Here is a 115,343-nt window from a genome sequence, read left to right as displayed (position 1 = left end):
ATCTGCCCCAAATTTTTTTCAAATTATACTTGGACATATTTTCCTTGGCAGCTTGAAAATCTCCTTTTAGATAAGCTACTTGACCTTGGATAAATTGGTAATACTCACGATATGTTGCCCTAAAAGGCTTAATAGATTTTTCTGATTGAACTCTGAACATGTCCACATAGAGCTTAAGATTAATAGCATCGTTTAACATTAGATAAACAACCTTGTTTAGGACAAAACGTAAGTATAAAACTAGACTAGCAAGTAGTACTACTACTAATAATAATATTACTCCCCACTTTTTCGTATCACTTTGGAAAATTAAAAACACAGCCAACACATCCAAAACAAGTGTAATAATTGAGCTAATTTGACTAATAGTCTCAATTTGTAGAAGAATATTCTCTGTCGCCCTACTTACTATTTTTTCAATTAATTTCATATATTACTCTCTTATTCCTCTGCTCCTAAATATTTCTTCGCTTCCTGAACATAAAAGAGTTCTGGATTTTCATGGGCGATACTTTCAAACAAACTACGAGTACGAGCTTCATCTCCTTTTAGCTGAGCATTGAGAGCTCCGTAATAAGAAAACATGATTCGGGCTAATTTATTTTCTGGTTCAGCAGTGTCGAAGTAGTCGTTTGGACTCTTCTTTTTAATAATATCCCTAATAGCTTCTATTGTATTTAAAGCATCCCTTAACCTACTACTTTGAGAATTCGTCCTCGTATATAAATGAGCTAAAACTTCAATCTGGTTTGAAACATCTTCTGTTCTATTAGAGTGAATTAGAGAAAGAATACTAAAGTAAATTTTAGATATTTGAATCTCAAATTTCTTATTAAAATTCATATCCTCAAGACTGATGCACTCTAAATTATCAAGTGTTTCTTTAAATTTCCCTTGGTAGAAAAAAACTTGAGAAACAGCTATTAAATAGTTTACATTATTGAACAGTTGTTGCCCCTTTAAAGAGCGATCAGCGATATATTTATAATAATTTACATATTTCTCAAAGTTAATATCGTTTAAAAGGAAATTTGCTACAGCTTTTTGAACTAATTTATTATTTAGTAAGATTAATGTTTCAAAAGTAAAACATAGAATGGTCCAAAAAAGGAATTTTATAAAGTCTAAATCTCCACCCTTAAATAATTCTAGAAGCATGCCTATAAATGATAAACAAACTATAGGAATTAAGTAACCGTAAACCTTTTTGGTATGTTTATATAACTTAGGAATTTCAAATTCAGAAATTTTTAAAATATAATTATTGACTATTCTTTTCATCATCATCCTCAATCGTAGAATCTAAACATAGAAATGCGCTTATTAATACTGGTGTAGCTTTTGAAACTAAAATTTTACATCTTTATTTGCAAATATTTTAATCAAGCTTTTCAATTTTATAAAAATCCTCCAAATAAAATTGTTTACTAGATTCTCTAAGTAAAAAATTTTCAAAATCATCTTCATCTTCAACTATTGTATACATTCCGTTGTTAACGATAAAATAGTCATTATTGATCTTGTAGTGTCCATCGGAAAGTCTTGAAAAATCAATGTCTTCTAACTTCAATTTGTCACTTTCACTAATTCTTAAACGTAAACGAAAGGCTCCCTCTTTCATATAATCTTTAAGAGAAATTGCTGCATATCCTCCAAATGCTTGTTTTTCTGGACTAGATGACTTTTGATTTTGAACTGCTTTTTCTTTAAGAAAAGAAGTGATTCTAAATGAACGTGATATTTGAAAACCTGGGCTAGCCAATGGCTGATCTTCAGCATCAAATACAGATAAATCATAGCCTTTCTTTTTAATAGCATCTTCTACTACAGTCCTAAAATCTTACGTAATTTAAAAACCGCATCATGCGAGGTCATCCCTGCTTCTTTTTTTAAATTGATAATACCGTTCATTCATTAACTTTCTAAAAATACTAAAACTCTATTTTGGAAATTCTTATTCTGCTCATAAAGTGCATGCCCACATTCTGGTAAAAGGGTGAGTTGGCTATCTTTGATATGTTGATGTAATTCAAGCGAATCTTCAACGCCTAGAACATTATCTTTTTCTGCTCCAATAATGAGTGTAGGACAGCTGATTCTTTCCAAAACAACCAGACTATCATGTTTTAAACAAGATACAGCCTGAATAGAAATACGTTGTTTATCTTTAATGCGACCAAATATTCCCATGACATTATAAAGTAACCGCCACGTTTGATAGCTCTTTTGCGTGTAGGAGTGCTTTGCAATATCCAGCATGAGATGCTTAAAATTTCCAGATTGACTGAGTTTTTGCCAACGCTCAATTCGTTCTCTAGCAAGTTGACTAGGCTTCGCTGTTGTCACAGTTAGGATGAGTCTTTGAACCCTTTCTGGAAAATCCACAGCTAACCATTGAGCAATCATTCCACCTTGTGAAATCCCCATAACATAAGCACCAGTAATATTTAATATCTCCATTGCTTCCGCTACATCTGCTGCCATATTTCGTGTTGTATAGTTTTCTGGCAACTCATTGATGCGACTAAAAACATAAACTTTATAAACCTTGGCAAATTCTCGGTAAGTTAAAGCTAGCATTTGAGCCATGCCCTTAACTGTCTGTAACCCATCCCCCAAGCCTGGTACGATCACTAGAGGCTTCTTTCCTTTTCCAAATATCACATAGTCCATGCTCTTATCATTAAAATATAAGGTTTTCCCTTTTGTTGAAGACATTACTTCGTTCCCTCTACTATTTTATCATAATCTATTTATGTGGAGTTTTTAAATGCAAGGCAAAGCCGGCAGTCACTTTTTCAAATCCAACTGCCTGATAAAAATGATGTGCAGCATTTCGTTCAGCGGTTAATCCACTATTTAAAGCCAGTGCCTCAACTCCTTCTTTTATCGCTTGTTTTTTCAATTCATCGATTAGCCTACTAGCAATTCCTTGCCGTCTCGTTTCTTTTGCAACTGACAAAGCTAAAATACGATAGTAAGATCCATCTGCTTCAAAAAAGAAGAGCTTTGCATAACCTAAAAAACCTAAAATTTCTCCGTTTTTTTCAGCTAGAAGACAGCCATAATGTGGTTGAGAAAGAATCATTTCTAAACGTCGAGACAGCTTAGAAGCGGTCGTTGGATAGCCCAAGTCTTCGTATAAAGACAGTAGGGCCTCAGCATCTTTCATGGTTGCTTTTCGTATCTGCATAGGATCCTCCTATTCTCCCCTTAGTTCTTCAAATTTCGCTTTCATAGTTGGATTCTTCCGAGTCAATTTTTTTACAGAAACATCATCCAACTTATTGTTTGCGAGGCGGAGTTGGTTTTCTGATGTGGTCAAGAATTTCTTGACCTCTTCCATGCGTTTGATGGCCTTGTCGATTTCGTCAATAGCCTTACCGAAGTTGACAGATGCTGAATTGTAGTTTTTAGCAAAGGCAACCTTGAAGGCGTCTAGGTCTTCTTCAAAGTGGGTGATGTCAATATTTTGCTCACGGATAAGTGCTAGTTCTTGCTTGTATTTAAGAGAGTTAAGAGCCGCATTGCGTAAGAGACCAATCAACTGGATAAAGAACTGAGGACGAACGACGTACATCTTCTCATACTCGTGGCTAACATCCACAATCCCTGTGTTGAAGTAGTCATTATCAGCTTCAAGCATAGTCACTAATACGGCATACTCACAGTTCTTTTCTCGACGATCCTTGTCCAACTCCTTGTAGAAATCGGCATTCTTATGCTTTTTCTCAGTTCCATCCGCTTCATTTTTCATCTCAAACATGATGGAAATGAATTCTAGCCCATTTTCATCAAAATCACGGAAGATAAAGTCTCCTTTAGACCCACGAGCAGAAACCTTGTTGTCCTTTTCGAAATAAGCGTTTGGAAAGGCAAAGCTACGGACCTTGTTAAACTCACTTTCCGCATACTGCTCCAGACTTTCCCCAATGGCCTTGGTTGATTGTTGAGCCTTGAAATTCTTGTAAAACTCAACCTGCTCACTAGCCGCCTTGAGCTGTGCTTCATAGTTTTGTTTCACCGAAGCAAGAGAAAGCTCGTTTTCTTTTTCTTGTAAAAGAAGCTGATTTTTGACCTGATCTCTTTCTTTCTCTAGATTAGACAGTGTCTTTTGCAGTTGGTTTTCATGCTCTAAACGTAAGGTAGCCAGCTGGTTCTCAAGTGCTTGAACTTCTTTTTCTTTCTCTAGCAAACTTTGGCTAGCGGTTTGCTCTACTTCTTTTTTCGCCAATTCTTTTTCGGTATCAAACTGTTGAATCTGGTTTTGTAACTGGGCAATTTCTTGGTCTTTTTGCGCTAGTTTTGTCTGCTGTTCATTCATGGCTTTTTGCTCAGCCAAGGCCAACTCTTGCTTCATGCGTTCATGCAATTCCTTATCAAACTCTACAGTTCGAACTTGAGAAATCAGCTCTGCATATTGGCTTTCATTAACTGTAAAAACTTCCCCACAATTTGGACATTTAATTTCGTTCATGATTTTCCTCTGTATTTAACATTACTACATTCATTATAGCATGGATAAACAAAAAGAAAAAGTTGGAATCAATCCAACTTTTAATCTACGTATGTATCTTCGTTCTTGTTTAAGAAGGCATAAGGCAATCCCATCAGTAGACCACCTCCTATAAAGTTACCAATAAAGGTTACACCCCAGTGACGAAGAATATTTCCAATACCGAAGTTTGCGATTGAATCAGCAGCAACACTGAACTTCACAATCGCAAATGAAGCAAAGTTTGCGGCGATGTGCTCATTTGTTAAGAATACAAACATGTAAATGGCTGATAGAACCAACCAAAGTTTTGCACCACCATCTTTAACCAAAACAAATGAAAGAATGGCGATGTTTACAAAGATATTAGCTAGAATACCTTCAAGTAAAACTAGTTCATTAGAGCGTCCCAACTTCATTTCTACAACTCCAGAAATAAAGCTATCATGTGTTAGATTAGCGTAAGCTGCTGAATGAGCAAATCCCCAACCAGCGATAAGTGCACCAATTAAGTTAAAGAAAGTACAATATAGAAGAATTTCAGCTGTTTTTCTCCAGCTAATTTTTTTCAAAAAACTACCCGCTGTTAAGAACATCATGTTTGACGTTACCAATTCAGTATTCAAGAAGACAATGTAAGCCAACCCCCAAGCGAAAACAAATGGGAAGAGGAAACGTCCACTACCTGGTGCAATCTTATTGATCAAATCAGCACCTACAGCTCCTGCTGCTGTACTGAAGGTAAGGAAAGCACCTGCAAACATTGAACGAATCGCATACTTAAATTTACTATTCGAATAAAGACTTTCCTTTTTCTTACAAGCAAATTCGATTTTTGAAATAAATTCTGATGAGACCATATAAACTCCTAAAACTTTTATTTGTGAATATTATAACATAAAATCGATATAATGGGAAGGCTTTCCTAAATCAATCACTAATATTTTTTAAAATTATCGGAATCGTTTACACTCTTGTAGTTTTAAGGTTTTAGACTTCTAATATCACTGAAAACAATTCCTGAACTTCTAGAACTATTTATTATAATTAATATATTTTTAACTAAAATAAAAGAGAGAAACCTAGCATTTCTCCCCACTTCATTTGATAATTTTTAGTCTACATAAGTCTCTTCATTTTTATTTAAAAAGGCATATGGTAATCCAATCAAGAAACCACCACCTATTAAGTTAGCAACAAAGGTGACACCCCAATGACGGAGAATATTTGCGATTTCGAAATGCTGAACTTAATTAGAAACAATGCTAAATTTAACAATACTAAATGACGCAAAATTTGCAGCAATGTGCTCGTTTGATAAAAATACACACATAGAAATTGCTGACAATATAATCCAAAGTTTTGCAGACGCATCCTTGACTAAGATTGAAGTTAGGATAAGGTTAAAAAAGCACCTGCAAACATTGAACGGATAGCATATTTGAACTTGCTTTGATTAAAAAGACTTTCCTTCTTACGACAATAATAATCTATCTTCAAAACGAACTCTGAAGAACTCATAAAAACTCCTAAAAATTTTCTGTTACTATTATAATATAAAAAACTTTAAGAAAATAAAGATTTTTTCTTATTTGGGATTATTAAAGTAAGATATGGAAACTCTTATCCATGCTAGAAATGAATTAGTTGCCAAAGTCCATGATTTTTTCTCTACTCATTCCAACAAGATCTGAAACCCATAAACCGACAATATCTGACAAGATAGAATCACAAAGATATTCATCCTCACCATGACCATATTTACAAGTGAATAGAGGAGTTCTTATCGCTGATTGATAAAAATTGAAGGCTAACTCTTGCAGTTTTTCTGGCTGAAATTCAAGTCCCAACTCTTGTGCAAGTCCAGCTCTCACTTTATCCCACAATTCACCTTTTGACTGGTAGTTTTCTCGTGCTTTGTTAATAAATCCCTGACAGAATTTTGACAACAAATCCTTGTTTTGATAGAGTAACCGACAGGAAAAGTCTGAGATAGAACCAGCATGAAGTAAGAAAGTAAGCAAGTCATCAAGGCTTTCTGCTACCCGACCAACTTGGCCTTCACTCCCTATAAAGCCAATACTCTGATCCTCAAGAATTACAAATTCTCCCCCACTACCGTCTTTAGCAAAGGCTATGGGCCAAAGAGAAAAAACTTCATTGTTCTGAGAAAATTCAACCTCTTTCAACTGGTCATAAAAGAGAATATCGCATTCTTGCATCAATAAAATTCTTAGTTGTTTATCTTCTCTTATTACTTGTAGTTGATTCATATTAGCTACTCTCCTAGCTTTGACAACTGTCACAAGTGACAACAATCCAATTTTAGCAATCGACTCTTAATAATAATAATAGATTTTAATATGGCACTTCTTGGCCACATTGGCAAGATTTTTCAATAACTCCTCGTTTCTTTTGCTTTTTCCAAAATGAAAAGTAAAAGATTTTCCATCTTTCCTTGTAAAGTACAGATGATACCTGTCCCCATTCATTCTTCTCCCTCGAACGTAATCAATATCAATCTGTCTAATTTCAGCTAGAGGAACAATCCTTTTTCTAAAAAGAATAATCGTGTGAATGTATAATCTTCCCTTTGCAATATGAAAAGGATCCAACATACTCCCACCACTTTTTAAAGATGTCTTAACTCTTTGGAAAAAAAGATAGAAATAAAATAGTGCTAAAAAAATTAACAAAAATCTAATGACCTGATTTTTCCAAAGGACTTCAAAAACTGAAATACGATAACCATACATATTAAAATAATTCCTTTTTTCTTTATTATACCACTTTTGTTGAAAGGCTAGGTTTATAGACAAAGAAAAAAGGCTGAACAAAGTTCAGCCTTTTTTACGAATTGTTGATAAGATATCTTTATCTAGTCAAATCAATACGTTGACCAATTTTACCAATGATAATTGCTCCGACAATTAGTGATGCGAATTCCCCGATACCAGTAGTAAACCATGTAAAGAAGAATGGTGCTTCAGCTACAATTGATAATTCAGCAGCAATTGTTACCATTGAAATTGAAAAAAGAATTGAAAAGAAGAAATGATCTTTACGAATCAATCCATTAAATAGATAGTCTTTACTGTATTTGCTAAACAACAAAACTCCTAAACTTAGGAAGACGAGTGTTGAGCCGCCACCAACAGCGACATCAATGAGTCCAAAACTGAAGAAATTAGCAATCATACATCCAAGCGTAACACCGATAATGTACTTAGGATTATAAAAAGCTAGGAAATTCATCATTTCAGAAATACGGAATTGGTAAGCACCGTAGCTGATAGCATTGAGTGGTGGTGTGATAGTCAAAACCACATAAATAGCTGCGACAATGGCAATGTCAGCCAAATCGCGGACAGTAAGTTTTTTCATGTTTTCTCCTTTAGCGGCTCCCCCGCGTTTAATATGCTTGGTGAAAGAAGCTAAGCACCAAGGGTTGAACAAGTCAACTTTATTAGTATAGCACATTTAAAGGCTTTATGCTATACTAATCTTATGAAAAGATACATTAAAAAATTCTTCGATAATGAAATTTTGTCTTATTTATTTTTCGGCGTTGCTACTACTGTTGTTTCTGTAGGGACTCGCATGATTATTTTTTACTTGACACAGCAAGAATTAACAGCTACTGCTCTAGGTAATATAACCGGTATCCTATTTGCTTTCTTCACGAATGACACTATTGTTTTTAAACAAAAACGAGCAAATTGGTTTAGACGTCTTATCAAATTCTCAGGAGCTAGACTTTTTACCTTCTTACTTGATATGGTATTAACCTTTATCTTTGTCACTGAATTTCCTCATATTATTGGTCAATTTGTAGGTGATGATATTAATATAATTAACACAATTGAAATAGGGTTTGCTCAAGTTACAATTGTTGTTTTAAATTACCTATTTAGCAAGCTTTTTGTTTTTAAAAATAAATGAGCGCTTTTCTTGCATTCAACATAGATTTACGATATAATTTAGACTGAAAAATTTCGAAAGGAAAAAGATTATGTTAAAGGATCTTAAAGATTTCTTGCTCCGTGGCAACGTCGTTGACCTTGCTGTCGGTGTGATCATCGCCACTGCTTTTGGTGCTATCATCAATTCATTTGTTAATGATATCATCACTCCACTTCTATTGAACCCAGCCTTGGAAGCTGCGCATGTACAAAACATTGCTGAGCTTGCTTGGAATGGTGTTACATATGGTAAATTCTTGAGCGCTGTTATTAACTTTGTTGTAATTGGTACTGTTCTCTTCTTCATGATTAAAGTTATTGAGAAAGCTCAAAACCTTCGTAAGAAAGAGGAAGTTGCTGAAGAAGCTCCAGCTGGTCCAACTGAATTGGAAGTTCTTCAAGAAATCAAAGCACTTCTTGAAAAAAAATAAACATTTAAAAGGATTTAGATATTGTCTAAATCCTTTTTTATTGGGAAAATTAATGTTTAGATGACTCTTGAGTTACACCATCTTTTTTGATATAATGAGGGAAGTTTCCACCCTTAGTGTAATGGATATCACGTAAGATTCCGGTTCTTGAGATGGGGGTTCGATTCCCTCAGGGTGGATAGATATAAACGAAAAAGCAACGGTTTACGTTGCTTTTTTCTATATTAATCTTGTCTTTGAATATAGATCATTGATACCAACGAAAGTAAAATAACTCCAAGTCCGATGATTAAAAAGGAAACTAATTGCACACTTGGTAGAAATGTCATCAAACCTTTCGCAACCGGCATAAAGAGAATTGCCAGTGTAAAAATGGTACTCAATACCCTCCCCAGATAGTCTCCATCAACCTTGATCTGTACCTGAGTGAAAAAGTGAATATTAAAAATTGTCATAAAGAGTTCACAAACTAGGTTTCCTGAAAAAGTAAGAAAATTAGGCAGTGGTAAGCCCATCATGAAAACTCCTACTCCTGTGAGGATCAATAAGAACAAAAGTGTATTCATACTCGATTTAAATTTATTGGCTATCAGTGCTCCGATGATTGAGCCAATTGCACCCATGGTTAAGATAGTTGCATAGGCTCCTTCTACACCATAGAGTTTATTTGAAAAAGGGAGCAAAAACTCAAAAGCTGCAAAAAAGAAATTCACACTGGAAGCCACTAACAAGAGAAAGAAAATTTCTTTTTGATGCCAGATATAGTGCAAGCCATCTTTGATATCTGCAAAAATATCTTTCCCTGTAAAACTCTTCTGCTCTTGAACCTTTGGTTCTTCTTTGGGAAGTAAAGACACTAGGGCAAAAGCGATGAAAAAGGTCAAAGCATCTAATAAGAGCGTCAGATGGAGACTTGCAAATTGTAAAACAAGGAAAGAAACCACAGGAGAACTAACACTAACTACCTGCAAAACTAACTCTAAGCGTGAATTGTAAGTCACTATCTCGTTTTTTTCTACAACTTCTGTGATAATAGCTTTATTGGCAGTTCGAGAAAATGCAAAGGCAATGGCTTGAACAATATTAGCAAAGATCAAAGCTCCAATCATCCAGCTGTCGTTCCTTATAAAAGAAATAGCCAGACAAAGAATTCCACAAACCAAGTCTGTTGTCATCAAAATCTTGCGACGGGAAAAACGATCTGAAATCACTCCACCAAAAGGATTGACTAGAATGGATGTAACGAGTTCTGAAATCTGATAAATCCCTAGAACAGTTTGCCCAATCGTTCCCATCGATGCCAACCAGACGCTATTTCCATAATCATAGAGCATATTTCCTATCTTGTTTATAGCTCCACAACTAATTAACTGTACTGCGTATCGATTCATAAAAACTCCTCTCAAATTTTGAAACTATTGTATCAAAACTTGAAGGAGTTTCTCATTTTTCCCTTATTTGGGAAATTAATTTTTTACAAATTTATCGTAATGTTCCTGATAGTAAGCTACCTGCTCTGGAAGATCAAGCAGGTCAAAAATATGCATTGCTTCCTGCATTTGCTTACAACCTTCTTTTTTTTGCCCCTTCTGATAAAGGGCAAAGCCTTTAAGAAAGTGGAAAACATTACGCTCATAGAGTTTGATGCTCTTACCTATGATCTTCTCTATATAAGCTTCAAAGTAGTTGGCATTTTCAAAAGCAAGATGTTCTAAACAATGCTGGTAACAATTAAGGGCTAAAATCAAGACCAGTTTTCGATGGCGTCCAATTTCTTTGTAGAAATCCTCCCTTTCCATCACTTCTCTACCAAGCCGAGTAACATATTCCACATCATAAAAGCTATAGAGATTGCCAAAGAGGATCAACTCATACATGGTCCATTCATCTGTTTGGAAAAGATAATCTGCTACCTTATCCAGATCACCTTGCTTCATAGTGAAGCTAGCATCTCTTTGACAAATCAAACCTTGTAACAAAATCCAGTTCAGCTCAAAATAGAGGGGATTTGTTGAACTCTTAGCCTTTTCAAGTTGTTCTTCTTGAAGTTTTTGAAAACCTGCAATATCATTTGAGTAGTAAAGTGGAATAATCTGAGCCATCAATCCGACATGCTTGTGATGTTGAAAATTTCTAGTCTTATCCATAAAATTCTCAATCGTCACGTGAATATTATCTAATATTTCAAAGAAACGAGATGTAGCCAGATCCGACTCCCCCAATTCAAAGCGGGATAATTGGGAGGTCGAACAGGCATCTCCTGCAGCTTCTTTTAGAGAATAATTTTTACTGATTCGAAATTCACGAAAAACTTTTCCAAGATTTTCCATCTTACACCTGCTCCGACAATTCTTCCCACTCAAGCATAGCTTCTTCCTGGCGCTGACTAATCTTATCTAGTTCAGCTTGCAATTGCATGAGTTCATCCGCATCATTGGTTGTATGCATTTGTTCAGAAATAGCTTGGGCTTGATTTTCTAATTCTTCGATTTCTGCCTCTAGGTTTTCGATTTGTCTCATTAACTTACGAAGTTCTTTTTGACTTTCTTTTTGTGCTTGGTAATCATTAACTGGAGTTTCTTCATTTTTATTGCTATCAACTAACGTTGCCACTACTTTGCTAACTTCTATCTCTGCTTTCTTTTCGACATAATAGTCATAATCACCAAGATAGAGGGTTGAGCCATTTTCAGATAATTCAAGAACATGAGTTGCTACTCGGTTGATAAAATAACGGTCATGACTGACAAAGAGTAAAGTCCCATCAAAGTCAATCAGGGCATTTTCCAAGACTTCCTTGCTATCGATATCCAAGTGGTTTGTCGGCTCATCAAGTATCAGAAAGTTATTGTTTTCCATGGACAGTTTAGCCAGCAACAAGCGAGCTTTTTCTCCACCTGAAAGCATGCCAACTGATTTCTTGACATCGTCCCCTGAGAAAAGGAATGCCCCCAAGCGATTACGGATTTCTACTTCTGGCGTTAATTTGAAATCATTCCAAAGTTCATCTAAAACTGTATTGCTTGGTGTCAACTTACTTTGAGTTTGATCATAGTAGCCAACTTCAACATTTGCACCGAAACGTTTCTCACCCTTTATAAAAGGAAGCTGATCAACAATAGACTTGATAAAGGTTGTCTTCCCGATACCATTAGGACCAACTATTGCAACAGCATTCATCTTACGAAGGTCCAGGTTGATCGGTTCAGATAAGATTTCCCCATCATAGCCAATAGCAGCATTTTCAACTGTCAAAACGACATTACCAGATACTTTATCAGAATGGAAGGTCATATTAGCTGATTTATTCCCAGCTTCAGGCTTGTCTAAACGCTCCATCTTTTCCAGTTGTTTACGTCTAGATTGGGCACGCTTGGTTGTCGATGCTCGAACGAGATTTCGGTTAACAAAGTCTTCTAAAGCAGCAATTTCCTTCTGTTGCTTTTCGTAGTTCTTAGCTTCAGTCAGTAACTTCTGTTCTTTCTGATTCACAAAGCTTGAGTAGTTCCCTACGTATCTATCTAAAGAATGTTTGGTTAAGTCCAAGGTAATTGTTGCTACCTTATCCAAAAAATATCGGTCGTGACTGACGATAATGAGAGCACCGCTATAGTTTACAAGGTAGTTTTCTAGCCAAGCAATCGTTTCAATATCCAGGTGGTTGGTTGGCTCATCCAAAACCAAGAGATTTGGCTTTTCAAGGAGCATTTTGGCTAGCGCTAATCGTGTATTTTGCCCTCCAGAAAGCTCAGCGATTCGCATATGCCACATAGACTCGTCAAACTTAAAACCATTTAAAATGGAGCGAATATCGGCTTCATAGGTAAATCCTCCAGCCTGACGGAATTCTTCAGATAGACGATCGTAGTCTGACATGATCTTATCGAGATCTGCACCTGTCTTTTCCCCCATCTCCAGTTCCATTTGGCGAAGCTGTTTCTCTGTAGTACGTAAGTCGTCAAAGACGTGAAGCATTTCGTCATAGATAGTATTTTCTGATTCAAATCGACTATCCTGTGCTAAGTAAGAAAGGGAAATGTCTTTTTTCTTATTAATCTCACCAGAAGTTGGCTCTTCTTCCCCGACTAATATCTTTAATAGTGTCGACTTACCTGCTCCATTTTTCCCAACGAGAGCAATACGATCTCTTTCATCTACTTGTAGATTAATATTTTCAAATAGAACATCGCCTGCAAAAGAACGTTCGATTTTATTAGCTTGTAAAATAATCATGTAACTATTTTACTATCTTTTTCCGTTTTTCACAATTCCAATAAAAAAGTTCGAGCTTTAAACTCGAACTTTTAAATTTTAATAACCGATACCACCACGGAATGTACGTGCCATATCTTTTAAGTTATAGTTCTTAGAAGATGTGTCGATTGTCCATTTACCATCTTTCTTAGTCATCTTGATTTCGTAACCTTCTTTTTGCATATTATCGCTAGTATCAAGAGGAGTTGAATCAAATTGACTTGGTGCATTTTCTAAAATGTACTTCTCACCAGCTTTCATAGCTTCTGAGTAGTTGCTGTATTTACCTTTGTTTTCTTCATAGAATTTACGGCTCAATTCATGAACATTCAAGTTATCCAAATCGATTGTTTCAGGTCTTACATAGATAACTGCATAGTCTGGCAAGTAAGTTTTTACTTTGTAATCAACTTTTGCTCGTTTTGCATTTGCTTTGATGTACGCTTCTGCAAATGTACGAAGTTCAGAATCAGAAGGCTTGTAGTTGTAGAATCCTTTACCAAATGACTCGATGAATTTCTTGATAAATTCTTCTCTATCAGCCTTCACGTCATTTGTGATCACATCAGAGTCGCTTGAAGATTTTTTGTCATCTGATTTTTTGTCTTCAGACTTATTACCATCTTTCTTTTCTTCAGATTTCTTATCGTCTGATTTCTTGTTGTCTGATTTTTTATCTTCAAGCGCGACGATTTGAGTTTTATCATTAGTAAAGCTTACGTTTGATGCACCACCAGTGTTTTCACCATCTAGGTAAACAGCATCAACATATTTTTTCATAGCTTCTTTGGCTTCATCAATAGTGTCTTCGTATTGGCTTGGGTCAACCTTGATAGCTACGTCATTTTTACCTTTTTTATTTTCTTTTACATCATCGTAAAAGCTTGGCGCAAAGTGAAGTTCATACTTAGCATCTTTATCAACTTCATAAACTACATAACCAGCAACACTCTTGCCTTTAGAGAGGCTATCTCCGTATGACATGAATTTTGTTTTACTGTCAGATTCATAAATTTGAATTGGTTCAACTTTTTCATCTTTTTCGTTATAAAGTGTGATATCTTGGCTGGTAAAACTAAACTGTTTATCACGATTGTTTTTAATTTCTACTTGAAGAGCAAGATAGTGTGATGATGAATCTTCATCTTTTGGTAAGACATACATACCGTCTTTAACAGAAACTTCAAAGTTTGAGTTAGATGCAGTACCATTGTCACTTGCTTTCTTACTATTTCCACAAGCTACCAATGCTAAAGCAGTCAAAACTAAAGCAGAATGCTTAAGAACCTTTTTCATAATAGAAAATCTCCTTTTTTTATTTATTATATTGTACCATACAGTCAAAAATTTTCAAACCAGAAACAGGAAATCGCTTTAAAAATATTGTAAATTTTTAAATATAATAAATATCTACTCATTCTATGATTAAAATGAAACTTAAATTCAAATAACTGAGCCACGCTAACGTTTTACTAAAACTTTAAATAGTGGTATAATGAAGGCGATTAGATTATATATTAAAGGAGAAATCTTATGACTTACCAAGAAAACTTCCAAAAATGGGCTGATTTCGCTGACCTACCAGATTACCTTCGTCGTGATTTGGAAAGCATGGATGAAAAAACAAAGGAAGACGCCTTTTACACAAACCTTGAATTTGGTACTGCTGGTATGCGTGGTTTGATTGGTGCTGGTACAAACCGCATTAATATCTATGTTGTTCGCCAAGCAACTGAAGGTTTGGCTCGTTTAATCGAATCAAAAGGTGGAAACGAAAAAGATCGTGGTGTTGCCATCGCTTATGATAGCCGTCACTTCTCTCCAGAATTTGCCTTTGAATCAGCAGCAGTTCTTGCAAAACACGGTATTAAATCATATGTCTTTGAAAGTCTCCGTCCAACTCCAGAACTTTCATTTGCTGTTCGTCACCTCAACTGTTTTGCAGGAATCATGATTACAGCTAGTCACAACCCAGCTCCATTTAACGGATACAAGGTTTACGGTGAAGATGGTGGCCAAATGCCTCCACACGATGCAGACGCTTTGACTACTTATATCCGTGCGATCGAAAATCCATTTGCTGTGGAAGTCGCTGATGTTGAGGCTGAAAAAGCATCTGGTTTGATTGAAGTTATTGGTGAATCAATCGATGCAGAATATCTCAAAGAAGTTAAAGATGTGAACATTAACCCTACTTTGATTGAAGAATTTGGTAAAGACATGAAGATTGTCTACACTCCACTTCACGGTACTGGGGAAATGTTGGCTCGTCGTGCTCTTGCTCAAGCAGGATTTGATTCAGTACAAGTCGTTGAAGCTCAAGCAATTCCAGATCCAGATTTCTCTACTGTTAAATCTCCAAACCCAGAAAACCAAGCGGCCTTTGCCCTTGCTGAAGAACTTGGTCGTCAAGTTGGTGCAGATGTTCTTGTCGCAACTGACCCTGACGCAGACCGTGTCGGTGTTGAAGTCCTTCAAAAAGATGGCAGCTACCTTAACCTTTCAGGTAACCAAATCGGTGCTATCATGGCTAAGTACATCTTGGAAGCCCACAAAAACGCTGGAACCCTTCCAGAAAATGCAGCCCTTTGCAAATCAATTGTTTCAACTGACTTGGTAACTAAGATTGCTGAAAGCTACGGCGCAACCATGTTTAACGTCTTGACTGGTTTCAAATTTATCGCTGAAAAAATCCAAGAATTTGAAGAAAAACACAATCACACTTACATGATGGGATTTGAAGAAAGCTTCGGTTACTTGATCAAACCATTCGTACGTGATAAAGACGCTATCCAAGCTGTCCTTGTTGTTGCTGAACTTGCAGCCTACTACCGCTCTCGTGGTTTGACACTTGCTGACGGTATCGAAGAAATCTACAAAGAGTACGGCTACTATGCTGAAAAGACAATCTCTGTTACTCTTTCTGGTGTTGACGGGGCTGAGCAAATCAAAGCCATTATGGCGAAATTCCGTGAAAACGGTCCAAAAGAGTTCAATGGAACTGCCATCGCTGTCGTTGAAGACTTCAAGGCTCAAACTGCTACTGCTGCTGACGGAACTGTTACAAACTTGACAACTCCTCCAAGTGATGTTTTGAAATACACACTTGCTGACGGTTCATGGATTGCTGTTCGCCCTTCAGGAACAGAACCAAAAATCAAGTTTTACATTGCAGTTGTAGGTGAAACTAACGAAGATTCACAAACTAAGATCGCAAACATCGAAGCTGAAATCAATGCTTTTGTAAGGTAAGAAACATAAAGAGGCTGGGCATAGAGCATCCAGCCTCTTATAAGTTATAACAGCAAGACGCAGTAGCTGATTGGCATCTTTGTTCGACTTTTAAGCTCCAAAGATGATCTAATCAGCCTTGCGGGGGTGGGACAACGAACGATTTTTAGTCAAAATTCGTTCTGTCCCACTCCCTTTTTCGTATCAAATCTAAGCATTTTTAAAGACTTTATGGCATACTAGATTTATCAATGAAAAAGAGGTAAACTCATGGAACAATTTTTAGAAAATATTAAAGATCTTGAAGTGACAACTGTTGCTCGTGCTCAAGAAGCTCTTGATAAAAAAGAAACTGCAACATTCTTTATCGGGCGTAAAACTTGTCCTTACTGCCGAAAATTTGCTACAACATTAGCAGGCGTGGTTACTGAAACTAAAGCTCACATCTATTTCATTAATAGTGAAGAACCAAGTCAACTTGAAGCTTTGCGAGATTTCCGTTCACGCTATGAAATTCCAACTGTACCAGGATTCGTTCATATTTCAAATGGACAAATCAAAGTCCGCTGTGACTCTTCAATGTCGGCTCAAGAAATCAAAGAATTCGCTGGATTGTAAAAATCATTAAAAAAAGAAGGCAATAGACCTTCTTTTTTATATATCTGACAGTGGTGTTGCAGTATCAGGAGATGTATCGTAAACTTGAAAGTCCACTCCTACTCCTAGGTCTGCTTGCGCTAACTGATTGACCATGGTCATGTGAGCTAGCTCCTTGATATTATTCTCTTTAGATAAATGTCCTAGGTAAATCTTCTTGGTGCGATTACCTAGTGTGCGAATCATGGCATCGGCTCCATCTTCATTTGAGAGGTGACCAAGATCAGACAGAATCCTTTGCTTGAGTCGCCAAGCATAAGATCCAGCTCTCAGAATCTCGACATCGTGATTAGATTCAATCAAGTAGCCATCTGCATTCTCGACAATGCCAGCCATACGGTCACTGACATAACCTGTATCCGTCAGCATAACAAAGCTCTTGTCATCCTTCATAAAACGGTAGAATTGGGGAGCAACTGCATCATGGCTAACTCCAAAACTCTCAATGTCGATATCTCCAAATGTTTTAGTTTTCCCCATTTCAAAGATATGCTTTTGTGAAGAGTCAACTTTACCTAGATACTTACTATTTTCCATAGCTTGCCAGGTTTTATCATTGGCGTAAAGATCCATGCCATACTTACGGGCTAAAACTCCGACACCGTGAATATGGTCAGCATGCTCATGCGTAATCAAAATAGCATCCAAATCTTCTGGTTTACGATTGATTTCACCCAATAAGCTTGTAATTTTTTTGCCAGATAAGCCGGCATCTACTAAAATCTTTTTCTTAGGGGTTTCTAGATAAAAGGAATTTCCACTAGAACCCGATGCTAAAATACTATATTTAAAGCCTGTTTCACTCATTCTAGTCTTCTACTTCATCCTCCCATACTTCTTCTTTTACAGCATCATTATCATAAGGAAGAACAATGGTAAAGGTTGAACCCTTGCCATATTCACTCTTGGCCCAGATAAAACCATTGTGTTGTTTGATGATTTCTTTTGCTATTGCAAGACCTAAACCAGTCCCACCTTGGGCACGACTTCTAGCCTTATCAACCCTGTAGAAACGGTCAAAAATCTTCGGTAAATCTTCTTTAGGAATTCCAAGTCCTTGATCCGAAATTGATAAAATCATCTGGTCATCTGTGGTTTTCATACTAACTGTAATTTTACCACCATCTGGAGAATATTTGATAGCATTATTTAAAATATTATCAATTACCTGAGTCATCTTATCTGTATCAATTTCAATCCAGACCGATGTAATCGGATAATCCCGAACCAACTCGTATTTTTTTTCTTCATCCTGCGTTCGCATCTTGTCGAAACGATTAAGGATAAATGTGATGAATGCTGTGAAGTTAATCAACTCAACATCCAAATGACCGGTTGCATTATCAATGCGCGAAAGATGCAAGAGGTCCGTTACCATTCGCATCATGCGGTTAGTCTCATTTAGAGATACTTTGATAAAATCAGGAGCAACAGGTTCATATAATGCACCCTCATCCAAGGCTTCTAGGTAAGATTTTACACTGGTCAAAGGAGTTCGCAATTCATGACTAACATTTGAAACGAATAGTCTTCTCTCGCGTTCTTCTTTCTCTTGTTCAGTCGTATCATGTAGGACTGCTACCAAACCAGAGATAAAGCCAGATTCTCTACGAATCAAGGCAAAACGCACACGCAAGCTGACGTACTCCCCATTTACATTTTGGGAATAAATCATCAATTCAGGACTTTGAGTAATCAAGTCTCTCAGTTCATACTCATCTTCAATCTTGAGCAACTCTAAAATGTTCTGATTGAGCGCATCATCACTTTCGATCCCAAGTTGTCTTTTAGCCATATCATTAATCATAGTGATTTGACCACGACGATTGGTTGCAAGAACCCCATCTGTCATATATGACAGGATACTATGCAATCTTTTACTTTCCTGCTCAAGGTTTTCTTGAGTTAGACGAATAACTTCAGACAAATCATTTAAGTTATTCGTAATGTTAGTGATTTCAGTATTCCCCTGCATATCTAATACCTGAGAATAATCACCAGCAATTAAATCTTTAATCTTTTGATTTAACTGTTTGAGTCGAATATTATCTCTACGGCCTTCAAGCAAGAGAAAGCTAACAAGCATGATAAAACCAATTAATATGAGTACAAAGACGAAATCTCTGGTTAAAATTGTTTGTTTAATTATATCAATCATTATTTCTCATATAATAACCCACACCACGACGAGTTAAGATATATTCAGGTCTACTTGGTGTATCTTCAATCTTCTCACGTAGACGTCTAATGGTAACATCGACAGTACGAACATCACCAAAATAGTCATAGCCCCAAACAGTCTCAAGGAGATGTTCACGGGTAATAACTTGACTAAGATGAGAAGCTAAGTGATGCAACAACTCAAACTCTCTGTGAGTTAGGTCCAATTCTTCTCCATATTTTTTGGCTACATAAGCATCTGGAAGAATCTCTAAATCTCCAATTTGAAGACTTTGTAATTTAGTATCTTCCTCTTGGTTATCTACTGCTACTAACTCCGTACGACGAAGAAGAGCCTTAACACGCGCTTGTAGCTCACGATTTGAAAATGGCTTAGTCACATAATCATCCGCCCCAAGCTCAAGACCAATAACCTTATCAAACTCACTATCTTTTGCTGAAAGCATGATAATTGGAACACTGCTTGTCTTGCGAATTGTTTTAGCCACTTCAAGACCATCAATCTCTGGGAGCATCAAATCCAAGATAATAATATCTGGTTTTTCAGCTTCGAACAGCTCAATTGCTTCGCGTCCATTAAAGGCTGTAATCACTTCATAGCCTTCCTTGGTCATATTAAACTTAATAATATCTGAGATTGGTTTTTCATCATCTACAATCAATATTTTTTTCATATAGTCACCTTTTTCCTTGTATCAATTATACCAAAAAAATGCAAAGAAGACACGAAAGACTAGTGTTGTCAGCATCTTTTTGAATACTCTTGCCAAATTTTTTGCTGAGGTTTTGCAAGTGGGTAGAGGTCAAACTCTTCAGGAGTTAACCAAACTACCTCTTTATCACAATATTCTTTGCTATCAACTACTTGCCCGGATAGGATTCGTACATGCCACTTTCGATGACTAAAGACATGTTTCACTTCTTCAAAATGAGTATCCTGCCAGTCAACCTCTAAATCATAATCCTGCTCAAAACTGTCTTGAGGTGATGGACCGAATTGCAGTGATGCTTCGGAAACCTGATTAAAGAGATTTAACTCTTCTTCGTCTTTTGAAAATTCATCTACCTCAATCAAGGGGAAATGCCAAAATCCAGCGAGTAACTTTTCACTTTCATTCTTTTCTAGTAAAAACTGTCCTTTAGCATTTTGAACAACTAAGGCATTTAGATAAATGGGAACGGGCTTTTTCTTTGGCGCTTTAATGGGATAGCGATCCATAGTCCCGTGCTGATAAGCTGCGCTAAATTCCTTAATTGGACTATCTTGAGGCCTAGGATTGACCGGCGCTTCAATATCAGAACCTAAATCCATCAAAGCCTGATTAAAATCACCTGGACGATTTGGATCAATTAAGATTTCCATCATTGCTTGAAATATCTTGCGATTTGAAGGATTTCCAATATCATGATTCACTTCAAAAAGGCGAGCTAAAACACGCATGACATTCCCATCTACTGCAGGTTGTGGAAGATTAAAGGCAATACTTGAAATAGCACCCGCCGTATAAGGACCAATCCCCTTCAAACTTGAAATACCTTCGTAAGTTGATGGAAACTCTCCATTAAATTCGTTCATAATCTGCTGAGCTGCTGCTTGCATATTGCGAACACGCGAATAATATCCGAGACCTTCCCACGCCTTTAATAAGTCTTCTTCAGGTGCAGTTGCTAAACTCTCTACAATTGGAAATCTTTCTAAAAAACGTTCGTAATAGGGAATAACTGTATCAACTCTTGTCTGCTGCAACATGATTTCAGATACCCAGATATGGTAAGGATTTTTGCTTCTTCTCCAAGGTAAATCTCGTCTATTTTCATCATACCAGGCTAACAGTTTTTGACGGAAAGAGAGAATTTTCTCCTCTTCCCACATGGTCACACCGTATTTCTCCAAATCTAACATATATCTAGTATAGCATAACCTTAGAGGATACTCAAAAAATGAAAATTGTCCTTGTTTTAGAATTGGCTCTCTTATCATGTCTGACTATAAGTCATATCTCTACTCTTTCTGTTATTTTCTATGATTTTTTGATATAATGACTCTTGAATGATTCTTTAAAAGGAGAGATCCATGCGTTTTAATCAATTTAGTTATTATTCCGTTACAAACCAAGAAGCTCTGCAAGAATTATCTGAACTGGGCTTCAAGTTTGATAAATCAACTTCAGCAAAAGAACAGTTTGAAGCATTTGTTAGAACTTGTTTTTTTAATTACAAAAATACGGAATATCCCCTCACTACTTTAGCAGTTGATAAAGAAACTGATTTGCTTACTTTCTTTAATTCAGACCGTGAATTGACAGCAGAAATTTTCTACACTGTTGCCTTTCAATTGCTTGGATTCAGTTACTTAGTAGACTTTGAAGATGGTCTTGCTTTTCACAAAGAAACAGCGTTTCCGATTGTTTACGGAGATTTAATCGACAATCTCTATCAACTTCTAAATACACGCACTAAAAAAGGAAATACCTTAATTGATCAGTTAGTTAGTGATGGACTCATTTCTGAGGACAATAACTATCACTACTTCAATGGCAAGAGTTTGGCAACCTTCTCTGCAAACAATGTCATTCGTGAAGTAGTTTATGTAGAGACTCGTGTTGATTCTGATAGAGATGGACTTCCTGATCTTATTAAGGTAAATGTCATTCGTCCAGCTTACAATGGAAAGATTCCAGCTGTTATGACAGCAAGTCCATATCATCAAGGAACCAATGACAAAGCAAGCGATAAGGCTCTTTACAAGATGGAAGCTGAGCTAGCAGTCAAGGAACCACATGAAATTTCACTAGAGCAACCGACATTAGACCTAGTTGAACCAGTTGTAGAAGCTGAACTAGTTCCAGAAGCTGAAGAAAAGCTCACTCATATCAATAGCAGCTACACACTTAATGATTACTTCCTTCCAAGAGGATTTGCCAATATCTACGTATCAGGTCTTGGTACCAAAGATTCACAAGGTTTAATGACCAATGGAGATTACCGTCAAGTTGAAGCTTATAAGAATGTTATCGATTGGCTAAATGGTCGTTGTCGTGCTTTTACGGATCATAGTCGTAAACGTCATGTAAAAGCTGATTGGTCAAACGGTAAAGTCGCGACTACAGGACTTTCTTACCTAGGAACAATGTCTAACGGTATTGCTAGCACAGGAGTTGATGGTTTAGAGGTTATTATTGCAGAAGCAGGTATCTCATCATGGTACAACTATTACCGTGAAAATGGTCTTGTGACAAGCCCAGGCGGCTATCCTGGAGAAGACTTCGATTCATTAGATGAATTAACTTATTCTCGCAATCTCTTAGCTGGTGACTTTATTCGTGGAAACGAGGCTCATAAAGCATCCATAGAAGAACTTAAGAAAAATCTAGACCGTAAAACTGGGGACTATAACCAATTTTGGCATGACAGAAACTATCTACTCAACGCCCAGAAAGTTAAAGCCGAGGTTGTCTTTACCCACGGTTCTCAAGACTGGAATGTGAAACCACTTCATGTCTATCAAATGTTCAATGCTCTTCCAAGCCATATTAAAAAACACCTCTTTTATCATAATGGCGCTCACGTTTATATGAACAACTGGCAGTCGATTGATTTTCGGGAGTCTATGAACGCTCTTTTGACACAAAAATTATTGGGTCAAGAGACTGACCACCAACTTCCAAAAGTCGTGTGGCAAGACAACACTGCTCCTCAAACCTGGCTGTCACTTGAAGATTTTGGAAATCAAACTGAACATAAAACTTTCTCTTTAGGTACTGAAGAAGCTGTCATTGAAAATCATTACCAAGATTCTGACTTCGAACGTTTTGGAAAAACCTACCAAACCTTTAATAATGAACTCTATCAAGGCAAGGTGAATCAGATTACCATTGATCTTCCAGTGACTGAAGATCTTCATATCAATGGTCGTGTTAAACTAAACCTTCGTCTCAAGTCAAGTACCAATAAAGGCCTTCTCTCTGCTCAACTTCTCGAACTTGGTCAAAAGAAATACCTTCAACCATATCCAGGAGTCTTATACGGTCGAACACTAGATAATGGTCGTTATCACATGTTAGACAATCTCTGTGAGCTACCATTTAGCCCAAATGCTCAGCGCGTCATCACCAAAGGCTATCTCAACCTCCAAAATCGTCATGATTTATTAAAAATTGAAGAAGTTAAACCAGATAAATGGATGGAATTCCAATTTGAATTGCAACCAACAATTTACAAACTAAAAGAGGGCGATACCCTCCGTCTCGTTCTTTATACTACTGACTTTGAAATTACTGTTCGTGACAATACAGATTATCAATTAACTGTAGACCTTGCTAAGTCTAGTCTAGAAATTCCCTATCAACAGTAGTTAGTGAATCAGAAAACCCGTGATAAGTTTATCACGGGTTCTTTTATTCTTATTTTTTTTCTTCGGCTTGTTTTTTCATTCTCGCAAGTCTCAATGAACGATTGGGATTGAGGCGATTAAAAAGTTCTTCTAATTTCTTTTCATTCCAGACGTCTGCTGCAGAAACAAAATTTCCATCAGCATCTCGGAAAGATATTGGTTTATCACCCATAGCTATCTCCTAGTCTACAAATTCAAACTCAAATTTTCCAATACGGACAAGGTCGCCGTCCTTAGCGCCACGAGCACGAAGAGCTTCATCAACACCCATACCACGCAACTGACGAGCAAACTTCATGACAGACTCATCACGGTCAAAGTTAGTCATATTAAAGAGTTTCATGAGTTTTTCACCTGAAAGAACCCATGTTGCATCATCGTCACGACCAATCTCAAATGGTTTTTCTTCTTCATCGAAGCCATAGTAAGCCTCTTCTTCCATTTCTGATTCGTCATAAAGAAGGAATTCTGGCGTTTTATCAAGAAGCTCAGCCGTTGCGTCTAATAGCGGTGCAAGTCCTTGCTTAGTCAAACCTGAAATTGGGAAGATTGGTGGTAATTCTTCAAATTCATCATAATTAGCAGCCAATTTTTTCTTGAATTCTTCAAGGTTTTCTTGACTCTCAGGCATATCCATTTTATTGGCAACAATAATCTGTGGACGCTCCATCAGACGAAGATTGTAAGATTCAAGTTCCTTATTGATTGCTAGATAGTCCTCGTAAGGATCACGTCCTTCGCTAGCTGACATATCAATGATATGTAGGATAACACGAGTACGCTCGATATGGCGCAAGAACTGAGTTCCTAGTCCAACACCTTGGCTAGCACCTTCAATCAATCCAGGAAGGTCTGCAACGGCAAAGGATTCACCGGACTGGGTACAAACCATACCAAGATTTGGAACAATTGTCGTAAAGTGGTAGGCACCAATTTTTGGCTTAGCAGAGGTAATCACGCTAAGGAGTGTTGATTTACCGACAGATGGGAAGCCAACTAAGCCAACATCCGCAAGAATTTTAAGTTCTAACTGTAATTCACGTTCCTGACCTGGTTCTCCATTTTCTGAGATTTCTGGTGCAGGATTTTTTGGTGTTGCAAAACGGATATTTCCTCGACCACCACGACCACCGTGGGCCACAATGAATTCTTGCCCATTCTCAATCAAATCTGTAATAATTTTTCCTGTTTCAGCGTCACGCACGGTTGTTCCTTGAGGCACACGGACAATCAAGTCTTCTGCCCCTCTACCGTGCATCCCTTTGGTCATTCCCTTCTCGCCAGATTGGGCTTTGAAATGACGATTGTAACGGAAGTCCATAAGGGTACGTAAACCTTCGTCTACAACGAAAACAACGTTACCACCACGTCCTCCATCACCGCCCCATGGTCCACCATTAGGGACGTATTTTTCACGACGAAAGGCAACCATGCCATCGCCACCATTACCAGCCTTTACTTTAATCTTGGCTGTATCTAAAAACATACTCATATTCTCTTCTCACTTCAAAAAGGGCTGGGAAATCCCAGTCACCCAACTTATTGCCAAACAATAAAATGATTAACTTTTTAGAATCTGCTAAATACACCAATGGCAGTAGCAAAGATACCTGCCAATGTTACAAATAACATTACTAATACTACAAACATTGTAAGTTTTTCAAAGAATGTTTTTTTACGTTTACCATTATCACCGAATGCCATGTTTTCTCCTTTACTATAATACTCTGTTCTTAATATTCATCTGATACAGGAGCGATTGCCCACAAGATTAAGTAAGCAATAAGTCCAGCACCATAACAAAAAGCTAAAACTCCCCAAATAACACGTACGATTGTAGGGTCGATATCAAAATAATATGCTAAACCAGCGCATACACCACCGATTTTTTGATCTCTACCACTTCTCATAAATTTCTTTTGCATATTTTTATTTCCTTTCTTTGATTCGATTAATCATTTATATATTTTCTTAAATTTCTTAATTGTTTTCTAGATGCCTTAAGCATACGCTTCGAACCTTTAACTGGCATAGTAACAGCCTGTTGCGGGATATAGAAGACTGTCTTTAAAATACGTTTTGTAACAGGTTCGTCAGCCCCTATTTCTTTAGCAAAATTATTTGAAATAATGACGTCTAGATAAAATTCATGGACTCTTCTAGCAAAATTCTCAGCAGAAATTTCATATAATTTTTCAGCCAAGTGTTTTTCATCCATTGACGGTGTAACAAGTAAGGCTTCAAGAATCGCTCCTGCCAAGTCCCTTTCCTCATAATAAAGGGTTCCGAACATTTTATCACTGATGAGATTATCCAAATAAGGATTACCATGGGCAATAACAGGTGTCTTACTAGCTAAACTTTCAAGATAAGTTAATCCCTGAGTCTCACTTGTAGAAGCCGATATGAAGAAATCAGCTGCCTTATAAAAGAGTGCCGTCTCATTTGGCGGAATCATACCTGTAAAGATAACAGAATCTTGAATTTTTAAATCTTCTGCTTGCTCCTTAAGGTTGTCTAAATAAGGTCCATCTCCAGCTACAACCAGTTTAACATTTGGTTCTTCTTTTAGGACATCTGGTAAAGCTGCTAGAACTGCTTGAATGTTCTTCTCGTACGAAACACGAGAAAGACTTAGAAGCATCTTTTCATCTTGTTGGATCCCTAGTTTATCCCGTAAGTCACTAATGTGTTCGAGACCAATCTCAGGGCGTTCAAATTTGGCAAGTTCAATTCCAGTAGGAATGACACGCTTTTCAACTTTTACCTTATAGTCAGATAAAAGGTCGCGCACAATTTCACTTGGACAAATGACCCCATCAACGTCATGAAGAAATCCTCTCACAAGATACTTGACCATACCTGGACGAATCAACATCCCCTTAGCAATATAGTGAACATAATCCTCGTACTGGGTATGATACGTATGAATGACTGGGATTTTCAATTCTCGTGCAATCCATATTCCCAATAAACCAAGAGAAAACTCAGTCTGGGTATGAATAATATCGAGTTTGTATTGTTTCGCAATCTCAAGAGCTTTGGTAAATCCACGGTAAGCGAAACGACGGTCTTTAAAAGCAAAGAAAGGAACACTTGGAATACGGATAATCTGCCAGTCTTCATAACGATTGACATCCTTATCGGTTGTCGTGAAGATAAAGACTGCATGCCCTTGCTTTTCAAGCTCTGTTTTTAAGGTTCGAATACTGGTTGCAACACCAGAAACCTGTGGGAAATAAGTATCTGTAAATAATCCAATTCGCATATACTACCTCATTTTTTTCCTAAAGCTGCTTGCTCCCGATAGAATTTAAGCCAGATTTCTAAAAGATGCTCTTCGGAGTATTCTTTAGAAATAGCCTTCGCCTTTTCTTTTAACTCTTTCAAAGCTTCTGGATGCTCTCGATATTCCACAATAGCTTCTTTCATATCTTCCACATCGGTGGTTGGTCTGTAATTTCCTTCTAGAATCACCTTATAAAGATCTAAGTCCCGAAGCATAATGGGAGCTTCACAACTCGCAGCTTCTAGAATGGTCATTGGAAAGAGCTCGTTATAACTAGGAAGTAAGAACAAATCTGCCAAAGCATACAGTTCTCTCATCCGTTCTGGCTCAACAATTCCAGGGAAAATCAGATTTTCCGGAGGATTATCCATGATTTTTTTATAGCGTTCATAACCATCTGTAATCCCACCAAAAGAGAAGCCTCCAGCCCAAATAAAGGTGATATCCGGCAGTTCCTCCGCAAGAGTGATGAAATCATCGATTCCCTTACGCTTTTGAACCTGCCCAGCTCCCACTACTACAAACTGTTCCTCACTTATTCCCATATCTTGACGCAGTTGAGAAACTTGATCTAATGGTAATGGATGCCATTTTTCTTTGTTAACAAAGTTAGGGATATAGGTCACCTTTTCACGAGGAATACCAGCTGCAACCAAATCTTCGATAAAAGTAGGATTGACCACAACCAAGTGTTCCATACGGTCATAAAAAGAAAACACATAGCGCTTAACAATCCCTTTTAGGAAGAATGGAATCTTCAAACTACCTTCTAAGGTGTCAGGCAAGAAGTGGACATAACCAATCCTACGACCTGATCGCTTCTTTTGAAAAGTTGACAGATAATAAGGAAGGTCGATTGTATGAAAATGAGTAACATCAGCTTCTACAGGAAGATTCTCCGTTACAATTAGTTGGTCTTTCGCATCACGTTTCAAAAGTTGCACAAGTTCACGGTAAGCTCCAGAAACACCTTGTCCTGCTACCTTTTCACTCGAACTTAGCATATTGATGCGTAATTTCTCTTTTTCCATACTATCCATTATATCATTTTATTGAAAGAAAATCAGCAAATTAAAAGAGAGATAGCATAAAAGCTAGGGAATCTCCTAACACTTATACTATTTCTCTTTTTTATCATTCTATTTAATACCTAAAGCGATACGTGCATAGCGACTCATTTTTTCAACCGTCCAAGCTGGATACCAAACTAATTTTACTTCAACGTTGGTAACCTCTAGAACATCAGTCATTGCATCATAAATTTGATCGGTCAAGAGGTCTGCCAATGGACAACCCATAGTCGTTAAGGTCATATCAATCTCAGTATCACCGGTATCACCATCAAATCGAATCTCATAAATCAGACCTAGGTTGACGATATCGATTCCTAATTCTGGGTCGATAACCTCTTCTAATGCAGATAAGATTTTCGTTTTGATAGTTTCAATTTGCTCTTCTGTATAAGCCATGTGTAATCCTCCAATTTTAATCTTCGATAAAGTCACGAAGTGGTTTACTACGACTAGGCTGGCGAAGTTTTCTCAAGGCCTTAGCCTCAATTTGACGGATACGCTCACGAGTGACATTGAAGACTTTACCAACATCTTCTAAAGTGCGCATCTTTCCATCATCAAGACCAAAACGAAGACGCAATACATTTTCTTCACGGTCAGTCAAGGTGTCTAGCACTTCATCCAACTGCTCACGCAAGACGATACGAGTTGTGTAGTCTACTGGATTTTCAATCACTTCGTCCTCGATAAAGTCACCAAGATGGCTGTCGTCCTCTTCACCAATAGGTGTTTCAAGAGACACTGGCTCTTGAGCAATCTTCAAGATCTCACGAACCTTATCAGGTGTCATATCCATACGTTCAGCAATTTGTTCAGGAGTAGGATCTTGTCCCAACTCTTGAAGAAGGTTACGCTGCTCACGAACAAGTTTGTTGATGGTTTCTACCATGTGAACTGGAATACGAATGGTACGAGCTTGGTCAGCAATGGCACGTGTAATAGCCTGACGAATCCACCAAGTTGCGTAAGTTGAGAATTTGAAACCTTTAGAGTAGTCAAATTTATCAACGGCTTTCATCAATCCCATATTCCCTTCTTGGATCAAGTCAAGGAATTGCATACCGCGTCCAACATAGCGTTTCGCGATAGAGACTACCAAACGAAGGTTAGCCTCTGCTAGACGTTGTTTCGCTTCTACATCTCCTGCTTCAACGGCAAGGGCCAACACTTTTTCTTCTTCGTTTGTAAGAAGAGGTACGACACCGATTTCCTTTAAGTACATGCGGACAGGGTCATTCACTTTGGCAGATGTTGAACCAATTAAGTCTTCATCGCTAAGTTCTGGTTCTTCCTCTGTGCTTAAGACACGTTCACTTGGATTTCCTTCGTTATCAGTGATTGCAATACCAGCATCTTGAATACGTTGCAACAGATTTTCAATTCCTTCAACATCAAGAGCAAAAGGGATTACAAGGACATTGTTAATTTCATCATCTGTCGCAGTACCAGTTTTCTTATGGTTACGAATAAACTCAGCGACTTGGACATCAAAAGTTGTTACTTCTTTTTGTTTTTTTGCCATTCTTACTCCATTCTTCTTTTTTGGGCAATTAAGCGTTCAAGCTCTTCTAAAGCAGTTTCTGTATCACCTACATGACTAGCTTCCTGAACCTTCTTTTTGATTTGCAAGTTTTGTTGATTCAAAAGAGCACGATTACGAGACTCTTCCACTTCTTTTAGTTCTTCTGGAGACATTTCAGAAGGTAGATCCAAGGCTAACACTTGGTACCAAGCATTTTCCACTTCTCTAGTCTGATTTGCTAAGTCTTCAGAAGATATCGAACCATTATCAATCAAGAGTCCATACAAGGTCTGAAACTCTGGAGTTTCAAATACAAAATCATCTCTCAAACGATAATCATTCAACACAAGGGGGTGCTCCATCATACGATAAAGAATATGTGCTTCAGCTCTCATGACTGCCGTCAATTGTTTAGAAACCGACATAGTAATTGGTGTCGGATTAACAACCTGTTTCACTTTTTCTTGTCTTTGTCTAACACGACTTTCGTTGATGATGTGCTCAACTTGTTGATAATCAAAAGATGGTAAATGATCAGTCAGTAAATGAATATAGGTGTTCTGGGCTGTGATAGAAGGTTCTTTGACGATAAGAGGTGCAATTTTCTCGATAAAATCAATCTGTGCTTGTAGATTTTCACTATTACTAGGTTTGTAATGATGGATATAAAACTCAATCGGACTGATACGAGTATTGGCCAAGAGATAAGCCAGGTCTTCTGCAGAATTTTTCTGCAAGTATTCATCTGGGTCCATAGCATCAGGAATTTGAACAATCTGCACAGGCAAATCGCTAAGTTCATCTAGGGCTTTGGCAGTTGCAGCCTGCCCCGCTTTGTCACCATCATAAGTGATAATCACTTTTTTAGTAAAGCGTTTGAGATGCTCAACATGTTCACTAGTTAGAGCTGTTCCCATGGAAGCTACTGCATTTTCAATACCAGCCCGGTAGGCTGCAATGACATCCATAAAGCCTTCCATCAGATAAATTTCAGGAGCTTTACCAGAACCTTTTTTTACCCTATCCAAATGATATAATTCGTAACTCTTGTTAAAAATTGCCGTCGCTCGACTATTTTTATACTTGGCAGTTTGAGAATCCGTCTCTTGCCAAATCCGTCCAGAGAAAGCAATTACCTTTCCTTGGTCGTTTGAGAGTGGAAATATAATCCGGTTATGGAAAGTATCAAAAAATTGGTTACTCTCAGATATATAAAATAGACCTGAATCCAGCAAGTCCTTCTCACTATAATCGTCTGCTAAACGCTGATAAAGATAAGAGCGTTCTGCTGGAGCTAGACCAATCATAAAGTGTTTAATGACATCATCAGTCAAGCCACGTTTATAGAGATAGTTTCTCGCCTCCTCACCCATTTTAGTCGTCATGAGGATTGCATGATAAAAGCGTGCAGCGTTATCATGCATATCGTAGAGATTTTGATGGGGTGACGTGTGTGGGACAGGGTTATGTACAGGAGCTTCCAGGTGCATCCCCAGACGCTCACCTAAAATCCTTACCGCATCTGAAAAAGTTACTTGTTGATACTCCTCTATAAACTTAAAGACGTCTCCAGAACGACCACAACCAAAACAGTGGTAAAATTGCTTATCTTCGACCACGTTAAAGGAAGGGGTCTTTTCACCATGAAAAGGACAGAGCCCCAAAAAGTTCCGTCCAGATTTTTGTAAAGAAATCACTTCTCCTATGATTTCGACAATATTGGTATTGTTTTTGATTTCTTCGATGACTCTCTTGTCAACCATAGACAATACCTCCATTTTATCACAGTTTACTTTATATAGTATAGCTTATTTCTGAAAAAAAGTAAACCATTTCATACCTTTTACATGCTTCTATTTCATAGAAAATAGGCATTTTCGAAAGTAAAATTTTAGGAAATTACACATTTACTTAAAATTGAAAAAAATATATAAATAAAAAAATCTCTATTTGCTTCAAAAAAAACTTAGAGATAAAATTTTATCTCTAAGTTTTTTGTAAATGAGAAATCTTATTCAAACAACTGATAGTAATCTGAAATCTTCATCTTGGCTTTTTCATCCTTGCTTAAATCTTGGATGATTCGTCCTTCCTTCATAACAATGAGACGATTTCCATACTTGAGAGCATCTTCCATATGGTGGGTAATCATCAGAGCAGTCAGATGGTCCTTATTGACAAAGTCATTTGTCAATTCCATCAAGGCAACACTTGTTTTAGGATCAAGGGCAGCTGTATGTTCATCTAACAAAAGTAGTTCAGGACGTTTCAAAGTTGCCATCAAGAGGCTCAAGGCCTGTCTTTGTCCACCTGACAAGAATTCAATCGGTGTATCCAAGTGTTTTTCTAGACCATTTCCGACTTTCTCAATGGTTGCTTGAAATTCTTCTTTGTAAGCTGATAGTCTTCTTGGAAATAGACCACGTTTTTCACCACGAAACTTAGCAATCAAGAGATTTTCTGCAACCGTCATACGAGGGGCAGTTCCCATCTTGGGATCCTGGAAGACACGAGAAAGGTACTTGGCACGTTTTTCAGGGCTGAAATGAGTCACATCCTCTCCCATAATACGGATAGTCCCACTAGTCAGGGGCAAAGTTCCTGCAATGCTATTAAAGAGAGTTGATTTCCCTGCACCATTTCCACCCAGGATTGTGATGAAGTCATGTTCGTATATATCCAGAGAAACATCGTTTAGGATAATTTTTTCCTCGTCAAAGCCATTTTTCACAATTTTTGTGGCATTTTTCAATTCTACAATTGCTGTCATTTGCTTATCTTGACTCCTTTCAAGTATTTATCCTTAAGGGTTGGAATAACTAGACAAGTTGCTAGGATAAGAGCACTGTATAGACGGAGGTAGCTAGTATTAAAGCCAAGAGCAATGACTCCCCATACCAAGAATTGGTAGCTAATAGAACCAACGACAATAGTAACCAAGCGTTCTGCTAATGTAAGACTCTTAAAGAGTACTTCACCGATAATTAAGCTTGCAAGACCAACCACGATAACCCCGATACCACGAGAAACATCTGCATAGCCTTCTTGTTGAGCAATAAGAGCGCCAGCAAGTGCGATCACACCATTTGACAAGACCAAGCCCATCAACTCCATACGTCCCGTATTGATACCAAAACTACGAGCCATATCCGGATTATCACCAGTAGCAATATAAGCTTGTCCAAGTTTAGTATCTAGGAAGAAAAGCATCACTAAAATAACCAAAGTCACAAAAATCAAACCTGTAAACAATTGATTAACCTCAGATGAGAATGGAAGAACGTCCTGGATTTGTTTAGTTCCCAAAAGTCCAAGATTGGCACGTCCCATTATCATGAGCATGATAGAATGACAGGAAGTCATGACTAGAATTCCTGACAAGAGAGTTGGAATTTTACCTTTAGTATAGAGTAAACCAGTCGCTAAACCTGCAAGACAACCTGCTCCAACAGCTACTAAGGTAGCAAGAAAAGGATTAACACCTTGTGTAATTAGAGTTACTGCTACCGCTCCTCCAAGTGGGAAGGAACCCTCGGTTGTCATATCTGGAAAGTTGAGGATTCGAAAAGTCATAAAGATTCCCAAACCCAGAATAGCCCAGACGAATCCTTGAGAGATAATCGATACTATCATGTTACATTCATTTCCTTCTTTTAAAAATTGGAGGAGATGTCTCCAACTCCTCCTTTATTATTATTCAATCACTTGACCAGCTTCTTTTAGAACTGATTCGGGAATAGTAATTCCAAGTTCTTGAGCCACTTTTTTGTTGATAACTGATTTACCAGTTGAGAAGACATTAACTGGTGTATCTGCAGGTTTTTCACCCTTCAAGACTTTGGCAATCATCTTACCGGTAGCAACACCAAGATCGTGTTGGTCCACAACGACTGATGCCAAACCACCTGCTTCTACCATGGCAGTCGCACTTGGGTAGATTGGTTTTTTAGCTGTTTGGTTGCTTGATACTACAGTTGAGAACGCAGATGCGATTGTGTTGTCAATTGGAACCCAAATAGCATCAACTTTCCCAGTCATAACATTAACTGTTGAAGCAATTTCGTTAGTTGATGGAACTGCGAATGTTTCTACTTTCAAACCAGCTTTTTCTGCGTAAGCTTTGAACTCTTCGACTTGTGATTTTGAGTTATCTTCGCTACTTGAGTAAAGAGCTCCAACTATCTTGACATCAGGAGTCAATGTTTTAATCAATTCAACCTGTTGTTCAGCAGGGTTATGGTCGGATACCCCTGTGATGTTTCCACCTGGTTTTTCCAAGTTTTGTACAAGGTTAGCTCCAACTGGGTCTGTAATAGCTGCCATGATAATAGGAAGGTCTTTTGTTGCACTTGCTAGACCTTGAGCTGCAGGTGTTGCAATTCCGACAACGACATCGTTTCCGTTTGCTACCAATTGTTTACTCATTGTCGCAACCTTACTTTGGTCACCTTCTGAGTTCATAAAGTCTATTTTAACTTGGTCGCCTTTATAGCCTTCTTCAGCAAGTCCATCTTGGATACCTTGGTAAATCAAGTCAAGCGATGGGTGACTGACGAACTGTAGAACACCAACTTTAGCAGTTTTGTTAGCTGTCTCGGTTTTAGCATCTTGTTTCGTTAAGTTAGAGTAGACCAAGCTTCCTCCAACTACAAGTGCTAGTGCTGCAATAATACCAATTAAACGTTTATTCATATCTATTTCTCCTTATTTCACTTAAACTTAGTAATGTTCATTACACTTTCAATATAACTTTACCAAGCGTCGCCATCGTTTGATTTCCATCATTTTTTCCTCCCCATAGAAAAAGTCCTCACACAAAAAACTTGTGTGAGGACGTCGATGCGCGGTGCCACCTCAATTATAGGAACTAGTCCTATCTCTCTTACTCGCTTCACGAGTTGCACTATAAGGTGTGCTCACCGAATTCTTATGATTTCAAATTCTTAATAACATCCAGCCCAATTTCATCATCTTCTTCTATCTGTTTCCACCAACCACAGACTCGCTAAAAAAATTCGATGATTACTTTCTGAATGCTTAAATTATATCATTTTACTAAAACTTGTCAAGGATTTTCATGAATTATTTTAAAAAATTATGAAAATTCCTACGGTTTTTGGAAAATCTTGCCTGTATTAACCTGAATTACGTAATCCTGTAGCAATTCCATTAATGGTCGTATGAATCAATCTTTCCTCATCTAAAGAAAGCTCACCACGACGTTGACGCTTAATCAACTCCAACTGGATATAGTTCAGAATGTTGAAATAAGGCATACGATAGTTTAGACTGTCTTTCAAGTAAGTATTTTCTGCCAAAAGTTCATCATAGCCTTCGATAGCTAAGATAACGTTCTTGGTCAATTGCCATTCATCCAAAATAGTATAGTAGATTGCTTGTACTTCTTCACTTTCACAAAGTTTAGCATATTCAAAAGCAATATTCATATTTGATTTTGACAAGACCATATCAACGTTAGATAGGAGTGACTGGAAGAATGGCCAATTTTGATACATGTCACGAAGGTATTCAATATTTTTTGGATCTTGATCAATAAATTCCTTGAAGCTTGAACCAACACCATACCAACCTGGGAACATGACACGACTTTGTGACCATGAGAATACCCAAGGAATAGCACGTAAACCACCGATTTCAGTAATCGTTTTACGGGCTGCGGGACGAGAACCGATATTGAAACTTGAAATGGCTTTGATTGGACTAGATTCAAAGAAATAATCATAGAAAAGCTCATTTCCAAATACTAGTTCACGGTAGATATCATAGCTACGACTGACTACTTGGTCCATAATCGCCTCATAGCGATTTGATGTATTAGTATCACTCTTCTTCTGTGTAATCATACGGTTGATAGCCGCTGATACCAACATTTCTAAGTTATAGTAGGCTGCATCCTTGTTTCCGTATTTATTTCCGATAACTTCACCTTGTTCAGTTAATCGAATACGGTCCTTAATTGATTTGAGTGGTTGAGAAGCAATGGCGTCATAAGTAGGGCCACCACCACGACCAACAGTACCACCACGACCGTGGAAGAAGGTTACTTTGACTCCAAATTCATCACCGATAGCGGTTAATTGTTGTTGAGCTTTGTATAGAGTCCAACAAGATGAGAGGTAACCGCCATCCTTGTTACTATCAGAGTAACCAAGCATAATTTCTTGGTAGTTGTTTTTAGAAGCAATCCACTTCTTAGCAAGGGGTAGAGAGAAATACTTTCTCATTGTTTCTTCAGAATGGTCCAAGTCCTCAATCGTCTCAAAGAGTGGAACGATTTGGACACGTGCTTTTTCATTATCAACAAGCCCTACTTCTTTCAGCATAATGGCCAATTCTAGCATATCAGACACGCTAGTTGCATGAGAGATAATCGTTTGACGAATGACATCTTCTCCCAAACGATCTTTTAATTCACGGGCCGTTTTGAAAATAGCTAATTCTTTCTCAAGAAGTTCAGACTTCTCAGCATGAGTCGCAGACAAGATTCGAGGGTCCTCTAACAATTCATGTAGAAGCAACTCACATTTTTCATCTTCTGATAAATCACTATAGTGATCATTAATTCCAGCAGATGCTAATAATTCGGCAACACAGGCTTCATGCACACTAGAATCTTGACGCATATCGATAGAAGCCAAGAAGAAACCAAAGACTTCTACTGCTTCCAAAAGCTCAGCAAATTCTCCAGTAAGCAAGGCTTCTGCCTTATTCTCAAGTAATGAATCTTTAATGATAGCTAGGTCTTGTTTAAATTCTTCAACTGTTTCGTAGTAAGGAGGACGATCTTCAGCCAATTCTTGAACGGCTCCTGAGAGACGATTACTAATATAGTCAGTAACCACATCTTGTTGATATCCTTGAGAACCAAAGAGTCGTTCTATATGATGACGTTCATCTGCCGATGACCCAATAAGAGCCCACTCTTTCAAATTTAAAAGAGTTTGAATCAATTTTGATTGAATCAAATGGAAGGCCCGACGATAAGGTTCTTTCTCACGGAAAACAGATGTATCACGAGATTGAGCTGCCATTTCTTCAACAGCCTTGCTTGTCTTAGATAAATTGGTAGATAGAGAGAAAGTACGGTAGAGACTTGAAATCTTACTAATATAGTAGTTTAAGATTACTTCACTTTGAATGGTAGCAGAGCGCATGAGTGTTTCAGCAGTTACAAATGGGTTCCCATCTCGGTCTCCACCAATCCACATTCCCATAGTAATTGGTTTGGCTTGTTTTAGGTCAATACCTTGCTCTCTTGCAAGACGCTTGTATTCTAACATCAAGTTTGGTACAGCTTGAAGAAAGGAACTATTGTAGTACTCCATCACGTTTGTGATTTCATTCGTTACTTTTAGTTTTTTCTCTCGAATCATATCCGTCTGCATGATAATCTCAATATAACGGCGAAGATCATTGTACCATTTTTCTTTATTAATCAGACCCATTTTCACATCACGATATTTACGTAACAAGGTATGAATATGATTGGTCAGGTCCAACATACTCTTACGTTGAACCTGCGTTGGGTGGGCTGTCAAAACTGGCACCACATTTAGACGTTCAAGAATCTCAGCAGCATTTTCCTTTTCAGCTACCATTTTAATAGTTGTTGACAATTTACCAAGATAATCTTGGTCGATATTGTTTAGATGGTTAATCTCGTATGCCAGGTCAACGTCTTCAGAAATGTTAATCAAAAGTGGCAAGATAGAGAAATATCTAGAGATATAGACCATTTCATCATTAGTAAGGCTTGTAACTACTTTATCAAGACCTTGATAGTCTAATTTTGATGACAACTCCTTCAACTGAATAATCTTGTCAAAGGTCTCAGAAGGAAGCATATTTTTCGTAATATCTTCAAGTAAATCTGTCAAGATTTGAACTTCTTCCTGTACGACAGTTTTGTTCCTATTATTTTCTAGTTTTTGAAGAGACATATTCTTCTCCTTATCACTTTTTCTTAAAGCTGTGATTCGTATTCACTATAGAGTTTTGCTCGTTTTTCGCTAGCATCAATATTTAACACAAAGGCGATAGCTACTGATAGAACCAGGAGGCTATTCCCCCCTTGTGAAAGGAATGGGAAGGTTACACCTGTTGAAGGGATCAATCCTGAAATCCCTCCGATATTAACGAATACCTGAATTAAAATCATTCCACCAATACCGATTGCTACCATTGAGTTGAATGGATCTTTTGCACGAACACCCACCAAGATAATACGGAGGATTAAAAAGAATAATAGAGCTAAGATAAGACTTGCACCGACAAACCCAAACTCTTCAATCACAATAGAGAAAACGAAGTCCGTGTGCGCCTCAGGTAGATAGCCACGCTTCTCGATGGAGTTTCCTAATCCTAAGCCAAACCATCCACCATTAACCATTGCATAATAAGAATTAGCTAATTGGTGTCCAGCTCCAGCGACGTCATCAAATGGATTAAAGAAAGCACTGAATCGCTTAGCTACGTATCCAAATACTGGAACCTTAGAAACCTTATCGACACCAATCAATTTAATGGCTGTAAGGGAAACAAAGGATAAACTAGTCAATATTCCAAGAATAGTTGCAAACCATCGGTGAGCTATCCCACTAATTGAGTACATCAACAATGCTACCAAAAAGAGAATTGTAGCATTTCCAAGGTCAGGGAAAATAGCCAAACTACCAATCATGACTAAAAGTACAAATCGCCAATCGTTAAACGCTCTAGGAAACCATTGGTTTTGAGTTAAAACTTGGAAATCATAAACGGCAATTTCTTCTTGTTGTTTTGAAAAACGTTGAGCCAAGTACCAAATGATGATAATTTTCAAGTATTCCGCAGGCTGAACAGTAATAGGTCCTACTTTGATCCAACCATATGCACCATTGATAGGAATCCCAATCAAACGAGCTAAAGCTAGTAACACTAACTCAGCAAACATAACGATAAATAACAAACGTTCGTTTCGAAGAAAACCAAGTTTCAGCTTATAGATTACTGCAATAAGCAACAAACTAACGATCCAAAATAAGCCCTGATTTCGAACTAATTGAAAGGCGCTCTTACCCTCCTGAATCAAGGATGCACTCGTTGTCGAATATACCACTATCAGTCCCAAAACAGACAAGAGAAGATAGGGCACCAAAATGGAATAATTCAACAGGTGCCTTTTACTAATTTTCATATTTCACCATCTACTAAATTTTTAATTTTCTATTCATTCTAGTTTTACAAGCTATTATACCATTTTTTAAACTAGAAAAAAACTCTTATCCGTTAAAGCCTAGAATTTGTACTTGGAGAATTCACAAATCATTTATCTACATTTTCAACTTTTAGTTAAGAAAGCTTCAAAAAACTCTACCTTTCAAGAGTAGAAAGATAGAGTTTTCATCTTTAGTTTGAAGATGTTGTTGTCGTTTCAGTTGCTGCTGATGTAGTTGTCGTTTCAGTTGTTGTATCACTTTGGATGTACTGAGTAAAGACATTTTGGAAGGCTGGGTCTTTGACCTTGATATTTGCTGCCTGCAACTCTTTACTAATGACACCTTGAACGAAAGTAGCATCATTTTGTTTTTGAGTCAGGATAACTGTCTTCAATTTTTCTTTATAATCTTCCCAGTTAGAAGATTTTTCTGTTTTCTTAATTAATTTTACAATATAGAAGCTGTTTGAATAAGCTTGTGTACCTGGAGCTGTAATCACATCTGAGATTCCATCAACATTAAGTGCAAAAGCTGCTTTTTTAACAACGTCTGGTAATTCTGTTGATGCAGAGTCAAAGGTGATTTCTCCACCATTTGCTTTTGTTTTTTCGTCTGTTGAATTATCCTTAGCCAATTGGGCAAAGTCAGCTCCAGATTCTTTTGCTTTAGCTAGTACTTCTTTAGCCTTATCCTCACTGTCAAGTTTAATAACTTGAGCAGTAACATCTGGTGTGTACTCTTCATATGCTTTCTTGTAGTTTTCATCTGTTAATTCGGCTTCTGCCGCTTTCTTAACAGCGTATTCAACTAATTTACTTGTACGAATTTGAGCTTTACGACTTTCAGCTGTCATACCAGCACGAGAAAGAACGATTTGATAGCTATCACCATATTTCTTCTGTTCTTCTGCTACAGCTTCTTCAACTTCTTTATCACTTACTTCAGATCCATATTGTTTTTCAAAAACTTTTTGAATAGTCATGTTAAGTAATACTTGTTGAGCAGTTGGGTTGTTTTTCACTTCTTCATAAAATTGGTGCTCAGTGATGACATCACCCTTCATAGTAATGAGGTCAGCTCCTTGAGAGCCATTTGAACAAGCAGCCAAAGTAGCTACTGATAACAAAGTGATGGCACCAGCCAATAATTTTTTCTTCATGTTTACTCCTTTTTATCACTAGATAAATGTTTACCTTATCTATTTTACTAAATTGTCTTAAAAATATCTGAAACTAATCAACATCAGGCAGTTCTACTTCTGCTTGATTCTTTCTTAGCATCAATATTCCATCTCCAAGAGGAACCAAAGTAGCGGTTAATCCTGGATTGTCCAAAGTCGCATCAAAGAGTCGTTGCAAGCCCCGATAAATCGTCCGTTGTCCACGTCGGACTTCCATAATATCCTTAGCAATATCTCCACCTTGGAAAATATCATCCAAGACAACTACTCCACCAACCTCAAGGTGTTTGAGTATTTCTGGTAGAAAGATGATGTATTTGGACTTAGCAGAATCCATAAAAACAAAATCATAGGTCTCTGTCAATATTGACAAAACGTCTACCGCATCGCCTTCTAAGAGGGTAATTTGTTTACGACTATCAAATTTTGCAAAATTTTCCTTGGCAAAACCAATCATTTCAGGATTTCTGTCTATGGTTGTAATTTTTGCATTTGGGGTATGTTGAGCCATCAAAAGTGCCGAAAAGCCAATCGCCGTCCCAATTTCTAAAATATTTTTTGGTTGTATTGTTTCCATAAGGAAACGAAAATAAGCGACCGTTTCATGAGGGATAATTGGAATATTTTCCTTGCGAGCAAAGCTTTCTAGTTCTTTCAGAGAACCCGTTACCTGCTTTTGTCTGTGGCGCATGAATTCAACAATTTCTTCCTTTACAACAGGACGCCGCATGTTATGATTGGCATTTTTACTGTATGACTCAACCATCTTATGCCAGTCCTAATTTGTCAACTAGGGCTTCAAACTCGTCCAAACGTCGTTCAAAGACAGCAAAGGCATCATTGAGATAGTCTTCTTTTTCCATGTCAACACCAGCTTTTCGCATGATATTAAGTGGATAATCTGACTTACCTGCCTTGAGGTATTCAATATAACGGTCACGATCATCTTGGCTACCATGAACAATCTTTTCAGCCAAGGCTGAAGCTGCTGCGAATCCTGTTGAATATTGATACACATAGTAGTTATAGTAGAAATGAGGAATTCGAGCCCACTCGTACTGGATTTGTGGATTATCTTCTTTGCTCAAACCATAGTATTCTTGGTTCAAGTCTGCATAGAGTTTGTTTAGGAACTCGCTTGTTAAGACTTCACCGTTTTGATCTGCTTGGTGGATGGCATGTTCAAATTCTGCAAATTGAGTTTGGCGGAATACTGTTCCACGGAAACCATCCAAGAAGTTGTTGAGAATGGCAAAGCGTGTTGCATCATCTTGAACTTCTTGCAATAATTTTTCTGTCAGGATGTTTTCATTGGTTGTTGAAGCAATCTCAGCTAGGAAAATTGAGTAATCTCCGTAAACGTAAGGCTGAGTTTCACGTGTATAGCTAGAATGCATACTGTGACCTGTCTCATGTACAAGAGTAAAGAGATTATCGAGGTTATCCTGCCAGTTAAGAAGCATAAAGGCGTTGGTATCATATGATCCACCAGAGTAGGCACCTGATCGCTTCCCTTGATTCTCATAAACATCAATCCAACGTTCGCTGAAGGCACGTTTCACACGACTCAAGTAATCTTCACCAAGAACTGCCAAAGCTTCTTCTGCTTTCTTTAAGGCTTCCTCATAAGTAAAGCTGTATTCCACTGAAGACAATGGTGTATAGACATCGTACATCTTGAGGTCAGGAATACCTAAAATCTTCGAACGTAGATTTAGATAACGATGCAATAACGGCAAATGCTTACGAACAGCAGACACTAAGTTGTCATAAACACTTTCAGGTACAAAATTGATCGCAAGAGCTGCTTCACGCGCACTCTTATAGTTACGAACCTTAGCGCGATAGTTTTGCACTTTGACATTGGTCTGTAGTGTTTTAGCGTAAGTGTGCTGGTATTGCTCATAGGTAGAGTATAGGGCTTCATAAGCTCCACGACGAACCTCACGATTTTTAGATTCTACCAAGCGCATATAAACGCCGTGTGACAACTGTACCTCGTTTCCATCTTCATCTTTAACAAATGGAAAGACGATATCTGCATTATCTAAGATAGCAAAGGTTTCACTAGCAGCACCAAAGATTTCACCAGCACCCGCCAACAACTCTTCTTCACGTTGTGAAAGGACATGATCCTTATTTTGTAAGAGTTTATCAAAGAAGTGTTTATAAGGCTGGAGTTTTGGTTCTTCTGCTAAAAAGTTTTGATACTGCTCTTCAGTAATTGCCATAAATTCTGGCTCATAGAAAGAGAATACCTGGTCGAGTTGACTATAAAGAGTCATTGCTTTTGCATAGTATTCTTGATATTTAGCAACTCGTGTATCTTGGTCGTTTTTCATATGTGCGTAGACATAGAGTTTTTCAAGACGACGACTCAAGTCCAGATAACACTCTGTAATGTTAAGAAGGCTTTCTGCACTGTCCAAGAGGTGCCCCTCAAGACTAGCTGCTTGTTTTGTCTCTTCGGTCAAAAGAGCTAGTTCTTCTTCCCATTTTTGGTCTGTTTCAAAGATTGTTGATAGATCCCATGTATCTTTTTCATTGATTTCATTTCGTTGTAATACCATAAATTTCCTCCATCCTTTCTATTTTACCATATTTTTCGAGAAATATTGCTGATAAAAGGCAGGTGGATAGAGCTTTTGTTGCTTTTCTTGAGGATTCCGTTCATAATAGGCCTGAAAGTTACGAAAATAATCATTTAGATTTTGATTTATTTGACAAAAATGACCATTTTCTATCGGCCTTACTTGGGGATACCAGTCCTGAAGCTTCAAATTTAATAAATTCTCTCCTCTTAAGTAAGCTTGGGCTTGTTGCTTCATCCAATAGGGATTTTGATAATAGAGTTGTTTTTGAATGTATTGACAAATCTTCCTGTCCTGCTCAACTGAAAAAGTGATAAGGGCTTGTTGCTGATAAGGACTCCGTAAGATTTCAAGAAGATTCCCTTTGCCATAAGAAAATTCCTTGACCTGATAGTGGAGTTTCCCTTTCAAATTTTGATGGAGTAGGTACTTGAGTCTCAAAACTTGTTTTTTATGGTCTAATTCCCAAAGATGAAATCCCATATTATTACTGAAATAAAGAAAATCTCTCTGAAGTTTAGTCAGGCGCTCTTTCAACCAGAGCTTTTCTCCCAGTAGCCAAAGAACTTGAATTCCAGAATCTCTATAACCATTACTTCTCTCCTGCAACAGTTTAGAAGACAAGTGACTGCATTGAACCTCAATAGCTAATTGCTTATTGATGAGGATATCTGCGATTTGCTTAAGTTCAGGAATCGGATATTCCATTTCTACTTCAGCATCTTTCTTAGCCCAATTAAAAAGTGCAACCTTATTCTCTAAATGTTCTGGTCCTTCATTCTCATGATAAAAATCACAACTTTTTAAACTTTCATGCGCAAAATGAGTTCTTACATTTTTTCCGTTTTTCAAGCGAACACTCGTTCCGCAATCTGGACAATAATAAGCTTGTTTCTTTACTTCATTCTCTAACGCGTTTATTAAATGACCTTTTTTATCTCTAGCTAAAAACATAAACTCTCCTTTTCTACTTTATTCGAAAAGGATTAGAAAAGAGAGTGGGACAGAAATCGGTAATTTGTTAGAATTCGATTTCGTCGTCCCACCTCCGCACAGTTGAGTAGGGCTGTAAAAGCTGATGAAATAAGCGTAGTAGTGCCCACTCAACCACTGCGTCTTGCTCGACAATCCAAAGACAATTGAGAGTCTAGAACTATTATCCCAGACTCTTCTTCACTATAACATCTAGTATCACTTCCGTTTGTTCTTCAAACATTTCTGCAACATGGGAATGAGATTTGATATCTGATCATGTTTAATGATGGATACACCATATTCTTGACAACGATTGCTAAAAACAGGATTAATCCTGCCGGAGCATACAATCAATTTTAAACAATTATCTCCTGCAAAATGATTGGCATAAACTTCGAGCTCGTTGATAGCTTCAACTGATAAATCAGTCATTTTACAAGATATGAATATAACAGAGTAATCTTTTCGAAGGACTACATCAATTTCATTTTGAACATTATCTACTTCTGGAAAAATGCCATTCCAGTCAATTTCAGCACCAATCATACATTCATCAAAATACCCTGATTCTAAAGCAAGTAGATAAATATAGAGCTCTAAGATATGTCCCTTGGTTCTACAAAGCAACTGCGCTTCTGAACTCGGAAATGTATAAGAGACAGTATCTGTTGTTTCCTCTTCTACTTTCAATAAATTAGCTTTTGTGAACAAAGGAATCAAGCTACTGGGGTAAGAATAAATTTTTCCATTACTCTCCAAAACTTTTGCTGTTTCAGCGTGAAAATCATTTGTTTTTGCCAGTGCAAAGAATTGGGTAATCTGATACCATTTTTCAGGATTTTCGATAGCATATTTGGCCAATTTTTTAATAGCTAGCACTTGCTTATTAGAATGCTGAGGTCTTCTTGATTTAAGGACTTTTCCACCACGTAAACCTATCAATTGTTCAATGGATAAACTAGGAATCTCTAACTTTTTATCATAAACCTTACCCCTTTCCCATGCATACTGCTTTCCTTGTTCAACATCCATAGCAATAATGGGAATACCTTTCTCCAAACCATACTGATATAGAACTATTGCTAATAGATTATCTCCGCCAAAAACATCAATGGTAACTGTCTCAAAATCATTGATAAATACGTCTAATTCCTGGCAGATTTTTTCTAGGTGAAATTGTCGAAAATGTACTTGTTTTAAGTGTGGAACTTGTTCCATTAGAAAATTCTTCAAGGATAGCTTATCTTCCTCAGCAATTTTTCTTATAGAAAGGTATAAAATCTCATCACAATTATTGACAAAAGCCTGGTAGACATTTTTCTCAATGGTATGACGGTCGTATAGTTCAATTAAAAGACTAGTCATCTTAAGACCTCCTAGACAAAAAAGTCTGAAAGAATAGTGGTCGATCAGAATCGTTTTAAAACTATCACAATTCTGTTTAATTTCATCGACTTCTCCTACTTCTAGTATAGCATAAATTGAGTTTTTCCTTTCTTACTAGGGTAACAAATAAGGAATAGAAAACAACTGCTCTCTATCCCTTTTATTCATTTATTTTACTTTTTTAGCCAACATGGTCGCAAAGCGTAGTTGGATACGATTGCCGTTTTCATCACGACGGTGGAGATGGCCAGGATTTTCATTGTACTTCACTAATTCCCAGTCCTTGTAGTAATCAGCCAATTCCCCTTCTTTGAAGGTAAATGGGAAATGAACAGAACATGGATAATCTTCTGTATCCATAGCACACACAATCAAATTGTAGCCACCAATAGAGGTTTGATTCTGCATGTTTTGGATAATAGCTGGAATGCGATCTGCTTGTAAAAACATGAGAACAACCGTTGATACGATAAAATCATAAGTTTGTCCAATGCTAGCTGAATTGATATCGTAGATACCGACAGGCATTTCTAAATCTTCTTGCTCCACAATGCTTTGCAAGATTTCAAGAGATAACTCATTTTGATCTACAGCAGTGACATCAAAGCCATGTTGAGCTAGAAAGAGTGCATTTCTTCCTTGACCACATCCTAGGTCTAGTGCCTTACATGGTTTTACTGTATCCATAGCTTCTAAAACTTCCGAATGAACTGGATTGCTATTGTATTTCTTAGGGAAGTAATCCTCTGCTTTACAATAAAATTCCAAGTACCATTCCACATCTTCTGTGGCGGCTTCCACTCTATGCCAGGCTTGAGGTTGCGCCATAGGATTATCAGCACCTGCTTCAAAGAGATGCTCAGCTATAACTTCCCCGTCTTCAGTCAACTCAATAAACTTAAGAGTCCCTTTTAATACGGTAATCTTGCCCCAAGTATCGACCTTAGTATTGTGTTTTCTTTGAACAGCTTCTGGCATGGTGTCTTTATTCCAGACAGGCATGCGTTTGTAGGCAACTAGTTTTTCCATATTCTTCACTCTTTCTATCGGTGGTTAACAGCTTTCATAACACGCTCAATATCACGATCTTGCTCACGTCGTTTGATAGACTCACGTTTATCATAATCATGTTTCCCTTTTGCAAGTCCTAAAAGTAACTTGGCATAGCCATCTTTGATATAAACTTTAAGAGGAACCAAGGTCATCCCTGTTCCTTTTGTTTCTTGCTCCAATTTCTGGATTTGTTTTTTATGAAGGAGGAGTTTACGACGACGTTCGGGTTCCTGATTCCAGATATTTCCTTCTTCATAAGGAGCGATATGGACATTACTCAGCCAAACTTCCCCATTCTTAACCTGGGCAAACCCATCTTTCAGATTGATGCGGGCTGCTCGAACACTCTTGATCTCAGTTCCTGTCAGGACCATTCCTGCTTCTAGCGTATCTACGATTGTATAGTCGTGGTGCGCCTTTTTATTTTGCGCGACGACCTTTCCCACGCCCTTTGCCATGCTTAGCTCCTTTCTTTGCTACTTCCTTATAAAAAGGTTTCTTGCTCTTTTTCTTTTTGTCCTTTGGAGAATGCTTGCGCTTATCATTTGAGCGTCCTGATTTTCTCTTGTCTTCCTTCTTATCTGAACGACGACTTGAACCACGACCCCTGTCTCTGCGACCAGCTTGTTTCAAACCTTTTTCAATGACATCAAATTCACTTGGAATAAAGGAGAAATCAATCTCGCCAGTCATCTTATCGGCTCTTTCGACACGAATACGGATCTGCTGTCCCACTCGGAAGGTAATACCTGATTTCTCCCCACGAAGAGTCAAATCACGTTCATTGAAATGGTAGAACTCAGGGAGATTTGTAATGTGAATCAATCCTTCGACTGTATTTGGCAATTCAACAAAAAGACCAAATTTAACAATACTTGAAACAACTGCATCATACTCTTCGCCAACGTACTCTTCCATGTATTCAGCTTTTTTCATGGCTTCGACTTCACGCTCAGCCTCGATAGCTCGGCGCTCACGGTTGGAAGACTGGGTGGCAATCTCAGGAATGACCTGTTCAAAATGATCTGCTACATCCTTAGAACGTCCATAGTCACGAATCATACGATGAACAAGAAGGTCAGGATAACGGCGAATCGGACTGGTAAAGTGAGTGTAATAGTCTGCTGCTAGGCCATAGTGCCCATGGTTATGCTCAGAATAACGAGCCTGTTGCATCGAACGCAAAAGCATCATCGACAATACATCCGCGTAAGGTTCTCCCTCAACGGCGCGCATGATATCTTGGAGGGCTTCTTGACTAATCTCACTAGCAGTTCCGTAGATTCGTAAGCCAAAACTAGAAGCGTAATCAATAAACTTCTGAACTTTCTCAGCTTTAGGTTCCTCATGGATACGATAGATGAAAGGTAAATCAAGCTTGCTAAAATGCTCAGCAACTGTTTCGTTAGCAATCAACATAAAGGACTCAATCATACGTTCTGCAGTCCCACGATGACGAAGAACAATATCTACTGGTTTCCCTTTCTTGTCAACCAATATTTTAGCTTCATTGGTATCAAAATTTAGAGCTCCACGCTTAATTCGCATACTTTCCAAAGTCTCATGGAGCTTGGCCATGAGTTCGATGCTAGGAACAATTTTCTTATAGTCTTGTCTCTTCTCCTCGTCACCAGCCAAAATGTCATTGACATCGCTATAGGTCATACGGAAACTTGTCTTGATAACAGTCTGTGTAATCGTATAATTACGAACACGACCATTTTTGTCAATCTCCATAATAGCAGATTGAGTCAAGCGGTCCACTTGAGGGTTAAGAGAACAGATACCGTTTGAAAGGCGTTCTGGTAGCATTGGAACTACACGGTCTGTCACATAAACAGATGTTGCCCGATTAAGGGCTTCCTTATCTAGAGCAGATCCCTCTGTCACATAGTAGGAGACATCGGCAATGTGAACACCTAGTTCGATATTTCCATTTTTCAATGGTTTGATATGAACAGCATCATCCAAGTCTTTTGCATCAGCTCCATCAATGGTGAAGGTAATTTCATCTCTTAAGTCCAGACGACCTTCCATATCCTTCTCTGATGGTGCATCCGGAACACTCTCTGCTTCTTTAAGAACAGCCTCTGGAAACTCAGATACAATGTCCATTGACTCCAAGACCTCGAGGACATCAATCCCTGCATCTGTAGAATGTCCAACCACATCTAGGACACTAGCGACAAAGAAATCGTGTTTCTTACTTGGGTATTTATCGATAAAGACCTTGAGAACTTCTGTACCGTCTAATTGAATAGCTGGCTTCTTAACGTAGATTGGTTGACTAATCTTTTGATTTTTTGAACGGATGTAACCTGCATACTTGGGTTTTTCCTCATCAAGAACGATTTTACCAACAACCGTCGTCAAACTGTGTTCTAAAATATCGATAATCTTTGCTTCAGCTGCAGTTCCTTTTTGGCGGTCCGCAACCTTCTTGATTACAATTTCTACAGTATCGCCATCAATGGCATAGTTAACATCATTTTTTCCTATAAAAAGATCGTCTTCCTCGCCTTCAAGACTGACAAAGCCGAAGCCATTTTTATGGGCATGAAAAGTTCCTTTAAGAGTTATCTCGTGTTTCTTCTTTTGGTCCAAGGTGAGACTACCATCTTCTTCAAAGCGAATTTGGTGCTTTCTCTCCATTAGGGACAAGGTTTTAATGAGCTCTCGAAAATCCTTGGAACCATCCTTTCCAAGAGCTTGAGCCAAGTCATTTACAGTGACTCGTCCCTTTTCTTTTAAATATTCTTTTATTCTATCTTTCATGTTTTCTTTCTAGATTGTTAATTTTTTTTGGTGTAAAACCTTCTCAAATAACATTTAATACTCAATAAAAATCAAAGAGCAAACTAGAAAGCTAGACGCAGGTTGCTCAAAACACCGTTTTGAGGTTGCAGATGGAAGCTGACGTAGTTCGAAGAGATTTTTGAAGAGTATAAAAATAAAAATAGGCAAAGACCTAGTCTCGCCCATTATTTTCTTATCTACTTGATAATACCGTCAATGCTAAGGCAATGGCTAGCCAGAAAAAGACTAAGATTCCTGTCAAACGTTGCATTACGGCTTCAAAACCACGCGCTTTGCTACGTTCAAACAAATCACCTGAGCTGGCATCAAATACATTGCTAGATTGATTTTTAGTTGGTTGCATAAAAATTGCAATCACAATCACAACAGATAATACTAATAAAATGGTTAATAATAGGTTATACATATCAAACTCCTTAAAATCCCTATTATTCTACCATAATTTCTACTTAGATTCAAGATGTAGAGTCACTTTTCTTTCTTTAGGACAATACTTTAAGACTTCAATCTTATCTGGATGTGTTTTGGAGTTCTTACTGGTTAGATAATTCATGCTGCCACAAGAGGAGCATTTTAGATTAATTTTTACACGCACTAGATTTTTTGTATTTGATACTATTTCAATCTAAGATGATTTGAACAAACAATACCAAAATTCTCCTTCCTAACAATGTTAATTTATAGACACATTTCTTCAAGCAACTGAACTACTTGAGCTATCAACTGTTCCTGATTTCCATTATTATCTAGACTGTGACTAGACAGACTAATTTTTCTTTCTATAGGCCATTGAGAGTTTAAACGGGATTCAGCTGCTTCTTTTGAAATTTGGTCCCGTTTCATTAATCGCTCCAATTGAACATCACGATTTACATAGACTAGCCAAGTTTCATCAAACCATGAAGCATAGTCTTGCTCAAAAAGTAGGGGGATATCCATGAAAAAGAGAACTTCTGTCCGAGCAAACTGATTTCGTAATGCAGCTAACTCCTCACGAATAATCTCACCTTGGGTTCTCTTAGACCATTCTTGCTCTTCAGGATTTGAAAAAATAAGGCTAGCAAGTAAGGGGCGATTCAGTTCACCATTTTCAAGAAGGATTTTCTCCCCAAAATGCTCCACTAAAACCTGATAGAGTCGTCCACCAGGTTTTTGTAGTTGGTGGACGACTGCATCCGCATCTACAACTTGAAACCCTTTTTGTCTTAAAAATTCTGTGACAGTGGACTTACCTGACGCAATACCACCAGTAATTCCGATTATTTTTCCCATCACTTCCTCCTTTGACACTTAGGACAAAAGTGAGTTCCACGACCACCTAGTTGAATCTTTTCGATGATGGTTTCACAACGCGAACAAGCTTGACCTGCCTTGTCGTATACTTGATGGAATTCCTGCATGGTGCCATCTTCTCCAAATGCATTGGTATAAGTACGAATTGTTGAACCACCCTTTTCAACCGCCTGACCTAAAACATTGATCGTTTCATCATGGACTTTTCTAGCCTCTTGTGCAGTTAAACTATTAGAGGTTCTAGAAGGATGGACTTTCGCTCTCCAAAGAACTTCATCAACATAGATATTTCCTAATCCTGCAACCAAAGTCTGGTCGAGAAGATGCGATTTGATTGGTTTTTTAGATTTTTTCAAGGCTAGTTTAAAACTTCCTAAATCAAAATCCTGCTCAGTGGGTTCCGGACCAAGTTTTTTTGAAATAAAGTAAGCTTCTAAAAGCTCAGGAGCAAGCAACTCCATAGTTCCGAACTTACGGACATCCTCATAGACTAAAGTCCCGCCATCCTCAAAATGAATCAAAACATGGGCATGCTTACGTTCGGGAACTTCATCAGGATAATAAAAATATTTCCCTTCCATTCTCAGATGTGAAATCAAGACCTTGCCTGTCAGATAAAAAAGCAAATATTTCCCACGGCGCCCCATGGCCTGAATGACTTGACCAGGCAATTCCTTCCGAAATTGATCCAAATCTGTCTTAATCATCTTGGGATAACGAATATCAATAGTTGAAATCTTCTTGCCAAGAATCAATTTTTCCAATCCTCGTCGGACAGTTTCAACTTCTGGTAATTCAGGCATAACTCCTCCTTCTCTAAAAACAAGAAGCAGGCTACAGCCCACCTCTTCTTAATATTCTTTTTCGTTGTAACCAAAATCGGCAAGATCTAATTTCTTATCGCGCCAATTTTTCTTAACCTTGACCCATGTTTCTAGGAAGACCTTGTCTCCTAGCATGAGTTCGATATCTTTACGAGCCATGGTTCCAATTTTCTTGAGCATGGCACCGCCTTTACCGATGACAATCCCTTTTTGGCTGTCACGCTCGACCATAATGGTTGCTCGGATATGAACCTTGTCTGTCTCTTCATCTCGTTTCATAGAATCAACCACTACTGCAACTGAATGTGGAATTTCCTCACGTGTTAAGTGTAACACTTTTTCACGAATCATCTCTGATACTAGGAAACGTTCTGGGTGATCGGTGATTTGATCTGACGGGAAATATTGGAAACCTTCTTCTAAGTTTTCGCTCAAAATATCAATCAAACGCGAAACATTATTTCCTTGAAGGGCTGAAATCGGAACAATTTCCTTAAAGTCCATCTGATTACAGAAATCATCGATTTGAGCCAAAAGTTGGTCTGGGTGCACCTTGTCAATCTTGTTGACCACTAGAATCACAGGAACCTTAGCTACTTTAAGACGTTCGATGATCATATCGTCACCCTTCCCACGTGGTTCATCTGCTGGCACCATAAAGAGAACCGTATCGACTTCCCGAAGAGTGCTATAGGCTGACTCCACCATGAAATCTCCAAGGGCAGTCTTAGGCTTATGAATCCCTGGGGTATCGATAAAGACGATTTGTTCCTTATCCGTGGTGTAGATTCCCATAATCTTGTTGCGCGTCGTCTGCGCCTTATCACTCATGATGGCAATCTTTTGCCCCATGACATGATTCAAAAAAGTTGACTTCCCGACGTTAGGACGTCCTAAAATGGCTACAAAACCTGATTTAAATGTCATAGTTACCTCTATAATGTTTAAAATAGCAAATCCCAAATCCTAGGGATGAAAATGATAAGTCCAGTCACTGCAGCAAATAAAGACACAACAAGAACTGCACCTGCAGCCATGTCTTTAGCCTTCTTTGCAAGCATATCGAAGTGATAATGGCTAGCCAAATCCACTACATTTTCAATAGCAGAATTCAAAATCTCAAAAGCAATTACTAAAAAAATGCTTAATAGGAGAAAGAGCCATTCAATTCTGGAAACTTGAAAAACAATGCCTGCAAGTAGAACTAAGAGAGAAGTCACTGCATGCTTTCTCATATTACGCTCTTCTTTTACGGCAGTAAAAATACCTGTCAGGGCAAAATCTAAACTTGAGAGCAAGTCACGATTCTTCCATTTTCGTTTATTGTCTTGTGAGTCCATAGGCTGTTAAAATTTCTTCTTGTAAACCGAACATCTCCGCTTCTTCTTCCGGAGTGTAGTGATCATAACCGTTTATGTGTAAAAAACCGTGCACAGCTAAAAAGCCCATTTCACGTTCGAAACTATGACCGTACTCTTCAGCTTGCTCATGCGCTTTATCAATTGAAATGAATAACTCGCCGATATAAGAATCAATTTCTGACATCATTTCTGCTAAGTCAGGATCTTCTGCCAAATCCTCTTCATCAAAGGTAATCTCTAATTCAGGTTTGTATTCAAGGCTAATAACATCTGTTGGACGGTCAGTAGCACGAAACTCTAAATTGAGTTCATGACTGCGTTCATTGGTCACAAAAGTGACTGCCATCTCCTTGTCTTCTTTTCCAATTTTTTTAGCAGCAAATTCCAAAATTTCTTGAGTTTGCTTTAAAATTTCTTTAGAAACCTGACCAGTTTCATCTACCATTTCAATATACATGCGTTTCTCGATTCTCTTTACTTGGCTTTATTATACCATATTTCTATGATTTTATTCTACCTTTTTGATATAATACTATGGAATACATTCACAAGGAGAGAACGATGTCATTTGATGGATTTTTTTTACACCACATGGTTGAGGAATTGCGTACCGAATTACTAAATGGTCGCATTCAAAAGATCAATCAACCCTTTGAACAAGAATTGGTCCTACAAATCCGTAGCAATCGCCAAAGTCATCGTCTGCTCCTGTCTGCTCATCCTGTTTTTGGACGCATCCAGTTGACAGAAACGACCTTTGAAAATCCTGCTCAACCTTCTACTTTTATCATGGTTTTAAGGAAATATTTACAGGGTGCTGTTATCGAATCTATTGAGCAGATTGAAAATGATAGAATCGTTGAAATCACTGTTTCTAACAAGAACGAGATTGGTGATGATATTCAGGCAACACTGATCATTGAGATTATGGGGAAACATAGTAATATTCTCCTCGTAGACAAGTCTAGCAACAAAATTCTTGAGGTGATTAAACATATTGGTTTCTCTCAAAATAGTTACCGGACGCTCCTACCTGGAGCTACATACATAGCTCCACCAAGTACAGAAGCTCTAAACCCCTTTACTATCAAAGATGAAAAACTCTTTGAAATACTACAAACACAGGAACTGAAGGCAAAAAATCTTCAGACTCTCTTTCAAGGATTAGGTCGTGATACGGCAAACGAATTGGAAACATTATTGGTCAGTGATAAACTCTCCAATTTCCGTAACTTTTTTAAACAAGAAACTAAACCTTGCTTAACGGATAAATCATTCTCTTGTGTACCATTTTCCAATAAATTAGACGTAGATTTTTCAAGCCTTTCTCAACTACTTGATGTCTATTACAAAGACAAAGCCGAACGTGATCGGGTGAAGCAACAGGCTAGCGAACTCATTCGCCGAGTTGAAAATGAACTGCAAAAGAATCGTCAAAAGCTTAAGAAGCAAGAAAAAGAACTGCTTGCTACTGAAAATGCTGAGGAATTCCGACAAAAAGGTGAGTTGCTAACGACTTTTCTACATCAAGTTCCAAATGACCAAGACCAAGTCGTCTTAGACAATTATTACACCAATCAGCCAATTACAATCTCGCTTGATAAGGCCTTAACACCTAGCCAAAATGCTCAAAAGTATTTTAAGCGATATCAGAAGTTAAAAGAGGCTGTTAAATATCTAACCGAACTAATCGAAGAAACAAAATCTACTATTCTTTATCTGGAAAGCGTGGAGACAGTTCTCAACCAAGCTGGACTCGATGAAATTGCTGAAATTCGTGAAGAATTAATTCAAACTGGCTTCATTAGAAGACGGCAGCGAGAGAAAATTCAAAAACGTAAAAAGCCAGAGAAATATCTGGCTAGTGACGGTAAAACCATTATTCTCGTTGGACGAAACAATCTTCAAAACGAAGAATTAACCTTTAAGATGGCACGAAAAGATGAACTTTGGTTCCACGCTAAGGATATTCCAGGAAGCCACGTCGTCATCTCAGGTAACCTGAATCCCTCTGATGAAGTCAAGACGGATGCTGCTGAACTTGCCGCCTACTATTCGAAAGCGCGCCTTTCAAATCTTGTTCAAGTGGATATGATTGAGGTTAAAAAACTAAATAAACCAACTGGTGGAAAACCTGGTTTTGTCACCTATACAGGACAAAAAACCTTACGTGTCACACCAGATTCCGAGAAAATTCAATCTATGAAAATCTGATTTTAGCACTATTCTAAAACTCTTACTACTTCACTTTTGCACAAAAATAGGAGGGGAGCTCAATGCTACGGCATATTAAATCAACTATCACTATTATATTCGGAGCTGCTATCTTCGCCTTCGGACTTACTTATTTTGTTGTTCCACATCACTTGTTTGAGGGTGGAGCAACGGGGATAACCTTGATTACTTACTATCTCTTTAATATCCCTATCTCACTGATGAACCTCTTGATAAATATCCCACTCTTCCTGCTAGCTTGGAGGATATTTGGACTAAGATCACTATACTCCAGTTTACTTGGAACTATTTCCCTATCTGTCTGGTTAGCTATCTTTGAAAAGATTCCTCTTCAGTTTAACCTTGAAGGAGATCTCGTTGTAGTGGCTTTAGTAGCCGGTGTCCTCCTAGGAGTTGGACTCGGTATTATTTTCAACGCAGGGGGAACAACTGGTGGAACTGATATTGTCGCTCGTATCCTTAATAAATACACCAATATTTCAGTCGGCAAGTTGCTTTTTGGACTTGATTTTCTGATTCTAATGTTGATTTTAATCATCTTCCAAGACCTTCGCCTCGTAACCTATACTCTCTTATTTGACTTTATCGTTTCAAGAGTCATTGACCTAATCGGTGAGGGTGGATATGCCGGTAAAGGATTTATGATTATCACTCAAAAACCGATGGAATTAGCCGATAAAATCAACGAAGAACTTGGTCGCGGCGTTACCTTTATCTCAGGACAAGGCTACTACAGTCAAAGAGATTTAAAAATTGTCTACTGCATTGTCGCAAGAAATGAAATTGTGAAGATGAAAGAGATGATTCATACAATTGATCCGATGGCTTTTATCACTATAACGGAAGCTCACGAAATCCTTGGTGAAGGTTTTACCTACCCAGCAAAAGACTAAGTCCCTTATATTTAAAACAAAAAAGTAACTTCAATCGTTGAAGTTACTTTTTTTATTGTCATATCATCAATTATTTTTCTGCTGTAAGTGCAGCCATTGTGATGTAGTTGTATGGTTTATTGAAGTGTGGCAAGAAGAATAGGTCTGTCAATGCCAATTTATCAATTGTAACGTGTTCTTGGATAGCAAGTGAGAACATGTGAATTCCCATGCTAATTGCTGAATCACGAGATACCATTTGTGCACCAAGGATTTCACGGCTGTCTTTATCAAAAACAATCTTAATAGCTACTTCATAGTTGTCATGCTTCATAAATTCTGGTTTTTGAAGATCATTGAAGCCAGTTTCAGTTGCATTGTAACCTGCAGCTTTTGCTTTTTCGAGTGTCAAACCAGTTGAAACCATGTGAAGACCATAGATAGAAATACCATTTGATCCTTGAACACCGATTCCTTCAAGTTCATGTCCACAAGCGTTGAAAGCACCTACGATACCTGTACGTACAGCGTTTGAAGCAAGTGCGATGTAGCTAGTGTCTTTACGAGCATTGTCATAAACAGTCGCACAGTCACCAACAGCGTATACACCTGGAATTGAAGTTTCTTGTTTCTTGTCTACAAGGAAGGCACCGTTACGGAAGAGTTCAATCTTACCGTCAGCAAGAGCAGTGTTTGGACGGAAACCAACTGCAAGGACAACCATATCCACATCAAATGTTTCTTTGTCAGTTACCAAACGTTCAACCTTACCATCACCTTCGATAGCTTTTACAGTTTGACCAAGTGCCAAGCGGATGTTGTGGTCTTCCAAGTTTTTAGCCATCATTTGAGTGAAGTCTTTGTCGTAGTAACCGTTCAATACAGTATCAACGATATCAACAAGTACAACTTCTTTTCCAAGACGTTCGAAAGCTTCAGCAAGTTCAACACCGATGTATCCACCACCGACAACAGCGATACGCTCAAGGTGTTGGCTCTTGTCAGCAAGTTTGTTGATAACTTCTTCAGCATTTTGGTACAATTTAACGAATTGTACGTTTTCAAGAGTTGCTTTGAACTCACGGTTACCTTTAACGATTTCAACACCTTCGATTGGTGGCAAGATTGGAGTTGAACCAGTAGCGAAGATCAATTTATCATAAGATTCTTTGTGTTCTTTACCGTCAACTTCTGCAGTAACAACTTTGTTGTCGTAGTCGATTGAAAGAACTGGTGAGTTCATATAAACTTTAGCACCTTTTGCTTCCAATTTTTCTTTGTCAGAGTAGAACAAACCTTCAGGTCCGTCAATTTGTTCACCGATCCAAAGTGCCATTCCGCATCCAAGGAATGAAATGTTTGAGTTTTGGTCAAATACAACGATTTCGTTTTCGTTTCCAAAATTATCCAACATAGTGTTGATACATGCAGTTCCAGCGTGGTTAGCACCCACAACTACGATTTTACTCATAAGATAAATCCTACCTTTATTTTTTTATTTACCTTTCAAGTATACCATTATCTGTGAACGTTTTCAAGACTTTTGACTAGTTTGATGCTATTTAAGAAAGTTTTTGAAAGATATATTAATTTGTTTTCAAAGGGTCCTCATTGATTTGGAGGTGTTTTTAATTTTTTAAGCATATTTCTTGACTTTTTGTAAAAAATGATTTGTGAAAACGCTGACTTTATGATATTCTATTTATATGGAAATAAATTATAAATTCTTAATTTCTTATTCATTCAAGATTTGTAGCTATTTCCGAGTGATTTGAAGGGAGCTGATTCTTTGCCTCTTAGTTCATTATCTGAGAGATTAATGGGAACTACGATTACTATTTCCTTAGTACATGAACAAGCCGATAATCTTCTCCGTCAAGCTTTTGATTTGCTCAAGGAACTTGAATTCCGCTTCAATGCTAACAGTACTGAATCCGAATTAATGGAAATTAACTATCAGGCAGGTATTGCCCCAGTTAAGGTCCACACTGATTTATTTGAACTGATTTCATTAGGTCTAGAACACAGTCTAGCACCTAAAAGTCATCTCAATATTAGTATCGGGCCTTTGGTTCAAACCTGGCGTATTGGTTTTTCCGATGCAAAGGTTGCAAGCCCTGAAGAAATTGCTTCAGTCTTACCACTAATAGACCCTCATTTTATTAGACTCGATTCAATCAATTCTACGGTTTTCCTAGAAAAAAAGGGAATGAAAATTGACTTAGGCTGTTTAGCAAAGGGATACAGTGCAGATAAGGTTGCTGCTTTCTTGAAAGAAAATGGCGTCACTTCTGCTCTTATCAATCTTGGAGGAAACATCCTCACAATTGGGAACAACCAATCAAAAGATGGACGTCCGTGGCAAATCGGTATTCAAGACCCAAATAATCCACGAGGTAATCACCTGATGACCTTGTCTATTACTGGAAAATCAGTTGTTACATCTGGGATTTATGAACGACATCTTGAAATCAACGGCAAGGATTATCATCACATTTTTGATAGTGAGACAGGTTATCCCATTGAAACGGATTTAGCCAGTTTAACCATTGTATCTGACCGCTCAGTCGACGGTGAGATATGGACCACTCGTTTGTTTGGAGAGCGAAGCGCCTCTATTATGTGGCAAGTCGAAAATATTGATGGTATCGAAGCCATCCTCATTGACAAAGATGGACGCTTAGCTTGTTCATCTGGTATCCAACGGTAATTAATTAATAATGCAAAAGAGAAAGGAAAGCCCATGCTTAAACTTATTGCTATTGTAGGAACAAACTCAAAACGTTCCACAAACCGCCAACTGCTTCAATATATGCAGAAACACTTTGCTGACAAAGCAGAAATCGAATTGGTAGAAATTAAAGATCTGCCTGTATTTAACAAACCAGCTGACAAACAAATCCCAGCTGAAGCTACGGAAATCGCTGCTAAAATCGAAGCTGCTGATGGAGTTATTATCGGTACACCTGAATACGATCACTCAATCCCAGCTGTTCTTATGAGCGCTCTTGCTTGGATTTCATATGGTGTATTCCCGCTTTTGAACAAACCTGTCATGATTACAGGTGCTTCATATGGTACACTCGGTTCATCACGTGCTCAATTGCAACTTCGTCAAATTCTTAATGCTCCTGAAATCAAAGCTAATGTTCTCCCAGATGAATTCTTGCTTTCACATTCTCTTCAAGCATTTGATCAAAATGGTGACTTGGTAGATCTTGATGTCATCAAGAAATTGGATGCCATCTTTGATGACTTCCGTATCTTTGTTAAAGTTACTGAGAAATTGCGTAACGCACAAGAACTTCTTCGCAAAGATGCTGAAGATTTTGATTGGGAAAATTTGTAAGATAGGAGATCGAAAGAATGAAATTTGTTGGACTTGTTGGATCAAACTATGATCAATCATATAACCGCAAACTCTTGGAGTTCATCCGCCGTCAGTTTAAATTTAAATTTGAACTAGAAGTTTTGGAAATCGATGAAGTTCCAATGTTTAACCAAGACGAAAAATGGGACGAGAGCTTCCAGTTGCGCCTTCTTTACAACAAAATTACTCGAGCTGATGGTGTGATTATTGCTACTCCAGAGCACAACCACACGATTTCTGCTTCACTTAAGTCAGTCCTTGAATGGCTTTCATACGAAGTTCATCCATTTGAAAACAAACCAGTTATGATCGTGGGTGCTTCATATTATGACCAAGGTACTTCACGTGCTCAAGTTCACCTTCGTAAAATTCTTGATGCACCAGGAGTAAATGCCTACACATTACCAGGTAATGAATTCCTTCTTGGAAAAGCCAAAGAAGCTTTTGATGCAAACGGAAATATTATTAACGAAGGAACTGTTAAATTCCTTGAAACTTGCTTAGATAACTTTGTCAAATACGTAGGAGTCGTATCTAATTTGAAAAAACCAAAACCAATTGAACCAGAAGATTTGGATTGTGGAAAACCAATTGCCACAACTATTACAGAAGTTGACCCTGATGATCCAGAATGGGTAGAAAAAGTTGCAGAAATCACAGGAGCTGTATCTGGTGATACATACGTTAAACTTGACCATGGTATCCTTACAGTTAATCAAATCGATATGTTCTTGAAAGCTATGCCTTTTGAATTGACATATGCTGATGACAACAACCAATTCCTCTACTACAACAATGCTCACCAAGATCCAGAAACAATGTTTGCGAAACGTGTACCACCTCAATCTGGTAGCCGTATGTCTACAGTTCACGGTTCACTTCCACCTGCACGTATGAAAAACGTTGAGTGGGTTATTGGTACGCTTCGCAATGGCAACCAAGAATACGTACGTACAATTGTTCCTGGTTCACCTGCAGGTGTTATCAATACTCACAACTACCAAGCTATGTACTATCCTGATGGATCATATGCTGGTATCAATGAAATTGTCTTTAACTTCCAACCATGGCTTGACTGGTACTTGAAAGAAACTGGTCAACGTTTGGTAGGCGGTAGCGGACCTTTCGCTCCTGCTGCAGGTCATGGTGATGCAGATGCTACTTCTGGCGCTTCTGACTCAGCCGATGGCGGCCACGGTGGTGGCGCAGATGCTACTTCTGGTGCTAGTAACTAATAACTAACAAAAAGGAACCATTTTGGGTTCCTTTTTTATAATAGAAATCTCGGTTCGCACACACAAACCGAGAATTTTTTTATTTATGAATTCGGATCATCAAGACTACGACCGTGTAAACCTTTTTCTCGCTGCACTTGACGAAGTTTTTCAGGAGTCACATCATTACCAGCTTCATCCACGATTTTAATTCCTTCAACGTGGTGACGAACTGCTCGACGATATCCCTCAATGTATTCTTCACGAAGTTGGGCTTGTTCTACTTTTTCTTCCGCAGTCAAACCTTCTGTTTTTTTCTTTTTAGCAAGCTCATTAATACGAGCGATTTTTTCTGGTGTCATATTTGGACCTCCAATTTATTTTTATTTTGTATTGAGAAGATTGAAAGCAGCCACTGTTTTTGCTTTATTAACAAGTTCAGTTAGGATAGCTAAACGGTTGTTCTTCACATCAACATCTTCTGCCATAACCATGGTATTGTCAAAGAATGCATCAATTACTGGACTAAGAGCAAATAGTTGCGTTAATTTATCACTAGCTGAACCTTGCAATTCAAGACTTTCTACTGCTTGAGCAAGTTCTTTTTCTTGTTCATTTTCAAAAAGACTTGCATCGACTTTAACCAAACCATCTGCTTTTTCAGCTAAATTAAAGGCACGAGATAAAGACTCAACTGATGATTTGTAATCTTCAGTTTTCGCAGCTTCTGAAAGAGCTTCTGCTGCTTCAATCATATCAGAGACAACAAAGTTTGAACTTGCGAGAACAGCTTCTTTGATATCTTTTGCAGTAGAACCCATCATCTTATCAACACGAGCTTTAATGAAGTTAAGCACTTCTTCTTGATTATCATAAGTTAGACTTTCAAATGATAAGGCATAAAGGCTCGCAATCAATTCGTCCATTGGAATCTTCCAACCAAAGTCTTCCAAGATTCGAACAATCCCTTGTGTTGCACGACGAAGGGCATAAGGGTCGTTTGAACCAGATGGAATCAAACCAACAGAGAAGAAAGATAAGAGAGTATCTAATTTATCAGCTAGTGCAAGGATAGCACCAACTTTAGACTCAGGAAGGGCTCCGTCAGCTGAATCTGGAAGATAGTGCTCACGAATAGCTTGTGCTACTGCCGCATTTTCACCAGCGAGAAGCGCATATTTCTCACCCATGATCCCTTGAAGCTCATCAAATTCACCAACCATACCGGTTAAGAGGTCAAATTTATAAATGGCTGCAGCACGAGCAAGATCAATAGATTCATCAACTGATAGACCAGCTTTTTCAGCTAGAAGGATCGCAATTTGCCCTGTACGAATCATGTGTTCACGAAGAGAACCAATCTTTTCATGGAAGGTAACGTGTGAAAGTTTAGCAACTAAATCTTCAATCTTGAGTTTTTGGTCTTCACGCCAGAAGAATTCTCCATCTTCCAAACGAGCAACCAAAACTTTCTCATTTCCTCGAATGACATTTTCCAAGTGTTCAGCATTTCCGTTACGAACTGAAATGAAGTTTGGTTTTAGATTTCCTTTAAGATCACGGACTACAAAGTAGCGTTGATGAGTTTCCATTGAAGTAACCAAAACTTCTTCTGGAACCTCTAGGTATTTAGGGTCAAAATTACCCATAAAAGCGGTTGGATATTCAACCAGATTCAAAACTTCATTCAAAAGTCCCTCATCAACCTGAACTTGAACACCTTCTGATGCTTCAATAGCCTTGATTTGTTCACGAATCATATTTTCGCGTTCAATACTGTCAGCAATGACATAGACTTTTCGTAAATCCTCTTCGTAACTATCAGCATGACGAATTTCCACTTCATGTCCAAGGAAACGATGTCCACGGCTCACTCTGCCTGAATGAATATCTAAGAAGTCCATATCAAGAGCTTCATCATCCAAAAGGACTATCAAAGTATGGACAGGACGAATGTATTCAAAGGTATTATTTGCCCAGTGCATACTTACTGGGAAGCTAAGGCTAGCCAATACTTCTGGAATCCCTGTCAACACTTCCTCAGCAGGTTTTCCAGCTTCATGCTTGGTTACATAGACATATTCTTCACCTTTAATTTCACGGAATTCAATATCATCAACTGTCAAGCCTTTTCCACGGACGAATCCTTGAGCTGCTTTAGAAAAGTTCCCTTCTGCATCCAAGGCGATTTTCTTAGAAGGTCCTTTAAAATCTTCAGTCAAATCCGTTTGTTGGTCTGCTAAACCAAGTACACGAACAGCCAAACGACGTGGAGTTGAGAAAGTTTGAATCCCTTCGTATGAAAGGCGATTTTCATCCAAGAAAGCTGCCATTTTTTCACCTAGTTGTTTTTCACTTGGTGTGACAACGTAGGCTGGCAACTCTTCAAGTCCAAGTTCTACTAATAAATTTTTTGTCATGTTTTTTCCTTTACACAATTAATGTCTTTAACAAGATCTTTTGTAGTGGGGGACGCAAGCAAACCTTCGGTTTCATTGCTAACTGTCAAGCCTTAAGTCTCGTCAGTTCCCCAGTCGGATAAGAAACTTCTTATCCGACTTTCACTACAGCGGTCTTGTTTTATTTAGCGACCTACGGTCGACTTTCAGTCATTTATTCCTGTAATTCTATCTATTCTTCCTCTTCTGCTAGGAGTTTTGCACGGGTTGCTTCGTCTAGCAGTGGGTAACCGAGTTTCTTACGCTCTGCTACGAAGGTTTTGGCTACGACACGGGCCAAGTTACGGATGCGGGCAATGTAGCCAGCACGTTCTGTAACAGATACAGCACCACGAGCGTCTAGCAAGTTGAAGGTATGAGAACATTTCAAAACGTAGTCATAAGCAGGGTGAACAAGACCCAATTCCAGAGCACGTCCTGCTTCTTTTTCAAATTTCTCAAAGTTTTCAAGCAACATATCTTGGTCTGAAACTTCAAAGCTGTATTTTGAGTGCTCATATTCTGGTTGAAGGAAGATTTCTCCGTATTTAACACCTGGAGCCCACTCAATATCATAAACAGAATCTACTTCTTGGATGTAAGAAGCTAAACGCTCTAAACCATAAGTAACCTCAGCAGTTACAGGACCAGTTGCCAAGCCACCGACCTGTTGGAAATAAGTAAACTGTGTGATTTCCATACCGTCAAGCCAAACTTCCCAACCAAGACCTGCAGATCCAGTTGATGGGTTTTCCCAGTTATCTTCAACGAAACGAATATCGTGTTCCAATGGATTGATGCCCAATTTTTCCAATGACTCAAGGTAAAGTTCTTGAATGTTTGATGGTGATGGTTTCATGACCACTTGGAATTGGTGGTGTTGGTAGAGACGGTTTGGGTTTTCCCCATAACGACCGTCTGCTGGACGACGTGATGGCTCTACATAAGCCGCATTCCATGGCTCAGGACCAATAGCACGAAGAAAAGTATACGGACTCATTGTACCTGCACCCTTTTCATTATCATAAGCCTGCATCAGCATACAACCCTGGTCATTCCAGTATTGTTGCAAAGTCAAGATAATCTCTTGAAAGGTTAGTTTTTTAGACATTATTTACTCCTTTATTATAAATTATTGCGACATGAGTCTGCCTCGTCGATTATACGAGGCAAGACGAGTTAGTACTGCGTCTAGCTCAGGCACCCTAGTGCTGAGCGTGGGGCAGTCCGACTGTAAGGAGGTCTTTGCCACTGACGCAGTGGAAAGTAAATTTTTTAGACATGTTTTACTCCTTTTTTTAATTCTTGAGACTTTGGATACAAAAAGAACCGAGTCTTTGCTCCTAAGTCTGCGACCTAGGGGCGTCAAAAACGCGGTTCCACCCTAATTTATTACTTCATTATTTTTAAAAAATATACCAAAAGCGCCACCCTTATCTCTCAACCACCTGACTCTCACTATCTCAGGCTCGCTTGGGATTTACCGATAAGATATTCTTTCTTGTAGTTTATTATAACAAAATGAAATTAAAAAGTAAATTTTTTTTATAAGGAATCTTTTCTAAATGATATAAAATAGACATACCAATTCGACATCGTTTCCCTTTTTGCCCCTTGTTGAACAAAATGAAAAACCGCTACTCCTAAGAATAGCGGTTTAATCATGTTTTTAAGCTACTAATGTAGTTACTCTATTATTTAAGAGTAACTGAAGCTCCAGCTTCTTCCAATTTAGCTTTGATTTCTTCAGCTTCTGCAGTTGGAACGCCTTCTTTGATGACACCTGGTGCACCATCAACAAGTTCTTTAGCTTCTTTAAGTCCAAGACCAGTGATTTCACGTACAACTTTGATAACGCCAACTTTTTTGTCACCAGCAGCTGTCAATTCAACGTCAAATGAGTCTTTAGCAGCACCAGCGTCAGCAGCACCAGCTGCAGCAACAGCTACAGGAGCAGCTGCAGTTACACCAAATTCTTCTTCGATAGCTTTTACAAGGTCGTTCAATTCAAGGATTGAAGCTTCTTTAATTTCAGCAATAATGTTTTCAATGTTCAATGCCATTGTTATTTCCTCCAAATATGTTTAAATTTAATTTTGTTATCTTTTGTAGCTAGGCTACGCTGCGTAGCTTAAGATTAAGCTGCGTCTTCTTTGTTGTCTGCAACCGCTTTGACTGCAAGAGCAACGTTGCGCACTGGCGCTTGAAGTACAGAAAGGAGCATAGAAAGGAGTCCTTCGCGGTTTGGAAGAGTTGCAAGAGCAACGATTTCTTCTTTAGATGCGACAGCGCCTTCGATTGCACCACCTTTGATTTCAAGTGCGTCAGCGTTTTTAGCAAAGTCGTTCAAGATTTTCGCTGGAGCGATAACATCTTCGTTAGAAAATGCTACTGCAGATGGTCCAACAAAAACAGATGCAAGATCTTCAAGACCAGCTTTTTCAGCTGCACGACGTAAGATTGAGTTTTTAATAACTTTATACTCAACTTCGCTTCCACGAAGCTCACGACGAAGAACTGTATCTTGTTCAACTGTCAAACCACGAGCGTCAACAACGACGATTGATGCAGCAGCTTTCATTTTCTCAGCTACTACGTCAACTAGTTCCGCTTTCTTAGCAATAATTGCTTCACTCATTAGTGTGTTCACCTCCGTAATTATTTTGCTTGGGGAATTTTTCCAAAAGAAAAACGCGCCCAAACCTAGACACGAAAGTACAATACGCTTCTTTTTACATGATACGTTTTGTCCTCGGTAGGATATTTATGAGTCTAGCTCCCCTACTGTCTTAGGCAGTTTTTTCAAACCGTTTATAAGTATACCATATCTGTCATTTCAAAGCAAGTCTTTTTCTGAAAAATTTTTTAATATTTATTTGTCCTTCTTCTGCTGCTTTTTTTAAAGAAAATACTTAGATTTTTCACTGAATAGAAAGAATTGGAACTAAGTTAGTATAGATTAAGAGTGCGTGAAAGGATAACATTAGTAGATAAAACATAAATGGTGTGTAGTGCGTGTTCTGAATAGTCTGGCTATTTTTATGACCGTCTATAAAAATAGATAATGACAAAAAAAGCAAGGTGATTCCATAAATAATACTAATATGTAGAAATATTTCCTCAATAACACTAAAAAAGAGAAAACCAAAAATGGGTATACTGAAAACCATTAGTGCTATCGATCCAAAAGTAATTTTAATGAGGGAGATCAGCAAGAAACTATAGGCTGTAAACGTAGTAAATGTCGATACTATTATTCCTGTTTTTTTCTGTTTGGCTAAATAATGAATAACAAAAATCGGATATACAATATCAATCATCTTAACTCTCCATTTACTAAGATACTTTACTATAGTTTAACTATTTTTCTTCAGAAATGCAATTTACTCCTTGACTAGTGTAAAATTTTAGTGTACTATACAACTGTATATACAGATAAAAAGGAGTTATTATGAATACACAAAAGAAAACCCAATTCATGACCGTAACCGCATTATTGACAGCTATCGCTATCCTCATCCCCATAATCATGCCCTTTAAACTAGTTATCCCCCCGGCTTCTTACACACTAGGAAGTCACGTAGCCATTTTTATTGCTATGTTTCTCTCGCCATGGATGGCTATCTTTGTAATCGTAGCTTCAAGTATTGGCTTCCTTTTAGCGGGTTACCCAATTGTCATCGTCCTTCGAGCTCTCTCTCATATCTTCTTTGGTACTCTTGGAGCTTTCTATCTTCAAAAACATCCTCAAACCTTAGATAATCCTAAATCTTCTTTGATTTTTAACTTTGTACTCGGTTTAGTTCACGCTGTTGCTGAAGTGTTGGCTTGTATCATCTTTTACGCTAGTACAGGAACAGACCTAAAAAATATGTTCTATGTCTTGTTTGTATTAGTTGGCTTTGGTACAATTATTCATAGTATGATAGACTATTACCTAGCATTAGCTGTTTATAAAGCACTAAAAAAACGCCATTAAGAAAGAGACTATGACAAACAATAGGAAAGAAACCCTTTTACAACTGTTGAAAGAATCCCAAAAACCTCTAAACGGCCAAAGTTTAGCTGAACATTTTCATGTCACTCGCCAGATTATTGTTCAGGACATTGCTGTGCTTCGTGCAGATGGTGCTCCTATCTTATCAACCAATCGTGGCTATATTTATAAGGAAAGTAAATCAAATCCTTATGTACATAAACTGTTTAAAGTTAAACACGGAGAAGAAGATATGGAGCAAGAACTCCTTGCCATTGTTGATAATGGTGGAAGAGTTCAAAATATCCAGATTGATCATCCTGTTTACGGAGAAATCGAAACCCTTCTCAAGTTGAGTTGTAGACGAGATGTCGAGCATTTCTTAAACCAAGTCAAGACCTCAGACTTTAGACCCTTATCTGAATTAACAGATGGCGTCCATTATCATTTGATTGAAGCAGAAAATAAACAAGACCTTCTCTATATCGAGAAAGCCTTGGACAAGTTAGGGTATTTGGTAAAGGATTAAAAAGTTTTCTTTTCCCATCCGTCTTCTGTACGACGACGGTAGAAAAATTCCGACTTGTCAGGTGCTTCCATCATTTCCATCAAGGGTAACATATCATAGGCCAGATTCAAATTTGGAATCTGGTCTTTTTGTACCCAGTAAACTTCTCCTTCATCTGAGGAACGAAGGGTACCTGAGAACTCAGTCGCCTTATAACAAAAGACAATATAACGCTCTCCTGTATCTAAGGGCCAATTTTTAATGCCGACAAGTTGAGGATTTTGGATTGTCAGACCTGTTTCCTCGTATATTTCACGAATAACTGACTCTGCAAAAGCCTCTCCATCTTCAACATGGCCTCCTGGAAAAGCATAACCAGACCAGCGATTGCTTTCGGGTGAACGATACTGCATGACTACGCGCTGCTTTTCAAGGTCTTCAATCATACAAATATTGGTAAGAATAGTTAATTGCGCTCGAGACATAGGACTCACTTTCTAATAATAATTTTCTATCTTGTACTTAATTTTAGACTTCATAATCAAAGGATTAATCAAGTCGTGATATTCACGAATATCATCAAGAAAAAAACCCCTATTAATTCTTATCTCTTTGTCTTTACTATTAACTTGATAGTCTATACTGATAGGTATGGATGAGTCTGGAATGAAAGATAGGAAAAAGAATATCATTAACCAGATTAAAAGAGCGAAAAATCCACTGAGAGCTTGAAAAATCAGATGATGCCATTGAAAAATCCTCGTTTTATAAAAGATGGTCCACGGCTGAATAAATAAGGTTAGGCAGAGGCCAAAGAACCAGATATTCCATAAAATTGGTGTAAAAGCTAAACCAAACAATCCTAAGATAAAATGAATCAGTACAAATACCAGGCACGAAAGGTAAATTACCCTAAATACAGTCAGATGTTTCAGCATGATTAACTCCTTTTCTTTTTAATATATTTGGAAATTAAAATAATCAAAGCAGCTACTAGGAAGAAGATGATATAAGTAAGAATAGGAAACCAGATGTAGCGGTGATCTAGGGATAAGAGAGAAGGCAGAAGGCCCTTACTATTTTTCCCACCAACTCCTAAAAATAGATGGACTATCAAACCGATACTATTAAGATAGATAAATAAATCCGCATATCTTTTTATTGTCATCTTTGTCCTTGACAAGTCTAGGAACCAATAGTCAAAGAATTGATATACCAGGCAAAAAAGATTTATATATATTGGAAAACTATAGTTGATATCTCTGTATGGTGAAGGAATAGGAAGACTTTCAAAAATTAGATTCAAACTTAGTCCTATTGCTAGGATAAGACCGAGGATCAAGAAGAATCCTAAAAATTTATGAGAATCTAGCCAAAGATGAAAACTTTCTTTCATTGAGAGATTCTTTTTTGTATTTGAATTTCTTTTATTCATTTTTTCCATTTTCTTCATATATAGACAACTGACAGAATGACATAGCAATTTGGCTAATTAAACTAGACTGAAGAGTCTACTCAATCCAATGCCTTCACTTCCAACATCATATCGCGAATCTGTGCTGCCAGTTCAAAGTCAAGCACTTCTACAGCTTCTTGCATTTGCTTTTCCAGTTTCTTGACCAGTTCTTTACGTTCTTGTTTGTTAAGGCTATTGATATCGACTTCCTTGTCCTCTTCCTTAGCAACTGCCTTGGTTACAGAAATCAGGTCACGGATTTCTTTTTTAATAGTTTGTGGAATAATACCATGTTCTTCATTATAAGCCATCTGGATTTTACGGCGACGAGCTGTTTCATCAATCGCACGTTGCATAGACTGCGTCATAGTGTCCGCATACATAATCACATGCCCTTCACTATTACGGGCAGCACGACCAATGGTCTGAATCAGTCCACGCTCGTTACGAAGGAAACCTTCTTTATCGGCATCGAGAATAGCAACTAGACTAACTTCTGGCACGTCAATTCCCTCACGAAGGAGGTTAATCCCAACCAAGACATCAAAGACTCCCAAGCGCAGGTCACGAATAATCTCCGTACGTTCCAAGGTCTTGATATCCGAGTGCATGTATTTGACCTTAATCCCCATTTCTTTGAAGTAGTCGGTCAAGTCTTCTGCCATTTTCTTGGTCAAGGTTGTAATAAAGGTACGTTGGTTCTTTTCAACACGGGCATTGATTTCACCTAAAAGATCATCGATTTGTCCCATAGTTGGACGGACTTCAACTTCTGGATCCAAAAGACCAGTTGGACGAATGATTTGTTCAATTACGGTGTCGGTTTGTTCCATCTCATAATCGCCGGGTGTCGCTGAAACGTAGACAATCTGATGAACATGACTTTCAAATTCTTCACGACGAAGGGGACGATTGTCTAGGGCAGACGGCAGACGGAAACCATAATTCACTAACATTTCCTTACGAGAACGGTCACCATTGTACATGCCCTTGATTTGCCCCATAGTCATGTGACTCTCATCAATCATAATCAGGAAATCATCAGGGAAGAAATCAAGAAGAGTATAAGGAGGCTCTCCTTCACTTCGACCATCCATATGACGTGAGTAGTTTTCAACGCCGTTTGTATAACCCATCTCGCAAAGCATCTCAATATCGTACTCTGTTCGTTGTTTCAAGCGTTGAGCTTCCAGCAGTTTACCTTCCTTCTCAAAGATAGCTAACTGCTCCTCCAACTCAGCCTCAATCTTAGCAATAGCTACTTCCATGTGGTCATCATTGGTCACAAAGTGAGTCGCCGGGAAAATCGCCAAATGATCCACTTCTCCCAGAACTTGACCAGTTAGAGCTTCGACTTCACGAATACGGTCTATCTCATCTCCGAAAAACTCAACACGAAAGGCATGCTCATCACGAGAGGCTGGGAAAATCTCCACTACATCCCCACGTACACGGAATCTCCCCCGCTGAAAATCAATGTCGTTACGTTCAAACTGGATATCAACCAGGTCGTTAAGCAGTTTATCTCGAGAAATCTCAAGACCTGGACGCAAACTTACCACGCTATCTGCATATTCCTTAGGTGAACCCAAACCATAGATACAAGAAACAGATGCCACAATGATAACATCATTACGCTCTAACAAAGCTGATGTTGCTGAGTGACGAAGCTTGTCAATTTCATCATTGACCGAACTATCTTTTTCTATATAAGTATCACTTGAAGGCACATAAGCTTCAGGCTGGTAGTAATCATAGTAAGACACAAAGTACTCGACAGCATTTTCCGGGAAAAATTCCTTGAACTCTCCATAAAGCTGACCAGCAAGTGTCTTATTATGGGCGATGACCAGGGTCGGCTTATTGACCTGGGCAATGACCTGGCTCATGGTATAGGTCTTCCCCGTACCAGTTGCTCCCATCAGAATTTGGGCCTTTTCTCCGCCCTCGATATTATCCACCAACTGCTCAATGGCCTGCGGTTGGTCCCCAGATGGTTGGTATTTGGATACCAGTTTAAATTTGTTATCAGTAATTCGATTTATCATAAAAGCCTCATACACATATTCTATCCTTCTATTTTACCATAAAAAGGAGATACTTTCTGATTCTCAATTTTAGCAATTTATTAAATCTATGTCATATCTTCTGACATAGAAATATAAAATATTTGCCGGATTTAATTTTTTCTGCTATAATTTGAAAATACCCTGAAAGGAGACATCACATGAAGAAAAAAATCCTAGCATGTTTGCTAATTTTATTTCCTATTTTCTCATTAGGGCTCGTAAAAGCTGATACTGAGAAAACCAAATATGTTATCGCTAGTGACTCATCTTTTGCGCCATTTGTTTTCCAAGACTCGAGCAATCAATACACTGGTATCGATATGGATCTCATCAAGGCTATTGCCAAAGACCAAGGTTTTGAGATTGAAATTACCAACCCTGGCTTTGACGCAGCTATTAACGCTGTTCAATCTGGACAAGCAGACGGTGTCATTGCAGGAATGTCTGTAACTGATGCCCGTAAAGAAACTTTCGATTTCTCAGATTCTTACTATACAGCAAATACTATCCTCGGTGTTAAAGAATCAAGTACCATTTCTTCTTATGAAGATTTGAACGGTAAGACTGTAGGTGTCAAGAATGGTACAGCTTCACAAAGCTTCCTAACAGAGAACCAAAGCAAATACGGTTACAAAATCAAAACTTTTTCAGATGCTGCATCTATGTATGATAGTTTAAATACTGGTTCAATTGATGCCGTCATGGACGATGAGCCTGTTATTAAATATTCTATCAGCCAAGGACAAAAATTAAAAACACCAATCGAAGGTACACCAATTGGAGAAACTGCCTTTGCTGTCAAAAAAGGAAGCAATCCAGAATTGCTAGAGAAGTTTAACAAGGGACTCGCAAACCTTAAGGCGAATGGAGAATTCCAAAAAATACTAAATAAATATCTAGCAAGCAATTCTACTACCACAACCTCAACTGCTGATGAAACGACTATTTGGGGCTTGTTGAAAAACAACTACAAACAACTTCTCAGCGGACTTGGTATTACTCTCTCATTAGCACTTCTTTCATTTGTAATTGCAATTTTCATCGGAATTATCTTTGGGATGTTTAGTGTCAGCCCATATAAATCCCTCCGTATGATTTCAGAGATTTTCGTTGACGTTATCCGTGGTATTCCATTGATGATTCTTGCAGCCTTCATTTTCTGGGGAATTCCTAACTTTATCGAATCTCTTACTGGTCAACAAAGTCCCATTAATGACTTTGTCGCTGGTACTATCGCACTTTCCCTAAACTCAGCTGCCTACATTGCTGAAATTGTTCGTGGTGGTATCAAGGCCGTACCTGTTGGACAAATGGAAGCCAGTCGAAGTCTTGGTATTTCATATGGAAAAACCATGCGTAAGATTGTCTTGCCACAAGCAACCAAGCTCATGCTTCCAAACTTCGTCAACCAATTTGTTATCGCTCTTAAAGATACAACGATCGTATCTGCAATCGGTTTGGTAGAACTCTTCCAGACTGGTAAGATTATCATTGCTCGTAACTACCAAAGTTTCAAGATGTATGCAATTCTCGCAGTCTTTTACCTTGTGATTATCACTCTTCTAACTAGACTAGCAAAACGCTTAGAAAAGAGGATTCAATAATGGCAAAATTAAAAATTGACGTTCATAACTTACATAAACAATATGGTAAAAACAAAGTCCTTAAAGGAATTTCAGCGAAATTCTACGAAGGAGATGTTGTTTGTATCATTGGACCTTCTGGTTCAGGTAAGTCAACTTTCTTGCGTAGCTTAAATCTCCTCGAAGAAGGAACAAAAGGAAGCATCACAGTTAACGGCTATGATTTGACGGATAAATCTACCAACGTAGACCATGTTCGTGAAAATATCGGAATGGTGTTCCAGCACTTCAATCTCTTTCCACATATGACCGTATTGGAAAATATCACTTTCGCTCCTGTAGAACATAAGTTAATGACTAAGGCTGAAGCAGAAAAATTGGGTATGGAACTCCTTGAAAAAGTTGGGCTTGCTGACAAGGCCAATGCCAATCCTGAAAGTTTATCCGGTGGTCAAAAACAACGTGTGGCTATCGCTCGCGGTTTAGCAATGAACCCTGATATCATGCTCTTTGACGAGCCAACTTCTGCCCTTGACCCTGAGATGGTCGGTGATGTTCTGAACGTCATGAAAGAGTTGGCTGAACAAGGCATGACCATGATTATCGTAACCCACGAAATGGGATTTGCTCGTAAGGTTGCCAATCGAGTTATCTTTACAGCAGACGGTGAATTCCTAGAAGATGGGACACCTGATCAAATCTTTGACAACCCACAACACCCTCGTCTAAAAGAATTTTTAGACAAGGTCCTCAACGCTTAAAAAACTGCAAGGTTTCCCTTGCAGTTTTTTCTCACTTGTATTTGAATTTTGGATTTTTTAGAAAATTATGATAAAATAAAGGGTATGAAAATGGGGATTCCTCATGCCTAGGATATCTAGGAAAGTAAATAGAAATTAGGTAGCTGGATGTCATCTAAAGTTATTGTTACAATTTTTGGTGCTAGTGGAGATTTGGCTAAACGCAAGCTCTACCCTTCACTCTTTAGACTTTATAAATCAGGTAATTTGTCTGATCATTTTGCTGTTATTGGAACTGCTCGTAGACCTTGGAGTAAGGAATATTTCGAATCTGTTGTTGTCGAATCTATTTTAGACTTGGCAGATAGCGCAGAAGAGGCTCAAGCTTTTGCTAGTCATTTTTACTATCAAAGTCACGATGTTAATGACACTGAGCACTATATCGAATTGCGCAAGCTTCAGGCTGAGTTAAATGAAAAGTATCAAACTGAACACAACAAGCTCTTCTTCCTCTCAATGGCACCACAATTCTTCGGTACCATCGCTAAACACCTCAAGTCTGAGCAAATCGTTGATGGTAAGGGCTTTGAACGTTTGATTGTTGAGAAGCCTTTCGGTACGGATTATGAAACTGCAAGCAAACTAAACGAAGAGCTTCTAGCTACTTTTAACGAAGAGCAAATCTATCGTATCGACCACTATCTTGGTAAAGAGATGATTCAGAGTATTTTTGCCATTCGTTTTGCCAATATGATCTTTGAAAATGTTTGGAATCGGGAACATATTGATAATGTGCAAATTACCTTTGCAGAACGTCTAGGTGTTGAAGAGCGTGGTGGCTACTATGATGAGTCTGGCGCCCTTCGTGATATGGTTCAAAACCACACACTTCAGCTTCTGTCACTCCTTGCTATGGACAAGCCTGCAAGCTTTACAAAGGATGACATTCGTGCAGAGAAAATCAAGGTCTTCAAGAACCTTTACCACCCTACAGATGAGGAACTTAAAGAGCACTTCATCCGTGGTCAGTATCGTTCTGGTAAAGTTGATGGCATGAAGTACATTTCTTACCGCAGCGAACCAAATGTCAACCCAGAATCAATGACAGAAACCTTTGCTTCAGGTGCCTTCTTTGTCGATACCGACCGCTTCCGTGATGTACCTTTCTTCTTCCGTACAGGTAAACGCCTAACTGAAAAAGGAACACACGTAAACATCGTCTTCAAACAAATGGATTCAATCTTTGGAGAGCCTCTAGCACCAAATATTTTGACCATCTATATCCAACCGACGGAAGGATTCTCTCTTAGCCTTAACGGTAAGAAGGTAGGGGAAGAGTTTAGCCTCGCACCAAATTCGCTTGACTATCGAACAGATGCGACTGCAACAGGTGCTTCACCTGACCCATATGAAAAACTAATCTATGATGTTTTGAACAATAACTCAACAAACTTTAGCCACTGGGATGAAGTGAGTGCATCATGGAAATTGATTGACCGTATCGAGAAGCTTTGGGCTGAAAACGGTGCTCCACTTCATGACTACAAGGCTGGTAGCATGGGACCTCAAGCTAGCTTTGACTTACTTGAAAAATACGGAGCTGAGTGGACCTGGCAACCAGATATCGCCTATCGTAAAGATGGTCGTTTAGAATAATCAAAAACAATCCTGCAAGAATTCTTGCAGGATTTTCTTTTATATCAAACCTTCTAGAAGGCCCTTCATAAAGTTTTCAGAGTTAAACTCACCGATATCATCAATTTTTTCACCAAAACCAATTAGCTTAACAGGGATATTGAGTTCCTCACGGATAGCAAGAACAACCCCACCTCGGGCAGTTCCATCAATCTTGGTTAAGACAATCCCTGTAACAGGAGTAATTTTTGAGAATTCTTTAGCTTGTACAAGAGCATTTTGACCAGTTGATGCGTCAAGAGCTAGGAAGGTTTCATGAGGTGCTTCTGGCACTACGCGTTTGATGATACGACCAATCTTTTCCAATTCTGCCATTAAGTTTTCTTTGTTTTGCAGACGGCCAGCTGTATCAATCATGAGAATATCAATACCTTCTGCTACTGCTCGTTCCATCCCATCAAAGACAACGCTAGCTGGATCTGCTTTCTCAGGACCAGTAACGACAGGAACATCTACACGACGCCCCCATTCTACTAACTGAGCAACCGCACCCGCACGGAAAGTATCCGCAGCAACAAGCATAACCTTTTTACCAGCTTGTTTGTATCGATTAGCTAATTTACCAATTGAAGTTGTTTTCCCGACCCCATTAACTCCAACAAAAAGCATAACCGTTAATCCATCTTGGAAGTTAATATTTTCATTATAAATGCCGTCCTTTTCATATAGCTCCACCAATTTTTCGATGATAACACGGCGAAGGGCTTCAGGTTTCTTAGCATTCTCAAGCTTGGCTTCATAACGCAATTCTTCCGTAAGATTTGAAGCCACCTGCACACCAACGTCACTCATGATGAGCAGTTCTTCAAGTTCTTCAAAAAAATCTTCATCGACTGAGCGGAAGTTTGCAAAGAAAGCATTCAAACGGGCACCGAATCCAGTACGCGTTTTCTTAAGACTACGGTCATATTTTTCTTGTTCAGTCTCTTGGACTTGAGGGGTTTCCTCAATTGCTAGATCTTCTTCCACTTCCTCGGTAGTCTCTGGTTCAAGTTCTTCAGTGATTTCGACTTCTGTCTCGTTTGATTGAGTTTGATCAGCATCTTCCTCAAAACTTTCACTTAAAGTTACTTCTTCAACATGAGTCAATTCCTCTTGATGACTTTCTGCCTCTTCGATTTGAATTGGTTCATCTTGAGAAAAGTCAACTTCGTCAACTGGCTCAATGATAGGTTCTTCTACAACCTCTGTTTCAGATGAGCCATTGTCGATTTCTTCCTGGTCTTCTTCTGGTAAGTTGTCTTCTACAGGCTCTTTAGTTTGGATGTCTTCAGTTACTGGTAGCTCAGTTTGTTCGCTATCATCCGATAAATCAATGTTTTCTAGAGCCTCTTTGACAACATCTTCAATCTTTGGTTCTTCTATTTTTCCAAATAAACGGTCAAATAATCCCATCCTTTAATTCTCCTTCAGTACGTATTTTTCAATTGCCCAGGCAACAGCTTCCTCGTCATTGGTCATTGGTGTTACCACATTGGCCACTGCCTTAACTGCTGGAACTGCATTCTGCATGGCTACACCAAGACCGGCCCACTCAATCATCGAAAGGTCATTAGCCTCATCTCCGCAGGCCATCACCTGACTTTGATCAATCCCTAAATGCTCAATCAGTTTAGCTAAACCAGTCGCCTTATGGACATTTTTTGGTGACCATTCTAGCAAGAGTTCACGAGATTTAAAAATCTCATACTGGTCGTATAATTCTGGTGAAATCTTCTGAATAGCCGCATCCAAAGGCTCCTGAGGAAAGGCAGTCACACATTTATTATAGGTCACCTGACTAGACAAGTCTTCAAAAGCAGTTGGAACAAACGTTAGAGCCGGGTTAAACTGGGCATATAAACTTTCTTGGTCAGACTGAATCTGATAAACTGTTCCTTCTGAAATTGCATCTAAGGGGATTTCTAATTTTTCAGTTTCTTCATAAATACGTGTCACATCATCAATTGAAAAGACTGTCTTATCAAGAATCTCACCTGTATTTTTCTGAACCAACCCACCGTTGAATGTGATAGTATATTCGTCATCATGGCCGTCTGTTCCAAGCTCTTTAAGGAAGAAATCCATAGCCTTGAGGGGACGTCCAGTTGTTAGGACTACCTTGACCCCTTGTTCACGCGCAGCCTTTAAAGTCGCCTTGGTACGTTCTGTCAATTTTTTGTCTGTCGTCAGCAAGGTTCCATCCAAGTCCAAGGCAATTAATTTAATATCTGCCATTATAACCCCTCCATATAAGCGATAACTGATTGGTCCTTATGGTGACCGATAACTGTTTCAGCTAGTTCTAAAATCTCTGGGCGAGCATTTTCAGGCGCAACTGGGTGCCCTACAACCTGCATCATGTGAAGGTCGTTGAGATTGTCACCGAAGGCCATCACTTGGTCCATATCCAAATTTAATTTTTTTGCTAGCTCTACAATAGCAACTCCCTTATCCACATAGTCAAGAACGATATCAATCGACTCAAAACCTGTCGTCATTGCCTTAACACCAGGAACATATTCATTGACCCAAGCTTCCCCAGCTTCTACTGTCTCTTCTGTAAAGTTGGTTGTGAATTTAAAAATCTCATCTGTAATATCTTCTAGACTAGTTACTTTTTTGATATTTTCATTGTAATGATGGCTAAACATAAGATAGGTTTCATCTACAGTATCTAAAACATAACAAGCTTTCTTACCAGTCAAGAGCATCTTCTTTTCATCAAAATAAGGGGAAGTTTTTAGTTTTTCAAAAGTTGATAGGTAAAAATTACGTGGCATGGTTGCTTCATAGAGGTCTTGTCCATGAAAACGAACCAGACTACCATTTTCAGCGATAAAAATAATCTCATCTTTGACATCCGCAAAATGCTTTTCTAAAGACAAAAGACCTCGGCCAGAAGCCACAGCAAAGTAAATCCCTTTTTCTTTATATGAATGGAGCAGCTTTTTAAGACGCTCCATATCAAATTGGCCAGCTTCATCCAAAAAAGTCCCGTCCATATCAGTTGCGACTAGTTTAATCATAAATCCTTCTATTCTCCAGTTGTAAATCTATCTTCTATTATACCATAGAAAAAGTAAAATAAGACGTGCAGGATTAACACGTCCTTGTATTCTATAAATCTATCCGTAGAGCCATTTAAAGACCAGGCTGATTTGCTTGCCTTCTTTTATATACAACCTCTCAACACCTGTCTACCAATGATCTTGATTAAATTCTATTCTGATAATTAATCAGCTATTGCGTAAAAATTATCAATCTTTGGCTGACGCACATTTGTCACAATTAGAATAGCATATAGTTATTGACATATAGTCTAACATATGAAAAAATACTTGTTGGAGGTTAATAATATGACTGAAAAAATCAAAAACTGGGTTAATATTTGCGTTTTGAAAAATCAAGAAATTTTATTACTTAATAGACAGCACGATAATTTTCCTGGCTGGATTCCACCGGGGGGAAAAGTTGAATTCCCTGAAAGTTTTTTTGAAGCTGCATTACGGGAACTTAAGGAAGAGACTGGACTCACTGCATTAAATCTTGAATTAAAAGGAATTTCAGGCTTTACTAATTCAATTGGTAATGAGAGATTTGTCTTCTATGACTTTTTATGTACTCAGTTTACTGGTGAACTAAGCACATCTGCTGAAGGTGAGCCAAAATGGTGGAATCTAAAAGATATTGATAAAATACCAATGCAAGATGAAATAAGAAAAAGGCTACCACTTTATTTAAGAAAAGGAAGCTTTGAAAGTATTAACTATTGGGATGATAATAAGAAATGCATTAGTGAAAACAAAACAATTTTATTTGACTAATATTCTCTACGGTATAATCAAGGGTATCTAATAAAAATCATCTACTCTAACAACTTTTTCCTTATATCTATAGATAGCTAAAAAGCCTTGGAAACAGCTTATTCCAAGGCTTTCTTTGTATTTTATTGTATCAATTTCCTTATTCCGATTTCAGTTGTGACAAGTTTAATCATATATATTTCCATTCTCCAGTTAAAAATCTATCTTCTATTGGACCAATTGTTATTAAAAATATAAGCCCTTCTCCACACTTTCCTGAATCAAGTCTTCCGTCAGTTTCCATAATTCTTCAGATTCACTTTTTATGAACTTTTTCTTTTCTAATACCATGTCTGCACTGATATTATCAGGGTTATAATTGAATTCTGACACTTCTAAGTGATTAATCAGCGGTACCAAGGCGTCGATCACTCTTGCATATCTTGCTTCAGCACTCTGCCCTTTTTCAAATTCCAACCACAAATTTTTCATATTCAAATATTTCTCTTCTGGAAGGAGGCTCATTGTTTTTTCTATAGATGCTAGTTCTTTATCATGAGAATGAAGCTTTTTTTCATCATCAAAAACCCAAGTATCTCCGGCATAAATCTCACCTAAATCATGAATCAATAACATAGAAATGACTTTTTCCATTTTCAACTTTTCAGGATAATAATCTTGAAGAACTATAGCAGCTATAGCACCTTGCCAAGAATGCTCGGCACTATTTTCAAATCTTCCATCAAGAGTTCTATTGAATCTTGTTACTGACTTTAACTTCTCTATTTCTTTAATAAAATCGACTGAATTCTTTAAATTACACATTGTAGCTCCTATCTTATTTAAAATTTTAGATATAATACCAAAAAATATTAATTTCATCAAATATTTCCCGTATTTGCAAAAAAACAAAATAGCGCCTAATCCATACGAGATTAGACGCCTATATAAAACAAGTCTCGCTTATTCATCAATTCAAGGTTCTCTTATCCATATTTGGTAAAGAGAGCTTAAACTTAATAATACAGAGTCGAATCACAAAACCGACAATTGAGAGAATAATAAAGGCAGTAATTCTTGGAAAATGTAGGACAAAGGCCAACCAGTAATAAATAACGCCAATTACAAAAGATAGAAGGGCATAGATGTCCTCTTTTAGAACACTTGGAACTTCATTGATCAGGAGGTCTCGGATAATACCACCACCTGCTCCCGTTAAACAGGCTAAAATACCTGCAGACATCAAGTTCAATTTACTATCAGCTAAGGCGGTAGCTCCAATCAAGGAAAAGATGATTAAGCCAATTGAATCAAAGATGAGATAAGCTTCTCTCAACCACTTATAGAATTTTTTTTCTTGACTTGAATTGGCTTGTTTTGAAGTCACAAAGATATACATGATAACCGCTACAAAGATAGAGACATAAATCGGTCCAGGATCTGCGAGAGCGGAAGGAAAACGACTGATAATAGAATCTCTTAAAATCCCTCCACCTACTGCGGTTACAATAGCCAATAAACTAATTCCAAAAATGTCTAAACGTTTACCAAATCCTTTGATGGCTCCTGAAGCCGCGAAGGCTATAGTCCCAATATAATTACAGATCATTAGGAATAGGTCAAAATCCATATAAGCTCCTCAATTTATTTTTGTAACCTTTCTGACTTTTTAAAGGTCATTTTATATACTTAGCTGAAAGTTTGTAACGAGCACTAACTAAGCATCCATATTCTCTAAATCTTTTAGTTTTACAGAGACAATCTTAGATACACCAGACTCTTGCATGGTCACCCCATAGATAGAGTCTGCTGCTGCCATGGTTCCCTTACGGTGGGTAACAACGATAAACTGACTATCTTTGTCAAATCTGTTAAGATAATCACCAAAACGCTTAACGTTAGCCTCATCGAGTGCGGCCTCTACCTCATCCAAGATAACAAATGGAATGGTCTTAACACGGATGATTGAGAAAAGAAGAGCTAGAGCTGACAAAGCCTTCTCGCCACCACTCATGAGGTTTAGGGATTGGATTTTCTTACCTGGTGGTTGAACAGAGATTTCAACACCTGCTGTCAATAGATCTCCTTCGGTCAAGATTAGGTCTGCTTGACCACCACCAAACATCTGCTTAAAGGTCACTTTAAAGGACTCACGAATAGCTTCGAATGTTGACTTAAAGCGTTCTTTCACTTCATCATTCATTTCTGTAATAGTCTCAAGAAGTAAGTTTTTAGCAGAAAGAATGTCATCTCGCTGACTATTCAAGAATTCCAAACGTTCGTGGACTTCATCAAACTGTTCAATAGCATCCAAGTTAACCGGACCAAGTGAACGAATGGATTTTTCCAAATCCTTAACCTTTTGTTCAGCGATTGCTAAATCTTCCAACTGATTCGCTTGTTCTAAAGCTTCCGTATAGCTAATCTGATATTCTTCAGTCAGTTGACCTTGAAGATAGCGAAGGCGGTCCGTAATTTTCTCTTTGGTTGCTTCTGCACGTGTTTGCTTACGAATCAATTCTTCATTTTGCTGACGAGCTTGTTCTAAATGACTAGCAATATCATCCAATTGGCCTTCAATATCATCCAGTTCAAACTGCTTACGAATGAGTCCTTGTTGAATGTCTTCCTTCTGAATCTTGGCTTCAGTTTCCTGCTTAGTCAAAAGTTCCGTGTCAACTTTTTCAAGATTGTCTACTTTTTCTTGCAAAAGACGCTCAATCTCTTCTTGCTCGATATTGAGGTTCTCAAGTTCTTTGTTAATCCGTTCAATATCAGAAACCTCATAACGTTTCCGTCCAAGCATTTCTGTTTTAAGCAGACGTTCTTGGGAAATTTTTTCCTGCAAGTTTTGGTAGCGTTCCTGAATCGCATTTTTATTGGACTTGATTTCTTCGATTTCTGATTCTAGCTTTTGCTTTTCAGTTGCGATGATTGAAAGACGTTCTTGGCATTTTTCTTTTTCAGTTTGCCAATCTCCATCTCTGAGATTGTTTAATTCTTTTTCCTGAAGTTCTAAAAGCGTTTCGAGTTCTTCGACTTGTTGGCAAGTTTGTTGATAAGCCAGATATAAGCCCTGCTCCTCTATTCGAGCTTGCTCTCCTTGAGACTTAATAGTCTCCAAAGTTTGAGCGAGAACAGTCAAGTTTTCTTGAAGTGATTTCAGATTTTCTTCTTCATGACCAAGAATCTTCTCTTCCTTAGCAATTTCTTTTTGTAACTGCTCCAATTCAGGCTTGATAAAGATACTGTTATTTTGACGATTGGCACCACCAGCATAAGAACCACCTGTTCGCAATTCTGTACCATCTAGCGTTACCATTCGAACCTGATAACGTACCTTGCGAGCCGCATCACGCGCATGCTCTACCATATCAAAAATTGCTGTTGTAGCAAGCAGGTTTTTAAAAATAGCTTCATGCTTTGTATCAAAAGTAACCAATTCATCTGCCATTCCAAGAAAACCTGGACTTGAGGCAATCACATCTTGGTTCTGACCAGAAATGCTACGAGCCTTGATGGTTGTCAAAGGTAGGAAGGTCGCACGACCAGCTCGGTTTCGTTTAAGGAAGTCGATAGCCTTAGTCGCAGCCTGTTCGTCTTCAACGATGATATGTTGGCTACTTGCTCCGAGGGCAATTTCAAGGGCTGTTTGATAACGAACATCAAAAGTTAAATGTTCACTGACCGCTCCGACAATACCGCCCAGGCGATTTTTTTCTTGTAGAACACTCTTAACACCCGCATAGAAATTACTATGGTTTTTAAGAATGTTTTCCAGACTTTGCGCCTTGGCCTGCTTGTTTTTCAGGCTATCCAAACGGTCAAAAAGTTGATTTTGCTGACTTTGATAAGCCTGCTTTTGTTCTTCTTCCTGTTTGGCATTGGCCTGATAATCAGCAAGTAAGGTTTGTACTTTTTCTTTTGCTGATTTAAGAGCAGTTTCTTGCTCACTAGCCTTAGATTTAGCAGAAGCTAATTGTTCCTTCAAGGACTCCAATTGTTCTTCTTGCTTTTGAGTCTGTTGGCGACTATTTTCAAGATCATTTTCAATCCGTGTCAACTGGTTAGAGACATCCGCTTCTTCCTGCAAGAAAGCAACAAAGCGCTCACGCAGTTGTTCAATCATCTGATCTGGATCATCAGAAAATGCTACTAACTCAGCTTCTAAACGATTGAGTTCCTTGGTATTGACAGCTAGATTTGCTTCTAACTGAGCCAGATTTGCTTCTTTTTCTTCCTTCTCTTGAATGAGAGCAGTCCTTTTTTCATCCAAACTAGCTAAACGAGCTTGAGCCTCTTGTTGATTGAGGGCAACTTGCTCAGTCTCCAGTTTAGACAAGGCCAATTTACGTTCCAAATCACTAATTAAAGCAGTCAAATCCATCAATCTTGACTGGTCTTTAGACATCTCAGCCTGCAAATCATGACGTTTCTTCTTGAGAGTTTGATTTTCTTCTTCTAACTCTTGACGCTTTTGGTAATAACTAGTGAGAAGTTCTTGAACTTGGTTTAACTCTTCTTCTGTGATGTCCAATTCAGCCTTATTAGCTTGAATTTGTGCAACTAAAACATCTAAATAGATGGCTTTACGTTGACCGTCTAGTTCTATAAATTTACGGGCTGTTGCTGCTTGCTTTTCTAATGGTTTGATTTGATTATCTAACTCATAGATAATGTCTTCCAAGCGGTCTAAATTGTCTTGAGTTTGTTGGAGTTTAGTTTCTGTCTCTTTGCGACGAGTTTTATATTTTAAAACTCCAGCCGCTTCTTCAAAGATAGCGCGGCGTTCCTCAGGTTTGGAGTTAAAGATTTCTTCGACCTTCCCTTGGGAAATGATAGAGAAGGAATCGCGTCCAAGTCCGGTATCTAAGAAAAGATCATGAATATCACGAAGACGGACTTTTTTCCCATCAATCTTGTACTCACTATCTCCAGTACGATAGATGTGACGCTCCACCTTGATTTCTTGACCAGCATCCTTAATAAAGCCATCCTGGTTATCTAGAGTAACAACTACCGAAGCATAGTTTAAAGGTTTTCTGCTTTCAGTCCCTGCAAAGATAACATCTGGCATCTTCCCACCACGAAGACTTTTGACACTTGATTCACCCAGTGCCCAGCGTAAGCTTTCTGTGATGTTAGATTTTCCAGAACCATTAGGTCCTACAACCGCTGTAACTCCCTGGTCAAAAACAACCTTGGTCTTATCAGCAAAGGACTTAAACCCCTGAATCTCAATTTCCTTTAAATACATGAATCCAGCCCTTCCTCAACTGCATTTTTTGCGGCTTCCTGTTCGGCCAATTTTTTAGATCGTCCTTGACCCCTACCTAAACTTTGACCCTCGACAAGGACTTCAACCTCAAACATCTTATCATGGGCAGGTCCGATCTCTGAAATCACTTGATAACGAATATCAACATCACCATTGACTTGGAGTAATTCTTGAAGGTGAGTCTTGTAGTCTTTAATCATCTCAAAATCACCAGCCTCCACCTTCGGTATCATGACCTGGTAGATAAACTCTTTGACCGTAAGTAGATCCTTATCTAAAAGCAGGGCACCCAAAAAGGCTTCGAAAGCATCTCCCAAGATGGTATCTCGATTACGGCCTCCAGATTTTTCCTCTCCCTTTCCTAGCTTGATAAACTGGTCAAACTGGCAGTCACGGGCAAAACCAGCCAAACTCTCTTCACGTACAATCATGGCACGGAGTTTAGACAGGTCACCTTCTGGTTTTTTAGGATATTTTTGGTACAGATATTCTGAAATCAATAATTGCAGAACAGCGTCTCCTAAAAATTCCAAGCGTTCATTGTGTGAAATTTTTAAGAGGCGGTGCTCATTGGCATAACTAGTGTGAGTAAAAGCTGTTTCAAGTAACTGTTTATCTGAAAAAACAAGCCCAAAACGTTGCTCTAACACGGTTTCTAATTCTTTCATAAGAACCTCTTTCTAAAACATTATAATACACTCCATTATACCAAAAAAAGGTTTCTTAGTCAGAAAATAACCGTTAAAAGTCCTTTTTCTGACTTGTGTTTAAAATCAATCCATTACTAGCAGTTCAGGCTATTTTTTGGTATAATAAATCTTATGGAAATTGAAAAAACCAATCGAATGAATGCTCTGTTTGAATTCTATGCAGCCCTCTTGACTGATAAACAAATGAACTATATCGAGCTCTACTATGCAGACGACTATAGTTTGGCTGAAATTGCTGAAGAGTTTGGCGTCAGTCGTCAGGCTGTTTATGATAATATCAAACGAACTGAAAAGATTCTGGAAGACTATGAAATGAAGCTTCATATGTACTCTGATTACATTGTTCGCAGTCAGATTTTTGATCAGATCTTAGAGCGCTACCCAGAAGATGCTTTTCTACAAGAACAACTTGAAATCTTAACAAGTATTGATAATCGGGAGTAACCATGGGCAGTCTTGTCATTTACCAAGGAATACCTTGCACACTATTAGCGGCAGAGGAACCATTTCCAACTCGACTACAGATTATTTCGTCCAATGATATCTCCAAAGCTATGCAAGTAGGTTTTAGCTGTTGGGGATATCCAAATGAAATCATGAAAGAGGTCACACCCGAAGAACTAGAGTGTTTACAACATTTCGGACGATTTCCACTGAATTGAAAAAATAGGAGAAAATAATGGCATTTGAAAATTTAACAGAACGTTTGCAGAACGTCTTTAAAAATCTACGTAAAAAAGGAAAAATCACAGAAAGCGATATCCAAGAAGCAACCAAGGAAATTCGTCTGGCTCTTTTAGAGGCCGACGTTGCTTTACCTGTGGTTAAGGACTTTATCAAAAAAGTTCGCGAACGTGCGATTGGTCATGAGGTCATTGATACCCTCAATCCAGCTCAACAAATCATCAAGATTGTTAATGAAGAGTTGACTGCAGTTCTTGGTTCTGATACAGCTGAGATTATCAAGTCTCCAAAAATCCCGACCATTATCATGCTGGTCGGTTTGCAGGGTGCTGGTAAAACAACCTTCGCAGGAAAGCTCGCGAACAAACTCAAAAAGGAAGAGGATGCTCGTCCTCTGATGATTGCGGCCGACATCTATCGTCCTGCGGCCATTGACCAGCTCAAAACACTGGGACAACAAATTGATGTTCCTGTATTTGCTCTTGGGACTGAAGTTCCTGCAGTTGAGATTGTTCGCCAAGGTTTGGAGCAAGCCAAAGCCAACCATAACGACTATGTCTTGATTGATACAGCCGGTCGTTTACAAATCGATGAGCTTCTCATGAATGAGCTTCGTGATGTTAAAGCTCTTGCTCAACCAAATGAAATCCTTCTCGTCATCGATGCTATGATCGGTCAAGAAGCTGCTAACGTTGCACGAGAATTTAACAATCAATTAGAGGTTACCGGTGTCATCCTTACCAAGATTGACGGGGACACTCGTGGTGGTGCGGCCCTTTCTGTTCGTCATATCACAGGAAAACCTATCAAATTCACTGGTACTGGTGAAAAGATTACAGATATCGAAACCTTCCACCCAGACCGTATGGCCAGCCGTATTCTCGGTATGGGAGATATGCTGACTCTGATCGAGAAAGCTTCCCAAGAATACGATGAGCAAAAAGCCCTTGAAATGGCTGAAAAGATGAGGGAAAACACCTTTGATTTCAACGATTTCATCGATCAGTTGGATCAAGTGCAAAATATGGGGCCAATGGAAGATTTGCTCAAGATGATTCCTGGTATGGCCAACAATCCTGCCCTTCAAAATGTGAAGGTGGATGAAAAACAAATCGCTCGTAAACGTGCCATCGTCTCATCTATGACTCCTGAAGAACGTGAAAATCCAGATTTGCTCACTCCAAGCCGCCGTCGTCGTATCGCAGCTGGTTCTGGGAATACCTTTATCGAAGTCAACAAGTTCATCAAAGACTTTAACCAAGCTAAACAACTCATGCAAGGTGTCATGTCTGGTGACATGAACAAGATGATGAAGCAAATGGGCATCAACCCTAACAATCTTCCTAAAAATATGCCTGGTGGCATGGATATGTCAGCCCTTGAAGGAATGATGGGACAAGGTGGTATGCCTGATATGTCAGCGTTCGGAGGAGCTGGAATGCCTGATATGAGCCAGATGCTCGGTGGAGGTCTCAAGGGTAAAATCGGTGAATTTGCTATGAAGCAATCCATGAAACGCATGGCCAACAAAATGAAAAAAGCTAAGAAAAAACGCAAATAAAAGGGAGAGTGGGACAGAAATCGGTAATTCGTTAGAATTCGATTTCGTCGTCCCACCTCCGCACAGTTGAGTAGGACTGTAAAACTGATGAAATCAGCCTAGTAGAGCCCACTCAACCACTGCGTCTTGCTCGACAATCCAAAGAAAATTGAGAGGCTAGGACTTTTGTCCCAGCCTCTTTTTTAGTTATTTCGAAGTTTCTCCAAAGTCTCTTTAAAGATAGCAGGAATATCAGAAGTAAATTCCATAGTTTCACCTGTTCTTGGATGAGTAAATCCAAGCGTCTTGGCATGGAGAAATTGTCCATGTCCCTTTAGGGTTTTACGAGGACCATATACTTCATCACCGGCTACAGGATGACCGATATAAGCCATGTGCACACGGATTTGATGAGTTCGTCCTGTTTCCAGTTGCAATTCTAATAAAGAATAGTCACCAAAGCGTTCCAAGACTTGGAAGCGTGTCACGGCTGGTTTCCCTTTGGCAGTCACAGCTTGTTTCTTGCGGTCTTTTTCACTACGTCCGATTGGCGCCTCAATGACTCCACGGTCGTTGGGAAGATTTCCATGAACGATAGTCCAATATTTTCGAAGTGATTTCTTATCTTTCAATTCTTGAGCGAGCGCCATGTGAGCATCGTCGTTTTTAGCAATCATCAAGAGACCTGATGTATCCTTATCAATACGGTGGACAATTCCAGGACGTAATACACCATTGATTCCTGATAAGTCCTTGATATGATACATAAGGGCATTCACCAAGGTCCCACTAGTATGACCAGCACTTGGATGAACGACCATACCTTGAGGTTTATTGACTACTGCTACATCCTCATCTTGGTATATGATTTCTAAAGGAATATCTTCAGCTTCATACTCCAAAACCTCTGGTTCCGGAACTTGATAGGTGACAACATCCCCTTCTTGAACCGAGTACTTGGCTTTTTTTAACTGACCATTGACCAAGACCTGACCAGACTTGATTTGTTCATTGGCGAGACTACGTGACAGTTCTGTCAGATCTGACAAAGCCTTATCTAAACGTATCCCGCCGGTTTCAATTTTAATTTCCATTCATTTCCTCTTTTAGCATTGCAAGCAATAATACAAGAACTCCTACTGTTAGATAACTATCAGCTACGTTGAATATGGCAAAATTGACAAAGTCTAAGTGGAACATATCCACGACAAATCCTCGGCTAATACGATCAATGAAGTTTCCCAGACCACCTGCAATAATCAAAACCAATCCAAAGACTGTCCAGAAGGAATCCTCTATATGCTTATGAAGATACCAGATAGCTCCAACCATGACTACGAGGGTAATCACTGCAAAAAACCACTGTTGGTCTTGGAGCATCGAAAAGGCTGCTCCTCTATTTTGCAGATAGGTTAAACTAACTAGATTTGGGATCCATGACTTGATTTCACCAAGAGCAATATTCTGAACGACATAAGCCTTTACCATTTGATCTAAGACAATCAAGGCTGCTATAATCCCTGCTAGTATTCCTCTTTTTTTCATGCTTTCCTCTTCTGATCAAAATACTCTTGCATAACCTCTACAAATAAAGTCCCTGCTTGACTCAAGTCTACTTCCTCACGTTTCACATAAACCATGCGATTATTGAGATTATCATTTAGTGGAATAACGGTAATTCCATTAACACTATCGCTATCTAAGAATCCAGAACCAGTCGCATAAGCATTTGTTCTTTCAAGAATCCCATTTAAAGTAGCTCGGTCTGTTACGTTAAACATTTGAGAGCTGGCACTTGTATCCACAAAGTTTTCTGAGTAATAGAGGTATTCATCCTTCTCTTGTGTGAAACGCACGGTTGGCAATTCAGCCAAATCATCCATGACCAACTCTTTTTTCTTAGCCAAAGGATGTCCTTCACGTAGATAAATATGCGTTTGGAAAGGAATCAACTCTATCACTTCAAGGCCTAATTTTTCAACCCGCTGCATGATACCCTTTTGATTTTGATTGTTGAGATAGATAATCCCAATTTCACTATGTCCTTGGGCTACTTCATCCAAAATCTGAACAGTTGTAGATTCAAAAATACGAAAATTCTTATACTCCGGGTACTGTTGAGAAAAAGCTGTAATGGTTGGAGGTAAGAAATCATAGTGCTGACTGGCTATTGAAAACTCATCCTTTTCCTCTTCAGGATTGGCATACTGATTCTGGAAGATATCAAAACCTTTGACCAATTCTTGTGCCTTTTCATAAAATTCCATTCCACGGCGAGTAAGAAAGGTTCCTGAACTGGTTCTACGAAAAATCTTAAAGCCTAGCTCTTTTTCCAGATCTCTTACAGAAATAGATAGACTGGGTTGGCTAACGTACATCTTTTCAGCCGCTTCACGAAAAGTACCACTATTAGCAATAGCTACAACGTAGCGTAATTGTTGAATATTCATGATTTCTCCTTCGATTTCTATCTTATCATTATACCATAAATCAAGCCTATCCAACAAAGGAAAATCATGAGACCGATACTTCTTATCAAAGCAAACAAAAAACACCTTTCATGTTAGATAAATTTCTAACCAAAAGGTGTTATGTTCAATATTATTTAGCCGCTGCGTATAGTTCGTTTACTTTGTTCCAGTTAATCACTGAGAAGAAAGCTTTGATGTAGTCAGGACGAACGTTGCGGTATTTCACGTAGTATGCATGTTCCCAAACGTCCAAGCCCAAGATTGGTTTCTTACCTTCTGAGATTGGTGTGTCTTGGTTTGCTGTTGAAGTCACTTCAAGCTTACCTTCTTTGTTAACAACCAACCATGCCCATCCAGAACCAAAACGTGTAGTTGCTGCTGCAGTGAAAGCTGCTTGGAATTCTTCGAATGAACCAAAAACTTCATCGATTGCTGCTGCAAGTTCTGCTGAAGGAGCTGTTTTTTCAGGAGTCATCAATTCCCAGAAAAGAGCATGGTTCAAGTGTCCACCACCATTGTTGATAAGCGCTTGACGGATATCAGCTGGGATAGATTCTACGTCAGCAAGCAAAGCTTCAAGGTCTTCACCAATTTCAGGGTGTTTTTCAAGAGCTGCGTTTGCGTTGTTGACATATGTTTGGTGATGTTTGTCATGGTGCAAGTGCATTGTTTCAGCATCGATGTATGGTTCCAATGCATCGTAAGCGTATGGAAGATCTGGTAAGATAATAGCCATCTGTAATACCTCTTTTTCTTTTTATATAAAAATGATAACGCAAACAACCTGTTTTTTCAAGTTATTTGCTCAATTTGACTGGCTGGCAATTTGCAATAAAGCCTTCTCAAACAAGTACCCTTTTTCGTAAACACCAGTCTTAATTTGATAATCTGCTTGAATGAGATAACGAATAGAATTTTGTAGGAAATTCAGGGACAATCCTCGCGTGTCACGAAGAGCAAATTTGATTTGATAGGGATTCGGATTGCGACCAAGATAGTGACCCAAACTGCTGACCATCTGTGATTCTGTCTGACCAGACTCTTGCAATATTTTCACCTGGGTATAGAGTCTAAACTGCCCCAGCATAATGGCAATCAGTTTAATCTCATCTTCTCCTTGCAAGGTCAAATCTTTAACTAAATCTCGTGCCTGATCAATTTTCTTAGTTAATATTAATTGGGTCAAATCAAAAATATTATCCTGCAAAGTCTTTGGAATGGCTTCAACAATATCTTCTTCTGTTATCAGACCACTATCCTTATAAGACTGTAAGAAGAGCAAGTTTTTCTGAATTTCACTGAATTGAAAACTAGATTTGATAAGCAACTGTTCAAAGGAATTTCCATCAAAAGTAAGTCCTTGTTCCTGAGCCCACTTTTGAAAATAGGCTCTCAACTCTTGCTCTTTAGGTTCAAGAGCCTCAAATACTGTCGCATCCCGCTTAAGTAATTTGACCAAACGTCTCTTGCTATCTAACTTGCCTTCAGCAAAGATTACTAATTTACTTGAGGGTACAGGATTTTCCAGATAGTCTTCAAAGGCCTTGAGCTCATCATCAGTTAGATAGCGTTTTTTAGCAGTTGTAATATCGAGAAAATGATCTAAAATAACAATTTTTTCATCCGCAAAGAAAGGAAGACTGACCAACTCTAGCTCCAAGCTTTTGTAGTCTACTTCTTTCATGTCAAAATAAGCAAAATTCAAATCTGCAGGATCATATCCGATTTGCTTTAGAACTTGTGCTTTCATGACGTCATACTGTCCTTGATCAGTTCCTGTAAACAGGGTCAAACTAGGAAGGTTCGCTAAGGATAGCTTTCGACTTTCTTCTATGGCTAGCATTTATTCTCCTTTCTTTTTAATTTAGCTTCCGTTTAATCTATATAATTCAATTTTCCACGGAAATCCTCTAGGCATTGGTATCCTTTTTCCGTCATAATTTCTTTGAGTTCCTTTGTAATACGCTCAAAAGCACCTACACCTTCTTTATGAAGAGTAGTTCCTACTTGTACCATGCTGGCACCACATAGGATATGTTCAAAAGCATCACGCCCTGTTAATACTCCACCAGTTCCAATGATTTGAATATCTGGATTTAAGCGTTGATAAAAAGCATGAACATTAGCAAGGGCCGTTGGTTTGATGTATTCTCCACCAATCCCACCAAAACCATTCTTAGGACGAATCACGACAGACTCATCTTCTATATAAAGACCATTTCCGATAGAGTTCACACAGTTGACAAACTTGAGTGGATATTTGTTAAAAATAGCTGCTGCCTGGTCAAAATGTACAATATCAAAATAAGGTGGAAGCTTAATTCCTAGAGGTTTTGTAAAGTATTCAAAGACTTCTGACAAAATGCGGTCTGTAGTTTCAAAGTCATAAGCAATCTGTGGCTTACCAGGAACATTTGGACATGAAAGATTGAGCTCTGTTAGGCCACTAAAATCACTTTCTTGAACCTTTTTCAAGATGGTATGAGTTTCCTCTGGAGACATTCCAACTAAAGATAGAAAGAAAGTCCGATTTGGTTCCTTTTCTTGCAATTCCAAAAGGTAGTTCAAGTAATAGTCTAAACCATTATTGGGTAGCCCCATCGAGTTAATAGAACCAAGTGGAACATCTTGATAACGTGGTTCAGAATTTCCCTGACGAAATTCCAAGGTTGCTGTTTTAGTGACAAAGGTTCCTGCTGCTGAGTTTTTAACACCTTCCAATTCCTCAATGGTCATACAAGCAACTCCTGCTGCATTCATCAAGCAATTATCAAATTCAAAACCAGCAATCTGTGTTTTAGTTGATACCATGATTCTATTCCTCCAGATTCCTTTATATCTCTATTATTATACCATACTTTGATAGGACCCTTTTAATAAAACTAACCTCATAAAAATGTTGGCTTTTTTAGCTGAAAAAAAACAGCTGTTGCTAAATTGAAAGAATTTTTAGAAAATTTGTGTTTTTTCCTTTACAGTGAAAAATTTTTCTGCTATAATGTCTCATGTAATAAAATATGACAACAAAAAGGAGAACGATATGACATCTGCTAAAGAATATATCCAAAGCGTGTTTGAAACTGTAAAAGCTCGTAACGGGCATGAGGCTGAATTTCTCCAGGCGGTTGAAGAATTCTTCAGCACTTTGGAGCCTGTCTTTGAAAAACACCCTGAGTATATTGAAGAAAATATCTTGGCACGTATCACTGAGCCAGAGCGAGTAATTTCTTTCCGTGTTCCTTGGGTTGACCGTGATGGGAAAGTTCAAGTTAACCGTGGTTACCGTGTTCAATTCAACTCAGCTGTTGGACCATACAAAGGCGGACTTCGTTTCCACCCAACTGTTAACCAAGGAATCTTGAAATTCCTCGGATTCGAACAAATCTTTAAAAACGTTTTGACTGGACTACCAATCGGTGGAGGTAAAGGTGGATCAGACTTCGATCCTAAAGGCAAAACTGATGCTGAAGTGATGCGCTTCTGCCAAAGCTTCATGACCGAATTACAAAAATACATCGGACCATCTCTTGACGTACCTGCTGGTGATATCGGTGTTGGTGGACGTGAGATTGGTTACCTCTACGGTCAATACAAACGCCTCAACCAATTTGATGCTGGTGTCTTGACTGGTAAACCTCTTGGTTTCGGTGGTAGCTTGATTCGTCCAGAAGCAACAGGTTACGGTTTGGTTTACTATACTGAAGAAATGCTTAAAGCAAACAGCAACAGCTTTGCTGGTAAGAAAGTCGTGATTTCAGGTTCTGGTAATGTAGCCCAATACGCACTTCAAAAAGCGACTGAACTTGGTGCAACTGTTATCTCTGTATCTGACTCAAATGGCTATGTCATCGACGAAAATGGTATCGATTTTGACCTTCTTACAGATGTTAAAGAAAAACGTCGTGCTCGTCTGACTGAATACGCAGCAGAAAAACCAACTGCTACTTACCACGAAGGTTCTGTATGGACTTACGCTGGCAACTATGATATCGCCCTTCCATGTGCAACTCAAAATGAGATCAACGGTGAAGCTGCGAAACGCTTGGTTGCTCAAGGAGTTATCTGTGTCTCTGAAGGAGCTAACATGCCTAGCGACCTTGAAGCTATCAAAGTTTACAAAGAAAATGGAATCCTTTACGGACCTGCCAAAGCGGCCAATGCTGGTGGTGTTGCTGTATCAGCTCTTGAAATGAGCCAAAACAGTCTTCGACTTTCATGGACTCGTGAAGAAGTTGATGGACGTCTCAAAGACATCATGACCAACATCTTCAACACAGCTAAAACAACTGCTGAAACATATGGTCTTGGTACTGATTACCTTGCAGGTGCTAATATCGCAGCCTTTGAAAACGTAGCAAATGCTATGATTGCCCAAGGTCTGGTTTAATTTTTAGAAAGCATATAACTCCTCACATCCCATGTGAGGAGTTTTTCTTATTCACAGAAAAATACCTATCCAAATGGATAGGTATTAAATGATTACAATTTACTTGCTACGGCATCCAACAATTCTTGGATCTTCGCTTGGTTGCTTCCTCCTGCCATGGCCATGTCTGGTTTACCACCACCACGTCCATCAACGATTGGAGCTAATTCTTTAACCAAGTTACCTGCGTGGATGTCTTTTGTCTTGCTGGCTACAAGGACATTCACTTTATCACCGATGGCTGCGACAAGAACAAGCACATCAGAGTAGTCTTTTTGTTTCCAGTTATCCGCAAAGGTACGAAGGGCACCTGCATCTGAAACAGAGACTTGGCTCGCAATGTAACGGTGTCCGTTTGCTTCTTGAACATTCTTGAAGACATCACCTGCTGCCGCTGCTGCCGCTTTTTCCTTCAATTCTGCATTTTCTTTTTGTAATTGACGGAGTTGCTCTTGAAGGCCTTCAACCTTGTGAGGAACCTCCTTGAGTTGAGGTGCTTTCAAGGTTGCTGCAACTGCTTTCAGCGCATCTTCTTGTTCACGATAGGCTTCAAAGGCTTCTTTACCAGTCACTGCCAAGATACGACGAGTTCCTGAACCAATCCCTTCTTCTTTGACAATCTTGAAGAGACCAATCTCAGAAGTATTGCCAACGTGGGTACCACCACAAAGCTCGACCGAGTAGTCACCGATGGTCACAACGCGGACTTCTTTACCATATTTCTCACCAAAGAGGGCCATAGCTCCCATTTCTTTAGCTGTATCAATGTCTGTCTCAACTGTTTCCACTGCGATTGCTTCCCAGATCTTTTCATTGACTTGTTGTTCAATGGCGCGCAATTCTTCAGGAGTTACCGCTTGGAAGTGAGTGAAGTCAAAGCGAAGGAATTCTACTTCGTTAAGAGATCCTGCTTGAGTTGCATGGTGGCCAAGGATATTGTGAAGAGCGGCATGGAGCAAGTGAGTTGCTGTGTGATTCTTCATAACACGAAGACGACGGTTCGTATCGATTGTTAACGTGTATTCTTGGTTCAAAATAAGTGGAGCGAGGACTTCAACAGTATGAAGTGCTTGTCCATTTGGTGCTTTTTGAACGTTTGTCACAGTAGCTACGACATTTCCAGTAGCATCCAAAATTTGACCGTGGTCAGCTACTTGTCCACCCATTTCAGCGTAGAAAGGAGTTTCTGCAAAGATCAGAGATGCAGTTCCTTCTGAAACTGCTTCTACTTCAGCATTGTCCGCCACGATAGCTACTAATTTTGAAGGCAATTGACTAGCATTGTAGTTAAAGACACTCTCAACAGTAATGTTTTGAAGGGTTTCGTTTTGCATCCCCATGGATCCGCCTTTAACAGCTGACGCACGCGCACGTTCTTGTTGCTCTTTCATGGCTGCTTCAAAACCTTCACGATCGACTGTCATACCTGCTTCTTCAGCGATTTCTTCTGTCAACTCTACTGGGAATCCGTATGTATCATAGAGTTTGAAGACATCTTGTCCAGCGATAACTGTTTGGCCTTTTTCTTTCAAGTCTGCTACGATGGTTTCTGCAAAGTGTTGACCTGAGTGAAGAGTACGGGCAAATGACTCTTCCTCGCTCTTAACGATTTTTTCGATAAAATCACGTTTTTCAAGCACTTCTGGGTAGTAGCTTTCCATGATCTTACCAACAGTTGGAACCAGTTTGTAAAGGAAAGGCTCATTGATACCCAATTTTTGACCATGCATAGAAGCACGACGGAGGAGACGACGAAGGACATAACCACGACCTTCATTTCCTGGAAGGGCACCATCCCCAATCGCAAATGAAAGTGAACGGATGTGGTCAGCGATGACCTTGAAGCTCATGTTGTCGCCATCTTGGTCATAGACCTTACCAGACAATTTCTCAACTTCACGGATGATTGGCATGAAGAGGTCTGTTTCAAAGTTAGTCTTGGCCCCTTGGATCACCGCTACCAAACGCTCCAAACCAGCGCCCGTATCAATGTTCTTGTGTGGCAATTCCTTGTACTCGCTACGAGGAACAGCAGGGTCAGCGTTAAATTGTGACAAAACAATGTTCCAGATTTCGATATATCGGTCGTTTTCGATATCTTCTGCAAGCAGACGAAGACCGATATTTTCTGGGTCAAAGGCTTCTCCACGGTCAAAGAAGATTTCTGTATCAGGTCCAGAAGGTCCAGCACCAATTTCCCAGAAGTTGTCTTCGATTGGAATCAAGTGACTTGGATCCACGCCCACTTCGATCCAGCGGTTGTATGAATCTGTGTCATCTGGATAGTAAGTCATGTAGAGTTTGTCTTTAGGGAAGTCAAACCACTCAGGACTTGTCAAAAGTTCATAAGCCCAAGTAATGGCTTCGTCACGGAAGTAATCCCCAATTGAGAAGTTTCCCAACATTTCAAACATGGTATGGTGACGCGCCGTCTTCCCTACGTTTTCAATATCGTTGGTACGGATGGCTTTTTGAGCATTAGTAATACGCGGATTTTCAGGTTTGATAGTTCCATCGAAGTATTTCTTGAGGGTTGCAACCCCTGAGTTAATCCACAAAAGCGTTGGATCGTTTACTGGAACCAAGCTAACAGATGGTTCTACCGAGTGACCTTTGGTCGCCCAGAAATCAAGCCACATTTGGCGGACTTGTGCACTAGATAATTGTTTCATTTGTATCTCCTTTTTACTAATTTGAGTCTCTTTCTAGCATTTCTACATAGTCGATAGCGACACAGAGGGAAATGACTAGGTCTGCATAAGATTCGTCGTAGACTGTCACGGTATAGGTAGAAGTTAAATGGAAGAGTTCCTTAGCAATCTCCGCAATCACTTGATCACGATCATCGAGGAGTTTAAAGTTTAAATCCCAGATATTTCCTTCGATACGAAGACCGAGGTTGTCAAACTCATACTTATCTTTGAAGAAAGTCAACTTCTTTCGGATATAAAAATGATCTCCATTACTGAGTTGAATCTCAAAGCGTGGCATGAAGGTAAGAATTTCTTTACTAATTCCACTGACTTGTTCACCAACTGCATCGTAGATGGTAAAAGTCTTTGGAATCTTAAAAAATGAACCTTCAACCTGATAGGCGACATTGCCCATTTCATCCTTGATATCAAAGCGTTCACCACCTAGGCGAAATTTTTGTTTGACAAGAAATCTTCTCATAAGTACCTCTAAAAATAAAAGACAAATCCATATCACGAAGGGCGAAAAACCGCGGTACCACCTTCATTCAATGAACTTGTCATTCTTTGATTCTTATGCAATTGTTCGATTGAGTAGCATGATTTTCTATCTTAGATGGCTCGCAGCACCGCCAATTCTCTGAACTAAGATGGAGAGAAAACCAATTCTCAACTCTAGTATTATACCGTTTTTGGAAAGGTTCGTCAAGATTTATCATCTTAAAGATACTGCATCAAGCAATAAATTCTGAAAGCTAGATGCTAATCGTCTCGCCTACAGAAAGAGTTTTATATTTAGCATCTTCAACTTCTTTTTTTGTCGTCTGGTAATGACTATAATCGTCAATATGAATTGGATAGATATTTTGGGGCTGAAGTATAGATTCTAATTGTTGTAACATCTTTAAATTCATTGTGAATGGACCACCAAATGAATCTGATTTAACGGCTCCAAGATTTACAAAAATAGCATCAATGTTTTTGGGAACAAAATCAGTCAATCTTGGATATAAAATCGTGTCACCTGTAAAATAGATTATTTTAGTTTGCAATGGACTTGTGATTGTTATTTGATAACCATTAACTTTCCCAACTATTTTTTGCATTATAAAATTACTCGCATGATAAGCTGGTATAGCTTTAATAGCAATTTCATACTCATCAACAGAAAAATATTGCTCTTCTCCCCATTTTAAAACTATATTTTTTAAACATGACAATCCTTCTGTAATTTTTCTGTTAGGAGAAATGACCGTTTTGTCCTTCAGGTATCCTTTGCCAACATCATCTAAATGATCTTGATGACCATGAGTTATTAGCCATACATCAACTTTATTAAGAAGAGACTTATCATTATTGACATTAGTTTGTTTCTCGGACACAAATCCTTTAAACTGAACTAAAGTTCCTTTGGGAGATAAATCAGGATCAATTCCTATATAAAATTTATTATCAATGGAAAGGATTCCACATGCAACTCCACAATAAGTAAACGAAATAGACATAATACTCCTACAAATAGTTTCCTAATCAATTTTTTGAAAAAATAAATTCTTTAAGAATAGAAAAATTATAACACGATTCAAAAATTATTACTACTTACCGCTTATAACCATAATAAAACCTAGCTAAAAAGACTTTACTAGTTACTAATAGCCAGGTTTTATTCTAATTTAATTGAAATTATTTCCGATAGCAGATAATCTCCTACTTCCTATACATCTTAAATTGTAGGAAGAGGTCACTGTAGATTCCTGTCCATTTATGGTCAAACTTCTCATAAACTTCTAGGTGTTTCATAGTATCTGCATCAGGATAGAAGGACTTGTCCTCTTTTGTCTCCTCAGGGAGCATTTCCTTAGCAGCATTGTTTGGTGTTGAATAACCGACATATTCTGCATTTTTCAGAGCATTTTCAGGCTTTAACATAAAGTTGATAAAGGCATAGGCCGCATCCTGGTTCTTAACTGTCTTTGGTATCACCATATTGTCAAACCAGAGGTTACTTGCTTCTGTCGGTACGACGTATTTGAGGTTAGGATTCTTTTCCAACATCTGGCTAGCTTCCCCTGAGAAAGTCACACCGATAGCAGCATTGTTCTGAATCATGTAGCCCTTCATCTCATCGGCTACAATTGCCTTGATATTAGGTGTCAGCTCATAAAGTTTATCGACCGTTTGTGACAGTTGCTCTGGATCTTTTGAGTTAAGGCTATAGCCTAATGAGTTAAGACCTAAACCAAGTACTTCACGCGCCCCATCAAAGAGCATGATAGAATCCTTGTACTCTGGCTTCCAGAGATCGTCCCAATGTTCAGGTGCTTCTTCTACCATGGTTTCATTGTAGACAATTCCCAAAGTCCCCCAGAAATATGGGATTGAGTACTTGTTGTTTGGGTCAAAGGACTGGTTGAGAAATTCTGGACCAATATTCTCAATTCCCTCAATCTTACTATAATCCAGCGGAACTAGAAGGTCTTCGTCCTTCATCTTGTTAATCATGTACTCACTCGGGATGGCAATATCATAGGTTGTTCCACCCTGCTTGATTTTCGTGTACATGGCTTCGTTGGAGTCAAAGGTCTCGTACTGAACCTGAATTCCTGTTTCTTCTGTAAATTTTTCTAGAAGTTCAGGATCGATATAGTCTCCCCAGTTGTAGATGACCAATTTTTGACTATCACGACTATTGATTTTACTATCAAGATGGTAAGAAATTCCCCATAAGACAAGGATAATCGCTAAAATTCCTGCTAAAAATGAATAGAGTCGTTTCATGCTTGCTCCTCCTTCTCACGTGAAATAAAGTAATATCCGACAACCAGGATAATACTAAAGAGAAAGACCAAGGCTGAAAGAGCATTGATTTCTAAAGAAATTCCCTTACGAGCTCGAGAGTAGATCTCAACTGACAAGGTTGAAAAACCATTTCCCGTTACAAAGAAGGTCACAGCAAAGTCATCTAATGAATAGGTGAAAGCCATAAAGTAGCCTGCAATGATAGACGGCGTTAGGTAAGGAAGCATAATTTCCTTGAACATTTGGAAATGACTAGCCCCAAGGTCATAGGCCGCATGAATCATATCTCCATTCATCTCTTTCAATCGAGGCAAGACCATGAGCACTACGATTGGAATCGAGAAGGCCACGTGACTGGACAAAACTGTCAGAAAACCAAGTGAAAACTTGAGCTGTGTAAAGAGAATCAAGAAGCTGGCACCAATCATAACGTCTGGCGCAACCATCAAAATGTTATTGAGAGATAGGAAGGCTTCTTGGTATTTTTTGCGTGATTGATAGATATAGATAGCCCCAAAGGTTCCAATGACAGTCGCAATCAAGGCTGATAGAAAGGCTAGTAAAAAGGTCTGAACCAAAATCAGCATGAGCCTTCCATCGCCAAACATCGTCTCGAAGTGAGTCCAACTAAAGCCTGTAAAGCTATTCATATCATCCCCGGCATTGAAGGCATAGACGATCAAGTAGAAGATTGGTAAATAAAGGACGATAAAGACAAAGGCCAGGTAAAGATTCGATAATTTTTTCATCGTTCTCTCCTTTCCTTAGTCACCCACATAGTGATAAACATGGTCAGGATAAGAACCACACCAATCGTTGAACCCATACCGTAGTTGTCATTGGTCAAGAAGTTCTGCTCGATGGCAGTCCCCAAGGTAATCACTCGGTTCCCACCGATCAAACGTGTCAACATAAAGAGACTCAAACTTGGGATAAAGACAGATTGGACTCCGCTTCGCACTCCATTCATAGAAAGGGGAAAGATGACATGGCGGAAGGTTTCCAACTTGGTCGCACCGAGGTCATAGCTGGCATTGATGAGATTGTTATCCATATCATCCAGAACATTGAAGATGGGCAAAATCATAAATGGAAGCTCGATGTAGCTTGCTACAAATATAAATGAGAAATCTGTAAATAGCAACTGCTGAGAACCAATTCCGATAAATTCTAGGAATTGGTTAATAGAGCCATTTTGACCAAAAATTCCGATAAAGGCATAGGCCTTAAGGAGAAGGTTGATCCAGGTTGGTAAAATGATTAGCATGAGCCATAGTTGACGGTGTTTGAGACGAGTCAAAAAGAGGGCTGTTGGATAACTGATAAGAAGCGTCACTAGAGTTACAATCCCTGCATAGAGAACAGAGTTGAAGCTCATTTTGAGATAGGTTAAGTTTTGTGACGCAAAATAGGATTTATAGTTTTCTAAACTGAACTGGCCTTCGATGTTGAAAAAGGATTGACCAAAAATCAAGACCAAGGGTGCTAATACAAAGAGGGCAATCCAAAGCATGTAGGGCACTACAAAGAGTTTAGAGGTTGTTTTCTTCATCTCTTTCCTCCTCAATAGCGTTGATCAAACCTGCTTCATGCTCTTCAATTTCTACGTACTCTTCGATACGAGCATCGAACTCTTCTTCGGTTTCGTTGAGACGCATGATGTGGATGTCTTCTGGTTCAAAGTCCAGACCGATTTCCTCACCAACGATGGCCTTACGAGTTGAGTGAATCATCCATTCGTTGCCAAGTTCGTCATAGGCGATAATCTCATAGTGCACTCCACGGAATAGCTGCGTATCGACCTTCACTTGAAGCTTTCCTTCTTCTGGAAGAGTAATGCGCAAGTCCTCTGGACGAATGACGACTTCGACCGGTTCATTTGACTTCATCCCACCGTCGACCGCTTCAAATCGTTTACCATTGAACTCGACCAAGTAGTCCTCAATCATGGTTCCTGGCAAGATATTTGATTCACCGATGAAGGTGGCTACAAAGTGGTTGATTGGCTCGTCGTAGATGTCAACTGGTGTCCCAGACTGAACAATCTCACCGTCATTCATGACAAAAATCCAGTCACTCATGGCCAGAGCTTCTTCCTGATCGTGAGTAACAAAGACAAAGGTAATCCCCAAGCGTTGTTGCAGTTCACGTAGTTCGTACTGCATGTCTGTCCGCAACTTCAAGTCAAGTGCTGACAAAGGCTCATCCAAGAGCACCACTCGAGGCTGGTTGATAATCGCACGCGCAATAGCTACACGCTGACGTTGTCCTCCAGATAGCTTACGAATCGAACGTTTTTCAAAACCTTCTAACTGAACCATCTTGAGAACTTCTAAGACACGTTGTTCGATTTCTTTTTTATCGACCTTGCGCAATCGCAATGGAAAGGCAACATTTTCAAAGACATTCATGTGCGGGAACAAGGCGTAAGATTGGAAGACCGTGTGAACATCGCGTTTATTGGTCGGGATGTCATTGATACGAACGCCATCCAGTAAAATATCACCCGTCGTTGCGTCTAGCAAACCTGCGATGATATTGAGAATGGTTGATTTTCCTGAACCAGAAGCTCCTAGCAGTGTATAAAATTTTCCTTCTTCCAACTCAAAGTTAATATCCTTGAGAACCTTAGTGTCGCTATCCTCAAAAACTTTAGAAACGTTTCTGAATTCGATAATTGGTTTTTTCAATTCCTCTAAATTCCTTCTTCTTCGTAAAATAACAAATTGGGACCTTGTTAGCATGCTAAAAACAAGTGTCGGAAATAAAACGTCCTAAACCTTTTATCTAGCAATAAAATCCCAATCTTTGAATAATATGTAAAAATAATGTTATTCGTGTTCACCCAAGATACGAACTTCTCGCTCAAGGGTAACACCAGAATGTTCTCTAACTTTTTCTATGACAGACTCAATTAAGTCTTCATAATCTCTAGCAGTTCCATCAGCTACATTAATCATAAAGCCTGCATGTTTTTCTGAGACTTCGACACCACCGATACGGTAGCCCTTCAAACCAGCTTCTGAAATCAATTGTCCTGCAAAATGCCCAACTGGACGTTTAAAGACAGAACCACATGATGGATATTCCAAAGGTTGTTTGAGTTCTCGAAGGTGAGTCAAACGTTCCATTTCTTGATTAATAGTCTCATAATTCCCTGGAGATAGTGCAAATTTAGCTGATAAGACTACTGCTCCAGAATCTTGAATAGCTGAATGACGATAACCAAAGGCTAAGTCCTTGGCTGATAAAGTCTCGATTTCTCCATCCTTGGTTAATACTTTGCAAGACTGCAAAATATGAGCAATCTCACCTCCATAAGCACCAGCGTTCATAAAAACAGCGCCACCGACACTTCCTGGAATTCCACAGGCAAACTCAAATCCTGTCAAACTATGGCGTAGAGCAATACGAGTTGTTTCGATCAAGTTAGCTCCAGCTTCCGCTTCAATCGTATAACCATCGACCGAAACATTGTTGAGTTTGTCACACATAATAACAAAGCCGCGAACCCCACCTTCTCGGACGATAATATTACTAGCATTTCCGAGAACCATCCATGGGATATTTTCTTGATTGGCAAACTTCACCACACGAGCCATCTCATAACGATTGCGAGGAAAAACCAAGTAATCTGCCTTTCCTCCGACTTTTGTATAGGCATAAGATTTTAAGGGCTCATCGAAACGAATATCGATTCCTTTTAAGGTTTCATTTATTTTATCTAATACAGTCATTTTACTCTTCCTTTTATAAAATACATTCTATTATACCATTTTTAGGAGCATTTTTCGATGATTTGATGAGCTTTTTTATCCATGCAGATAAAAAAGAGGTTAGACCTCTTTTGCATGATTATTTTTTATATAAGATTGTTTTTGTAAAGTATACAAATAGGACAACTTCCACTGCTAACAACCCTTCGACTAGAAGAGGATTTGAAATCCAACCAACCTGAGATAGACTCGGAGCCAAATCAAAGAAGGCATGTAAGCCATAAGCAGTTGCTAGATAAATCCAATTCTTTTGACGAACTGCTTGATAAACCCAGAAAGTGAGACCGATTTGCATAATCAGAGCAAGCACACGCTCAACACCTAGTAAATAAACCTGCCATCCAGATAGAGATTGAACTGTTTCAAGTGTATTTTGGGGAAGGATATTTGCCAAATCTGGATTTGAAGACCCTAATAATGAAAAGAGGACTAATAGACTAATCAAGCTTCCCATTCCGAGGTAGAGTAATTCCAAGCCACCATGACCAAGTCCATAGGCGAGGGCATCCGAATCTTCCAATGTTCTCTTCTTCTCTAACCATTTAAAGAAGACAAGGCGCGCCGTTTCTTCAAAGAAAGCTGCCATAGTGATTCCATAAAGGACATATAGAAAAGGATGCTCCTGCATAAGCGAAATGGTTCCATCTTTTTGTGGATGAAGAACGATAAGGTGAACAATTTTCTCCAGTACCTGAGATGAGACAAAAAATGCGACTGCCCCAAGGCCTAAAACTGAAAGGTTAATCTTGTACTTCTTTTTTGCATACCAAATGACTGCTATGAGAAATACAAATAAAGCAATCATTGTGATTATTACATGAATTTTCATACTTGTCTCCTTTTATTCTGCCTGATCGATATCTTTTTTCATCTCATCAACATTAAACTTAGCAAAGAGGTACTGACGATCCTGGACAGGAAAACGTTGATCCAGTTGATCAACCGCTCCAACCTCTATGATTCCTTCCTTGATGACAAAGTCCATGACGTGACCACCAAAAGTTAGGTCATCCGAGATAAAGTGTAAATGATAACCGGCAACACTGACCCCATGAAAAATCTCTGGTGTCCAGAAACCAACGATAGTTCCTGTCACATTTTCAGCTCTATATTCAGGCTGATGAGTCGCAACCTCAGCGAACTTTGTTTCGGATGTTGATTTGGGAATCATGCGAACATGCATGTGTTTAAAATCACCATGAATTTTAATCGAACGGAAAAGGTTTTCTCCATCATAGTAGGATTCAATTCGTTTTTCTAGTTCCTTATCAGTCATCTCAAAACGCTGACGGAAAATAACTTCTGCTTGGTGGGGGACAACTGCCGCATAAGGAATCAGTGCGTCTGGTGAAACTTCTACGATTTCAGGCTTATCCCCTGAACCCTTAGCTTGATAGGCTTTCCCATCCAAGACAATCAATTCTCCATCAATAGAGTCCAAGGTTCCTAGTCCTAAATCCCCATGTTCAAGCAACTCACCAACGGTCATGGTCCCACCGTATAGTCCAGCCATCAAGGCTCCCAAGGTATTGTATTGGAATAATTTAACTGGTTCTTGCACCTTTATCATCTCACTCTTCTTTGAAAATTTTACTTACTAAGTATATCACATTTCTTCTTAGAATTGAACGCTAGACTGCTGTTTAAAACTCAATGAAAATCAAAGAGCAAACTAGGAAACTAGCCACAGGTTGCTCAAAACACTGTTTTGAGGTTGTAGATAGAACTGACGTAGTCAGTATCCCATACATACGGCAAGGTGAAGCTGATGTGGTTTGAAGAGATTTTCGAAGAGTATAACATTGCCAAACGTCTAAAAAAAAGGTACAATGTAACAAAATCAAGAGAGGGCTGGAATGAAGCAAGAAAGCAAGTACGAACAAGTTGTTCACTATCTAAAAGCAGAGATAGAATCAGGAAAACTTCAAACAGGAAGTCGTCTACCTTCTATCCGTAAACTCAGTCAAGACTTCCACTGCAGTAAAGATACGGTACAGCGTGCACTTTTGGAACTCCGATACGAGAAATACATATACTCCAAACCTCAAAGTGGCTATTATGTTTTAGAACAACAAGCTAGCCACGAAGACCTCGTTATCTCGGTCAATGACGAACATGCTGCTGCCTATGATGATTTTCGTCTTTGTGTCAACGAAAGCTTGATCGGTCGAGAAAATTATCTCTACAACTACTATGAACACCAAGAGGGTTTAGAAGAATTACGAAAGTCTGTTCAGAAACTACTGTTTGAGCAAGCTATCTATAGTAAACCCGATCAATTAGTCATGACAACTGGAACCCAACAAGCTCTTTTTATTCTTTCTAAAATTGACTTTCCAGGTAAGGGCCAAGAGATACTGGTCGAACAACCAACCTATCACCGAATGAACCAACTTCTGCTGGCTCAAAATCTTCCCTATCAAACCATTGAACGTCGCGTGGATGGCATTGACCTGAAAGAACTTGAGAAACATTTTAAAAGTGGTAACATTAAATTTTTCTACACCATTCCTCGATTCCACTATCCGCTGGGTCATTCATATTCTGAAGAGGAGAAACGTGCTATCCTTGATCTAGCAGCCAAATATCAAATTTATATCGTTGAAGATGATTATCTGGGGGATCTAGATCCTAAAATGGGACAAACCTTTCATTATTTGGACCAAAATGATTTGGTCATCTACATCAAGTCTTTTTCTACAAGTATTTTCCCTGAACTTCGAATCACTGCTCTCATACTTCCAAATCCTATTAAAGGTCTTTTTGTGGCCTACAAAAACATTCTGGACTATGATAACAACCTCATTATGCAAAAGGCTTTATCACTCTATATTGATAGTCAGCTTTTTGAAAAAAATAGAGTAGCAAGATTGGCACTGCAAGAGAAAAGTCAAGACTTCATTCATAAGCTATTAAAATCTTATCCCCTTTCCCTACCAAACTATCCTCTCCATGATGGACTTTTGCTTGATCTCAGGAACTATCCTAAGATTGCAAGTCTAAAACATAGTCCTTTAAATCTCGACTTTTTCGAATCATCCTACATAGGGACTTGTCCCTATCACTTTGCAAAAGTTCCTTTTGAAAATCTTGAAGCAACACTAAAATACTTAAAAACAGAGCTGGACTGAGTCCAACTCTGTTATTTTTTATTGTTCTACTTCTGTTAGCTTCGCAGCTTTTTCAAGATAAGTTTGGTAAGTTCCGTCATCTTTCAATTTTTGGATGACCTTATCAACTACTTCTTTCAAATCTGAGTTGCCTTTTTTGATAGCAACAGCATTTGCTTCGCCTTCTTTCATGGTCAAGCTTACTGTAGCAACTGCCAAATCAGAGTTTTTACCAGCATAGCTTAGAGCAACTGGTTCATCCATATGAACAGCATCAACCTTGCCTGATTGAAGCTCATTGACTGCCTCACCCATGTTAGTCAAAGATGTTAATTGCGCATTTGGAAGTTGTTCTTTAACCATTGATTCAGGAACAGTTCCTTTTTGAGCTGCAATATTAGCACTTGCTAGAGAATCTAAATCTTTGTATTTTTCAAGATCAGCCTTTCTGATAAGGAAGCTAATTTTGTTCTCATAGTAAGGAATTGAAAAATCAAAAACTTCTTTTCTTTCTTCAGTTGCACTGATACCCGCAATGGCCAAATCTGCTTTTCCTGTCTGAAGACTAGTCAAGACGTTGTCAAAACTCATACTTGAAACTTCTAGTTTCACACCAAGTTCATCAGCGATTGCTTGTGCCATATCAATATCAGCACCTACAACTTGGTTCTTACCATCCACAAGTGCTTGGAACTCAAATGGAGCATAATCTGGGCTTGTTGCGACCACCAATTTCCCTTTTTGTTTGATAGCCTCTACTGCAGACTGTGAGCTTGAGCTAGATGATTGGCAAGCTACTAAAAAGAAACTTGCAAGAAAACTACATAAAACAAATATCCATTTTTTAAATTTCATAAATAAACAACCTCTCTGTTAATTTTGTATAATTATAACTCTATAAAAATTGTTTGTCAAGTGTATTTTTAATATTTATTTATTTTTTTCGATTTCTTTAACAAAAAAGGAGCTTTTATTCATTATTCAGCTCCTTTTTATGTATAATTAATCAATTTTACAATTCGACAATCTTACCTGTTTCAAAGTAAACAACCCATTCACAGATATTCTTTGCATAGTCACCAATGCGCTCCAAGTAAGAAATGACTTGGAAGTAATCACGTCCTGTGACAATAGCATCTGGATTTTTTCTGATTTCTTCAGTTGCAAGGTCACGAATATTTTCGAAATAATGGTTGATTTTTTCATCCATGGTTGCAACTTCGTAGGCCTTGTCGACTGATCCATTAAGGTAAAGTTCAAGAGTTGTTTCCACGAAGGCTTTCACATCACGTCCCATGTTTTTGATTTCTTCCTCAACTGCTGGGATACGTTGTTCACCCTTCATACGAATAGTTGCTTCCGCAATAGATACCGCATGGTCACCCATACGTTCTAAGTCTGATACAGCTTTTAGGACTGTCAACACCGTACGCAAGTCTTGTGAAACAGGCTGTTGAAGCGCAATAATTTCAAATGATTTCTTTTCGAGTTTTACTTCATATTCATTTACTTCTGCGTCTTCCTCGATAACTTCTTTTGCCAAGTCACGGTCATGTGTCACAAAAGCTCGTACTGTACGATTGATTTGGGAAAGAACTTCTTGCCCCATCGCGTAAAATTGATTATGCAATTTCTCTAAATCTTCTTCAAATTGAGATCGTAACATCTTTTTCTCCTTATCCAAATTTACCTGAAATGTAATCTTCTGTTTCCTTATGTTGTGGGTAGAGGAACATTTCCTTGGTATCGTTAAATTCAATCAAATCTCCATTAAGGAAAAAGCCTGTTTTATCAGAGATTCGAGATGCTTGCTGCATGGAACGAGTAACCAAAAGCATGGTGTACTTGTCCTTGAGACTATAAAGGGTTTCTTCGATTTTTCCAGCCGAGATAGGGTCTAAGGCTGAAGTTGGCTCATCCAAGAGGATAATCTTTGGACTGGTTGCCAAAACACGGGCTACACAAACACGTTGCTGCTGCCCTCCTGAAAGACCAATTGCTGAATCATGCAAGCGATCCTTGACCTCATCCCAGATAGAAGCACCTTGTAAAGCATTCTCCACTGCTTCATCTAAAACGTTCTTATCTTTTTCTCCATTGATTCGGAGACCATAGACAACATTTTCATAGATAGACATTGGGAATGGATTGGGTTGTTGGAAAACCATCCCGATTTCCTTACGTAATTCAACCGTGTCGGTACGAGGGCTATAAATATTGTGACCGTTATAAACCACTGAACCAGTAGTTGTCACCTCTGGATTAAGGTCACCCATTCGATTAATAGCCTTTAGAAGTGTTGACTTCCCAGATCCAGACGGACCGATAAGGGCTGTAATTTCCTTGGGTTGAAATGATAAGGAAACACTATTCAAGGCCTTCTTTTTATTGTAATAGACTGACAGGTCTGAAACCTGCAAAATCGGTTCTGTCATACTGTTCCCTTCCTAACCAAAGTGTCCTGTTACATAGTCATTGGTTGACTGTAGCTTAGCATTTTGGAAAATATTAGCAGTTTTATCATATTCAATCAAATCACCCAAGTAAAAAAATCCTGTGTAGTCACTTGCACGCGCAGCCTGTTGCATACTGTGAGTTACGATGATAATGGTAAAGTCCTTCTTCAACTCCAACATGGTTTCTTCCAGCTGAGCTGTCGCAATCGGATCCAAGGCTGATGCCGGCTCATCCATCAAGAGGATGTCTGGTTTTACTGAGATAGCACGAGCGATACAGAGACGTTGCTGTTGACCACCTGAAAGCATCAAGGCTGACTTATGAAGGTCATCTTTGACCTGATCCCAGAGGGCAGCCTGGCGAAGAGAGGTTTCTACAATTTCATTAAGAACCTTCTTGTCCTTAACGCCTGCACGTTCGTGTGCAAAGGTGATGTTGCGGTAGATTGATTTAGCAAATGGGTTTGGACGTTGAAAAACCATTCCAATATGCTTACGCATTTCATAGACATTGATTTCAGGACGGTTGACGTCAATTCCTTGATAAAGAATTTGTCCAGTTACCTTAGCAATATCAATAGTATCGTTCATACGATTGAGACTACGTAGGTAGGTTGATTTCCCAGAACCTGATGGGCCAATCAAGGCAGTAATTTTATTTTTCTCGAATTGCATATCCACGCCCTTGATGGATTCATTCTTACCATAGTAAACATGTAAATCCTTCGTAGAGAGGGCCACTTTTTCTTCTGGAAAAGTAATGATATGCCTTTCATCCCAATTATATTTTGACATGGCTTCTCCTTTAGGCAGCAGTTAATTTCTTATGTAGATAGCTTCCGAGTTTACGTGCTCCAAAGTTAAAGATCAAGATAAAGATGAGGAGCACCGCTGCAGAACCTGCTGAAACCAGAGTTCCATCAGGAATGGTTCCTTCACTGTTGACCTTCCAGATATGGACAGCCAAGGTTTCTGCTTGACGGAAGATTGAGATTGGACTAGTTACACTGAAAACATTCCAGTTAGACCAATCCAGAGCTGGTGCAGATTGACCTGCTGTGTAGATAAGGGCTGCAGCTTCACCAAAGATACGACCTGATGCAAGTACTATACCTGTAACAATTCCAGGAAGAGCTTCAGGAATAACCACATGAAGGACTGTTTCCCAACGAGAGAGGCCAAGCGCCAAACCAGCTTCACGTTGCGTATGGTGAACGTGTTTCAAACTGTCTTCAACGTTACGAGTCATCTGTGGAAGATTAAAGACTGTTAAAGCCAAGGCACCTGAAATGATTGAAAATCCATACTCAAACTGGACTACAAAGATCAGGTAACCAAAGAGTCCCACAACGACTGATGGTAGAGATGACAGGATTTCAATACAGGTACGAACAAAATTTGTAATACGACCTTTTTTGGCATACTCTGCTAGGAAAATTCCAGCTCCCATTGATAAAGGCACAGAGATTAATAAGGTAATTACTAAAAGGAAAAAGGAATTATAAAGCTGAATCCCAATACCACCACCTGCTTGATATGAGGATGATTTTCCTGTCAAGAAAGACCAAGAAACATGTGGCAAGCCTCGAACCAAGATATAAAGAATCAAGGAAGCTAAAATGGTCACAATGATTCCTGCAATGGTGTAGAGGACAGCTGTTGCAAGTTTATCTAATTTCTTAGCGTGCATAGTTTTTCTTTCCTCTTTCTTTCGTAATCAGTTTAATGACACTGTTAAAGGCCAAACTCATCAAAAGCAATACTAAGGCCAGTGACCAAAGAACATTATTATCAACAGTTCCCATAACGGTATTACCGATTCCCATGGTCAAAACAGATGTCAGAGTCGCTGCTGGTGTCGTCAATGAAGTTGGAACAACTGCTGAGTTACCAACAACCATCTGAATAGCCAGGGCTTCACCAAAGGCACGCGCCATTCCGAAGACTACTGCCGTAAAAATACCTGAACGAGCAGCCTTCAATGTTACACGCCAGATAGTTTGCCAACGAGTCGCTCCCATAGCTAAACTGGCTTCACGATAGTGACGAGGTACTGCACGTAGGCTATCTGTGGTCATGAAGGTAACAGTTGGCAAGATCATAACGAAGAGAACAAAGATCCCTGATAAAATACCAAAACCTGTTCCTCCAAAGACAGTACGAACAAATGGAACGACGACCTGCAAACCGATAAATCCGTAAACTACCGAAGGAATCCCAACTAGGAGTTCGATTGCAGGTTGCAAAATCTTAGCTCCTTTTGGAGACACTTCTGTCATAAAGACAGCTGCACCAATGGCAAATGGTGTTGCAATAAGAGCTGACAGGATGGTAACAATAAAGGAACCTAAAATCATTGGAAGGGCACCAAATTGTTTACCTGACGGATTCCAAGTTGCACCAAAAAGAAAATCAAAGATATTCACACCATTAACAAAGAAGGTTGACAAGCCTTTTTGGGCTACAAAGATTAAAATCATTGCAACAATGATAACAATCAAAGATAGGCAGGCAAAGGTTAGCCCTTTTCCTAATTTCTCAAGACGAGAGTTTTTTGAAGGAGAGAGCAATTTTTTTGATAATTCTTCTTGATTCATTATTGGCTCCCTTCTAGTGCTGTCACAGTACCTGCAGCATCTTTTTCGACCTTCATTTCCTTAACAGAAATATAGCCCATTCCTTTAACAATTCCATTCTGCGCTTCGTCTGAAAGAACAAAGTTTAAAAATTCGGCAACCAATTCATTTGGCTCACCAAGGGTATACATGTGTTCATAAGACCACAAAGGCCAGTTATTCGTGGTTACATTCTCAGAAATTGGTTCATACCCGTTAAGTTTGATGGTCCCAACCGAATCATCAACATAAGCAAAGGCTAGGTAGGAAATGGCACCCGGTGTTTGAGAAACGATTGATTTGACCATTCCTTTTGAATCTTGCTCCTGACTTTGAATCGCTGACTGACCATTCATAATCACACTGTCAAAGGTCGCACGAGAACCTGAGCTCGCAGCACGGTTGATAATAGAAATAGCTAAATCCTTACCACCAACTTCTTTCCAGTTGGTAATTTCTCCTGTAAAGATTTGTCGGAGCTGTTCTGTCGTAAGATTATCAACATCTACTTCTTTGTTGATGATAACAGCTATACCCGCAACAGCTACCTTGTGGTCAACTAGGGCTGTGGCATCGATACCATCTTTCTCCTCCGCAAATACATCAGAGTTCCCAACGTCTACTGCTCCTGACTGGACTTGAGACAGACCAGTACCAGAACCACCACCTTGAACGTTAACTGTTTTACCAATATTGGCTGATGCAAATTCATCTGCTGCTGCCTCGACTAAAGGTTGAAGGGCCGTTGACCCAACAGCAGTCATAGACTCCCCACGATCAATCCAACTTGCACACCCTGCTAGCGAACCAGTAAGTAAAAGAGCTGCAAGAGAGAGGGTGAGTTTTTTAAATTTTTTCACTATTTGTCTCCTTGAAAATAATGATGAATAGCTTGGATTTACGTCCTTAATTTCTAATACTTTCACGATAAATCCATACTTCCACTATAACATAGAATATTGATTTTGACTAGTTTTTCACCTGAAACCTCAAGCCTTTAGGGAAGTAGTTCTTCAAGGTATTTCCAGTTACTTTGGCAAAACCTAAACCATTTCCTCCAACCAAGACTTGGTACCAACCATTTGGAAGAGTTTCAGCTAATTGGACCGTTTCACCAGCTACATATTTGACAAAGTCTTCTTGATGAATTTCGATTCCTTGCTTGACTTGGCTCGGTTTTAAAGCTAAGCCAAGAGCAAAACTTGGTTCAAAACGTTTTTTCTTAAAAGTTCCAAGATGAAGACCATTACGAGCTATCTTGAGTTTTCCTATATCGGGTAGGACTTCTGGTAAGAGATAAAGTTGGTCCCCAAAAACTTGTAGGACTCCCAGCAGTTTTTCTTTTAAATGCTTCTTCTCAAAATCCTGCCACAAACTCAACTGTTCACGACTGAGATTCGTCTTAGAAGGCTTGAACTTCCCAGGCTTGTTTTGTCCCTTAAACTGAAGATAGGCAACAAACTGACCTTCTCCCTTAAAATGATGTGGGTACATCCGAGCTGTTTCAGGCAAATCAATTCCTGGAATCATACCATTGATATGTTGGATTGGAATCAATTCAAAATCATAGCTATTCAGAAGCCAGTGAATGATTTCCTCATTTTCTTCTGGAGCCCAAGTACAAGTAGAATAGACAAGTCGACCACCATCAGCCAACATCGTTACTGCATCCTCTAGAATTTCACGCTGTAGGTTTGCACATTGGCTAGGGTAATCCTCACTCCAATAATCCATAGCGTCAGGTTGTTTACGAAACATCCCTTCTCCTGAGCATGGCGCATCTAAAACAATCAGGTCAAAGTACCCTTTAAAAACCTTGGCTAAACGGTCTGCAGATTCATTGGTTACAACAACATTAATCGAACCAAAGCGTTCCATATTTTCAACCAAAATTTTTGACCGTTTGCTTGAAATCTCATTTGAAACAAGAAGACCGTCTCCTGCAAGATAGGAGGCCAGTTGAGTGGATTTCCCACCGGGAGCCGCTGCCAAGTCTAAGACCTTCATTCCAGGTTTTGGCTGGGCTACTTGTGCGACCATTTGTGCGGCAGGTTCTTGTGAATAGACCAAGCCACTTACATGTTCTGGTGATTTCCCTGAAACCTTCCCATAGTAGCCCCAGGGTGTATTGGGAATCGCATCTGAAAAAGAAACTTGGCTTTCTTTTAGGGGATTGATACGAAAGGCAGAAACAGCTTCATCATCAAAAGAGGCAAGAAAAGCTCTTGCCTCATCTCCCAATATTGTTTCGTATTTTTTTACAAATCCATCTGGAAATTGCATGTAGGTTTATTTCCTTTCATAGATATAGGATTGAATCTCATCTTTCATCTCGACTGGTACCATCATAACAGCCTGTCGCGTTTGAAAATCGACTTCCTCACCAGCAATCGTAAAAACCTTATAACCCAAACTCTCACCTAGGATACTTGCTGCTGCATAATCCCAAGGTTGTAAATATGTGATATAAGTTAAAAGTCGACCTGATAATACCTTAGCAAAACTAATAGCGGCACTGCCATAAACTCGTGTGCCAAGTGCAGCATTTCCCAAGTCTGCTAAGCCCCATTCGTTAGTTTCAAGCATACCAGAATTACCAGCCACCAAAAATTCTCTCAAAGGTTTCTTTTTAAATGCAGGTAAAGGTTCATCATTGCGACAAGGCGGAAAGTCTCCTCCACCATGGAAGCAGTCACCTTTCATAACATCATAGATAATCCCAAATTTCCCAACACCATCCTCAAAATAGGCCAGCATAACGGCAAAATCTTCACCTTGTGCTACGAAGTTGTTGGTTCCATCAATAGGATCAATAATCCATACAGAACCTTGTCCTACTGCTGCACGCATGCAGCCTTCTTCTGCACAAAATAGATCATCTGGATAGCGAGAACGGATTTTTTTAATAAGTAAGTCTTGAACTTCTTTATCTAACTTAGTTACCAAATCTGTAGGGGAAGACTTTCTCTCAACATGGAGATCTTCTTTCATATGCTGGAGAATGTATTCCCCAGCTTCCCTGACAATTTCTTTGGCAAATATAAATTTATTTTCCAAGTGAAATCTTCCCTTCTCCTTTTTCTTTGGCCAACTGGACTGAACGGTAAAAAGAGTATCCACTAACTGATTCAAACTCACGTCCCAAACGTTTTTCTTCGCTCTTGCTAGGCACAACTGACTTGAATACCTTGTAGGAATCTAATAGTTTCTTAGCATCTACCTGTGTTTCATAGGCAGCTTCAACATCATTAAAAAAAGAAAGCACTGAAGCAAGTTCTTCAGTGCTCCACGACAAATCTAGTGGGTAACTATACTGTTTATTCATCTAATTAATACCAGCTCTTAATGTAGCTTCTTTCAATTCTTGCTTACGGTAACTGCGAGGAAGAAATGCACGAATCTCATCTTCATTAAAGCCAATCTGCATACGTTTATCATCAATGATGATTGGACGACGCAAAAGACTAGGATATTGCTCAATTAAATTAAGCAACTCTGTCACCGAGATACTTTCCACATCGATATTTAACTTTTGGAAAATTTTTGAACGAGTTGAAATGATGTCATCGGTACCGTTTTCGGTCAAGGAAAGAATGTGTTGTAATTCTTTTCTTGATAAAGGACTGGTCATAATGTTGTGCTCTTGGAAAGGCACTTTATGATTATCAAGCCAGGCCTTTGCCTTACGACATGATGTACAACTCGGTGATAAAAATAGTGTAATCATGCTATTCTCTACTTTGCATACTTTTCTAATTCTATTATACAAAAAAATAAAGCGCTTGACTAGTTATTTTCGTAAAAAAACCTACTTTTTAAAGAAAAATAGGTTTTTCCTACAATTATTTAAAACAATTTTATGCATTTATTCTTTTTTCGGTAATTTTTTCCAACTTAGTAGATACATGAAACCAAAAAGCAGTTCATACAAGCAGAAAAATAGGAGAAAGGCATGCAAGAAAAAATTCTCTGGTAGGATGAGAATGACTGGATCTTTTGCAGGATCAAACAGCCAGGTATCATCACCTACAAAAAGTATCTGATGGAACAAGGTAAAGAACTGTTCAAATCCAATGAAAACACCAACTAAACCAAGAACCAAAGGTAGAGAAAGCATGATCAAGAGACCTCTACGATAAAGAGGCAGAAAACCTTTCTGAATGACCTGCTTCCAAAAAAGATAAAAAATCGGTAGAGCAACTATCGCTACACCTTGAGTCAGATGGAAGAGTCCCTTCACAACTGCAAAATGATGGAGCCCAGAAGCAGACGAAGGAAAATCCGGCATTGCCAATACTTGACTCAATGGATTGGTCAAATAATCCATCAAAACATTGAAGTTATGCTGGATGGTCTGAGATTGGAAAGGAACACGGCTAGTCAAGTTTAACCAAGAAATCTCCATAGGGTAAACCAACCAAGCCAGGTAAATTGTCAATAATATGGCAAGGGAAAGAAGAAAGAGAAGACTTCCTCCAAAAGTAAATTTAGTTTTCATCGAAATTCCACTCCGCAAGACTTGAGAGGACATGGGTTGGGGCGATTGGTAAATTCGCTACTTCTTCAGTTTTTGTAAATCCTGTCGTCACCAAAAGACTTGGAATACCATTGTCAATACCAGCGCGAATATCAGTAAGATAATTATCCCCCACCATGAC

The 115,343-nt window shown here is 38.7% G+C and carries 115 protein-coding genes, 1 tRNA gene, 1 pseudogene, 1 riboswitch and 2 other annotated features (2 of these 120 cut by a window edge); of the genes and pseudogenes, 22 read left to right on the top strand and 95 right to left on the bottom strand.

Features of this window, described 5'->3' with window-relative positions; translation table 11 throughout:
• The 12 genes and pseudogenes from AC3E9F_RS02860 to AC3E9F_RS02805 form a co-directional block, all read right to left on the bottom strand.
• On the bottom strand, window positions 1-430 hold the 5' portion of the coding sequence (locus tag AC3E9F_RS02860) for a hypothetical protein (protein WP_263393665.1). The gene continues 371 nt to the left of window position 1, outside the view; the window shows 430 of its 801 coding nt (coding positions 1-430); it begins with the start codon at window positions 428-430; its stop codon lies beyond the left edge, outside the window.
• 11 nt (window positions 431-441) lie between these two features.
• Window positions 442-1,284: a hypothetical protein gene (locus tag AC3E9F_RS02855; RefSeq protein WP_490672785.1), complete on the bottom strand. Its 843-nt coding sequence runs from the start codon at window positions 1,282-1,284 to the stop codon at window positions 442-444.
• 94 nt (window positions 1,285-1,378) lie between these two features.
• Window positions 1,379-1,762 (bottom strand): hypothetical protein, encoded by a 384-nt coding sequence (locus AC3E9F_RS02850; protein WP_263393667.1) that lies wholly within the window; start codon window positions 1,760-1,762, stop codon window positions 1,379-1,381.
• Window positions 1,763-1,914: 152 nt separating this feature from the next.
• Window positions 1,915-2,718, bottom strand: a complete 804-nt coding sequence (locus tag AC3E9F_RS02845; RefSeq protein WP_263393668.1) for an alpha/beta fold hydrolase — start codon at window positions 2,716-2,718, stop codon at window positions 1,915-1,917.
• 31 nt (window positions 2,719-2,749) lie between these two features.
• Window positions 2,750-3,193: a GNAT family N-acetyltransferase gene (locus tag AC3E9F_RS02840; RefSeq protein ID WP_070678187.1), complete on the bottom strand. Its 444-nt coding sequence runs from the start codon at window positions 3,191-3,193 to the stop codon at window positions 2,750-2,752.
• Window positions 3,194-3,202: 9 nt separating this feature from the next.
• Entirely contained in the window at window positions 3,203-4,477 is a 1,275-nt protein-coding gene (locus tag AC3E9F_RS02835; RefSeq protein ID WP_263393669.1) for a DUF2130 domain-containing protein, read from the bottom strand.
• 80 nt (window positions 4,478-4,557) lie between these two features.
• Complete coding sequence (locus AC3E9F_RS02830; protein WP_263393670.1) at window positions 4,558-5,355, bottom strand: formate/nitrite transporter family protein; 798 nt, start codon at window positions 5,353-5,355, stop codon at window positions 4,558-4,560.
• A gap of 254 nt (window positions 5,356-5,609) precedes the next feature.
• A pseudogene (locus tag AC3E9F_RS02825) lies at window positions 5,610-5,906 on the bottom strand (formate/nitrite transporter family protein); the annotation flags it as partial.
• A complete protein-coding gene (locus AC3E9F_RS02820; RefSeq protein ID WP_490672784.1) occupies window positions 5,888-6,016 on the bottom strand; it encodes a hypothetical protein in 129 nt (42 codons plus the stop codon). The gene AC3E9F_RS02820 and the pseudogene AC3E9F_RS02825, both read right to left, overlap by 19 nt.
• Window positions 6,017-6,138: 122 nt before the next feature.
• The gene (locus tag AC3E9F_RS02815) at window positions 6,139-6,768 is read right to left on the bottom strand and encodes a hypothetical protein (protein ID WP_263393671.1); all 630 of its coding nucleotides are present in this window, start codon (window positions 6,766-6,768) and stop codon (window positions 6,139-6,141) included.
• Window positions 6,769-6,834: 66 nt separating this feature from the next.
• Window positions 6,835-7,251 (bottom strand): hypothetical protein, encoded by a 417-nt coding sequence (locus tag AC3E9F_RS02810; RefSeq protein ID WP_075228357.1) that lies wholly within the window; start codon window positions 7,249-7,251, stop codon window positions 6,835-6,837.
• Window positions 7,252-7,369: 118 nt separating this feature from the next.
• Complete coding sequence (locus AC3E9F_RS02805) at window positions 7,370-7,879, bottom strand: QueT transporter family protein (RefSeq protein ID WP_214261998.1); 510 nt, start codon at window positions 7,877-7,879, stop codon at window positions 7,370-7,372.
• Window positions 7,877-7,974: riboswitch (PreQ1 riboswitch) on the bottom strand. It overlaps the preceding gene by 3 nt.
• 28 nt (window positions 7,975-8,002) lie before the next feature.
• On the opposite strand from AC3E9F_RS02805, the gene AC3E9F_RS02800 reads away from it, so the two are divergent.
• The 3 genes from AC3E9F_RS02800 (at window position 8,003) to AC3E9F_RS02790 (ending at window position 9,067) form a co-directional block, all read left to right on the top strand.
• Window positions 8,003-8,437: a GtrA family protein gene (locus AC3E9F_RS02800; RefSeq protein WP_263393672.1), complete on the top strand. Its 435-nt coding sequence runs from the start codon at window positions 8,003-8,005 to the stop codon at window positions 8,435-8,437.
• A gap of 70 nt (window positions 8,438-8,507) precedes the next feature.
• On the top strand, window positions 8,508-8,888 hold the full coding sequence (mscL, locus tag AC3E9F_RS02795) for a large conductance mechanosensitive channel protein MscL (RefSeq protein ID WP_247921584.1): 381 nt from the start codon (window positions 8,508-8,510) through the stop codon (window positions 8,886-8,888).
• 107 nt (window positions 8,889-8,995) lie between these two features.
• A tRNA-Arg gene (locus AC3E9F_RS02790) sits at window positions 8,996-9,067 on the top strand.
• Between the two features lie 45 nt (window positions 9,068-9,112).
• On the opposite strand, the gene AC3E9F_RS02785 is transcribed toward AC3E9F_RS02790, so the two are convergent.
• From AC3E9F_RS02785 to AC3E9F_RS02770, 4 genes are all read right to left on the bottom strand, one after another.
• Window positions 9,113-10,279, bottom strand: a complete 1,167-nt coding sequence (locus AC3E9F_RS02785) for an MFS transporter (RefSeq protein WP_490672783.1) — start codon at window positions 10,277-10,279, stop codon at window positions 9,113-9,115.
• A gap of 75 nt (window positions 10,280-10,354) precedes the next feature.
• Window positions 10,355-11,218: an XRE/MutR family transcriptional regulator gene (locus AC3E9F_RS02780; RefSeq protein ID WP_490672782.1), complete on the bottom strand. Its 864-nt coding sequence runs from the start codon at window positions 11,216-11,218 to the stop codon at window positions 10,355-10,357.
• Between the two features lies 1 nt (window position 11,219).
• Window positions 11,220-13,121 carry an ABC transporter ATP-binding protein gene (locus tag AC3E9F_RS02775; protein WP_263393675.1) on the bottom strand — a complete coding sequence of 634 codons (1,902 nt, stop codon included), beginning with the start codon at window positions 13,119-13,121 and terminating at the stop codon, window positions 11,220-11,222.
• Window positions 13,122-13,199: 78 nt separating this feature from the next.
• Window positions 13,200-14,438 carry a DUF4352 domain-containing protein gene (locus tag AC3E9F_RS02770; protein ID WP_263393676.1) on the bottom strand — a complete coding sequence of 413 codons (1,239 nt, stop codon included), beginning with the start codon at window positions 14,436-14,438 and terminating at the stop codon, window positions 13,200-13,202.
• Window positions 14,439-14,675: 237 nt separating this feature from the next.
• Between AC3E9F_RS02770 and AC3E9F_RS02765 the strand changes: the two genes are divergently transcribed.
• Both AC3E9F_RS02765 and AC3E9F_RS02760 read left to right on the top strand, forming a co-directional pair.
• Entirely contained in the window at window positions 14,676-16,394 is a 1,719-nt protein-coding gene (locus tag AC3E9F_RS02765; RefSeq protein ID WP_263393677.1) for a phospho-sugar mutase, read from the top strand.
• A 249-nt stretch (window positions 16,395-16,643) separates the two neighbouring features.
• Window positions 16,644-16,991 carry a DUF6568 family protein gene (locus tag AC3E9F_RS02760; RefSeq protein ID WP_263393678.1) on the top strand — a complete coding sequence of 116 codons (348 nt, stop codon included), beginning with the start codon at window positions 16,644-16,646 and terminating at the stop codon, window positions 16,989-16,991.
• Between the two features lie 36 nt (window positions 16,992-17,027).
• Here AC3E9F_RS02760 and AC3E9F_RS02755 read toward each other — a convergent pair whose 3' ends face one another.
• The 4 genes from AC3E9F_RS02755 to mutY all read right to left on the bottom strand — a co-directional run bounded on the left by AC3E9F_RS02755 (window position 17,028) and on the right by mutY (window position 21,114).
• Entirely contained in the window at window positions 17,028-17,837 is an 810-nt protein-coding gene (locus tag AC3E9F_RS02755) for an MBL fold metallo-hydrolase (protein WP_263393679.1), read from the bottom strand.
• Between the two features lies 1 nt (window position 17,838).
• Entirely contained in the window at window positions 17,839-19,188 is a 1,350-nt protein-coding gene (gene vicK, locus AC3E9F_RS02750) for a cell wall metabolism sensor histidine kinase VicK (RefSeq protein WP_263393680.1), read from the bottom strand.
• Window positions 19,181-19,885 carry a response regulator YycF gene (gene yycF / locus AC3E9F_RS02745; protein ID WP_490672781.1) on the bottom strand — a complete coding sequence of 235 codons (705 nt, stop codon included), beginning with the start codon at window positions 19,883-19,885 and terminating at the stop codon, window positions 19,181-19,183. Before yycF ends, vicK begins: the two co-directional genes overlap by 8 nt.
• Before the next feature lie 68 nt (window positions 19,886-19,953).
• Complete coding sequence (gene mutY, locus AC3E9F_RS02740) at window positions 19,954-21,114, bottom strand: A/G-specific adenine glycosylase (protein ID WP_263393681.1); 1,161 nt, start codon at window positions 21,112-21,114, stop codon at window positions 19,954-19,956.
• Between the two features lie 171 nt (window positions 21,115-21,285).
• Between mutY and AC3E9F_RS02735 the strand changes: the two genes are divergently transcribed.
• Window positions 21,286-23,565, top strand: coding sequence for a Xaa-Pro dipeptidyl-peptidase (locus tag AC3E9F_RS02735; RefSeq protein ID WP_263393682.1), 2,280 nt, complete (start codon window positions 21,286-21,288; stop codon window positions 23,563-23,565).
• A 49-nt stretch (window positions 23,566-23,614) separates the two neighbouring features.
• Here the strand turns inward: AC3E9F_RS02735 and AC3E9F_RS02730 are convergent, their stop codons facing one another.
• The 29 genes from AC3E9F_RS02730 to ybeY all read right to left on the bottom strand — a co-directional run bounded on the left by AC3E9F_RS02730 (window position 23,615) and on the right by ybeY (window position 52,643).
• Window positions 23,615-23,776, bottom strand: a complete 162-nt coding sequence (locus AC3E9F_RS02730) for a hypothetical protein (protein ID WP_006148428.1) — start codon at window positions 23,774-23,776, stop codon at window positions 23,615-23,617.
• Between the two features lie 9 nt (window positions 23,777-23,785).
• Window positions 23,786-25,096: a GTPase ObgE gene (obgE, locus tag AC3E9F_RS02725; protein WP_263393683.1), complete on the bottom strand. Its 1,311-nt coding sequence runs from the start codon at window positions 25,094-25,096 to the stop codon at window positions 23,786-23,788.
• A 77-nt stretch (window positions 25,097-25,173) separates the two neighbouring features.
• Window positions 25,174-25,308 (bottom strand): DUF4044 domain-containing protein, encoded by a 135-nt coding sequence (locus AC3E9F_RS02720; protein ID WP_045615867.1) that lies wholly within the window; start codon window positions 25,306-25,308, stop codon window positions 25,174-25,176.
• A 29-nt stretch (window positions 25,309-25,337) separates the two neighbouring features.
• The gene (locus AC3E9F_RS02715; protein ID WP_490672780.1) at window positions 25,338-25,529 is read right to left on the bottom strand and encodes a PspC domain-containing protein; all 192 of its coding nucleotides are present in this window, start codon (window positions 25,527-25,529) and stop codon (window positions 25,338-25,340) included.
• A gap of 26 nt (window positions 25,530-25,555) precedes the next feature.
• Window positions 25,556-26,872, bottom strand: coding sequence for a glycosyltransferase family 4 protein (locus tag AC3E9F_RS02710; protein WP_490672779.1), 1,317 nt, complete (start codon window positions 26,870-26,872; stop codon window positions 25,556-25,558).
• 8 nt (window positions 26,873-26,880) lie between these two features.
• Window positions 26,881-27,924 (bottom strand): glycosyltransferase family 4 protein, encoded by a 1,044-nt coding sequence (locus AC3E9F_RS02705; protein ID WP_490672778.1) that lies wholly within the window; start codon window positions 27,922-27,924, stop codon window positions 26,881-26,883.
• 108 nt (window positions 27,925-28,032) lie between these two features.
• Window positions 28,033-28,362 (bottom strand): metal-sulfur cluster assembly factor, encoded by a 330-nt coding sequence (locus AC3E9F_RS02700; protein ID WP_263393685.1) that lies wholly within the window; start codon window positions 28,360-28,362, stop codon window positions 28,033-28,035.
• Window positions 28,363-28,378: 16 nt separating this feature from the next.
• A complete protein-coding gene (rpoD, locus tag AC3E9F_RS02695; RefSeq protein WP_490672777.1) occupies window positions 28,379-29,488 on the bottom strand; it encodes an RNA polymerase sigma factor RpoD in 1,110 nt (369 codons plus the stop codon).
• A 2-nt stretch (window positions 29,489-29,490) separates the two neighbouring features.
• A complete protein-coding gene (gene dnaG, locus AC3E9F_RS02690) occupies window positions 29,491-31,251 on the bottom strand; it encodes a DNA primase (protein WP_263393686.1) in 1,761 nt (586 codons plus the stop codon).
• Between the two features lie 248 nt (window positions 31,252-31,499).
• Window positions 31,500-32,258 (bottom strand): ABC transporter ATP-binding protein, encoded by a 759-nt coding sequence (locus tag AC3E9F_RS02685; RefSeq protein ID WP_263393687.1) that lies wholly within the window; start codon window positions 32,256-32,258, stop codon window positions 31,500-31,502.
• Window positions 32,255-33,121, bottom strand: coding sequence for an ABC transporter permease (locus AC3E9F_RS02680; protein ID WP_263393688.1), 867 nt, complete (start codon window positions 33,119-33,121; stop codon window positions 32,255-32,257). The genes AC3E9F_RS02685 and AC3E9F_RS02680 overlap by 4 nt, the downstream gene beginning before the upstream one ends.
• Before the next feature lie 60 nt (window positions 33,122-33,181).
• Entirely contained in the window at window positions 33,182-34,180 is a 999-nt protein-coding gene (trpX, locus tag AC3E9F_RS02675) for a tryptophan ABC transporter substrate-binding protein (protein ID WP_263393689.1), read from the bottom strand.
• A gap of 134 nt (window positions 34,181-34,314) precedes the next feature.
• Window positions 34,315-34,529: a binding site (T-box leader), on the bottom strand.
• Window positions 34,530-34,623: 94 nt separating this feature from the next.
• Window positions 34,624-37,449 (bottom strand): phosphoenolpyruvate carboxylase, encoded by a 2,826-nt coding sequence (ppc, locus tag AC3E9F_RS02670; RefSeq protein ID WP_490672776.1) that lies wholly within the window; start codon window positions 37,447-37,449, stop codon window positions 34,624-34,626.
• Window positions 37,450-37,472: 23 nt separating this feature from the next.
• A complete protein-coding gene (gene ftsW / locus AC3E9F_RS02665) occupies window positions 37,473-38,684 on the bottom strand; it encodes a cell division peptidoglycan polymerase FtsW (RefSeq protein ID WP_263393691.1) in 1,212 nt (403 codons plus the stop codon).
• A gap of 212 nt (window positions 38,685-38,896) precedes the next feature.
• Entirely contained in the window at window positions 38,897-39,865 is a 969-nt protein-coding gene (prsA, locus tag AC3E9F_RS02660) for a peptidylprolyl isomerase PrsA (RefSeq protein ID WP_263393692.1), read from the bottom strand.
• A gap of 73 nt (window positions 39,866-39,938) precedes the next feature.
• Complete coding sequence (locus AC3E9F_RS02655; RefSeq protein WP_263393693.1) at window positions 39,939-40,652, bottom strand: O-methyltransferase; 714 nt, start codon at window positions 40,650-40,652, stop codon at window positions 39,939-39,941.
• Window position 40,653: 1 nt separating this feature from the next.
• Window positions 40,654-42,456 (bottom strand): oligoendopeptidase F, encoded by a 1,803-nt coding sequence (gene pepF / locus AC3E9F_RS02650; protein WP_263393694.1) that lies wholly within the window; start codon window positions 42,454-42,456, stop codon window positions 40,654-40,656.
• Between the two features lie 18 nt (window positions 42,457-42,474).
• Window positions 42,475-43,431, bottom strand: coding sequence for a competence protein CoiA (locus AC3E9F_RS02645; RefSeq protein WP_263393695.1), 957 nt, complete (start codon window positions 43,429-43,431; stop codon window positions 42,475-42,477).
• Between the two features lie 237 nt (window positions 43,432-43,668).
• Complete coding sequence (locus AC3E9F_RS02640) at window positions 43,669-44,817, bottom strand: PDDEXK family nuclease (protein WP_263393696.1); 1,149 nt, start codon at window positions 44,815-44,817, stop codon at window positions 43,669-43,671.
• A 189-nt stretch (window positions 44,818-45,006) separates the two neighbouring features.
• Window positions 45,007-45,867 (bottom strand): SAM-dependent methyltransferase TehB, encoded by an 861-nt coding sequence (tehB, locus tag AC3E9F_RS02635; RefSeq protein ID WP_490672775.1) that lies wholly within the window; start codon window positions 45,865-45,867, stop codon window positions 45,007-45,009.
• 14 nt (window positions 45,868-45,881) lie between these two features.
• Entirely contained in the window at window positions 45,882-46,349 is a 468-nt protein-coding gene (smpB, locus tag AC3E9F_RS02630; protein ID WP_263393698.1) for an SsrA-binding protein SmpB, read from the bottom strand.
• Complete coding sequence (rnr, locus tag AC3E9F_RS02625; RefSeq protein WP_490672774.1) at window positions 46,312-48,666, bottom strand: ribonuclease R; 2,355 nt, start codon at window positions 48,664-48,666, stop codon at window positions 46,312-46,314. The genes smpB and rnr overlap by 38 nt, the downstream gene beginning before the upstream one ends.
• Window positions 48,667-48,880: 214 nt before the next feature.
• A complete protein-coding gene (gene secG / locus AC3E9F_RS02620; protein WP_000282517.1) occupies window positions 48,881-49,114 on the bottom strand; it encodes a preprotein translocase subunit SecG in 234 nt (77 codons plus the stop codon).
• A gap of 39 nt (window positions 49,115-49,153) precedes the next feature.
• Complete coding sequence (rpmG, locus tag AC3E9F_RS02615; protein WP_007519517.1) at window positions 49,154-49,303, bottom strand: 50S ribosomal protein L33; 150 nt, start codon at window positions 49,301-49,303, stop codon at window positions 49,154-49,156.
• Window positions 49,304-49,386: 83 nt separating this feature from the next.
• Window positions 49,387-49,980 carry a dephospho-CoA kinase gene (gene coaE, locus AC3E9F_RS02610; protein ID WP_263393700.1) on the bottom strand — a complete coding sequence of 198 codons (594 nt, stop codon included), beginning with the start codon at window positions 49,978-49,980 and terminating at the stop codon, window positions 49,387-49,389.
• On the bottom strand, window positions 49,980-50,804 hold the full coding sequence (mutM, locus tag AC3E9F_RS02605; RefSeq protein WP_263393701.1) for a DNA-formamidopyrimidine glycosylase: 825 nt from the start codon (window positions 50,802-50,804) through the stop codon (window positions 49,980-49,982). Before mutM ends, coaE begins: the two co-directional genes overlap by 1 nt.
• 48 nt (window positions 50,805-50,852) lie before the next feature.
• The gene (era, locus tag AC3E9F_RS02600; RefSeq protein WP_263393702.1) at window positions 50,853-51,752 is read right to left on the bottom strand and encodes a GTPase Era; all 900 of its coding nucleotides are present in this window, start codon (window positions 51,750-51,752) and stop codon (window positions 50,853-50,855) included.
• Between the two features lie 17 nt (window positions 51,753-51,769).
• On the bottom strand, window positions 51,770-52,165 hold the full coding sequence (locus AC3E9F_RS02595; RefSeq protein WP_263393703.1) for a diacylglycerol kinase family protein: 396 nt from the start codon (window positions 52,163-52,165) through the stop codon (window positions 51,770-51,772).
• Window positions 52,146-52,643, bottom strand: a complete 498-nt coding sequence (gene ybeY / locus AC3E9F_RS02590; protein ID WP_263393704.1) for an rRNA maturation RNase YbeY — start codon at window positions 52,641-52,643, stop codon at window positions 52,146-52,148. Before ybeY ends, AC3E9F_RS02595 begins: the two co-directional genes overlap by 20 nt.
• 104 nt (window positions 52,644-52,747) lie before the next feature.
• On the opposite strand from ybeY, the gene AC3E9F_RS02585 reads away from it, so the two are divergent.
• Both AC3E9F_RS02585 and AC3E9F_RS02580 read left to right on the top strand, forming a co-directional pair.
• On the top strand, window positions 52,748-54,400 hold the full coding sequence (locus tag AC3E9F_RS02585; RefSeq protein ID WP_263393705.1) for an Rqc2 family fibronectin-binding protein: 1,653 nt from the start codon (window positions 52,748-52,750) through the stop codon (window positions 54,398-54,400).
• A 62-nt stretch (window positions 54,401-54,462) separates the two neighbouring features.
• The gene (locus tag AC3E9F_RS02580; protein WP_263393706.1) at window positions 54,463-55,314 is read left to right on the top strand and encodes a YitT family protein; all 852 of its coding nucleotides are present in this window, start codon (window positions 54,463-54,465) and stop codon (window positions 55,312-55,314) included.
• A 70-nt stretch (window positions 55,315-55,384) separates the two neighbouring features.
• Here the strand turns inward: AC3E9F_RS02580 and nox are convergent, their stop codons facing one another.
• Window positions 55,385-56,764, bottom strand: a complete 1,380-nt coding sequence (nox, locus tag AC3E9F_RS02575) for a H2O-forming NADH oxidase (protein WP_263393707.1) — start codon at window positions 56,762-56,764, stop codon at window positions 55,385-55,387.
• Between the two features lie 318 nt (window positions 56,765-57,082).
• Here nox and AC3E9F_RS02570 point away from each other — a divergent pair, with 318 nt between their 5' ends.
• Genes AC3E9F_RS02570 through AC3E9F_RS02560 form a run of 3 tightly spaced genes read left to right on the top strand, consistent with a single transcriptional unit; the run spans window position 57,083 to window position 59,898 of the window.
• Complete coding sequence (locus AC3E9F_RS02570) at window positions 57,083-58,003, top strand: FAD:protein FMN transferase (protein ID WP_263393708.1); 921 nt, start codon at window positions 57,083-57,085, stop codon at window positions 58,001-58,003.
• Window positions 58,004-58,036: 33 nt separating this feature from the next.
• Window positions 58,037-58,642, top strand: a complete 606-nt coding sequence (locus tag AC3E9F_RS02565; RefSeq protein WP_004252640.1) for an NADPH-dependent FMN reductase — start codon at window positions 58,037-58,039, stop codon at window positions 58,640-58,642.
• Window positions 58,643-58,659: 17 nt separating this feature from the next.
• Entirely contained in the window at window positions 58,660-59,898 is a 1,239-nt protein-coding gene (locus AC3E9F_RS02560; protein ID WP_254804293.1) for an NAD(P)H-dependent oxidoreductase, read from the top strand.
• Window positions 59,899-59,981: 83 nt separating this feature from the next.
• Here the strand turns inward: AC3E9F_RS02560 and AC3E9F_RS02555 are convergent, their stop codons facing one another.
• The 5 genes from AC3E9F_RS02555 to rplJ all read right to left on the bottom strand — a co-directional run bounded on the left by AC3E9F_RS02555 (window position 59,982) and on the right by rplJ (window position 64,953).
• Window positions 59,982-60,239, bottom strand: a complete 258-nt coding sequence (locus AC3E9F_RS02555; RefSeq protein WP_263393709.1) for a DUF896 family protein — start codon at window positions 60,237-60,239, stop codon at window positions 59,982-59,984.
• 21 nt (window positions 60,240-60,260) lie between these two features.
• A complete protein-coding gene (gene glyS / locus AC3E9F_RS02550) occupies window positions 60,261-62,297 on the bottom strand; it encodes a glycine--tRNA ligase subunit beta (RefSeq protein WP_263393710.1) in 2,037 nt (678 codons plus the stop codon).
• 211 nt (window positions 62,298-62,508) lie between these two features.
• Window positions 62,509-63,426 carry a glycine--tRNA ligase subunit alpha gene (glyQ, locus tag AC3E9F_RS02545; protein WP_000038760.1) on the bottom strand — a complete coding sequence of 306 codons (918 nt, stop codon included), beginning with the start codon at window positions 63,424-63,426 and terminating at the stop codon, window positions 62,509-62,511.
• Between the two features lie 583 nt (window positions 63,427-64,009).
• On the bottom strand, window positions 64,010-64,378 hold the full coding sequence (gene rplL, locus AC3E9F_RS02540) for a 50S ribosomal protein L7/L12 (RefSeq protein ID WP_001196964.1): 369 nt from the start codon (window positions 64,376-64,378) through the stop codon (window positions 64,010-64,012).
• 74 nt (window positions 64,379-64,452) lie between these two features.
• Window positions 64,453-64,953 carry a 50S ribosomal protein L10 gene (rplJ, locus tag AC3E9F_RS02535; protein ID WP_049530475.1) on the bottom strand — a complete coding sequence of 167 codons (501 nt, stop codon included), beginning with the start codon at window positions 64,951-64,953 and terminating at the stop codon, window positions 64,453-64,455.
• Between the two features lie 38 nt (window positions 64,954-64,991).
• Window positions 64,992-65,127, bottom strand: a sequence feature (ribosomal protein L10 leader region).
• A 639-nt stretch (window positions 65,128-65,766) separates the two neighbouring features.
• On the opposite strand from rplJ, the gene AC3E9F_RS02530 reads away from it, so the two are divergent.
• Together AC3E9F_RS02530 and AC3E9F_RS02525 are read left to right on the top strand one after the other, a co-directional pair.
• Window positions 65,767-66,294, top strand: a complete 528-nt coding sequence (locus AC3E9F_RS02530) for a hypothetical protein (protein ID WP_263393711.1) — start codon at window positions 65,767-65,769, stop codon at window positions 66,292-66,294.
• A 10-nt stretch (window positions 66,295-66,304) separates the two neighbouring features.
• Window positions 66,305-66,820, top strand: coding sequence for a transcription repressor NadR (locus AC3E9F_RS02525; protein WP_263393712.1), 516 nt, complete (start codon window positions 66,305-66,307; stop codon window positions 66,818-66,820).
• On the opposite strand, the gene AC3E9F_RS02520 is transcribed toward AC3E9F_RS02525, so the two are convergent.
• From AC3E9F_RS02520 to uvrB, 4 genes are all read right to left on the bottom strand, one after another.
• Window positions 66,817-67,284 (bottom strand): 8-oxo-dGTP diphosphatase, encoded by a 468-nt coding sequence (locus AC3E9F_RS02520; RefSeq protein WP_214262048.1) that lies wholly within the window; start codon window positions 67,282-67,284, stop codon window positions 66,817-66,819. The genes AC3E9F_RS02525 and AC3E9F_RS02520 overlap by 4 nt on opposite strands.
• A gap of 12 nt (window positions 67,285-67,296) precedes the next feature.
• Entirely contained in the window at window positions 67,297-67,737 is a 441-nt protein-coding gene (locus AC3E9F_RS02515) for a hypothetical protein (protein WP_214262049.1), read from the bottom strand.
• A 2-nt stretch (window positions 67,738-67,739) separates the two neighbouring features.
• Complete coding sequence (locus AC3E9F_RS02510) at window positions 67,740-67,967, bottom strand: hypothetical protein (protein WP_263393713.1); 228 nt, start codon at window positions 67,965-67,967, stop codon at window positions 67,740-67,742.
• Window positions 67,968-68,314: 347 nt separating this feature from the next.
• A complete protein-coding gene (uvrB, locus tag AC3E9F_RS02505; RefSeq protein WP_490672773.1) occupies window positions 68,315-70,303 on the bottom strand; it encodes an excinuclease ABC subunit UvrB in 1,989 nt (662 codons plus the stop codon).
• A gap of 179 nt (window positions 70,304-70,482) precedes the next feature.
• Here uvrB and AC3E9F_RS02500 point away from each other — a divergent pair, with 179 nt between their 5' ends.
• The 3 genes from AC3E9F_RS02500 (at window position 70,483) to zwf (ending at window position 74,303) form a co-directional block, all read left to right on the top strand.
• Window positions 70,483-71,928, top strand: a complete 1,446-nt coding sequence (locus AC3E9F_RS02500) for an amino acid ABC transporter substrate-binding protein/permease (RefSeq protein WP_263393715.1) — start codon at window positions 70,483-70,485, stop codon at window positions 71,926-71,928.
• Entirely contained in the window at window positions 71,928-72,668 is a 741-nt protein-coding gene (locus AC3E9F_RS02495; protein ID WP_049494477.1) for an amino acid ABC transporter ATP-binding protein, read from the top strand. Before AC3E9F_RS02500 ends, AC3E9F_RS02495 begins: the two co-directional genes overlap by 1 nt.
• A gap of 147 nt (window positions 72,669-72,815) precedes the next feature.
• Window positions 72,816-74,303 (top strand): glucose-6-phosphate dehydrogenase, encoded by a 1,488-nt coding sequence (gene zwf / locus AC3E9F_RS02490; protein ID WP_263393716.1) that lies wholly within the window; start codon window positions 72,816-72,818, stop codon window positions 74,301-74,303.
• Window positions 74,304-74,342: 39 nt separating this feature from the next.
• Here the strand turns inward: zwf and ftsY are convergent, their stop codons facing one another.
• Genes ftsY through AC3E9F_RS02475 form a run of 3 tightly spaced genes read right to left on the bottom strand, consistent with a single transcriptional unit; the run spans window position 74,343 to window position 77,350 of the window.
• Window positions 74,343-75,737, bottom strand: a complete 1,395-nt coding sequence (ftsY, locus tag AC3E9F_RS02485) for a signal recognition particle-docking protein FtsY (protein WP_490672772.1) — start codon at window positions 75,735-75,737, stop codon at window positions 74,343-74,345.
• A 3-nt stretch (window positions 75,738-75,740) separates the two neighbouring features.
• Window positions 75,741-76,559 carry a Cof-type HAD-IIB family hydrolase gene (locus AC3E9F_RS02480; protein WP_263393718.1) on the bottom strand — a complete coding sequence of 273 codons (819 nt, stop codon included), beginning with the start codon at window positions 76,557-76,559 and terminating at the stop codon, window positions 75,741-75,743.
• On the bottom strand, window positions 76,559-77,350 hold the full coding sequence (locus tag AC3E9F_RS02475; protein WP_263393719.1) for a Cof-type HAD-IIB family hydrolase: 792 nt from the start codon (window positions 77,348-77,350) through the stop codon (window positions 76,559-76,561). Before AC3E9F_RS02475 ends, AC3E9F_RS02480 begins: the two co-directional genes overlap by 1 nt.
• A 330-nt stretch (window positions 77,351-77,680) precedes the next feature.
• Here AC3E9F_RS02475 and AC3E9F_RS02470 point away from each other — a divergent pair, with 330 nt between their 5' ends.
• Window positions 77,681-78,148, top strand: a complete 468-nt coding sequence (locus tag AC3E9F_RS02470) for an 8-oxo-dGTP diphosphatase (RefSeq protein WP_000136624.1) — start codon at window positions 77,681-77,683, stop codon at window positions 78,146-78,148.
• 225 nt (window positions 78,149-78,373) lie between these two features.
• Here AC3E9F_RS02470 and AC3E9F_RS02465 read toward each other — a convergent pair whose 3' ends face one another.
• The 4 genes from AC3E9F_RS02465 to rnc form a co-directional block, all read right to left on the bottom strand.
• Window positions 78,374-78,952, bottom strand: a complete 579-nt coding sequence (locus tag AC3E9F_RS02465; protein ID WP_263394533.1) for an HD domain-containing protein — start codon at window positions 78,950-78,952, stop codon at window positions 78,374-78,376.
• 145 nt (window positions 78,953-79,097) lie between these two features.
• Window positions 79,098-79,757, bottom strand: a complete 660-nt coding sequence (locus AC3E9F_RS02460; protein ID WP_263393720.1) for a trimeric intracellular cation channel family protein — start codon at window positions 79,755-79,757, stop codon at window positions 79,098-79,100.
• An 87-nt stretch (window positions 79,758-79,844) separates the two neighbouring features.
• Window positions 79,845-83,384: a chromosome segregation protein SMC gene (gene smc, locus AC3E9F_RS02455; protein WP_490672771.1), complete on the bottom strand. Its 3,540-nt coding sequence runs from the start codon at window positions 83,382-83,384 to the stop codon at window positions 79,845-79,847.
• Window positions 83,375-84,073 carry a ribonuclease III gene (rnc, locus tag AC3E9F_RS02450; protein ID WP_004252602.1) on the bottom strand — a complete coding sequence of 233 codons (699 nt, stop codon included), beginning with the start codon at window positions 84,071-84,073 and terminating at the stop codon, window positions 83,375-83,377. The genes smc and rnc overlap by 10 nt, the downstream gene beginning before the upstream one ends.
• Window positions 84,074-84,226: 153 nt before the next feature.
• Here rnc and AC3E9F_RS02445 point away from each other — a divergent pair, with 153 nt between their 5' ends.
• Genes AC3E9F_RS02445 through ffh form a run of 3 tightly spaced genes read left to right on the top strand, consistent with a single transcriptional unit; the run spans window position 84,227 to window position 86,360 of the window.
• Entirely contained in the window at window positions 84,227-84,559 is a 333-nt protein-coding gene (locus AC3E9F_RS02445; protein WP_263393722.1) for a putative DNA-binding protein, read from the top strand.
• Window positions 84,560-84,561: 2 nt separating this feature from the next.
• On the top strand, window positions 84,562-84,777 hold the full coding sequence (locus AC3E9F_RS02440; protein ID WP_263393723.1) for a 2-oxoglutarate:acceptor oxidoreductase: 216 nt from the start codon (window positions 84,562-84,564) through the stop codon (window positions 84,775-84,777).
• Window positions 84,778-84,794: 17 nt separating this feature from the next.
• Entirely contained in the window at window positions 84,795-86,360 is a 1,566-nt protein-coding gene (gene ffh / locus AC3E9F_RS02435; protein ID WP_263393724.1) for a signal recognition particle protein, read from the top strand.
• A gap of 182 nt (window positions 86,361-86,542) precedes the next feature.
• Here the strand turns inward: ffh and AC3E9F_RS02430 are convergent, their stop codons facing one another.
• From AC3E9F_RS02430 to AC3E9F_RS02405, 6 genes are all read right to left on the bottom strand, one after another.
• Complete coding sequence (locus tag AC3E9F_RS02430; protein ID WP_263393725.1) at window positions 86,543-87,433, bottom strand: RluA family pseudouridine synthase; 891 nt, start codon at window positions 87,431-87,433, stop codon at window positions 86,543-86,545.
• On the bottom strand, window positions 87,423-87,884 hold the full coding sequence (gene lspA / locus AC3E9F_RS02425) for a signal peptidase II (protein WP_263393726.1): 462 nt from the start codon (window positions 87,882-87,884) through the stop codon (window positions 87,423-87,425). The genes AC3E9F_RS02430 and lspA overlap by 11 nt, the downstream gene beginning before the upstream one ends.
• Window positions 87,881-88,789, bottom strand: a complete 909-nt coding sequence (locus tag AC3E9F_RS02420) for a LysR family transcriptional regulator (RefSeq protein WP_263393727.1) — start codon at window positions 88,787-88,789, stop codon at window positions 87,881-87,883. The genes lspA and AC3E9F_RS02420 overlap by 4 nt, the downstream gene beginning before the upstream one ends.
• A gap of 151 nt (window positions 88,790-88,940) precedes the next feature.
• Window positions 88,941-89,546 carry a superoxide dismutase SodA gene (sodA, locus tag AC3E9F_RS02415; RefSeq protein WP_263393728.1) on the bottom strand — a complete coding sequence of 202 codons (606 nt, stop codon included), beginning with the start codon at window positions 89,544-89,546 and terminating at the stop codon, window positions 88,941-88,943.
• Window positions 89,547-89,615: 69 nt separating this feature from the next.
• The gene (holA, locus tag AC3E9F_RS02410) at window positions 89,616-90,653 is read right to left on the bottom strand and encodes a DNA polymerase III subunit delta (protein ID WP_490672770.1); all 1,038 of its coding nucleotides are present in this window, start codon (window positions 90,651-90,653) and stop codon (window positions 89,616-89,618) included.
• Between the two features lie 32 nt (window positions 90,654-90,685).
• A complete protein-coding gene (locus tag AC3E9F_RS02405; protein ID WP_490672769.1) occupies window positions 90,686-91,621 on the bottom strand; it encodes a dihydroorotate oxidase in 936 nt (311 codons plus the stop codon).
• Between the two features lie 229 nt (window positions 91,622-91,850).
• Between AC3E9F_RS02405 and gdhA the strand changes: the two genes are divergently transcribed.
• Window positions 91,851-93,197, top strand: a complete 1,347-nt coding sequence (gene gdhA / locus AC3E9F_RS02400; RefSeq protein ID WP_263393731.1) for an NADP-specific glutamate dehydrogenase — start codon at window positions 91,851-91,853, stop codon at window positions 93,195-93,197.
• 92 nt (window positions 93,198-93,289) lie between these two features.
• On the opposite strand, the gene alaS is transcribed toward gdhA, so the two are convergent.
• The 10 genes from alaS to budA all read right to left on the bottom strand — a co-directional run bounded on the left by alaS (window position 93,290) and on the right by budA (window position 104,074).
• On the bottom strand, window positions 93,290-95,908 hold the full coding sequence (gene alaS, locus AC3E9F_RS02395; RefSeq protein WP_263393732.1) for an alanine--tRNA ligase: 2,619 nt from the start codon (window positions 95,906-95,908) through the stop codon (window positions 93,290-93,292).
• Window positions 95,909-95,924: 16 nt separating this feature from the next.
• Window positions 95,925-96,410, bottom strand: coding sequence for an LURP-one-related/scramblase family protein (locus AC3E9F_RS02390; RefSeq protein WP_214262077.1), 486 nt, complete (start codon window positions 96,408-96,410; stop codon window positions 95,925-95,927).
• A gap of 274 nt (window positions 96,411-96,684) precedes the next feature.
• On the bottom strand, window positions 96,685-97,434 hold the full coding sequence (locus tag AC3E9F_RS02385) for an MBL fold metallo-hydrolase (RefSeq protein ID WP_263393733.1): 750 nt from the start codon (window positions 97,432-97,434) through the stop codon (window positions 96,685-96,687).
• 202 nt (window positions 97,435-97,636) lie between these two features.
• Window positions 97,637-98,707, bottom strand: coding sequence for an ABC transporter substrate-binding protein (locus AC3E9F_RS02380; RefSeq protein WP_045615644.1), 1,071 nt, complete (start codon window positions 98,705-98,707; stop codon window positions 97,637-97,639).
• Window positions 98,704-99,477 (bottom strand): ABC transporter permease, encoded by a 774-nt coding sequence (locus AC3E9F_RS02375; RefSeq protein ID WP_414277938.1) that lies wholly within the window; start codon window positions 99,475-99,477, stop codon window positions 98,704-98,706. The genes AC3E9F_RS02380 and AC3E9F_RS02375 overlap by 4 nt, the downstream gene beginning before the upstream one ends.
• Window positions 99,474-100,280 (bottom strand): ABC transporter permease, encoded by an 807-nt coding sequence (locus tag AC3E9F_RS02370; RefSeq protein WP_490672768.1) that lies wholly within the window; start codon window positions 100,278-100,280, stop codon window positions 99,474-99,476. The genes AC3E9F_RS02375 and AC3E9F_RS02370 overlap by 4 nt, the downstream gene beginning before the upstream one ends.
• Window positions 100,261-101,418, bottom strand: coding sequence for an ABC transporter ATP-binding protein (locus AC3E9F_RS02365; protein ID WP_490672767.1), 1,158 nt, complete (start codon window positions 101,416-101,418; stop codon window positions 100,261-100,263). Before AC3E9F_RS02365 ends, AC3E9F_RS02370 begins: the two co-directional genes overlap by 20 nt.
• A gap of 141 nt (window positions 101,419-101,559) precedes the next feature.
• Window positions 101,560-102,465, bottom strand: a complete 906-nt coding sequence (murB, locus tag AC3E9F_RS02360) for a UDP-N-acetylmuramate dehydrogenase (protein WP_263393738.1) — start codon at window positions 102,463-102,465, stop codon at window positions 101,560-101,562.
• 118 nt (window positions 102,466-102,583) lie between these two features.
• Window positions 102,584-103,333, bottom strand: coding sequence for a YhfC family intramembrane metalloprotease (locus tag AC3E9F_RS02355; RefSeq protein ID WP_263393739.1), 750 nt, complete (start codon window positions 103,331-103,333; stop codon window positions 102,584-102,586).
• Between the two features lie 12 nt (window positions 103,334-103,345).
• Window positions 103,346-104,074, bottom strand: a complete 729-nt coding sequence (gene budA / locus AC3E9F_RS02350; protein WP_263393740.1) for an acetolactate decarboxylase — start codon at window positions 104,072-104,074, stop codon at window positions 103,346-103,348.
• Window positions 104,075-104,360: 286 nt separating this feature from the next.
• Here budA and AC3E9F_RS02345 point away from each other — a divergent pair, with 286 nt between their 5' ends.
• The gene (locus AC3E9F_RS02345) at window positions 104,361-105,635 is read left to right on the top strand and encodes an aminotransferase-like domain-containing protein (RefSeq protein WP_490672766.1); all 1,275 of its coding nucleotides are present in this window, start codon (window positions 104,361-104,363) and stop codon (window positions 105,633-105,635) included.
• Window positions 105,636-105,653: 18 nt separating this feature from the next.
• Here AC3E9F_RS02345 and AC3E9F_RS02340 read toward each other — a convergent pair whose 3' ends face one another.
• From AC3E9F_RS02340 to AC3E9F_RS02280, 13 genes are all read right to left on the bottom strand, one after another.
• Window positions 105,654-106,469 carry an ABC transporter substrate-binding protein gene (locus tag AC3E9F_RS02340; protein WP_263393742.1) on the bottom strand — a complete coding sequence of 272 codons (816 nt, stop codon included), beginning with the start codon at window positions 106,467-106,469 and terminating at the stop codon, window positions 105,654-105,656.
• A 157-nt stretch (window positions 106,470-106,626) separates the two neighbouring features.
• A complete protein-coding gene (gene phoU / locus AC3E9F_RS02335) occupies window positions 106,627-107,280 on the bottom strand; it encodes a phosphate signaling complex protein PhoU (protein WP_006150750.1) in 654 nt (217 codons plus the stop codon).
• A 10-nt stretch (window positions 107,281-107,290) separates the two neighbouring features.
• On the bottom strand, window positions 107,291-108,049 hold the full coding sequence (gene pstB / locus AC3E9F_RS02330) for a phosphate ABC transporter ATP-binding protein PstB (protein WP_490672765.1): 759 nt from the start codon (window positions 108,047-108,049) through the stop codon (window positions 107,291-107,293).
• 12 nt (window positions 108,050-108,061) lie between these two features.
• Window positions 108,062-108,865 carry a phosphate ABC transporter ATP-binding protein PstB gene (gene pstB / locus AC3E9F_RS02325; RefSeq protein ID WP_490672764.1) on the bottom strand — a complete coding sequence of 268 codons (804 nt, stop codon included), beginning with the start codon at window positions 108,863-108,865 and terminating at the stop codon, window positions 108,062-108,064.
• Window positions 108,866-108,875: 10 nt separating this feature from the next.
• Complete coding sequence (gene pstA / locus AC3E9F_RS02320) at window positions 108,876-109,760, bottom strand: phosphate ABC transporter permease PstA (RefSeq protein WP_214262090.1); 885 nt, start codon at window positions 109,758-109,760, stop codon at window positions 108,876-108,878.
• Entirely contained in the window at window positions 109,750-110,667 is a 918-nt protein-coding gene (gene pstC / locus AC3E9F_RS02315; RefSeq protein ID WP_006148223.1) for a phosphate ABC transporter permease subunit PstC, read from the bottom strand. Before pstC ends, pstA begins: the two co-directional genes overlap by 11 nt.
• Window positions 110,667-111,545, bottom strand: a complete 879-nt coding sequence (locus tag AC3E9F_RS02310) for a phosphate ABC transporter substrate-binding protein PstS family protein (protein ID WP_490672763.1) — start codon at window positions 111,543-111,545, stop codon at window positions 110,667-110,669. The genes pstC and AC3E9F_RS02310 overlap by 1 nt, the downstream gene beginning before the upstream one ends.
• A gap of 109 nt (window positions 111,546-111,654) precedes the next feature.
• Window positions 111,655-112,968 (bottom strand): RsmF rRNA methyltransferase first C-terminal domain-containing protein, encoded by a 1,314-nt coding sequence (locus AC3E9F_RS02305; RefSeq protein ID WP_490672762.1) that lies wholly within the window; start codon window positions 112,966-112,968, stop codon window positions 111,655-111,657.
• A gap of 6 nt (window positions 112,969-112,974) precedes the next feature.
• Entirely contained in the window at window positions 112,975-113,742 is a 768-nt protein-coding gene (locus tag AC3E9F_RS02300) for an inositol monophosphatase family protein (protein WP_263393746.1), read from the bottom strand.
• Window positions 113,732-114,010 (bottom strand): UPF0223 family protein, encoded by a 279-nt coding sequence (locus AC3E9F_RS02295; RefSeq protein ID WP_263393747.1) that lies wholly within the window; start codon window positions 114,008-114,010, stop codon window positions 113,732-113,734. Before AC3E9F_RS02295 ends, AC3E9F_RS02300 begins: the two co-directional genes overlap by 11 nt.
• Window positions 114,011-114,412: a Spx/MgsR family RNA polymerase-binding regulatory protein gene (locus tag AC3E9F_RS02290; protein WP_006148218.1), complete on the bottom strand. Its 402-nt coding sequence runs from the start codon at window positions 114,410-114,412 to the stop codon at window positions 114,011-114,013.
• A 138-nt stretch (window positions 114,413-114,550) separates the two neighbouring features.
• On the bottom strand, window positions 114,551-115,183 hold the full coding sequence (locus tag AC3E9F_RS02285) for a TIGR01906 family membrane protein (protein ID WP_263393748.1): 633 nt from the start codon (window positions 115,181-115,183) through the stop codon (window positions 114,551-114,553).
• Window positions 115,173-115,343 carry the end of a TIGR01457 family HAD-type hydrolase gene (locus AC3E9F_RS02280; protein WP_263393749.1) on the bottom strand. It continues 603 nt past the right edge of the window, so only the last 171 of its 774 coding nucleotides appear in the window; the start codon falls outside the window, past its right edge — the gene reads right to left on this strand; its stop codon occupies window positions 115,173-115,175. The genes AC3E9F_RS02285 and AC3E9F_RS02280 overlap by 11 nt, the downstream gene beginning before the upstream one ends.

It is taken from the genome of Streptococcus sp. SCPM-O-B-15277 (M60), assembly GCF_058200335.1.
This window is presented reverse-complemented; position numbering and strand designations above follow the sequence as displayed.

Excerpts from the sequence above, each read along its gene's own strand:
- AC3E9F_RS02855 (WP_490672785.1), bottom strand. The coding sequence starts at position 1,284 with ATGATGAAAAGAATAGTCAATAATTATATTTTAAAAATTTCTGAATTT.
- AC3E9F_RS02845 (WP_263393668.1), bottom strand. The coding sequence starts at position 2,718 with ATGTCTTCAACAAAAGGGAAAACCTTATATTTTAATGATAAGAGCATG.
- AC3E9F_RS02840 (WP_070678187.1), bottom strand. The coding sequence starts at position 3,193 with ATGCAGATACGAAAAGCAACCATGAAAGATGCTGAGGCCCTACTGTCT.
- AC3E9F_RS02835 (WP_263393669.1), bottom strand. The coding sequence starts at position 4,477 with ATGAACGAAATTAAATGTCCAAATTGTGGGGAAGTTTTTACAGTTAAT.
- AC3E9F_RS02830 (WP_263393670.1), bottom strand. The coding sequence starts at position 5,355 with ATGGTCTCATCAGAATTTATTTCAAAAATCGAATTTGCTTGTAAGAAA.
- AC3E9F_RS02820 (WP_490672784.1), bottom strand. The coding sequence starts at position 6,016 with ATGAGTTCTTCAGAGTTCGTTTTGAAGATAGATTATTATTGTCGTAAG.
- AC3E9F_RS02815 (WP_263393671.1), bottom strand. The coding sequence starts at position 6,768 with ATGAATCAACTACAAGTAATAAGAGAAGATAAACAACTAAGAATTTTA.
- AC3E9F_RS02810 (WP_075228357.1), bottom strand. The coding sequence starts at position 7,251 with ATGTATGGTTATCGTATTTCAGTTTTTGAAGTCCTTTGGAAAAATCAG.
- AC3E9F_RS02805 (WP_214261998.1), bottom strand. The coding sequence starts at position 7,879 with ATGAAAAAACTTACTGTCCGCGATTTGGCTGACATTGCCATTGTCGCA.
- AC3E9F_RS02800 (WP_263393672.1), top strand. The coding sequence starts at position 8,003 with ATGAAAAGATACATTAAAAAATTCTTCGATAATGAAATTTTGTCTTAT.
- mscL (WP_247921584.1), top strand. The coding sequence starts at position 8,508 with ATGTTAAAGGATCTTAAAGATTTCTTGCTCCGTGGCAACGTCGTTGAC.
- AC3E9F_RS02785 (WP_490672783.1), bottom strand. The coding sequence starts at position 10,279 with ATGAATCGATACGCAGTACAGTTAATTAGTTGTGGAGCTATAAACAAG.
- AC3E9F_RS02780 (WP_490672782.1), bottom strand. The coding sequence starts at position 11,218 with ATGGAAAATCTTGGAAAAGTTTTTCGTGAATTTCGAATCAGTAAAAAT.
- AC3E9F_RS02775 (WP_263393675.1), bottom strand. The coding sequence starts at position 13,121 with ATGATTATTTTACAAGCTAATAAAATCGAACGTTCTTTTGCAGGCGAT.
- AC3E9F_RS02770 (WP_263393676.1), bottom strand. The coding sequence starts at position 14,438 with ATGAAAAAGGTTCTTAAGCATTCTGCTTTAGTTTTGACTGCTTTAGCA.
- AC3E9F_RS02765 (WP_263393677.1), top strand. The coding sequence starts at position 14,676 with ATGACTTACCAAGAAAACTTCCAAAAATGGGCTGATTTCGCTGACCTA.
- AC3E9F_RS02760 (WP_263393678.1), top strand. The coding sequence starts at position 16,644 with ATGGAACAATTTTTAGAAAATATTAAAGATCTTGAAGTGACAACTGTT.
- AC3E9F_RS02755 (WP_263393679.1), bottom strand. The coding sequence starts at position 17,837 with ATGAGTGAAACAGGCTTTAAATATAGTATTTTAGCATCGGGTTCTAGT.
- vicK (WP_263393680.1), bottom strand. The coding sequence starts at position 19,188 with ATGATTGATATAATTAAACAAACAATTTTAACCAGAGATTTCGTCTTT.
- yycF (WP_490672781.1), bottom strand. The coding sequence starts at position 19,885 with ATGAAAAAAATATTGATTGTAGATGATGAAAAACCAATCTCAGATATT.
- mutY (WP_263393681.1), bottom strand. The coding sequence starts at position 21,114 with ATGTTAGATTTGGAGAAATACGGTGTGACCATGTGGGAAGAGGAGAAA.
- AC3E9F_RS02735 (WP_263393682.1), top strand. The coding sequence starts at position 21,286 with ATGCGTTTTAATCAATTTAGTTATTATTCCGTTACAAACCAAGAAGCT.
- AC3E9F_RS02730 (WP_006148428.1), bottom strand. The coding sequence starts at position 23,776 with ATGGGTGATAAACCAATATCTTTCCGAGATGCTGATGGAAATTTTGTT.
- obgE (WP_263393683.1), bottom strand. The coding sequence starts at position 25,096 with ATGAGTATGTTTTTAGATACAGCCAAGATTAAAGTAAAGGCTGGTAAT.
- AC3E9F_RS02720 (WP_045615867.1), bottom strand. The coding sequence starts at position 25,308 with ATGGCATTCGGTGATAATGGTAAACGTAAAAAAACATTCTTTGAAAAA.
- AC3E9F_RS02715 (WP_490672780.1), bottom strand. The coding sequence starts at position 25,529 with ATGCAAAAGAAATTTATGAGAAGTGGTAGAGATCAAAAAATCGGTGGT.
- AC3E9F_RS02710 (WP_490672779.1), bottom strand. The coding sequence starts at position 26,872 with ATGCGAATTGGATTATTTACAGATACTTATTTCCCACAGGTTTCTGGT.
- AC3E9F_RS02705 (WP_490672778.1), bottom strand. The coding sequence starts at position 27,924 with ATGGAAAAAGAGAAATTACGCATCAATATGCTAAGTTCGAGTGAAAAG.
- AC3E9F_RS02700 (WP_263393685.1), bottom strand. The coding sequence starts at position 28,362 with ATGGCTTATACAGAAGAGCAAATTGAAACTATCAAAACGAAAATCTTA.
- rpoD (WP_490672777.1), bottom strand. The coding sequence starts at position 29,488 with ATGGCAAAAAAACAAAAAGAAGTAACAACTTTTGATGTCCAAGTCGCT.
- dnaG (WP_263393686.1), bottom strand. The coding sequence starts at position 31,251 with ATGGTTGACAAGAGAGTCATCGAAGAAATCAAAAACAATACCAATATT.
- AC3E9F_RS02685 (WP_263393687.1), bottom strand. The coding sequence starts at position 32,258 with ATGACAGCAATTGTAGAATTGAAAAATGCCACAAAAATTGTGAAAAAT.
- AC3E9F_RS02680 (WP_263393688.1), bottom strand. The coding sequence starts at position 33,121 with ATGATAGTATCGATTATCTCTCAAGGATTCGTCTGGGCTATTCTGGGT.
- trpX (WP_263393689.1), bottom strand. The coding sequence starts at position 34,180 with ATGAATAAACGTTTAATTGGTATTATTGCAGCACTAGCACTTGTAGTT.
- ppc (WP_490672776.1), bottom strand. The coding sequence starts at position 37,449 with ATGTCTCTTCAAAAACTAGAAAATAATAGGAACAAAACTGTCGTACAG.
- ftsW (WP_263393691.1), bottom strand. The coding sequence starts at position 38,684 with ATGAAAATTAGTAAAAGGCACCTGTTGAATTATTCCATTTTGGTGCCC.
- prsA (WP_263393692.1), bottom strand. The coding sequence starts at position 39,865 with ATGAAGAAAAAATTATTGGCTGGTGCCATCACTTTGTTATCAGTAGCT.
- AC3E9F_RS02655 (WP_263393693.1), bottom strand. The coding sequence starts at position 40,652 with ATGGTTGAGTCATACAGTAAAAATGCCAATCATAACATGCGGCGTCCT.
- pepF (WP_263393694.1), bottom strand. The coding sequence starts at position 42,456 with ATGGTATTACAACGAAATGAAATCAATGAAAAAGATACATGGGATCTA.
- AC3E9F_RS02645 (WP_263393695.1), bottom strand. The coding sequence starts at position 43,431 with ATGTTTTTAGCTAGAGATAAAAAAGGTCATTTAATAAACGCGTTAGAG.
- AC3E9F_RS02640 (WP_263393696.1), bottom strand. The coding sequence starts at position 44,817 with ATGACTAGTCTTTTAATTGAACTATACGACCGTCATACCATTGAGAAA.
- tehB (WP_490672775.1), bottom strand. The coding sequence starts at position 45,867 with ATGGAAAAACTAGTTGCCTACAAACGCATGCCTGTCTGGAATAAAGAC.
- smpB (WP_263393698.1), bottom strand. The coding sequence starts at position 46,349 with ATGGCAAAGGGCGTGGGAAAGGTCGTCGCGCAAAATAAAAAGGCGCAC.
- rnr (WP_490672774.1), bottom strand. The coding sequence starts at position 48,666 with ATGAAAGATAGAATAAAAGAATATTTAAAAGAAAAGGGACGAGTCACT.
- secG (WP_000282517.1), bottom strand. The coding sequence starts at position 49,114 with ATGTATAACCTATTATTAACCATTTTATTAGTATTATCTGTTGTGATT.
- coaE (WP_263393700.1), bottom strand. The coding sequence starts at position 49,980 with ATGGGAAAAATAATCGGAATTACTGGTGGTATTGCGTCAGGTAAGTCC.
- mutM (WP_263393701.1), bottom strand. The coding sequence starts at position 50,804 with ATGCCTGAATTACCAGAAGTTGAAACTGTCCGACGAGGATTGGAAAAA.
- era (WP_263393702.1), bottom strand. The coding sequence starts at position 51,752 with ATGACATTTAAATCAGGTTTTGTAGCCATTTTAGGACGTCCTAACGTC.
- AC3E9F_RS02595 (WP_263393703.1), bottom strand. The coding sequence starts at position 52,165 with ATGGACTCACAAGACAATAAACGAAAATGGAAGAATCGTGACTTGCTC.
- ybeY (WP_263393704.1), bottom strand. The coding sequence starts at position 52,643 with ATGTATATTGAAATGGTAGATGAAACTGGTCAGGTTTCTAAAGAAATT.
- AC3E9F_RS02585 (WP_263393705.1), top strand. The coding sequence starts at position 52,748 with ATGTCATTTGATGGATTTTTTTTACACCACATGGTTGAGGAATTGCGT.
- AC3E9F_RS02580 (WP_263393706.1), top strand. The coding sequence starts at position 54,463 with ATGCTACGGCATATTAAATCAACTATCACTATTATATTCGGAGCTGCT.
- nox (WP_263393707.1), bottom strand. The coding sequence starts at position 56,764 with ATGAGTAAAATCGTAGTTGTGGGTGCTAACCACGCTGGAACTGCATGT.
- AC3E9F_RS02565 (WP_004252640.1), top strand. The coding sequence starts at position 58,037 with ATGCTTAAACTTATTGCTATTGTAGGAACAAACTCAAAACGTTCCACA.
- AC3E9F_RS02560 (WP_254804293.1), top strand. The coding sequence starts at position 58,660 with ATGAAATTTGTTGGACTTGTTGGATCAAACTATGATCAATCATATAAC.
- AC3E9F_RS02555 (WP_263393709.1), bottom strand. The coding sequence starts at position 60,239 with ATGACACCAGAAAAAATCGCTCGTATTAATGAGCTTGCTAAAAAGAAA.
- glyS (WP_263393710.1), bottom strand. The coding sequence starts at position 62,297 with ATGACAAAAAATTTATTAGTAGAACTTGGACTTGAAGAGTTGCCAGCC.
- glyQ (WP_000038760.1), bottom strand. The coding sequence starts at position 63,426 with ATGTCTAAAAAACTAACCTTTCAAGAGATTATCTTGACTTTGCAACAA.
- rplL (WP_001196964.1), bottom strand. The coding sequence starts at position 64,378 with ATGGCATTGAACATTGAAAACATTATTGCTGAAATTAAAGAAGCTTCA.
- rplJ (WP_049530475.1), bottom strand. The coding sequence starts at position 64,953 with ATGAGTGAAGCAATTATTGCTAAGAAAGCGGAACTAGTTGACGTAGTA.
- AC3E9F_RS02530 (WP_263393711.1), top strand. The coding sequence starts at position 65,767 with ATGAATACACAAAAGAAAACCCAATTCATGACCGTAACCGCATTATTG.
- AC3E9F_RS02525 (WP_263393712.1), top strand. The coding sequence starts at position 66,305 with ATGACAAACAATAGGAAAGAAACCCTTTTACAACTGTTGAAAGAATCC.
- AC3E9F_RS02520 (WP_214262048.1), bottom strand. The coding sequence starts at position 67,284 with ATGTCTCGAGCGCAATTAACTATTCTTACCAATATTTGTATGATTGAA.
- AC3E9F_RS02515 (WP_214262049.1), bottom strand. The coding sequence starts at position 67,737 with ATGCTGAAACATCTGACTGTATTTAGGGTAATTTACCTTTCGTGCCTG.
- AC3E9F_RS02510 (WP_263393713.1), bottom strand. The coding sequence starts at position 67,967 with ATGACAATAAAAAGATATGCGGATTTATTTATCTATCTTAATAGTATC.
- uvrB (WP_490672773.1), bottom strand. The coding sequence starts at position 70,303 with ATGATAAATCGAATTACTGATAACAAATTTAAACTGGTATCCAAATAC.
- AC3E9F_RS02500 (WP_263393715.1), top strand. The coding sequence starts at position 70,483 with ATGAAGAAAAAAATCCTAGCATGTTTGCTAATTTTATTTCCTATTTTC.
- AC3E9F_RS02495 (WP_049494477.1), top strand. The coding sequence starts at position 71,928 with ATGGCAAAATTAAAAATTGACGTTCATAACTTACATAAACAATATGGT.
- zwf (WP_263393716.1), top strand. The coding sequence starts at position 72,816 with ATGTCATCTAAAGTTATTGTTACAATTTTTGGTGCTAGTGGAGATTTG.
- ftsY (WP_490672772.1), bottom strand. The coding sequence starts at position 75,737 with ATGGGATTATTTGACCGTTTATTTGGAAAAATAGAAGAACCAAAGATT.
- AC3E9F_RS02480 (WP_263393718.1), bottom strand. The coding sequence starts at position 76,559 with ATGGCAGATATTAAATTAATTGCCTTGGACTTGGATGGAACCTTGCTG.
- AC3E9F_RS02475 (WP_263393719.1), bottom strand. The coding sequence starts at position 77,350 with ATGATTAAACTAGTCGCAACTGATATGGACGGGACTTTTTTGGATGAA.
- AC3E9F_RS02470 (WP_000136624.1), top strand. The coding sequence starts at position 77,681 with ATGACTGAAAAAATCAAAAACTGGGTTAATATTTGCGTTTTGAAAAAT.
- AC3E9F_RS02465 (WP_263394533.1), bottom strand. The coding sequence starts at position 78,952 with ATGTGTAATTTAAAGAATTCAGTCGATTTTATTAAAGAAATAGAGAAG.
- AC3E9F_RS02460 (WP_263393720.1), bottom strand. The coding sequence starts at position 79,757 with ATGGATTTTGACCTATTCCTAATGATCTGTAATTATATTGGGACTATA.
- smc (WP_490672771.1), bottom strand. The coding sequence starts at position 83,384 with ATGTATTTAAAGGAAATTGAGATTCAGGGGTTTAAGTCCTTTGCTGAT.
- rnc (WP_004252602.1), bottom strand. The coding sequence starts at position 84,073 with ATGAAAGAATTAGAAACCGTGTTAGAGCAACGTTTTGGGCTTGTTTTT.
- AC3E9F_RS02445 (WP_263393722.1), top strand. The coding sequence starts at position 84,227 with ATGGAAATTGAAAAAACCAATCGAATGAATGCTCTGTTTGAATTCTAT.
- AC3E9F_RS02440 (WP_263393723.1), top strand. The coding sequence starts at position 84,562 with ATGGGCAGTCTTGTCATTTACCAAGGAATACCTTGCACACTATTAGCG.
- ffh (WP_263393724.1), top strand. The coding sequence starts at position 84,795 with ATGGCATTTGAAAATTTAACAGAACGTTTGCAGAACGTCTTTAAAAAT.
- AC3E9F_RS02430 (WP_263393725.1), bottom strand. The coding sequence starts at position 87,433 with ATGGAAATTAAAATTGAAACCGGCGGGATACGTTTAGATAAGGCTTTG.
- lspA (WP_263393726.1), bottom strand. The coding sequence starts at position 87,884 with ATGAAAAAAAGAGGAATACTAGCAGGGATTATAGCAGCCTTGATTGTC.
- AC3E9F_RS02420 (WP_263393727.1), bottom strand. The coding sequence starts at position 88,789 with ATGAATATTCAACAATTACGCTACGTTGTAGCTATTGCTAATAGTGGT.
- sodA (WP_263393728.1), bottom strand. The coding sequence starts at position 89,546 with ATGGCTATTATCTTACCAGATCTTCCATACGCTTACGATGCATTGGAA.
- holA (WP_490672770.1), bottom strand. The coding sequence starts at position 90,653 with ATGCTAGCCATAGAAGAAAGTCGAAAGCTATCCTTAGCGAACCTTCCT.
- AC3E9F_RS02405 (WP_490672769.1), bottom strand. The coding sequence starts at position 91,621 with ATGGTATCAACTAAAACACAGATTGCTGGTTTTGAATTTGATAATTGC.
- gdhA (WP_263393731.1), top strand. The coding sequence starts at position 91,851 with ATGACATCTGCTAAAGAATATATCCAAAGCGTGTTTGAAACTGTAAAA.
- alaS (WP_263393732.1), bottom strand. The coding sequence starts at position 95,908 with ATGAAACAATTATCTAGTGCACAAGTCCGCCAAATGTGGCTTGATTTC.
- AC3E9F_RS02390 (WP_214262077.1), bottom strand. The coding sequence starts at position 96,410 with ATGAGAAGATTTCTTGTCAAACAAAAATTTCGCCTAGGTGGTGAACGC.
- AC3E9F_RS02385 (WP_263393733.1), bottom strand. The coding sequence starts at position 97,434 with ATGTCTATTTCGTTTACTTATTGTGGAGTTGCATGTGGAATCCTTTCC.
- AC3E9F_RS02380 (WP_045615644.1), bottom strand. The coding sequence starts at position 98,707 with ATGAAACGACTCTATTCATTTTTAGCAGGAATTTTAGCGATTATCCTT.
- AC3E9F_RS02375 (WP_414277938.1), bottom strand. The coding sequence starts at position 99,477 with ATGAAAAAATTATCGAATCTTTACCTGGCCTTTGTCTTTATCGTCCTT.
- AC3E9F_RS02370 (WP_490672768.1), bottom strand. The coding sequence starts at position 100,280 with ATGAAGAAAACAACCTCTAAACTCTTTGTAGTGCCCTACATGCTTTGG.
- murB (WP_263393738.1), bottom strand. The coding sequence starts at position 102,465 with ATGACTGTATTAGATAAAATAAATGAAACCTTAAAAGGAATCGATATT.
- AC3E9F_RS02355 (WP_263393739.1), bottom strand. The coding sequence starts at position 103,333 with ATGAAAATTCATGTAATAATCACAATGATTGCTTTATTTGTATTTCTC.
- budA (WP_263393740.1), bottom strand. The coding sequence starts at position 104,074 with ATGATAAAGGTGCAAGAACCAGTTAAATTATTCCAATACAATACCTTG.
- AC3E9F_RS02345 (WP_490672766.1), top strand. The coding sequence starts at position 104,361 with ATGAAGCAAGAAAGCAAGTACGAACAAGTTGTTCACTATCTAAAAGCA.
- AC3E9F_RS02340 (WP_263393742.1), bottom strand. The coding sequence starts at position 106,469 with ATGAAATTTAAAAAATGGATATTTGTTTTATGTAGTTTTCTTGCAAGT.
- phoU (WP_006150750.1), bottom strand. The coding sequence starts at position 107,280 with ATGTTACGATCTCAATTTGAAGAAGATTTAGAGAAATTGCATAATCAA.
- pstB (WP_490672765.1), bottom strand. The coding sequence starts at position 108,049 with ATGACAGAACCGATTTTGCAGGTTTCAGACCTGTCAGTCTATTACAAT.
- pstB (WP_490672764.1), bottom strand. The coding sequence starts at position 108,865 with ATGTCAAAATATAATTGGGATGAAAGGCATATCATTACTTTTCCAGAA.
- pstA (WP_214262090.1), bottom strand. The coding sequence starts at position 109,760 with ATGCACGCTAAGAAATTAGATAAACTTGCAACAGCTGTCCTCTACACC.
- pstC (WP_006148223.1), bottom strand. The coding sequence starts at position 110,667 with ATGAATCAAGAAGAATTATCAAAAAAATTGCTCTCTCCTTCAAAAAAC.
- AC3E9F_RS02305 (WP_490672762.1), bottom strand. The coding sequence starts at position 112,968 with ATGCAATTTCCAGATGGATTTGTAAAAAAATACGAAACAATATTGGGA.
- AC3E9F_RS02295 (WP_263393747.1), bottom strand. The coding sequence starts at position 114,010 with ATGAATAAACAGTATAGTTACCCACTAGATTTGTCGTGGAGCACTGAA.
- AC3E9F_RS02290 (WP_006148218.1), bottom strand. The coding sequence starts at position 114,412 with ATGATTACACTATTTTTATCACCGAGTTGTACATCATGTCGTAAGGCA.
- AC3E9F_RS02285 (WP_263393748.1), bottom strand. The coding sequence starts at position 115,183 with ATGAAAACTAAATTTACTTTTGGAGGAAGTCTTCTCTTTCTTCTTTCC.